This window comes from Weissella sp. LMG 11983, assembly GCF_025908495.1.
GTDB classification, from domain to species: domain Bacteria; phylum Bacillota; class Bacilli; order Lactobacillales; family Lactobacillaceae; genus Weissella; species Weissella fermenti.
In genome coordinates this window covers 571,925-687,267 of sequence record NZ_JAOZFD010000001.1, presented here as the reverse complement: position 1 = coordinate 687,267, position 115,343 = coordinate 571,925, and the positions used below count along the sequence as shown (strand labels likewise).

Genomic DNA, 115,343 nt, shown 5'->3' with positions numbered 1-115,343 from the left:
ACATCTTGAATAACTAAAACAAGCCGACCTGATTTGACCAGGTCGGCTTGTTTGTTATTCAAATTCTTCGTATTCGTTTGGATCTTGACCATCAATACGACCGTCAAGCTTGTTCAACCCGTTAATCGCTGCGATTTCATCAGTCGTCAACGCAAAATCAAAGACAGCAGCGTTTTCGCGCTGGTGTACTGGGTTTGTTGAACGCAAGATTGGCACGATGCCACGGTCGATATGCCAACGCGTAATGATTTGACTAGGAGTCTTCCCGTACTTGTTTGCGATATCGAGCACGACTTGTTCATGCATTGAGGCACTACCACGGCCAAGTGGACTCCAGGCCTCAACCAAAATACCACGTTTCTCGTTTTCGAGTAGGTTTTGCTCTTGTACCCAGTAAGGGTGGAGTTCAATTTGGTTAACCGCTGGTGTCACACCCGTTTCAGCGATGATGCGGTCAAGGTGCTCGGGCTCAAAGTTAGATACACCGATTGAACGAATCAATCCAAGCTTTTGCGCTGTGACCAATGCTTGCCAAGCTTCAACATACTTATCGCGCTTAGGCAGTGGCCAGTGAATGATGAACAAGTCGAAGTAATCAAGGCCCATACGCGCCAATGATTCTTGGACTGCCATCAACGCGTCTTCGTAGCCGTGGTACTTACCAGGCAACTTTGACGTGATGAAAAATTCAGAGCGGGGAATACCAGAGCGACGAATTGCTTCGCCCACGATACCTTCGTTGTCGTAGTTAGTCGCAGAATCAATTAAGCGGTAACCACTTTGAATGGCCGCCAAGATTTGTTGCATCCCCTCGCCACCGCGGATTTGGTAAGTCCCGAGTCCAAGTACGGGTAGTGGATGACCGTCGTTTAATGTTAGTGTTGGAATGTTTAATGTCATGTGCAATAGTCCCTCCTATGCATTAACTTTCGCACGGATTAAACGTAAATGCAAACGTTTTCATAAAAAGAGGGCGATTGGTTGCATAATTGCGTAGTGGTTCGGTATATTAAACCTGCAAATAACTATTTTTTAGGGGAGTAATAGTATGGCAAAGCAACCATGGTGGTTGGACGAAGTTGTTTATCAAGTCTATCCACGTTCATTTCAAGATTCAAATCACGACGGGATTGGTGATATCCGCGGCATTATTTCACGATTAGATTATATTCGTGATTTGGGGGTCACGATGATTTGGGTCTCACCAGTTTACAAGTCACCGATGGTCGACATGGGGTATGACATCTCTGACTACCAAGATATTGATCCGCAGTTTGGTTCGATGGACGACTTCAAAGAATTATTGGCCGAGGCTAACAAGCGCGGTATGAAAATTATCATGGACCTCGTCGTGAATCACACGTCGGATGAACACGAGTGGTTCCAAGCTGCGTTGGCGGACAAACAGAGTCCGTACCGTGATTACTACATTTTCAAGACGACGACTGATGGGGAAGTGCCAAACAATTGGCGTAGTCTGTTTGGTGGGTCAACGTGGACGGAAGTACCTGGCGAACCTGGCACGTACTACTTCCACAGTTTTGCACCGGAGCAACCTGATTTGAATTGGGAAAATCCAGCTATGCGTCGTGACATTTACGACATGATTAATTGGTGGTTGGAGATGGGTGTTGCTGGTTTCCGTATCGATGCCATTACCCACTTGAAGAAGGATTTGGATTGGGCAAGTTTGCCAAGCGATGGTCCAGACGGCCTCGTATCGGTCCTTAAGAAGGGTCAAAACCGCCCAGGTATTGATGATTTTTTGAGTGAGTTGAAGGCTGAAACCTTTGCCAAGTATGACGCGGTTACGATTGGTGAGGCGTATGGTGTGCCGGATGAAGATTTGCATAAGTACATCGGACCAGACGGCTATTTCTCAATGATTTTTGACTTCTCATACATGAACATTGAAGTTGAAAACACGGATGAGTGGTACCGTGGTCGCTCTGAGTGGACGACGACCGATTTGCGTGAGCGCATGTTTAACTCGCAAAAGCAGGTCCATGAGATTGAGGGCTACCTCGGTAACGTTTTGGAGAACCACGATCAACCGCGTGTTTTGTCAAAGTTGATTTCGAATGCGGTTTACCGCACGGAAACGGCAGCAAAGACGCTGGCGACAATGTACTACTTCTTGCCAGGGGTGCCCGTGATTTATCAAGGGCAAGAACTCGGGATGAAGAATTTTAATCGTGAGAGTATTGATGACTTTAACGATGTGTCATCAATTAACAATTACGAGATGGCATTGCAAGGTGGCTTGACTGAAGCGGAGGCCCTAGACGTGATTAACAAGAAGTCGCGTGATAATGGCCGTGTACCGATGCAATGGACGCCGGATGAGTTTGGTGGTTTTTCTGACCAAGTGCCTTGGTTGGCGATGGGGGACGACCGAGATAGTGTTGATGTCCAAACAGAATTAGCCAATCCGGAGTCAGTGCTCCATTATTACCAAGCGTTGGGGCAACTGCGTCAAAATCCACTTTGGCGTGACTTGATTGTGTCAGGTGAGTTCTATCCATTGTCGGGGATGCCAGCCGACGTGATTGCGTACCAACGTCGTTTGGGTGGTCGCTTGTTGACGGTTGTCATCAACTTGAGTGAGAAGCCAAACCGTGTATCACTCACCCAACCGGGCGAAGTACTTTGCCAAGCCGGTGAGGTAACGCAACGTGGCCATCGTTTCCAATTGCCACCATATACGGCAATTGTACTTGGTGTTAAGTAAAGAGTTTTGAAAAGGCGTCCATGTTCGGACGCCTTTTCTTGTATACTGGTACTACGACAGATAGATATTGAGGGGTTATGATTATGAATCGTTTCGTGTTACTAATTATTGAATTATTGCCAATTATGCTGGCGTCACAATTAGCCTTTACTGAATTTGGTCAAACTGTTGGGGTGTTGATTGGGCTGGTGGTCTTTGCGGTGGTTTGGATTACGTTGGTTCAAGCGGTAGCGCCATATTTCAAAAAGGCTAAGAAGTAGGCATTCTGATGGTAGATATTCAACTGACAAGTGAATTTTCAACCCCAGCTGACGATCTTTTACGCCAACATTTATTGATTACGGGGGCGACTGGTAGCGGTAAATCAACAAGTGCTGTGACTATTTTGCATGGTCTGTTAGCTGCAAATCAGTCAACCATCATCATCGATCCAACCGGTGAGTACACGACGTTGCCAAACGCCGTTGTTGCGAAGCTAGGTCGTAATGCGTTTATTGATTATGAGCGTTTAACAGGGGCTGAGTTAGCTGGCTTTTTCGGGGCGACCAAGTCTGAAGACGTCGAAAAAGTGGCAGATGCTTGGCAAAGTTTGAAATTACAGATGAACATTGTGAAGCAGCCAGGTATCTATGGCAAAGTGGGGCGTGAGTGGGCTGCCCATGAGCAATTGCTCGGCAAACTATACCACTATCCACAACCTGCCGATATGACGCTTTTGCCCGCGCAATTGCAACAAGAATTTGCGGTGCCGGTTGATGACTTTGACTTAATTGGCCAAGAAATTGACCATGAGGCGTTTCGTAAGCTGTTGCCAATTGTGCGTCGTATGACCCGATTGGTGGCAGATTCACGTTTCCAAAAACTGATGAATTTGCCACAACACGAGCGTGATGCTTCGGTGACAATGCGTACTGATGTGATGTACTTAATGCAGTTGTTCAGTACACAACGCAGTTCACACAAGTTTTTGGTGATTGATGTTTCTGACTATGCTGACGATTTAGGTTTGGGTAAGGTTATTGTGTCATTATTGATGACGGCACTTTTGCGTCTCAATCAAACGTTGCCTAATACGTTACCGGTAACGGTATTGATTGACGAGGCGCATCGTTATTTGAGTGAGGCGGATTTGGCGAGTGATGGTATTTTCCGGGTTGCACGTGAGGGACGTAAGGCTGGCCTATATTTGATGCTGACGACGCAAAGCCCATTGGATTTGCCAGCGCAATTATTAGGCCAGTTTGGTAATTACTTGATTCATCGTTTGAATACGATGGATGATGTGGCCAATGTACCAAGCCTGATTCCAATGGCAAATCGGATTGCCGAACAAGGCGTGGGTGAAGCCATTTTGAGTGGCATCAATTATGTGCCGGCGCATGAATTGCACGTCATGATGATTCCTGAGATGCAACATCGCACCGCCTCACCAAGGTTTTTTTAGAGAGGATTATTGAGATGTGGCACAAAAAACTTGCAACAGGCATTAGCTTGCTTGCCGCAATGATATTTGTTGTCTTCGCAGTGGGTGTGATGCAACATGCAAGCTGGGTGACAGCGTATGATAACGGCGGGGTGGCATTGATTCGCCACTTTAGCGCAACGAAGACGGGGTTCTTTAAGGCGGTTACGTTCTTCGCCCAACCAGTGACTGGGGTTGTTTTGACGGCGATTGCTGTCATTATTGCGGCAGTACGCCACCGTTGGCGCATTGCCGCATACATTGCAACGAGCGTAATCGGATCAACAGTGTTAATGAAAATCATTAAGACAATTGTGCAACGACCTCGTCCAACGGTTGACCGCATTATTCCTGAGAGTGGTTTTTCATTCCCATCAGGACATTCGGTTAATGCAGTCGCGTTCTACGGTGCGTTACTAGTACTGGCGTTTTTCTACTTGCGTCGTCGCTGGCTAAAAGCCATCGTGATGCTAGTGTTGGCAGCCGAGATTATCTTGCTACCGATTAGTCGTGTATATCTAGGCGTACACTATCCAAGTGATGTGACGGCTGGATTGTTGCTCGGATTAGTGGTGATGTTAACCGCTACGACGTTTGTGTTGCAACCAAAAAAATAAAGCAAAACGAAAACTCGCTTCTGAACGTATGGTGTTCAGAAGCGAGTTTTTAAATACTATTTTTTTGGTGGTGCTGGAATGAACGTGTCCAAGGCTGACCAGAAGGAAACCAAAGAGAACACAATCAAGAAGTGCCACAAAACAGTTTGCAGTGCATTGCCGTAGATGTTTGTATAGGTATTGATTGGTCGTTGCACAACGATTAAGGCAATCAATTCTTCAACACCGATAATAAGGGCGGTCAACGCAATCGCTGCCGCAAGCACTGCACCGGTAAGCAAGATGAATGATGCGATGTGTTGGGCAATCCACTTAATTGACCAAGACTTTGCAACCGTATGATTCATGTTTGTTTCCCTCCATTTGAATTCAATATTACCATTATACGTGAATTCGAACAGATTTGAAAAGGAACCTTGTACCAAGTGACCAAATATGACAAACTAAACGTATTGTATTGATGGGAGTATAGATATGACAAAAGACACACAAACAGTCGACTCGAAGATTATTTGGGCGATTGTTGGAACGGGTATTCTGGCGTTCACGGGTATTTTGACAGAAACGTCAATGAACGTCACGTTCCCAGATTTGATGAAACAATTTGATATCTCGCTGAGCGTTGTGCAATGGTTAACCACGGCATATCTGCTCATGGTGTCGTTGGTTATGACGACGTCAGCGTTTTTGAAGGCGAAATTTAATCCCCGCATGATTTTTATGATTGCAATTATTGCGTTTTTGATTGGGGATGTCGTGGCAATTCTGTCACACTCATTTGCCTTGCTACTGGTAGGCCGTATCATTCAGGGAATTGGTACTGGTGTGATTACGCCATTGGTGTTTAACATCATTTTGGAAAACGTACCGATGTCGCAAATTGGTAAGTACATGGGATTTGGGACGATGATTTTGTCTCTGGCACCAGCATTCGGCCCAATTTTCGGAGGAGTCGTTGCATACTACCTTGGTTGGCGCGAGATTTTCTTGTTGGTCTTGCCGGTAGCGTTCTTGTCACTGGTGATTACGTATAAGACGATTCCAACAGCACATACACGTAATGACGCGTTCAAGTTCGACTATCTGAGCTTTGCCTTGCTGGCGGTGGCTTTCACAAGTTTCTTGTGGGCATTGAGCCAACTAGAGCATGGTTCAGTAAATGCCGTCATGTTTGGGTTGTTCGTTTTGGCGGTAGCCGCATTTATTGGCTTTTTGTACCGTTCAAAGCACAGTAACAAGCAATTCTTGAACCTTGGTATCTTTAAGGTGAAGGCTTTGCGCTTTGCGATGCTTGGTTATGTCACGTATATGTTCACCAACTTAATGGTTAACTTCGCGGTGCCAACGTTCGTCCAATTGACACTTGGTGCAAGCACGATGATTGCTGGTTTCGCGTTAATGCCAGGCTCATTAGCCGGTGCGTTGTTGAATCCAATCTATGGTCGCCTTTATGACACTCGTGGGGCTAAGATGCCGTTGTTGCTTGGGAATTTCTTGTTTGTTGTTGTCATGGCAGTTTGGTCAGCAATGACATTGAACGCAACGGTTATCTCAATGACGATTTTCTACTTGTTGATGACGTTGGGTCGTAACTTGGCCTTCGGAACATCAATGACGGCCGGCTTGGCGCAGTTGTCATTGCCAGAACGTGCCGACGGTAATGCCATCTTTAACACCGCACAACAATTCGCAGGGGCAATCGGAACGACGATTGCATCATTGTTGATGCGTGTGAATCCAACTGATCATGCCAGCGTGTCACACCAAACCGCAGTTGGTGCCCGCAATGTATTTTTGTTTATGCTTGTGCTAGGGTTGTTGAATTTCGTTTGGTTCAAAATCTTCCTAAGCAATGACAAACCATATACAGAATAATTACTTACTTAAATTTAATAGATATAAAAAGGTGTTAGGTTATAACTAACACCTTTTTGACTTTCAAGGTATAATAAAACTAACTAAAACTACATGAAGGAGGCCGCAAATATATGGCCAACGACTGGATTAACATTCACGGTGCGCGCGCCCACAATTTGAAAAATGTGGACGTGGCAATTCCCCGTGATAAATTTGTGGTAATGACCGGCTTGTCGGGATCAGGAAAAAGTTCGCTGGCTTTTGATACGCTGTATGCCGAAGGTCAACGTCGTTACGTTGAAAGTTTGTCTGCCTATGCCCGTCAATTTTTGGGGCAAATGGATAAGCCTGATGTTGATGCGATTGAAGGACTGAGTCCTGCAATTTCAATCGACCAAAAGACGACATCGAAGAACCCACGTTCAACGGTTGGTACGGTTACGGAAATTAACGATTACTACCGTTTGTTATTCGCCCGTGTGGGTCAACCAGATCCGGCTGAAGACGGTACGATTGTTAAGACATCAATTGATCAAATGTTGAACTATTTGACGGATACCCTCGATGAAGGCACGCGTATGCAAGTCTTGTCACCAATTGTCCGTCATAAGCGTGGTTCACACGCATCGGCTTTTGAACGTATTCAAAAAGAAGGTTTCGTGCGTGTTGTCGTTGATGGTGACATGCATGAAGTGACTGATGAATTCGACTTGGATAAGAACAAGTACCACGACATCTCAATTGTGGTTGATCGTATTATTTTGCGTGACGGTTCACGTGCCCGTTTGTTCGAATCGTTTAAATCAGCAATGCGCATGGCTGACGGCGTAGTGACGGTGGATGTCATTGGGGGAGAACCAATCACATTTTCTGACCACTACACTGGTGCGCTTAAGGACTTTGCAGTTGGTAAGTTGGAGCCGCAACTTTTCTCATTCAACGCACCGATGGGAGCGTGTGAAATCTGTGGTGGATTGGGGATGACACTTGAGGTCGACGTTGACCGTGTGATTCCAGATAAGTCAAAGACATTGGCTGATGGCGCTATCGTTGCTTGGAACCCAATCTCTTCTTCATACTACCCAGAGATGTTGCGTCAATTCGCTGAGCAATTCGGTATTCCAATGGATGTACCATTTGAGGAATTGACGGCTGATCAACAAGACATGGTATTGTACGGTTCACGTTTGAAGCCATTCCATTTCCACTATGAAAATGATTTTGGTGGCGTGCGCGATGTTGATTTGCCATTCGAAGGTGTCATGAACAACATTGATCGCCGGTATCGTGAGTCAAACTCTGACTTTACGCGTGAGCAAATGCGCGGGTATATGGACGAATTGACTTGCTCTGCTTGTGGTGGTTACCGTTTGAACCCAGCTGCTTTGTCAGTTAAGGTTGGTAACAAGCACATCGGTCAAATTTCAGAAATGCCTGTTGACCAAGAATTGGATTTCTTTAAGGACGTTAAGTTTGGTGAGCAAGATTCACAAATTGCTGAGCCAATCGTTAAGGAAATTACGGACCGATTGAGCTTCTTGAAGAATGTTGGGTTGGATTACCTAACGTTGTCTCGTTCGGCTCGTACGCTTTCTGGTGGTGAAGCGCAACGTATTCGTTTGGCAACGCAAATCGGTTCAAACCTATCAGGTGTCATGTACGTCTTGGACGAACCGTCAATTGGGTTGCACCAACGTGATAATGATCGGTTGATTAATTCATTGAAGCAAATGCGTGATTTGGGTAATACGTTGATTGTTGTTGAACACGACGAAGATACCATGAAGGCAGCCGACTATATCATCGATGTTGGTCCTGGCGCTGGTGATCACGGTGGTGAGATTATGGCCACTGGAACGCCTGAAGAAATCGAAGCCAATGAGAATTCATTGACGGGACAATACCTATCAGGAAAGAAGTTTATTCCAGTTCCCGAAACACGCCGTGAAGGTAATGGTCAAAAGATTACCCTCACTGGCGCAGCTGAAAACAACTTGAAGAACGTCAAGGTCGACTTCCCATTGGGTAAGTTTGTGGCCGTGACAGGTGTGTCTGGTTCAGGAAAGTCGACGCTGGTTAATTCAATTTTGAAGCGTGCGTTGAAGATGGAATTGAACAACAATTCTGAAAAGCCTGGAAAGTACAAGAAGATGACTGGCTTTGAGAATGTCGACAAGATTGTCGACATCGACCAAAGTCCAATCGGTCGTACGCCACGTTCTAACCCAGCAACATACACGGGTGTCTTTGATGATATTCGTACTTTGTTCGCACAAACGAACGAAGCGAAGTTGCGTGGTTACAACAAGGGACGTTTCTCATTCAATACCAAGGGTGGTCGTTGTGAGGCATGTAAGGGTGACGGTGTCATCAAGATCGAAATGAACTTCTTGCCTGACGTTTATGTAACGTGTGAAGTTTGTGGTGGAACACGTTACAACTCAGAAACGTTGGAAGTTACTTACCGTGGTTTGACGATTGCGGACGTCTTGAACTTGACGGCTGAACAAGCGGTTGAATTCTTTGCGCCAATTCCGAAGATTCGTCGCAAGTTGCAAACGATTGTTGATGTTGGCCTTGGTTATGTAACGCTTGGCCAATCAGCAACGACTTTGTCTGGTGGTGAAGCGCAACGTATGAAGTTGGCCTCAGAATTGCAACGTAAGTCAACAGGTAAGACGTTCTACATCTTGGACGAGCCAACGACTGGTTTGCACGTTGACGATATTTCACGTTTGCTAGAAGTGCTACAACGCCTTGTTGACGGTGGTAATACAGTTTTGGTAATCGAGCACAATTTGGATGTTATTAAGACAGCCGACTGGTTGATCGATATGGGTCCAGAAGGTGGTGAAGGTGGTGGAACGGTTCTTGCGACTGGTACACCAGAAGACATCGCGGCAGTACCAGAGTCATACACTGGTCAATATCTTGGCCCAATTATGGACCGTGATCGCGCTCGTGCAGCAGCGGTACAATAAAACTGACCTTTTTGGTTGCCGATATGCGGGTAACCGTGTATACTTTCTTTTTGTAAGTTCTATTTATTCGAATATATAAAACAAAAAGTGAGGTAAACATCATGGCTGAAAAGTTGGATGTGGCATCAGCTCGTCGTAAGATGAAGAGCCCAAACATTAAGACTCGCAAGCGCGCTTTGAAGGCATTGCACGATGCACGCAAGGCAGCAAGCAACAAGAAGTAATCAAAGAAACCAGTTCACTACGGTGGACTGGTTTTTTTGTGCTTTTTTAAGGGGTGGTGATGTATGTCGACGCGTTGCGTCGAGGCATGAGGGCTGGGGACTATCTCCGACAAAGTTCAAACCAGGGCAACCGAATGGCGCAGACGCCATTCAGCGGGGCAAATAATTCCCCCTAATCCTTCAAATCCTGAGTGGCCTTGTCTGAATAGCGCTGGCCATGCGGCATGTTGCCCCAGTTTGAACGCTCCGATAGTCCCCAGCCCTCATGCCAGCAGCCGAGATATTCTAGTCCGTTATGGCTTTACATCTACCAGATACCAAATGGGTGAACAGTTGACCTCAAAGAATTGCGGTAGATGACAGTCGAAGAATTAGAGTATTGCTTGGCTGCTGTGCTTGGCCCCGCCACGCGTATAGACACGTGCAGACCTTGACCCGCAGGTGTGGGTTCTTAGCGGTTTTACCGCTTAGAGCCACGGGAGGTAAAGGCGTACGCGCCAACGGCGTGGACTCCGCTCCCTGCAGGTCATGGTCTGGACGTGTTAGCGTGCCCTAGAAGGGGACAAGCACTCCGGCCGTCAGGACGGACACTTACCACTATCCCTGTTGTTTGCGAAATGATTAACCACATAGCCGGGCGTGTCCAATAAATGGTATAATGTTAGCACGATAAAAACGGAGGACGGAAACCATGGCTAAGAAAGAATTGGTTATTGTCACAGGAATGAGTGGTTCAGGTAAAACTGTTGCGATTTAAGCCTTTGAAGACTTGGGCTACTTTACTGTGCAAAACCTACCACCTGCAATGTTGCCAAAGTTCTGGCAGATGATTTCTGATGAAGATAACATCCAACGTGCAGCAGTGATGATTGATTTGCGATCACAAAGTTTCTTTGATGATTTAGATGATGAAATTAAGATGATGTCAGCTAATAATAATGACTATTATGATTTGAAGATTGTCTACATTGATGCGACTGATGAGGAATTGGTAGCACGTTATAAGGAAACTCGTCGTTCACACCCGTTGTCAGGGGACAAGGGCACGTTATATGGGATTCAAACTGAACGTCATCAATTGTCAGAAATTCATGACATGGCCAGTGAAGTGATTCATACAGACGACTTTGCGCCACGTCAATTACGTAACTATATCTTGGAGCACTTCGGTTCAGATGAGGACCGCGAAGGAACGTTTGCGGTTCAGGTGATGAGCTTTGGATTTAAGTACGGTATTCCAGTTGATGCAGACTTGCTAATTGACGTCCGCTTTTTGAAGAATCCCTACTATATTACCGCGTTGCGTGAGAAGACGGGATTGGACAAAGAAGTCTGGGATTACGTCTGGGCTAGTGAAGATGCTGAAGAATTTTATCAACGTGAGAGTAGCTTGGTTAAGTGGTTGCTTCCTAAGTACAAGGCGGAAGGTAAAAGCACGTTGACAATTGCCTTTGGTTGCACAGGTGGTCAACATCGTTCGGTTGCCTTCGCACATCGTTTGAGTCAAGATTTGGCTGGCGAGTGGAAGGTTAACGAATACCACCGTGATATCAATCGTCGCAAGGAGAGTAGTAACCGATCATGACAGAAGAATTTACGGTTAAGACGACGCCAAAAATTGTTGTAATTGGTGGCGGATCAGGTCAACCGGTCATTCTGCGCGGTTTGAAAAAATTCGACACCGATTTGACAGCAGTCATTACGGTAGCTGATGATGGGGGATCATCTGGGACGTTGCGCGATTATTTGAATATCGTGCCACCTGGAGATATTCGCAATGTTATGGCAACGCTATCAACATTGCCGCAAGAAATCATTGATATTTTCCAATATCGCTTCCATGAAAATGATGATATGCTTGCCAATCATGCTTTGGGGAATTTGATTATCGCTGCAATGGCTGAAAAGGAACACGATATTTTTGAAGGTGTGCAAATCCTGGCTAAGTTTATGGGCATTCAAGGACATGTTTATCCAGTTGCAAACGAACCGCTAATTCTGCATGCCAAGTTCAAAGACGGCACAGAGCTATCAGGTGAAGCTGAAATCACCGCCGCACATAAGGCAATCGATCATATTTGGGTGACACCACAACCAGATTCTGAAAACGAAGTTGCGCAAGCACCAAGCGAAGTGATTAATGCCATTTTAAACGCCGATGTGATTGTGCTTGGGCCGGGAAGTTTGTTTACAAGTATCTTGCCTAACTTGGTGGTGCCAAATGTTGCGGAAGCATTGAAAGCGACACGTGCCAAGGTTGTGTACATCGCCAACATCATGACGCAAAAGGGTGAAACAGATGATTTCTCCGATGCGGATCATTTGCGTGCTTTGAATAAACATGTTGGTGATAATGTGGTTGATGCAGTCATTATGAACACTGGTATCGTGCCAGACGATTATATTGACTGGAAAAAGTGGAATGAGGTGTCACATCAAGTGACCTTTGATCCAGAAGAGGTGCGTCATGAAGGGGCAGTCCCTGTTTTGGGTGACCTACTTGAATTGCGTGATGATGGTGCTTTTCACGATGGTGACATCGTTACGCAATTGATTATGCAAATTGCTGACGCGAAGGAATTGTAGGAAGGAGGAGGCTTATGTCGTTTGCGAGTGATGTCAAAAAAGAATTGACGATGCTGGAAATTAATAATCCGGACAATGCAAAGGCAGAGTTGTCCGCCTTGTTGCGCATGAATGGATCATTAGGTCTATCAAACATGCGCTTTACGTTGAATGTGCAGACTGAAAATGCGGCGACAGCACGTCGTATTTTGGGATTGTTGCAACAGTTTTATCAGTTGCCATCTGAGATTTCAGTCCGTCGTCAAATGAAGTTGAAGAAGAATAATTTGTACGTCGTTCGTATTGTGCAAGGCGTAAATGAATTGTTAGACGACTTGCATATTTTTGAAGATTTTGAATTATTGCCAACGGTACCTGACGAATGGTTGGCTGATGAAGGAAAAGCACGCTCTTATTTGCGTGGTGCCTTCTTGGCGGCCGGATCGGTTAATAATCCAGAAACGAGTCGTTATCACTTAGAGATTTACTCTCTATATGAAGAGCAAGCTCACCAATTGGAAGAGCTGATGAACCGCTTTGATTTGAATGCCAAGGTGGTTGAACGTCGCTCAGGTTATATCGTTTATCTGAAGGAAGCCGAAAAAATTGGTGATATGCTCATGGTCATCGGGGCAACGAATGCCATGCTTAAGATGGAAGATGTGCGTATTATCCGTGATATGCGTAATTCAGTTAACCGTTTGGTAAATGCTGAAAACGCCAACTTGGATAAGACGGTCAATGCGAGTCAAAAGCAAATCGACGATATCGAATTTTTGGACAACGAAATCGGGTTGGCGCGTTTGCCAGAAAAGCTGCGTGAAATTGCGGAAGTGCGTTTAGCACACCGTGAAGAACCTTTGTCGGAACTTGGTAAGTACGTGCCATCAGGTGAAATCTCAAAGTCTGGGGTTAATCACCGCTTGCGTAAGTTGACGAAAATGGCCGACGATTTGCGAACGACAGGGGCGCTTCCTAAAGGAATTTCATAGGATGGCTCATATCGTTTGACCATGTTTGACGAACTGTCTACAATAGGGGTATGTTCTGATTCTGAACATCAGGAGGAAAATAAATAATGTTACCAATTCCATACGTTATCGAACAATCATCACGCGGGGAACGTTCATACGACATCTTCTCACGTTTGTTGATTGATCGTATTATCATGGTCAGTGGACCAATTGAATCACAAATGGCAACGGCAATTATTGCCCAATTGCTATTCTTGGATGCCCAAGATCCAGATAAGGATATTTACATGTACATTAACTCTCCTGGTGGAGAAGTTAATGCCGGTATGGCCATCTATGACACAATGAACTTTATCAAGGCCGATGTTCAAACGATTGTTATTGGTTTGGCAGCATCAATGGCGTCTGTTTTGGCATCTTCAGGTGCTAAGGGCAAGCGTTTCATGTTGCCTAACTCACAATTCATGATTCACCAACCATCAGGTGGTGCACAAGGACAACAAACTGAAATTGCAATCGCAGCCGAAGAAATTTTGAAGACTCGTAAGAAGTTGAACGAAATTTTGGCAAGCAATACAGGAAAGCCTTACGAGCAATTGGAGCGCGATACGGAACGTGATCACTGGCTAGATGCTGATGAGTCACTTGAGTATGGCTTGGTCGATAAGATCATGACGAGCGCCAACGAGCAAAAGTAATACCTAGTCTTTTAGAGAAAAGGCGTCTCCCGTTTTGCGGAGACGCCTTTTTGCTTTTCTGCAAAATATTTGCACCTTTGTGAATAAAAGTTCATGGTTTTTTGGGGAAGGTTTGCCAGGTGATTTCCTTAACAAATGGTAGTGGTATACTGGTGCACAAAAAGTATGGCGTACCAAATGCGGGATAACCATTTTGCCTTAGTCCACAAAACATGTTGACTTCTTCACAAGTTACCTTATAATGAATAAGTGTTAAGAAACGCTTTGGAGGAAAAAAGCATGAAGATTTTTGCTTACGGTATTCGCGAAGACGAAAAGCCATCATTGAACGAGTGGATTGCAGCTCACCCAGAAGTTGAAGTGGGCTACACTGATAAGTTGTTGGACCCTGAGACAGCAAAGTTGGCAGAGGGAGCCGACGCTGTTAACGTTTACCAACAATTGGACTACACACGCGAGACTTTGACTGCCTTGCACGAGTTGGGTATCAACAAGATGTCATTGCGTAACGTTGGAACTGATAACATCGATTTCGATGCTGCACGTGAGTTTGACTTCTCAATCTCAAACGTGCCAGTTTACTCACCAAACGCTATTGCTGAGCACTCAATGATTCAAATGTCACGTTTGTTGCGTCGTGCAAAGGCTTTGGATGCAAAGATTGCTAAGCACGATTTGCGTTGGGCACCAACAATCGGACGTGAAGTTCGTATGCAAACAGTTGGTGTTATCGGAACTGGTCACATCGGACGTGTTGCTATCAACATCTTGAAGGGCTTCGGTGCAAAGGTTATTGCTTACGATCTATACCGTAACGCAGAATTGGAAGCTGAAGGCATTTACGTTGATACTTTGGACGAGTTGTACGCACAAGCTGATGTTATCTCATTGTACGTGCCAGGTGTTCCTGCTAACCACCACATGATCAACGCTGAGTCAATTGCAAAGATGAAGGACGGTGTTGTCTTGGTTAACGTTTCACGCGGTAACTTGATGGACATCGACGCTGTTATCGACGGTTTGAACTCAGGTAAGATTTCAGACTTCGCAATGGACGTTTACGAAGAAGAAGTTGGTTTGTTCAACGTTGACTGGTCAGACAAGGAATTCCCTGACGCAAAGATTGCTGATTTGATTGCTCGTGAAAACGTATTGGTTACACCACACACGGCATTCTACACGACTAAGGCTGTTCTAGAAATGGTTCACCAATCAATGGATGCTTCATTGGCATTTATTAACGGTGAGAAGCCTGCTATTGCAGTTGAATACTAATCGTGATAACTTACTTTAAGTAAGTAATTATTTTATTGTTTATCCTCCTTCAAATAACTGATTTGACGTTGTGAGATTCGTCAATTGGGAACTATTTGGTGCGAGAGACGTTTTGGTTTGAAAGGTATAATTTAATATTATGACGAGCGAATTTTTTGACGGCTCATACGAGCTAAAGTTAAAGGATTTCTTCTTCAAGGTACTTTCTGGTTCAGCTCAAGGTATCTTGATTGGTGTTTTGCCATCAGCCGTTATGAAGTACATCTTGAAGATGTTCGGAACGGCACAATGGGCGCTTGATTTGTCAGCTATTTTGACGCTGTTCTCATCATTCATTCCATTGTTGATTGGTGTTGCGATTGCTATGCAATTCCGCATGAAGGCGCTTGATGTAGGTGTTATGGCCATTGCGGTTGGTGCTGCTTCAGGATCAATCAAGTGGGCCGTTGCACCAAAGGGCTTCGTTAACCCAATTACGGGTGCACCACAAGTTGGTAATGTTTACATCGCCGCTGGTGCTGGTGACGTTATCAATGCCATCATCGTTGCTGCAGTTGCAGTATTGGTAATCTGGTTGGTATCACGATACCTAGCTGGATTTGGTTCAGTTGCTATCATCTTGAGCCCAATCGTAATTGGTGGTGGTGTTGCCTTGTTCGGTCGCGCTATCGCACCTTACGTTGCTTACATCACGACTTGGGTTGGTGATGCTGTCCGTTTGGCTACTGATTTGCAACCATTGCCAATGTCAATTGCCATTGCAATGGCCTTCTCATTCATCATCATTACGCCAATCTCAACGGTTGGTATTGCCTTGGCAATTACGTTGTCAGGTTTGGGTGCTGGTGCTGCCGGAGCCGGTGTTGTTGCAACGACAGTTATCTTGTTGATCAACTCATGGAAGGTTAACAAGAAGGGAACGACGGTTGCTATCTTCTTGGGTGCCATGAAGGGTATGATGCCATCAGTATTTAAGAAGCCAGTTATGATTTTGGCCTTCTTGGTTGCCGCAGCAATTACGGCTATCCCAGTTGCTTTGTTCAACGTTCAAGGAACGCCAACTTCAGCCGGATTTGGTTGGATCGGAATGGTTTCACCATTGCAATCAATGTTTACGTTTGACGCTGCTGAAGCTGAAATCGTTAAGCACACGATTAACTTTGTTCAATTCTTGATTGTTTGGTTCATCGTGCCAGCTATTGCTGGTTTCGTAGTCGACTTCTTGTTTACTAAGATTTTGAAGTTGTACTCACCATCAGACTTTGAACAAGAAATGTAATTAAAACAATTAATGCCACGTATCTCGATTTGAGATGCGTGGCATTTTTTTGCATATTTCACCCACATTCTCATAACGCTTATGGCGTGAGTTTAACAAATGATGAGGCTAAAATGATAGTAGATAAAGCAACCTGGGGGTGTCGGAGGTTTTAGACCAACAGCTGCTGTGATAATCGGAAAGGGTGATAAGTGACATGGAGAAATATGATTCATTGGCGACAGCGATTATTCGCAATGTAGGTGGTGCAGGAAACGTCGGTAAGGTGATTCACTGTGTCACGCGTCTGCGCTTTTATTTAAAGGACCCTAGCTTGGCGAATACGGGCGCTTTGATGAAACTCGATAAAGTGGCGGGAGCAGTCTATAACGAACCGCTACGACAGTATCAGGTTGTTATAGGACCAAGGGTTGCCGATGTTTACGATGTGGTGGTTGATCAACTTGGTAATGGGGTGGCAGACCCAGAAGAAACTCATGAGGCAACGTTGCTCGGGGTGGAGCCTGAGCAGCCACATCGCTCGCTATTGCAACGAATACTGGGAAAATGAAATAAAACAGACTGGGAAGGTCGGTGGTTTTAGACCTCCGACGTGACCGAGTCGCCCTTATCAGGCGTAAGACTAACAGCTGCTGTGACAAAAAAAGACCTCTATGAACTGAACCCCAAAAATTGGAGTGAAGTTTAAGCGGCTAACTGGTCGGAAAGATTTCGGTATTGAACCGGAGTTCTTCCGGCCAGTTTTGTTTTTATCCGCTTATTGTTGTAGTAATAGACATAGTTAGTTATGGCGGACTTTAATTCGTCATAACTTTGATAGTGGTTGTTATGTACCGTTCCTACCTTCAAGATGTGGAAGATACTCTCAGCCATTGCGTTATCTAGGCATGTCGCTTTGCGACTCATGCTTTGGAACACACGGTTAGTCTTTAGCCGTGATACATACTCATAATTTTGATATTGGAAACCTTGGTCAGAGTGAATTGTCATTCGATAATTCAATTCTGGCCTATTTTGTAGAAGCTCATCTAATGGCTTTGTGACGAACTCGACAGTTGGATGAATATCGATATTCCAAGTGAGAATCTCACCACTATAAACATCAATATAGGCGGTGAAATAAGCACGTTCAGCCATCGTGCCTGATCCCCAACGGACTTCAGTGACGTCGGTGAGAACCTTCTGATATGGTCGATCCGTTGTGAACCGACGGTTTACACGATTCGGTGAGATATGTCCGACAGTGCCGGCGTAAGAATTGTACTTCCGTGTCAGACGGTTGAAAGCAGTACAGAGAAGCCCGTTCATCTTCATAATTTTCAGCACAACCTTATGGTTGGTGTTGAAGCCACGATTACGAAGCTCTTGTGTGACACGACGGTAACCGTAGTCCGGGTTGTCATCACGAATTGATATAATCTCATCAATTAACTCACGTGGATACTCCTTGTACGCACGCTTGCACGCGTCATGATAACTACTGCTAGACATCTCGGCTACTTGAAGAAGCAGCTTCAACTTGCACTTCAACTCTTGCCTTAGCACAGTGATTACTACCGCTTTGTCTTGGTTTGTAATTTCTTCTTTTCCTGAGCTAAGGCCTCGAGTTTTTCCAAGTAGGCTACCTTAATTCGAAGTAGTTCATTCTCTTCTTCGAGCTTCTTGATCTTGTCGTGTTCTTGCTTATTCATAGTTCGTTTCCGCCTTCGTTTATCAGGTTTTAGCCGACCAGACTCCAACGCACGTTCCCACTGCCAAATCAACGAAGGGCTAGTCACCCTGAACTTTCTCGCTGCTACAGGATAAGACGCGTGATGTGTAAGTCGCCAATTAATTACCTTGATTTTAAAGGAATACGGATAACTTGTCTGCTTTCTATGGGAATCTTTAATTCCATATACTCCGTCACGTTTTATGGAGTCCACCCAGATTCCAAGCGTTGATGATCCCTTAATTCCGAATTTCTTGCGTATTTCAACAGTCGGTACACCTTTGAGGTACAGAGAAACTGCTTCTATTTGAATTTCTTTTGAAAACATACAAAAACCCCATGAGTTAGATTTGCTCCAACTCATGGGGTTCAGTTCACTAGGACGAATCCTAGAGGTCTTTTTGTCGCTAATTACTTAGGTGAAACAACTTGCTTACCCTTGTATGAACCATCAGCGGCCACGTGGTGGTTACGTACGTAAACACCGTTTTCGTTCATGTGGATAGCAGGCGTCTTAAGTCCGCCTTGACCACCGCGACGTGAGCGCTTTGCGTTCTTTGAAGTCTTACGTGCAGGAACTGCCATAGATATATCCTCCCTTACACCGCCGTGTAGAAAGTAGGCAGTGTTTATTAATAATCGATTATTTTTTCAACTGTTCTAAGTTACATTATTTTTTGGAAGTTGTCAAGGGGTCATCCCCGAAACATCAAAAGGCGTAACATTGTGGAAACCCCGTCATTTCAAGCTCTGAGAGTTTACAAAAGATACTTTTAGTAAGATAATGAAACGTACCAAAAAACAAGGAGGCATATTTACTGATGAGCGAAAATTCAGTAAAGGATCCGGCAGACGTAAACGCACAAGCGTCTGGTGGTCCAAGTTTGGCGGAAATCAACAGCACAGTGGAAGTTCCACAAGGCGGCGGATTTTTGCGTAAGTTGATGGCCTGGAGTGGGCCAGGAGCGTTGGTTGCTGTGGGTTATATGGACCCAGGTAATTGGATTACATCAATTGTCGGTGGTGCACAGTACCACTACCTATTGATGTCTGTGATCTTAGTGTCTAGTTTAATTGCGATGTTGTTGCAGTATATGGCGGCTAAACTAGGAATTGTGGCTCAGAAAGACCTGGCCCAAATGACACGTGACTCAACTAATCAGTTCGTTGGATATATTCTATGGATTATGACCGAACTTGCAATCATGGCGACAGAAATGGCCGAAGTTATCGGTGCAGCGATCGCCATTCACTTGCTGTTCGGGTTGCCATTGCTATGGGGTGTGATTATCACTGCCCTAGACGTTTTGCTATTATTGCTATTGATGAAGTTAGGGTTCCGTAAGATTGAAGCAATCGTCGTGACGTTGATTGCGGTTATCTTGCTTGTCTTCCTATACATGGCAGTCTTGGCTAAGCCTGACATGGGCGAAGTTGCCGTGAACTTGGTGCCACACAGTGACATTTTGAAGCACGGACAATTGATGTTGGCGCTTGGTATCGTTGGTGCCACGGTTATGCCGCACAACTTGTACTTGCACTCATCAATCTCACAAACGCGTAAGATTGATCGTTCATCTAACAAGAGCATTAAGGAAGCAATTCGCTTTACGACATGGGATTCAAACATCCAATTGACGGGAGCATTCGTTGTTAACTCATTGCTATTGATTGTCGGAGCTGCTTTGTTCTTCGGACATGGTTCTGATTTGGAAGCCTTTGGTGATTTGTTCAACGCCTTGAACAATAAGGAAATCGTTGGTGCCATTGCGAGTCCAGTCTTGAGTATGTTGTTCGCAGTTGCCTTGTTGGCATCAGGACAAAACTCAACGATTACTGGAACGTTGACTGGTCAAATCATCATGGAAGGGTACACGCACTGGCACTTGCCAATGTGGTTGCAACGTTTGCTAACCCGTGGAATTGCTTTGATTCCAATTATCATTTTCGCGATTGTCTTCGGGGCAACAGAAGGTGCATTGGATAAGCTATTGGTTTACTCACAAGTCTTCTTGTCAGTGGCCTTGCCATTCTCGATGTTCCCATTGATTTACTTTACGTCATCTAAGAAGTACATGGGTGAGTTCGTAAATCCTAAGTGGGCAACCTGGCTGGGATATGCGATTTCAATTATCTTGACGGGATTGAACATCCAATTGATTTTCAACACACTAGCACCGCTATTTAAGTAATAGGAGACGAAACTTATGGTAGAAGCAAAGCATTTTAAGCACGTATTGGCAGCCGTTGATGATTTAGAACTTGGTCAATTGGCCTTGGTGAACGCAATTCACCAAGCACAAGAAGATGGGTCTAAGCTAACAATTTTGTCAGTATTTGAAGCTGATCAAATGAATGTGTTCGACTACTTTTCAAAGGAAAAGAACGCAGCCGCTCGTGAAGATGTTGAGCAAGCATTGGAGCGTTACCGCCAAGTGGCAGTTGACGCTGGTGTCCCAAACATTGAGACGCTTTTGTCTGAAGGTGAGCCAGGTGAGGTTATCGTGAAGGATGTGATTCCTTCAATTAATCCTGATATGGTCGTGATTGGCTCACACTCACAAAAGGGTGCTGAGAAGTACTTCGGTTCACAATCAAGCTATGTGGCTAACAATGCCCCAATTACAGTGATGATTGTCCGTTAATTAAGTATTAGAAGAGAATTGCTAGTGATAGCGGTTCTCTTTTTTTATAACCTCTTTTTTTGGCTGACAAGGTTTGTGCTTTACTGTACAATAGTTAGCGTTATACAAATCTTTGGGATATTTTTGGGAGGCAGTAATGGAGCTTTTAAGCGAGTATATCGACGCGTATTTGTCGACTCTGAAATACTTGGACGAAGTCGTCTCTGAACCGGCAGCGGATTACGGACTATCATTCGAGCAGTATTTGATTATGCATAGCATTGCACAACAAGACGGGCTGACGTTGACGGACGTTGTTGAACGACGTCATGTGACTCGGGCAGCGGTGTCACGGCAAATTAAGATGTTGCTCAAGAAGGAGTTCATCTATCAGGAACCGGATACGGCGGATCGTCGTCGCATGTTGTTGCATCTGACGGTGCGAGGCAGGGAAGTTGAAAACATCGTGACGAAGCGAGTTGAGAATCGTTTCGATGGTTGGGTACAAGCTTTTGGGGAAGAGCAAGCCCACAAGGTGTTGGCGTTTATCCGCCAATTCGACGATAAGGTCGTGTCAAAGACTAAGGCCAAAATTAAGGCGCGTAATTTAGACGAACGCTAATACAAAACGACCAGGTTTGAGGGGACCTGGTCGTTTTCTTTTTGGACTTGAAATCGGTAGAGTGTGTGTTGTATGATATAGAAGTTGATTTTGGGCATTAGCCAAGCGGTAAGGCAACGGTTTCTGGTACCGTCATGCACTGGTTCGAATCCAGTATGCCCAGTAGAATAACTTTGATAACGTTGATATGTCGGCTTTTTGCTCGATGTATCAACGTTTTCTTTTTGCGGTTGGAAAATATAGCCCTTGCGCTTTCGAGGTGGGTTCAGTAAGATTTAGGCTGTAGTCAAACTTACTTTAAGTTAGTTTGGTGATAAGGGACAAGACGCGTGCATTTAGAGAAGGGGAAAATAAATGGCAGACGTTACGTATAAGATTACGCATCTCACGGTGCAGGGAGCAAACAAACAGGCAATGCGCCTGTTTTATCGTGATATTTTGGGGCTGATTGAACACGAAGTTGCAGAGAACGAATTTTCATATGCATTTACAGCCGGCGAAGCGCCATTCTTAAATATTGTATTTGGTGGTAAGACTCCTGTTGAAAGGCGCGGGGGCTTGTATCATTTCGCAATTCTATTACCAGGCGCGGGTAGTTTAGCAACTTTAATTGACCGTTTGATTCGCTTACAGTACCCAATGGGAGCTGGTGATCATGATGTCAGCGAGGCGTTCTATTTGAATGATCCAGATGGTAACGGTATTGAACTGTATCACGACCGGCCGAAGGAAAATTGGCGTTGGGACAATGGCATTGTAACGATGGGGACGGCAAATGTCGATGTTCAGGCGTTGCTTGCACAAAAAAATGATGTGTGGACCGGCTTCCCAGTTGGGACGACAATTGGACACGTTCATTTTGTTGGCGATAGCTTAACAAAGGGGGATGACTTCTTTGGCGCGGTACTTAATATGGATACGACGTATGTAATTACTGACAACGCGCACTTCTATTCGCACAATCATTATCACCATCATCATGCATATAATACGTGGTTAGGAAATGGTGTTAAGATGCGTCAAGAAAATGAAATTGGTCTCGTTGACTGGCAAGTTTTGGTGGATGAAGCATATTTTAATGAGTTGACGCAACGTGTGGCTCACAAGTTATTGGATGAATCAACATTGCTAATTGATGATCCATTTGGAAACAAATTAATTGTAGAAAAGCGTTAATATATACAAAACGGCTGGAACTGATACGTTCCAGCCGTTTTTCTTTATAGATAATAATTTAGCAAGCTACCAACGCCATAAGCAACAATCGCGGCGACGTAACCAACCGAAAGCGTACGCAGAATTTCCGTACGTACTTTTTGTTCAGAAAGATTGGCTTTCACCCAGCCTAACAACGCCAACGATACACCAACGATGATAAAAGCAATCGGAAAAGCAATGGCTTTGTCGTGAATTAATGCGTTCGTGATTAAGTATGCGCCTAATGGAATTAAGCCAAAGACGTTGAACGAAATGAAAGTTGCAATGCCGGCTGCCAATGCCTTGCTTTTGGATTGGTTATTATCTGATGTGGCTGACAGGTAGGCACCAGCCCCCATCGAAAACCCATCAGCTAACAAGTTCGAAAATCCAAGGATGATGATAACGATATTTGAAACGTTACCACCAACTGATCCGGCAACAACTGCAAATGTTGTAATAATGCCATCTAAGCCACCATATACGATGGCTGAAACGTGTTTTTTCATTTATTTTCTCCCGCTTCCCTCGTTGGTGATAAAACTAATATATCAATTAAAAATGATTATTTAATGGTGATTCAACGCCGGATGGAAAGTGTTTCAAAAACGAAACGAATTAAAGCCAATATTCAAGTCCTAATTAACTGACAGTTAAACAGAAATTGTATAATATTTAGTAAGAGAGGGGGAGAAGATATGTTTATACAAAATACATTTAGTGATAGCTCGCTGACTGTTTTGTTGGTTTCGCTACTTGTTTTCTACCCGATTTTCGGAAGTATTGTTTGGATTATTGGGGCACTTAAATACCGTAGCATGATTAAAACCAATACGCCGGTGATTCCGGAAGGTATGGTTTTGCCTAAAGTTTCGATTTTGGTTGCGGCCCACAATGAAGAACTACAAATTGATAATACAATCCGTCGTATGCTTTACGACTTGAACTATCCAAATTATGACTTAATCATTGCGTCAGACGGTTCGACTGACCGAACGAATGAAATTGTGTTGGAATGGACAAAAAAAGATCCGCGTGTCCGTCTAGTTGAGATTCAGGAAAACATGGGGAAAGCACACGCAATTACGCAAGCCGCGTTTTACAGTGATGCCGAATTTTTCTTAGGGATTGATGCTGACAGTTTTATTATTGGCGATGGCCTCAAAGATATGATGGCTTATATGTTGGTGGATACAGACTTTTCACCAGCTAATCGTGTTGGTGCCGTTACTGGTGCGCCAACGCCCATGAATCGTTCATCGATGTTGGCGAAGTTGCAACTTGTTGAATATAACTCAATCATCGGGCTGATCAAGCGTGCGCAATCAACCATCGGCCGTTTGTTTACCGTTTCTGGCGTGGCGGCGTTGTATCGCCGTGATGCGGTTGTAGATGCTGGTTATTGGGACACGATTATGGCTGCTGAAGATATCGCCATGTCATGGGACATTCAATCACGCGGTTGGCGTATCGCATATAGCCCAAGTACGTTCTCATATATGGACGTGCCAACGACAGTTAAGCAATTGGTTAAACAGCGAATCCGTTGGGCTATCGGTTCAATGGACGTCGTGTCAGCCTACTGGTTGAAGATTTTGACTCACCCACGCAAGACGTTCCCAATGATTTTCTTGTTGTTAGATAACATCATTTCAACCATCTGGTCGCTATTCTGGGTGGCTTCAATGATTGTCACATTCTTCTATATTTTCGTGAATTTCTCTTGGGAGAAGCTATACGTCTTCACGACGGTTGCTTCAGCTTTGGTTATTTTCCAATTTATTTTCGGAATGTTGCAATTGAAGCTGTCACTTAATTATGGGTCGGAACTTGGGGATGATACCAATAAGTACTTCAGATTTGCTGGCTGGTATGTCTGGGCCTATTGGATTTTGTCACCAGTTACGACAGTGCTGGCCATTCCGCAGTTCATCAGTCGTTTGATTGTGGGACGTAGTGGAACTTGGACATCTCCTGAACGAACGAATCTTGATGGGACGGAGGATGACGAGTGATGGATCAGTGGATTGAAAAGTTTAATCAGATATTGAAGATGAATAAGACCATCACCCAAACGACGCAAGAAATGCGTGACGTGTTGGACGGACGAGTTCATCGTATTAGCCTATTCGCTAATCGACTGGCTGACAGTGTAGCGTTGGTGATTGCGATTGTTGCCATGTATTTGTATTGGGGCACATCGCTGATGCATGCCTTTCTTGGTGAGCGAGATAATATGGTCATCATGCTAGCTGTTGGCGTCATGGGATTTGGATTAGGCCTGTACATTATCGGTCGCCCAATTGCCCGAATTTACGCGGGTCATGCACTCGCCAAGCAAGCGAGTGAATTGGATGAGTTAATCGATGATATTAAGTTGTCTAACGATTACATTATGGAAATTCAAGCGATATATGCCGATGAGGGGTTGCCGATGCGTGCAATTACTTCGGAAAAGATTATCGAAGCAGTATTGATGAACGTTCGTGTTGGGGCATTTAAGACAAAGCAAGATATTGTAGATTTCATGCAGTCAGTTGATGATCGCGAAGATTTAATTATCGATACACCGGTTTTCCAATTTTATAAGATTGTGAACCGCTATCGGTTTAAGCCGAATGAGACGGCCGATGTGATTCGAGATGACATTAGCCGCACGGCAAGAGGGAGAATATGGTAGAGAAGAACAATTTTGATAAGACGTTGGTTTACGATGCCTATTTAGACAAAGACACAAAAGAGACTGGATTGGAAAAAAAGCGTCGCACGTGGCTACGTGTCCGCCAAACGTTAATGATGATTGTGGCTTGGACGATTACGGCAGTGCCGTTTTTGATTCTGTTGTTCCAAGTTTACTTGGCATTAACGCCAAATTCGAGATATCATTTCTTGGCGGTGAGTGGCTACTGGCCAGTGTTGTTCGCTAACTTGGTGACGGTTATTTTGTCGATGCTGGCGTTAACGATTGGTGTTAGCTTCATTGTTCGCAATCAAATTAACGTCAACATGTTTACGTACGATAACGAAGAGCAAGAGTGTGTGGCTCACTTGCACGATGTTTACGAAAAGCGTCTTTTTGTAGAAGAAACATTCCAGGTGAATGGTGATACAAAAGCGCAACACATTGTGGTTAAGCCAACGGATAATCTGTATTATGATGAAATCGACAAGGTTTGGAAATCTGAAGATAACCAAACCAAGGAATACAGTCCAAATACAATTTAATAGTTGAAAGCGCTTGTGAATAATTGTTTCACAAGCGTTTTTTTATCACATAATTGGGTCGCACCATTTACGGGACACCTAGTTTTCACAAAACATTCACAACATTTGTCGTTTGTGATAAACTGAATAAGAATTAAAACTTATATTAGGTACGTGGAGGAATATAATCATGGCACAACACCACCAAAAGGTTGTTCTTGTCGGAGACGGTGCAGTTGGATCATCATACGCATTTGCTTTGATGCAACAAGGTATCGCCGAGGAATTGGTTATCGTTGACATTATGAAGGAGCGCACTGAAGGTGACGCATTGGACTTGGAGGACGCTGCTCCTTGGACGTTCAACAAGAACGTTTACTCAGGTTCATACGACGATGCTAAGGACGCCGATTTGGTTGTTATTACGGCCGGTGCTCCACAAAAGCCAGGTGAGACGCGTTTGGACTTGGTTGACAAGAACTTGAAGATCATCAAGTCAATCGTGTCACCAATCGTTGAATCAGGATTTAACGGTATCTTCTTGGTTGCCGCTAACCCAGTTGACATCTTGACGATGGCCGTACAAAAGTTCTCTGGTTTCCCAAAGAACCGTGTATTCGGATCAGGTACGTCATTGGACACTGCGCGTTTGCGTATGGCATTGGCTAAGAAGTTCAACGTTTCTCCAGAAGCCGTTGATGCTTACATCTTGGGTGAGCACGGTGATTCAGAATTCGCTAACTTTGACGAAGCTCAAATCGGTGGACGTCCTTTGAAGGTTTGGGCTGCTGAAGCAGGTATCTCAGACGAAGATTTGGACCAAATCTTGTACGAGACTGCTTACAAGGCATATGAAATCATCAACCGTAAGGGCGCAACGTTCTACGGAATTGGAACGTCATTGGCTCGCATCACGCGTGCTATCTTCCGTGACGAGAAGATGGTATTGCCTGTTGGTGCTTGGATGGACGGTCAATACGGTTTGAACGACATCTACATCGGAACGCCAGCCGTTATCGGTGCAAACGGTGTTGAAGCCGTTGTTGAAGCAACGTTGTCAGAAGAAGAAGCTGCTAAGATGGCTGCTTCAGCTAAGACGTTGAAGGAAGTCGCTGAAGGTGGCTTCGCACGTTTGGAAGCTTAATAAACAACAATTAGAAATGGTGAATCCACTTGGGTTCACCATTTTTTGTATCCTTTTGACGGAATTTCACAAACTTCAAAACTTTAAAACGCTTATCGTTATTAAACTGGGGTTAGTTTCTTATTCTTAATTTCACAAGAAGTATTATGACTACTCATTTCTAAAAAGAAAGCGTACAATACAACTTATTAAGTATGTAAGCAATTATTTGAAGAGGTACAAAAACGCATGTCTGAGATTAAGAAGTACGGTGCCGACTTAGTTGTCGACAGTTTGAACAACCACGGCGTTGATTTGGTATTTGGTATTCCAGGTGCTAAGATTGACCGTTTGTTTGAAACGTTGGAGCACCCAGCTGAAGGCGCAGTTTCACCAAAGTTGGTTGTGACGCGTCACGAACAAAACGCAGCCTTTATGGCCCAAGGTTTTGCCCGTATTACTGGTAAGACTGGTGTTGTTATTGCAACGTCAGGTCCTGGAGTTGGAAACTTGGCATCAGGTTTGATGACGGCTAGCGCTGAAAATGACCCTGTTTTGGCCATCGGTGGTCAAGTACCACGTAAGGACTTGTACCGTTTGACGCACCAAAGCACGCCATCGGCTGCTTTGTTTGAGCCAATTACGAATTACTCTGTTGAAATTCAAGACCCAAACAACATTTCAGAAATCTTGTCTAATGCGATTGCACAAGCTAATGGTCCAAAGCCAGGTGCTGCCTTCGTTTCATTGCCACAAGATGTTGACGATGCCGTTGTTGACGCTAAGGCTTTGCCACAAGTAGCACCTGCTCGTATGGGGTCAGCTGCCATTGATGACATTGCATGGTTGGCTGAGCAAATCAAGCAAGCAGAAATGCCTGTTTTGTTGGTTGGTGCTCGTGGTTCTGACGATGCAACGACGGAAGCTTTGCACGAGTTGTTGACGCAAACGACTTTGCCAGTTGTTGAGACGTACCAAGGTGCTGGTGTTATCTCACGTGATTTGGAAGAGAAGACGTTCTTCGGACGTATTGGATTCTTCCGTAACCAAGTGGGAGACCAATTGTTGGCCCAATCAGATTTGGTTGTAACGGTTGGTTACGACGCTATCGAGTACGAGCCACGTAACTGGAACAAGGATGCTAACTTGCGCATCGTTGCTTTGGATACGGCAGCTGTTCAAATTGATAACAACTTCACACCAGAGCGTCAATTGGTTGGTGCTTTGGCTGACACGTTGTCAGTTTTGAAGGATAAGGTTGCTGGTTACGAGTTGCCAGTTGCCTCACAAAACAAGTTGGCTGAATTGAAGGCTGCTTTGCGTGCCGCAGACGAGCCAAAGTACACGCCAGCTGATGCTGGTTTGAACCACCCATTGAATGTTATTAAGTCATTGCAAAACCACATGACAGATGAGATGACGTTGACGTCAGATATTGGATCACACTACTTGTGGTTGGGACGTCACTTTAAGTCATACGTACCACGTCACTTCTTGATTTCAAACGGTATGCAAACACTTGGTGTTGGATTGCCATGGGCTATGGTTGCCGCAATGGTTCGTCCTAACGCTAAGGCTGTGTCTGTTTCTGGAGACGGTGGCTTCTTCTTCTCTGGTGTTGAGTTGGCTACGGCCGTACAAATGAACTTGAACACGGTTCACATTGTTTGGCAAGATAACCACCACTACGACATGGTTAAGTTCCAAGAAGAGATGAAGTACGATGGTAAGTCAGCAGGTGTTAAGATTGCTGACATTGATATCGTAAAGTTCGCCGAAGCGGCTGGAGCCAAGGGATTACGTGTCGATTCACCTGATCAATTGGATGCTGTTTTGGATGAAGCATTTGCGACTGAAGGACCAGTTGTTGTTGAAGTCCCAGTTGACTACTCACACAACTATGAGTTGATGTCACAATTGATTGAATCAGAAATCTAATCGTCGAAAAGGTGTCCGCTTGGGCACCTTTTTTGCAAAATAAGGAGGATAACATGGCAGTTGTTTTTCAACATAGTACATTAGCAGCACTGATGGCCGGCCTTTTGGGCGGTACAATGCGTGCTGGAGATTTGCTTGAACACGGTGACACGGGAATTGGTACGTTGCACGGAGTTGATGGTGAGGTTATCATTCTCGATGGTGAAGTTTATCAAGCTGACCAAACGGGAAAGGTTAATCACATCACAGACATGGATGCGATGATTCCATTTGCGACGGTACACAACAATGATGATGCAACGGAAACTATCACGTTACAAAATGTTGATATGGCCCACATCGATGTGATTGATGAGCGTAAGTTGGCCAACAACTTCTCAGCAATTGTCTTGCGTGGCGACTTTGAACACGTGCAGGTCCGCGTTGCCCCAAAGGCATCCGAGCCGTTCCCATCATTGCTTGAGCTATCGGAAAATCAACCGGTATTTGATCGTGATAATGTGTCAGGTACACTTGTGGGATACTACTCACCAGAGCTGTATCACGGTGTCGTTGCGGCTGGGTGGCACGTGCATTTCCTAAGTGATGATCGTGAGTTTGGTGGTAGCGTTTTGGCATTTAATGCAAAAGAGTTGTCAGGCGAACTTACGGTTTTTGCTGATTATGAGTTGCATTTGCCAATTGAAAATCAAGCCTTTCGTGAGCACAATCTTGATATGAATGGCCTAGATGATGCGATTCATGCAGCTGAAGGTAACAAGAAAGACTAATCGAATGGCGGACAGATGCGACTAGCGTCTGTCTTTTTCTGTTGTGTAGCGTACAATAGACGGTGAGTGAATTATATAGTGGGAGTAAAGAGAGAAACATGACTGAATTTATGGATGCTGTCGTGACGACGGCTAATGAAAACGAGCCATTGGCCGTAATGAATATCCCTGTGCCAGAATTGGACGAGAAGGATGTGTTAGTCAAAGTTGCTGCGGTTGCGGTTAACCCAGTAGACGCAAAGCAACGTGGTGCTGCTGTTGCAAGCAATGCAACGCGCGTGCTTGGTTTTGATGCGGTTGGTGAAGTCGTTGCGGTTGGTGAAAAGGCAACAAAGTTTAAGACGGGCGACCGCATTTTCTACGCTGGCCAATTGGGTCGTGTGGGTTCTAATGCGACGTTCCAAGCGGTTAATGAGGATTTGGCTGCGTTGGCCCCTGAAAAGATGTCAGATGCTGAGGCGGCTGCGTTGCCTTTGACTTTCTTGACGGCATATGAATTGCTTGCGGACAAGTTTGGACTTGATGTCGCAGAGAACGCGGCTTCAGGTAAGGCGTTGCTAATCATTAATGGCGCTGGTGGAGTTGGATCAATCATGATTCAACTGGCCAAGTGGATGGGGATGACGGTTATTGCGTCAGCCTCACGTGAAGAAACGGTCGCGTGGGTAAAGTCACTTGGTGCCGATCACGTCATTAACCACCGCGATGATTATGTTGCTGAGATGCACATGCTTGGCTTCGATACCGTGCCTTACATTGCCATTTTGCACGCGCCAGAGCCACACTTTGAACAGGCGGCTGAACTAATCGGCGCATTTGGTCACATTGGGGCGATTGTTGAATCCGTCGATCCAATGCCGGTTGGTTTGATTAAGAACAAGGCAGCTTCATTAGATTGGGAGTTCATGTTCGCCAAGGCTAACTACAAGGTTGATATGGCTTCGCAAGGAGACGCGTTGGCATTGGCTGCGCGATTGGCCGATAAGGGGTCGTTGCGTTCAACGTTAACGGAAACGCTGACGGGCATGACAGCCGAAAACGTTCTGGCAGCTCAAGAAAAAGTGTCTGCTGGGGCCGTAAATGGTAAGTTAGCGATTGTATTTTAATAACAATAATGAAAGACTTGGTGAAAACCAAGTCTTTTTGTTATGGTGTAACAGGCAAAATGAATTTATGAAGCCGATGAGAATAGGGGTGTTGCGCTTTATATTTCATTTACATTTCAAAGGTGTCACACCTAACGATATTTTCACGAAATTAGAATTTTTTAAATTGACTAAGAACTTATTAAGGCCTTTATATCGGGCTTTTATTCGAAATGTGCCCATGTAAAGAAAATGTAACAAAAGTCATAATAAGACAACAATAAATGCATTTGAATGCAACTTCTTTCACGTACAATAATCAATGTACTAAAAGTAAAGAAATTATTAAAAGTCTAAAAAGACTAACAGGACTTGATACAAGGGAGTATGAACGAATGAATGCATCTGTAAAGAATACATTACTAGTTACGGCCGGTGCCGCAGCAACGTTAGCAGGGTCAGCGGTTGTCGCATCAGCTGACTCAATCACGGTTAAGGCAGGGGATACGTTGTACGCACTAGCAGCTGCGCACAACACAACGGTTGCAGATTTGGTTTCAGCTAATGGATTGTCAAACGCCAACATGATTTTTGTTGGCCAACAATTACAATTGCCTGGTTCAAACAACGCCAATAACAATGTTGCGAACCCAGCTGCAACAGGAACGTACACGGTTAAGGCAGGAGACTCATTGTGGGCCATTGCTAACAACCATGGTATAAATCTTTCAGAATTGCTTTCATTGAATGGTTTGCAAATGTCATCAATGATTCACCCAGGTGATACGTTGAAGTTGTCTGGCCAACCAGCAGCTGACAATAACCAAGCTTCAAATGATAGCCAAGCTGATTCATCTGCAAACACGCAAGCACCCGCTTCAAACGGCCAATACACGGTTAAGGCAGGGGATTCATTGTGGGCTATCGCAAACAGTCATGGAATGTCATTGACTGATTTGTTGAACTTGAACGGTTTGCAAGCAACGTCAATGATTCACCCAGGCGACATCTTGCGTGTGTCAGGTGATGCATCCTCAGCTAACACTGATAACAATGCATCAGCCTCACAAAACAATGATGCTGCGAACAACAACGACTACACAAACTCAGGTTCTGTATCAACGACGAACAACACGTACCCATACGGACAATGCACGTGGTATGCTAAGGGCCACTTGGACTGGGTTGGTAACTGGTGGGGTAACGCGGCTGACTGGACGACTTCAGCTGTTAACGCCGGTCACCACGTTGATTCAACACCAAGCGCAGGTTCTGTTATCTGGTTTACGCCAGGTGTTGGTGGCGTTTCAGTTTACGGTCACGTTGGTGTCGTAGAATCAGTTAACGCCGATGGTACGATTACAATTTCTGAGGGTAACTACGCCCCAGGAATGTTGTACCACCAACGTACGATTTCACCTGCTGGTCACTTGTTCATCCACAAGTAAACAGGTTAAAAGAGCTCTTTTAGGGCTCTTTTTTTGTAAAACGAGAGGTTAGTTATGCCATACGAAATTTCAGAGACGAACGTTAGACACTTAAATGATATGGGAAAAGTGGATGCCGAATTGCAATTTGCATTGCCAGGTGAGGAAACGTTATTCCGCATCACGAATTCATTCTTCGCGCAACGTATGCAGGGGGCACGCGTTCAGCAGACGTTGATGGAGATGATCATGGATAAGTTGCGGCAAAACTTCTGGCCGGTGGTCAATCGCGTTGTTGGTGTACCATACCGAAACGGAGGTATCAATCTAGCAACTGGTTTTGATGCGACGGGATTAAATATTTACTTCTACAATCATGTGTATGGCTTGTCTTTGCCTGGCGATATTACCAAGCAAATCGATATTTTCAACGAAGTGCCGGCTGAACAGGCAATTTTAGGCGATATGCTGGTTTGGGGTGGTAAAATGATGCCGACCAGTGTGGGTATCTACATTGGTGGTGGCCGCTATATCACAGCTGATTTGATGATGGGGGAAGTTGTGCAACGCACAATTGATTATAACTGGCAGCCAGATATGGTATTGTCGGTACGTTAAGATGGGGGGGAAACACAATGGAATTTACGAAGGAACCAGGTCGCCTTTTTCACGAAACTGCCGGAGAGTTGGATGCTGAAATCTTGTTTCCAGCAATTAATGACGGCCAAACGTGGTCGATTGATCACACATATGTGAATCCAAGCTTGCGCGGACAGGGAATCGCCGGACAAATGTTAGCGGAGGTTGTTGCGATGGCAGAAGAAGCCGGCGTGACGTTGCGTCCGGTTTGTTCATATGCCCGAAAAGCGTTCTTTATGAATCCTGAGTATCAGAAAATTCAGGCTAAAAGTTAAGACTTATTTGAAAGCACTCGGTTTTTGGCCGGTGTGCTTTTTAATTTGAGACATTTTTCGATATACTTGAGATAGTTTTAATAAAATGGGGGCAAACTATATGGAACGTGGATTTGCAGTAGTTAAAAAATATGCGGATGCCAATTTAAATTTGCCGCAGCGTGCAACGCGCCGTGCGGCCGGTTATGATTTTGAAGCGGCGGAAGACTTTGTTTTACCATCAATCTGGAAATTGCCATTTGTCAAAATTCTGGCACATTTGGTGACTAAGCAAGAATTGACGGCAACTGACTATGAGGAAGCAAATGCTGTTCTAAAGCCCCTCTTAGTACCGACGGGTATTAAAGCCTATATGGGCGAAAACGAATACTTGATGATTGCGAATCGGTCATCAAATCCATTGAAGCGTGGCATGATTCTGCCAAACGGCGTGGGAATTATCGATGCCGATTACGTTGATAATGATAAAAATGAAGGTGAAATTTTTATTCAAATGACTAACTGGGGATTGCGCGATGTTCACATCAAAAAGGGCGAACGCATCGGTCAAGGTATCTTTATGCCATTCCTGGTAACAGATAATGATAAGTTGCAAGAGAAAAAAGAACGCACGGGAGGGTTTGGTAGCTCCGGTGTTAATTAGAGAGGTGTAGGCTATGGCTAAAACGAAAACACAATTTGTATGTTCGAATTGTGGATATGTATCACAACGCTATATGGGACGATGCGCCAACTGTGGGGCCTGGGGCACGTTTGTTGAAGAAGTTGTACAACCTGAAAAGGCAGACCGTAAGTCACGTGTTAACTTAGCTGGTCAAATTGCCCGTGTTGAGCGTTTGGGCGAGGTAAGTATCGAAGAAACACCGCGTGTCGACACATCAATTGATGAATTCAACCGTGTCTTAGGCGGTGGTGTCGTACCTGGTTCAATGGTGCTAATCGGTGGTGATCCTGGTATTGGAAAGTCAACGTTGCTCCTACAGGTATCGAGTCAATTGGCAAACCATGGTGGCACGATTTTGTACGTCGCTGGTGAAGAAAGTGCGTCACAAATCAAGTTGCGAGCTGAACGTTTGGGCGTGAAGGGGGATGCCGATTTCTTCCTTTATCCTGAAACGGATATGACGCAGATTCGCAAGGCGATTGACGAAACGAAGCCAGATTACGTCATCATTGACTCAATTCAAACGATGCAACAACCTGATGTTTCTTCAGCGGTTGGATCGGTTGCCCAAATCCGTGAAACGACGGCTGAGTTGCTACAAATTGCCAAGACTAATGGGATTACCATCTTTATTGTTGGTCACGTGACAAAGGACGGGGCAATTGCCGGTCCAAAGATTTTGGAACACATGGTTGATACCGTCTTGTACTTCGAGGGGGATAACCAACGCAGTTTCCGCTTGTTGCGTGCCGTTAAGAATTGTTTCGGTTCAACGAATGAATTGGGTGTCTTTGAAATGAATGAGAGTGGTTTGGCCGAAGTGACCAACCCATCTGGTCTTTTCTTGGAAGAACGTTTAGATGACGCTAGTGGTTCAGCGGTCGTGATTGCAATGGAAGGTTCACGTCCAATTTTGGTTGAAGTCCAAGCGTTGGTGACGCCGACTGTCTTTGGTAATGCACAACGTACCGCGTCAGGTATCGACCGCAACCGAATTTCATTGTTGATGGCGGTCTTGGAAAAGCGTGCCAACCTGCTGTTACAGAATCAGGATGCATACGTTCGAGCAGCTGGAGGCGTAAAATTAGATGAGCCAGCTATTGATTTGGCGATTGCCATTGCGATTGCCTCAAGTTATCGTGACAAGGGAACCCGTCCGACGGATGCCTTTGTGGGTGAAATTGGATTGACTGGTGAAATTCGTCGCGTGCCAAATGTTGTTGACCGTATTCTTGAAGCTAAGAAATTAGGCTTCAAACGTGTATTTGTCCCAAAACATGCAGTTGATACGATGAAAGAGATTTCTGGTATTCAAGTTATCGGTGTCGCAACGTTAACGGATGCGCTACGTTTGGCACTGGATTAGTGAGGAAGCTTATGCGAAAACGAATTATTCAAGCAGCATTCTTTGTTGCTGGTGGTGGCTTAGCGGTGACGCTAATGCCAATTGTTTGGCGGATTATGAATCAACATAATCAAGTTTGGCTAAACAATGCCATCGTGAACTTTATTATTGGTGCCGTTATTTTTTGGTTATTAAGTTTGGCGCTATGGCGTCCGGTTGATCAAGGGATTCGCAAGATTGAAGCCTACTTGAATCAACAGTCGCCGGTTGTTTTGTTGATTGGATCAGTGTCAACTTTAATCGGGTTGGCATTGGCGGTTTTGGTAACTGTCCCATTGCAACGCACAGGAAATTTCTTTTTAAGTGCAGTTATTCCAGTTTTTGTGATGTTGCTATTTGGGTACCTCGGGTTCCGTTTAGGAACGACGCGCATTGATGAATGGCGTACGTTGGTGCCTAACTTCAACAACATGACAAAGCGTGTTCGTCCACGTCGTTCAGCAAATCAAAGCGATGTGTTGTCTGATGAAGAGACGAACTATCACCACTACAAGATTTTGGATACGAATATTTTGATTGATGGTCGGATTGCTGATTTGGTACAAACTGGCTTTATCGAAGGCACACTGTTGGTACCAAACTTTGTCTTGTATGAGTTGCAATACATTGCCGATGCTGGTGAATCAATCAAGCGTGTCCGTGGCCGTCGTGGCTTGGACATTTTGAACGAGCTACGTGAAACAGATGCGATTCCACTTGAAATGTGGGAAGGTGATTACGAAGACATCAAAGAAGTTGATGAAAAGTTGATCCGCCTTGCACAAGATGTTAACGGTATCTTGGTAACGAACGATTACAACTTGAACAAGGTGACGAAGTTCCAAAACGTTGAAGTCTTGAACATCAATGAGTTAGCGGGAGCTTTGCGTCCACGCGTGGCTGTTGGCGACCGTTTGACGGTGACGTTGGTTAAGAATGGAACTGAGCGTCAACAGGCAGTTGGTTACCTGGATGACGGGACAATGGTTGTCGCTGAAGAAGGTCGCGACCACTTGCAAGAAACGGTTGCTGTGGAAGTCACATCAGCTTTGCAGACCGATGCCGGACGTATGATCTTCGGTATTGTGGTGGATTAAGTAATTAACATTGAAACCCATGAAAAACCGCGGTATATTAGTAAGCGGTATTATAAACAGAAAAGAAGGAATAGACAGAATGGCTGAGACTACTGAGAAGAAGATTCGTGTTCGATACGCTCCATCTCCAACTGGGCACCTACACATCGGAAACGCACGTACGGCATTGTTTAACTGGTTGTACGCACGTCACCACAAGGGTGAATTTGTTATCCGTATTGAGGACACTGACCAAGCACGTAACATTGCGGATGGTGAGAAGTCACAGTTGGATAACTTGGCATGGTTGGGATTGGACTGGGACGAGTCTCCAGCAAACCCAGGAAAGTATGGTCCATACCGTCAATCAGAACGTTTGGACATCTACAAGCCATTGATTCAAGATTTGTTGGATCGTGGTTTGGCATACAAGTCATACAAGACATCTGAAGAATTGGAAGCAGAGCGTGAGGCACAAATTGCTGCTAAGCAAGCCCCACACTACGTTTACGAATACGAAGGCATGAGCGACGAGGAAATCGCCGCTGCCCAAGCCGAAGCAGAAGCTAAGGGCTTGCCAGCCGTTGTTCGTTTCCGTGTGCCTGAAGACAAGCCATACGCATGGGATGACATCGTTAAGGGTCACGTTGAGATTAACTCAAACACTATCGGTGGTGACTGGGTTATCCAAAAGGCTGATGGTATGCCAACTTACAACTTTGCCGTTGTTGTTGACGACCACATGATGGAAATCTCACACGTTTTGCGTGGGGATGACCACGTGTCAAACACGCCAAAGCAATTGATGATTTACGAAGCCTTTGGTTGGGAAGCCCCAATCTTCGGTCACATGACGTTGATTATCAACGCTGAGACGGGTAAGAAGTTGTCAAAACGTGACGAATCAATCTTGCAATTTATCGAGCAATACCGTGAGTTGGGATACTTGCCAGAAGCAATGTTGAACTTCATTGTATTGTTGGGATGGTCTCCAGTTGGTGAGAAGGAAATCTTCAACAAGAACCAATTGGTTAAGATGTTTGACGAGACTCGTTTGTCAAAGTCACCAGCTAAGTTCGATAACAAGAAGCTTGAATGGATCAACAACCAATGGATCAAGACGGCTGACCAAAACATGGTCTTCGACAAGATGATGCAACAACTTGTTAAGGCTGACTTGGTTAACCCTGCTGAATTGACGGCTGAAAAAATGCAATGGTTGCGTTCAGTGATGAACGTTTACATGGACGGTGTATCATACACGTCACAAATTGTACCTTTGGTAAAGCCTGTCTTCTTCGAGATGCCTGCCGCTGATGAGATTACTGATTTAGCTAAGGAATGGATGGCTGCTGAAAACGTACCAGCTATGTTGAACTTGTTCATCGAGAAGTTGGAAGCAATGCCATTGTTCACGGCGGCTGCAATCTTGAACGCAATCCGCGAGATTCAAAACGAAATGGACGTCAAGGCCCGTGCTTTGTGGAACCCATTGCGTATTGCAACGACGCGTGAGGAGCAAGGTCCAAACCTTGGTGAATTGCTAGAATTGCTAGGACGCGAGCAAACAATCGCAAACATCCGCGAATTCTTGTAAAATTTAACAACAAATTAAGTCCAGTGCCTGTTTTAGGTGCTGGATTTTTTGTTGGGATTGTTAGTTGGTGGTGTGTGTCGACGCGCGTCGGAAAGCAGGCGGCTTCCTGTGAAGGAATAAGAGCCGCGTGAAAAGAAGGGGCAGGTCACTCCGACCGTAAGGGAGGACACAAATCACCGACTCCCACTTACCACATATTCAAAAATAATGCACACAAACAGCGTTGTGAGTGTGTTAAAATATTTATTAGTACCATTAGCTGTAGCAGCTAGTGAAGACAAGAGGGAATAGGTAAAAGATGGCTAATCCATTACGTAAAATTATTGAGAGTGATAAGGGGACAATGCGTCGCTTGAACCGTATTGCGGATCAAGTTGAAGCACATGCCGATGAGATGGCTGCCCTTTCTGATGAAGAACTACAAGCAAAGACGCCTTACTTGCGTGACTTGTTGAAGCAAGGTAAGACGTTGGATGATATTTTGCCAGAAGCATTTGCGGTTGTCCGTGAAGGTGCACGTCGTGTCTTGGGATTGTACCCATTCCGTGTGCAAATCATGGGGTCTGCTGTTTTGCACGGTGGAAACATTGCCGAAATGCGTACCGGTGAAGGTAAGACGTTGACGGCCACAATGGCGGTTTATTTGAACGCGTTGCCACAAGAAGGTGTTCACGTTGTCACGGTTAACGAGTACTTGTCTGCTCGTGACGGTGAGGAAATGGGTGAATTGTACAAGTGGCTTGGTTTGACGGTTGGTATCAACGGTTCAGAGATGTCACCAGATGAGAAGCGTGCTGCGTACAACGCAGATATTACGTACACGACTAACTCAGAAATCGGGTTTGACTACTTGCGTGACAACATGGTTGCCCGCAAGGAAGACCGTGTACAACGTCCATTGAACTTCGCATTGGTCGACGAAACTGACTCAATCTTGATTGACGAAGCGCGTACGCCATTGATTATTTCTGGTGCACCGGCACAAGAAAGCACGCAATTGTACATTCGTGCGGACCGTTTCGTTAAGTCATTGACGAAGGAAGAAGACTTTACAGTCGACGAAGAATCAAAGACAGTTTTGTTGCAAGATGAAGGTATCAAGAAGGCTGAGCGTTACTTTAACCTTGAAAACTTGTACGATTTAGGCAATACGGCTTTGACTCACCACATTGATCAATCATTGCGTGCTAACTACACGATGTTTAACAACAAGGACTACGTTGTCCGTGATGGTGAAGTTGTACTGGTTGACGCGTTCTCAGGACGTATTCAAGAAGGTCGTCGTTTCTCTGACGGATTGCACCAAGCCTTGGAAGCCAAGGAACAAGTTCAAATCCAAGAAGATAACCGTGCGATGGCTTCAATCACGTACCAAAACTTGTTCCGTCGTTACAAGAAGTTGTCAGGTATGACTGGAACGGCCAAGACTGAAGCGGAAGAGTTCCGTGAGATTTACAACATGGAAATTGTTGAAATCCCAACGAACCGTCCAATCCAACGTGTCGATGAACCAGATTTGTTGTACCCTAACTTGCGTTCAAAGTTCTTGGCCGTTGTTGAATTGGTTAAGGAATTGCACGCCAAGGGTCAACCAATTTTGATTGGTACGGTTGCCGTTGAGACATCAGAATTGTTGTCACAATTGTTGGACCGTGAAGGTATTCCACACAACGTGTTGAACGCCAAGAACCACGCCAAGGAAGCTGAAATCGTTGCCAACGCTGGTCAACGTGGTGCCGTTACGATTGCCACTAACATGGCCGGTCGTGGAACTGACATCAAGCTTGGCCCTGGCGTTTCTGATTTGGGTGGTTTGGCCGTTATCGGAACTGAGCGTCACGAATCTCGTCGTATTGATAACCAGTTGCGTGGACGTGCTGGTCGTCAAGGTGACAAGGGATACTCACAATTCTTCTTGTCATTGGAAGATGATTTGATGATTCGTTTCGGTGGTGAGCGTATCAAGACGATGATGGAGCGTATGAATTTGGCTGATGAAGATGCTGTGATCAAGAACCGCTTGATTACGCGCTCTGTTGAGTCAGCACAAAAGCGTGTTGAAGGTAATAACTACGATTCACGTAAGAACGTTTTGCAATACGATGATGTTATGTCGCAACAACGTAACACGTTCTATGCAAACCGTAACCAAGTTATTGATGAAGACAAGTCATTGCGCAATGTTATTTTGCCAATGGTTGAGCGTACGATCGGACGTGTTGTTGATCGACACGCTTTGGGCAAGACTGAAGAGTGGGATTTGCAATCAATCGTCGACTTCGCTGGTGCTGTTTTGGTTCCTGAGGATTCAATTACAGTTGCTGACCTTGAAGGTAAGAGCCAACAAGAAATCAAGGATTACTTGTACGGTCGTGCTAAGGAAGTTTACGAAGATAAGCGTTCTGCTTTGGTTGACGATGAGCAAATGCTACAATTCACACGCGTGGTTATCTTGCGTGTGGTTGACTCACAATGGACGGACCACATGGACGCCATGAACCAATTGCGTGATGCTATCCAATTGCGTGGTTATGGTCAATTGAACCCATTGATTGAGTATCAAAACGAAGGTTTCCGTATGTTTGAAGAAATGATTGCTGGTATTGAATACGATGCAACGCGTCTATTCATGAAGTCAGAAATCCGTCAAAACCTACGTGCATAAAATGTTATTGGAGGGGAAAGTTAGTTGCGGCTGGCTTTCCTTTTTCGCATTAGAGAGTTGAGGTTATAGAGAAAATGGAGCTATCAGAAGCACGTCGCTCATTAGCTGAGATGTCAGAAGAGATTACGAAGTTTGGTGAGTCTCTGGACTTGGACGCTTTGAACGATGAAATCGCGGCCAATGAAGATGAAATGGTCCACCCGGATTTCTGGAATGACAACGTAGCGGCGCAAAAGGTGATTGATGCCAACAACATCTTGAAGGGACGCCGTGATGATTACTTGAACTTGACGGCTGGCGTGGAGAACGTTGAAACGGCGCTTGAACTATTAGCTGAATTGCCGGACGAAGATATGCAAGCCGAGATGGAAGCTGACTTACAAAAGTTGTCAGATGACTTGGAGAGCTACCGTTTAGCGCAATTGTTGAATGAGCCGTATGACAAGAACAACGCTATCTTGGAAATTCACCCGGGTTCTGGTGGAACAGAATCTGCTGACTGGGGGGCCAACTTGCAACGTATGTACACACGTTGGGCTGAGCGCCACGGCTTTAAGGTTGAAATCATGGATTATCACCCTGGTGATGTAGCCGGTATCGATTTAGCAACGTTGATGATTACAGGACACAATGCGTACGGTTATCTGCGTTCAGAGCGTGGTGTGCACCGTTTTGTCCGTATTTCACCATTTGATTCAGCTGGTCGTCGTCACACGTCATTCGTTTCAATTGATGTCATGCCAGAATTGGATGATTCGGTTGAAGTTGACATTAACCCAGCTGACGTTAAGATGGACGTTTACCGTGCCTCTGGTGCCGGTGGACAACACATTAACAAGACGTCATCTGCTGTGCGTTTGACCCACATTCCAACGGGAATCGTTGTCGCCTCGCAACAACAACGTTCACAATTCCAAAACAAGGATACAGCCTATGCAATGTTGCGTGCTAAGTTGTACCAATTGGAAATGGATAAGAAGGAAAAGGAACGTGCATCGATTGCTGGTGAACAATTGGAAAACGGTTGGGGGTCACAAATCCGATCATACGTTTTCCAACCATATCGCATGGTTAAGGACCACCGTACAAACTTTGAATCAGGTAACCCACAAGGTGTGATGGATGGTGATTTGGATCCATTTATCAATTCTTACCTCCGTTGGAAGTTAGCTGAACAAAATCCGGACTAAAAACGTAGGACTGTCAGAACACAAGTTTTGGCGGTCCTTTTTTGAATAAATGACGAAATTGGGAATTTGCAAACATGTTTGTGGCTAATTTACGAGTTGTTTAAAGTGGTTTAATGAAATCGGTGGCAAAGTGAAGTTGGTCGTGGTATTATTCGTACATTGTTTAATATTTAATCGAGAACGTTCGGGGAAACGGGCAGATTAAGGCGAATTAGTACTTGAAAATTAATTTTTTAACCATTGGGGGGATAAAAAATGGGAATTGTAAATGCATCAGAAATGATTGCGCAAGCCCACGCACAAGGATATGCGGTTGCGCACTTCAACACGAATAATTTGGAATGGACGCAAGCAATCTTGCGTGCGGCTGAAAGCCAAAAGGCGCCAGTGATTATCGCGGCATCAATGGGTGCTATTAAGTACATGGGTGGCACGAAGATGGTAGCTGACATGGTGCGTGATTTATATGAGAGTATGGCTATTACAGTGCCGGTTGCCATTCACCTGGATCACGGTAATTTGGAGATGGCCTATCAAGCGATGAACGATGGCTTCACATCTGTGATGTTCGACGGATCTGATTTGCCGTTTGAAGAAAACTTGCGTGAAACAAAGGCGTTGGTTGCTAAAGCCGCTGAATTGGGTGTCAGCGTCGAGGCTGAAGTTGGGTCAATTGGCGGTGTTGAAGACGGTATTGTTGGTCTAGGTGAAATTGCTGATAAGCAACAAGTTGTCGAGATGGCTAACACAGGTATCGACATGCTGGCTGCTGGTATTGGTAACATTCACGGGGCATATCCAGAAAACTTTGCTGGCTTGGACTTGGGGGCGTTGACAGAATTTGAAGCGGCTACGCGACATGAAATGCCATTTGTCTTGCACGGCGCTTCTGGTTTGCCTGAGGATGAAATCCAAACGGCGATTACGCTTGGTGTGGCCAAGATTAACATTAATTCACAATTGCAATGGGCGTTCCACAATGCATTGCGTGAGTTCATTGTGTCAGACCGTGATTTGGAAGGCACAAACTACGACCCACGTAAGTTGCTGCGTTCAGGCGTCGAAGCTGCCCAACAAGCAGCGGAAGAAATGATTCAAATGCTTGGGTCAGCTAATAAGGCACAGGCAACACTGACGAACGTCTAATGCGCACTGCTGTGAGGGAAAAGATGAATAAGCCTAAATTGTTTTTGGACATGGACAATGTCCTTGTTGATACGTTACTTATTTTGAATGCGATTGATATGGGTGGCGAAACAGTTGCCAAGCCAGATCAAATTCCTGGCATTTTTCGAGATTTGCCACCGGTTCCAGGCGCAATTGACGCGGTAAATAAGTTGCGTGACTATTACGAGTTGTATATCTTGTCGACAGCGCCTTGGCAAAATGCGAGTGCTTGGCAAGATAAGCTAATTTGGGTGCAACATCATTTTGGCGATGACGAAAAGAGCCCATTCTATAAGCGTGTGATTCTTGCGCATGACAAGAGCCTATCACGCACGCCAGAGGCGATTTTGGTTGATGATCGACCATACCATGGTGCCAGCGGTTGGGATGATGCGACGATGGACAGCCAATGGGTCCAATACGGTTATGAGCCTAAGATGACCTGGCAGACTGGCTTGGTCGAGTTACTGATTGAGACGGCAGAAGTATTCAATGACGGTGACGGTATTCGAAATGCCATTGATAAGGTCATGGATGATCATAATATTGCCGTGCATGGCGATACAGAGAAGTTTGTTAAAGCAGCCTGGGAATAAAGCGCAAATATGCACAATTGGCATAAAAAAGCGGCTTTTGAAGCTCATGAACTGATTTTAAAATGTGTGATTGTTCACATTGTTAACTAAAAGACAAAAGCCTAAAACTAGGCTTTTGTCTTTTTTTGTCTCAAATACGAAACACTAAGTGTGAATAAATTGTGAATATTATGTTGCTAAACTTATGTAAGTAGATTAAGATAATATATGTTAATTGATTCACATATTTTAAATAAGATTATTTGTTTTTAGGAGATATTATTATGATTTCATGGCTACGTAACAGCAAGGTTGCAATGTGGGTATTGACGATTGCGCGTGTTTACTTGGGATTCCAATGGGTAATGGATGGTTTTGAGAAGGTTACGACTAAGGGTGGCTTCGATGCTTCAGGTATGATTAACATGGCAATCGCTAAGCCAGTTATGACACCAGCACAAACGAAGGCATTCCCATGGTACGACTGGTTCTTGAACCTAGCAACGAACCACGGTCACGCAACTGGTTTCTTCTCATTCGCCGTTGCATGGGGTGAGTTGTTTGTTGGTTTGGGATTGATCTTTGGTACGTTGACTTTGGCAGCTGCCTTCTTCGGAATGATCATGAACTTCTCATACTTGGGTGCCGGTGTTGTGTCAGTTAACCCAACGTTCATCTTCATTGAGATGTTCATCTTGATTGGTGGTTTCAACTCAGCACGTATCGGTTTGGACCACTGGGTAACGCCATTCTTGCGTTCAAAGTTGCCATTCTTGAACAACGATATCGAAGTTCGTTAATTAAATGATTATAGACAAAAGGATTCGGAAGTAATTTTCCGAATCCTTTTTTCGTTAACCTAGGGGTTGATTTACGAATGGATTTTAAGTTTTAGCCACCTGAGACAGCGCACAACATTTTACGACACGGTGTGTGGTATAAAGAAGACTAGGAGTGTTGGAAACGCGTTGAAAATGGGGTGACGAACATGGACAGAAATAAGCTAGCAAAAAAGATTCGTAAACAAATGAACCGCAATCCCGGTTTATCTAGCGGCGAAAAGTTTTTCGTCGATAATTTAGCATTGGCTAAAGAGACCGATAAACTGATAAAAAAGTATCATTATGCGATACCAGCGGCTGACCAAAACGAGGTTAAAAAGACATTGGTGTCACCGTTGGCCAAAGCGCTTCGTGCCTCCGAGGATGATGTTCAGGAGATTATGACTGATATCACAGTCCGCTTGACCTTAACGTCAAAACCTGATTTGGTGTACGTTTGGCAACAGTCAAAAAATGTGGTGACATCACGCCGCGTCTATAACATTGCTTATCAGGTCCGCGATGAAGGGGATGGACTCCAACTTTTCCGTGATAGCCTGAATGAAACCAGGGTTCCGCGAGCTAGAATGACAGCGACAGCTCAATCTAAGTCGGCCGAACCGCAAGAGTCGAACGAGGCGGTTGATGCGTTAAAGAGTCAAATTGATCGATTGGAAAAAGCGAATAAAACGTTAAAGGCCAAAAACGTTGCAGCCGGTGAACGCGTGCAAGAGCTTGAACGTGAATTAAAGCAAGCCAACACGGTCACGACGCAAGAGACGGCTGCGTTATCAGATCAACTCGAAACGGCACAGGCGACACAACATGCAGCGCAACAGCTTTCTCATCAACGCCAATTAGACTTGGAACATCAAGCGACGCGCTTAGAAGAATTGAAAAATCAGGTGACTGAATACGAGAGCTTGCATCGCAATGAAAGTAATCGAATCACCGAACTTGAAGAAGCGTTGCATGAGGCTGATGAATCAATGGCACGGCTTCAGGAGCAAACTCAGGTACCTGTCCCATCAGCCCAACCAAATACTGATTACAAGGAAACTGTTATCCGAACCTTGGCGAACAGAATTACAGAATTGGAGCAACGACAGGTAACAGCGGTACAGGGAGTGCCGATTGAGACACCACAACCAGTTCGGATTGTCACGAAACAAGCTGAACCGGTTGTTATAAACAAGACGGTACCGGTGACGGATTTAGAAGCGTTATCACAGCTGATTGCGCACTTAACCCGTGATAATTTAGCGGCCTATCGTAAATTGCCATTGCTAGTCCAAAAGTATAACGATTTGACGAATGATGATGTTGCCTTGTGGATGCCAGTTCAGGGTCGTTTCTATGTTGAAGACAACGACCGCTACTTTGTTGATACGCAAGGTCACCTGATTGGAATGGATCAAATTGATTTGAACGGCCTTGAAGAAGCGAGTTTGAATGCAGAAGAGACATATTCAGCACGCATTCGCACAGACACGCATGCGGTGCAACTGTTGCGAAGTCTTGGTAAGCTACCAGAGACAAAAACTGCTGAAGATGAAAAGAGTGCTACTGACAGTGAGCTGGAGCGAAGTCTATTTGGTAAGCACGTGTTGATTGTGTCTTGGTTTGGAGCCAGCGCAAAGAATGCGGCCAATAAGATTAACGAAGTTGGCGGTCAAGCAACTTGGCTAGATGGTTCCAAATACACGGAGAGCAAGGTGATTGATGAGATTCAATCAAACCGATATGATGTCGGGGTTGTGTTGATTAACGGATCACATCACCATACGGTTAAGGCCGCATGGGAAGCTCAGCGTGCTGGTCAAAATATTCAAGTGACGCCAAATGCAGGGATGACGAAAATTATTCGTATCGCGATGAACGCGTTGTAAAAACTTCCAAGATATCATCAAAGTGTTTTTAATGGATATTTGGTAATATTCAAGTTGAAAATTTCAATTAGGAGGGACTTTGGGAAAATGAATAAAAAAGGCATTATTGGTTTTTTAATGGTCGTTTGTGTTCTTTTGGGAGCAGGAGGGTATTGGACTTGGCATTATCATAATGATGTGCATAATAAGCAAGAAAAGCGAATCAGTAAGAACGAAAAAGAATTGAGCTCGTTGCGAAAGGAAATTTCAAAAAAACAGACAGAGGCTAGTGAAACGAAAAAGAGCGAAAAAATAACTAGTAGTGTATCTGGATCTGTTCAGAAACAAGAAACAAGTGCTAGTAGCTCATCGGATGTTTCGTCAGCCGAAGCAACATCGTCCTCTAATGCAACCAATGCGCCTCTAACAAAAGGCGAAATTGACCAAATGTTGACCACGCAAAGGAGCATGCCGATTGGTGGATCCGATGATGTCTTACAAGGCAGTATTACTGAAACAAAAACCGACGGTACTGTGGTTTATAGCATTGCTGGTTCAGCAGGCGGTTCACGAATGACGTTAATGATGACGCCGAATGCTGATAATACAGTGTCAGTAACTCAAGAAAACAGATATTCATATAGTCCGGACGTGGAAACAGAATCTTATGTGCTTACGCGACCATAACCTGTAGTAAACAATAATTAATGTATTATCGAAATTTGAATCACGAATTAAGCATAAAAAAACGCACCACCAGATAATATTTCTTGGTGGTGCGTTTGTATGTTACTTACGAACTAATTCTGTGTAGGCGTCTTCATCGATGACGACGTCGATTTCACCGATGTATTCACGTGGGTCATCCTTAACGAATGTGCGCTTGAAGACAAACAAACCATCTTGATCGGATGCTTCTTCAATACCGCCCATGTCATACAAAGAAACGCCTGAATCCATGGCCCATTGAATCATGGCTGTTTGAACAGCGTATGGTGCGTAGTAGATGTTGCCGTCGAATGAACCGGCATACATGTACCAAATCTTGTCGCCGTACTTGAAGCCCATACCAGTTGAAAGTAATTCGCCTTCACGTTCGGCGATGTAGATACGCATGATATCATCATCAGCAAAGGCCTCGCGCATGCGCTCAAAGTAGTCCTTTGGACGGTGTGAGATGCCGTGACGTTGGGCCATACCGGCGTATGTCTCGAAGAAGGCGTCAACGGCAGCTTCGTCATTGGCCCAACGAACAGTAACGCCGTCACGAACAGGACGCTTCAACTTTGACTTCGTCTTTGAAGGGTACAAATCCAACGTTTCCTTGGCATCTGGTTTAGCAGTCAAATCAATCACCATGTTCAAACGTGGTTGGATTGTGGCGTGCATACCTTGGTCTGCCACGTTACGGTTACGCGTTTCGTAACCTCGGGCACGCAAAGTATCGTTAAATTCGTCTGAGTAGGGTACCTCAGGATCCATACGAATCACGTAGACATCATCGTCGGCCACGGCGAGCTTAGCTTCGGCAACCAACTTATCCAACAAATCAAGGTCAGTAACGTCCATCACTGGTCCCTTTGACGCATAGGCAAACTTCTTACCGGTTGGCGTTTGTGTCAACAATAGTGAAATGGCAGCGATGATGTTGCCATCAGCGTCTTCTACGTAGGCGTGGCGTGGTTCCCAATTGTTCTTAACATGCGCCCAGCCCAAGTCTTGTGTTACTTGGCCGAACTTTGAGTTGCGGACGAACGTCGTAAATCGTTCAACAGCAGCCGCATCATTCATATCCAAAACTGGCATTGTTTTTCCTTCTTTCTAACTGAAAAACAGTCTCATTCAATCTGACTAAATTATAACATAGGCAAGTTTACCAGTTTCAGAGTATAATAACTCTTATGGAAACTATTACATCAGTACAAAATGGCCGTGTTAAGTCATGGCAAAAGTTGCAAACGAAGAAGGGTCGCCAAGCAAGTAAGACATATTTGCTTGATGGCTGGCATTTGGTCCAAGAGGCCATTCAACACGATGGTAAGTTGCACGCAATTATGGCAACACCAGAACAATTGGCAGAGCACCAAGATGACTTGCCACTAGGGGTACCGGTATTTGAAATTACGGCCGATATCGCTAAGAAGCTATCAGACTTGGTGACGCCACAAGGTATTTTTGCGGAAGTGTCATTGCCAACGGCAACCCGTGAACCACAATTTATTCACGACGGTGCTTGGCTGTTCTTGGATGCGATTCAAGATCCGGGTAATGTTGGTACGATGATTCGTACGGCGGACGCAGCTGGCTTTGCTGGGGTTGTGTTTGGGGATGGCTCAGTTGATCCTTATTCACCAAAGGCTTTGCGTGCCATGCAAGGATCACAATTCCACATGACATTGACGACTGGAAACTTGCAAGAGTGGACAGCAGCGTTTACGCAAAACGACATGAACGTCTATGGCACCCAATTGGATCCAGAGGCCGCTGACTTGTTTACTATTCCAGCGCAAACGCAATTTGCGTTGATTATGGGTAACGAGGGTCAAGGTATGAATCCTGAATTGGCTAAGATGACAACTAAGAATCTTTACATTCCAATTTCTGGACAAGCTGAGTCACTAAACGTTGGTGTGGCTGCTGGTATTGCGATGTTTGCGTTGAAGGCACGCTAAAGCCTAGTTTGAGTTTAATAAGGTACTGTTAATCATGCAAAGAGGGGGCTTTTATATGCAAGATTGGCAACGCGATACCGCGTATTATAATATCGTGAAAGATTTGTTGGCCCATCCCCAAGTGCAAGAGTTGGCTAATTACACCCAACATCACCACTCGGATCGGTTAACCCATTCAATTGCGGTTTCATATGTAAGCTACAAGTGGGCATTACGTCTTGGCTTGAATGCAACTGCGGTCGCACGAGCTGGTATTTTGCACGATCTCTTCTTTTATGATTGGCGTACCACGAAGTTCGAGCTAGGGACGCATGCGTTTATTCATCCCCGTGTTTCACTACGAAACGCTGAGAAGATTACGCAGTTATCACCAATGGAAAAGGATATTATCCTGAAGCACATGTGGGGTGCAACAGCTGCACTACCGCATTATCGCGAAAGCTTTTTGTTGGATTTGGTTGATGATTATATGGCGGTTGCTGAGTTTTTCTCACCAGCATCAGCCCGTGTCAAGCGACTATTCCATGCAAATTAAATAATGCAAAAGAGACGACGAGACTCACTGCTTTTTGCATAAAATGAAAAGAGATAGGAAATCTACTGATTGCCTATCTCTTTTTTATTGGTATCTTTCGCTCGATTATTCGTCCTATAATTTGTACCATATTTTGTAATGTGTGTACAAAACAGCAAAATGTAACAGTAGTTTTCATAATTTGCAACAATTAGAAATTTTGAATTTGATGATAATTTAAATTTAATGTTAACCTTAATTGTGAAAATTATTATTTATAGGAACAAGCCTTTTTGGGGAGGATTTTATGTTTGGATTTGGGGTTAAAAAACTTGATGTACAAGTGGATGAGCTGTTAAATAGCATTTCATCTAAAGTTGATGATAGTAAGTATCCGGATGCTGCGAAGCTAGTTAAAAAGGCAATTGATGATCATGAAAATAATCATCAATTGCCACAAACGGTGGCTAATAAGTTAACCAACTCACTACGTTTTTTGAAGTTGGATGATGAAAAGAAGCTGCCGGATTCAATTTCAGAAGAAATTAGTGAGTTACGTAATTTAATTAATAAAGGTGGGGTGGGCTATGTATCTCATGGTGCCCAATCACTGACTTCGCAATATCAGCTATAAAGTTAAAAGAGCCGTGTCGTAGAAAGAGTGATGTGAGCTGAACTTCATGAGTTGGAGTAAATATAACTTATGGGTCTTCTTATATTCTCAAAAATCGGCATAATAAAAGGGCGCATCATAGCAGATGCGCCCTTTTATTATGCATTCACACGACGACCGTGTACCAGATGGTAGACAATCAAGCCGATTACTGTAATGACGACCATGACCATAAAGAGGTGACGGTAGCCGAGGTAAGGTTCGAATAGTCCAATGATTGAAGGGCCGAAGCCAAGTGATGCTTCATAGGCAATGAAGTAGGTTGCTGTGGCTTGTGTCAAACGGTCAGCGGGAATCATTTGTGAGGTTGTTGATTGAACGGCGGACTGGAAGTTACCGAAACCAACGCCGATAAAGATAGCAGCTAATAACATCATCCAACCGTTCACCATTGTGGCCAACAACAGCAACCCAATCGCTAGAATGACCAATGAGGGGTAGATGACATAGTTTTCATTCTTACGATCCATCAAGCGACCAACCAGTGGACGTGATAGCAAGATGACGAAGGCGTAAACCAAGAAGAAGTATGATGCGAACGTCACCAAATGCAATTGACTCGCGAAGAAATCCAAGTCAGCTTGTAAAGCGGCGTAACCAATTGTCACGAAACCAAGGGTTAATGAAATCGGCAACACACGGGGCTCCATCAAAGTACGAATATCGAAACGTTGATTAGCTTGCTTATCAACTATCTTCGTTTCAATGTAAACCTTGTCGGACTTAACAAATAGGGACGCAATCAAGGCCACTAGACCAGTTAAGAATTCGAGCCAGAATAGTGTGCTGTATGAAGCGTGTTGTGTAATCAACAAAGCCAAGAATGGTCCAAATGCCGTTCCAAGAATCGTTGCCAATGAGAAATAGGCAATTCCTTCAGCACGTCGCTCGGTTGGAATGACGTTGATGACGGCTGTGTTTGTCACGGTACCGGTAATTCCGACTGACAGTCCTTGGATGAAACGTACAACAAGTAAATAAATCAAACCGCCTTGGAGCTGATAGGCTAGCAGCACAGGTACCAAAATTGCCATACTAATGATGGTTAACTGGCGTGCGCTGAACTTAGTAGTTAAAATACCAGCTGAAAACCGAGCAATCATTGTACCGATAATTGTCATACCGGTCACCAGACCAGCCATGGCGTTGCTGACATGATAGTTTGCCACAGTATAGGGACCGATGATGACAAAGAGGCTGTAAAACGTCACCATGCTCAAAATTTGAATAACAAAGAGCTGGATAAACGTTGCATTAAAGATGCGGGAATCTGATTTTTGAGACGTAATAAACACCTGACTTTCTAGAAAAACTAATTTTTAGTATACACCTCAAAAAATCGGCTTCATAGTTAATCGTTTTAGATGGACAATTTTTGTATTGAAAAAAGTCGATTTGGACGCCAGTTAAAACGGTTAACCCTATGTAAATCAAGGCTCGTGCATAGTTTGTCTCTATTTCGTGCAGAGTTTATTCGTAAAAAAATCACAATTCTGGTTTTATAATGTAAGTATCAAAAGTGAGAAAAAAACAGAGACGTGTCACATAAGTTGTCCTTTTTCCCAGTACGGAAACGTGACTTAATTTGTGAAGAGCGTTACAATTAAATCACTTATAAAATGTAAATAAATTCCGATTAGATATAGAGTATTAGGAGACAGTAATTATGGCAGTAGCATCACATGAAGTAGTAGCAAACACATTGTGCGACAAGTTTATCGCAACATTTGATATCTTGGGACGTAAGTGGAACGGATTGATCATCGAAGTATTGTTGAACAACGGCCCACGTCGTTTCAAGGATTTGGCGCAAGCTGTGACGAAGTGCTCAGACCGTGTTTTGGTTGAGCGTTTGAAGGAATTGGAAGCAGCTGGTATCGTTGAGCGTCGTACATACGAAGACTCATCATTGATTGAATACGCTTTGACGGAGCGTGGTGAGTCAATGCGTCCTATGATGGCTGCCATTCACGAATGGTCAGACAAATGGAACTCCTAATTAAGCATTAAATGTTAAGCCGGTGAACAAAGGGAACGCGTTCGCTGGTTTTTTGCATACCTGTTGCGAATGACTGATAATGTTGTACAATAATATAAGAAACTTTGAATGACCTAGTAAGTTGGTATGTCGTTTTAGAGAGTGGGTGCTGGTGAAAATCCCATCGACATTAAAGCTGAATTTCAGTCAGGAGTTCATTGGTTGCAAGGCCTTTGCGGTTCATCCCCGTTAACGGATGTCCGAGGGTTGCCCTAAGTGGCAACTAAAGTAGGGTGGTACCACGTTAATGAGCGTCCCTGTGACAAGTTATTTGTCACAGGGACTTTTTATTTTGATTTTTATTTTTGAAGGAGACGAACATGAGTTTACAAGACGAGCTCACGCAATTGCGCGATCAAGCATTGAGCGAGATTGAAGCAACGACTGACTTGAAGGCTTTGAACCAAGTGCGTGTTAACTGGCTTGGTAAAAAGGGACCGTTGACTGAAGTGTTGCGCGGTATGAAGGATTTGACGCCAGAAGAGCGCCCTGTTGTGGGAGCTTTGGCTAATGAGGTGCGTGACGCCTTGACTGAGGCAATTGCCACACGCCAAACATCATTGGAAGAGGCAGCTTTGAACGCCCAATTGGCAGCTGAAACGTTGGATGTGACGTTGCCAGGTCGTGCGACTGTACAAGGTCAACCACACGTGTTGCAACAAATCATTGAGTCATTGGAAGACCAATTCCTTGGCATGGGTTACCAAGTCATCGAAGGTCCTGAAGTTGAGCAAGATAAGTACAACTTTGAGATGATGAACTTGCCAAAGGATCACCCAGCTCGTGATATGCAAGATACGTTCTACATCACGCCTGAAATTTTGATGCGTACGCAAACGTCTCCTGTGCAAGCGCGTACGTTGGAGTCACACGACTTTAATGCCGGACCTTTGAAGATGGTTTCACCAGGTCGTGTTTACCGTCGTGATACGGATGATGCGACGCACTCACACCAATTCCACCAAATGGAAGGATTGGTTATCGATAAGCACATCACGATGGGTGACTTGAAGGGAACGCTTTTGGCGGTTGCCCGTAAGTTGTTTGGTGAGGACCACGAAATCCGTTTGCGTCCTTCATACTTCCCATTCACGGAGCCTTCAGTTGAAGTTGACGTGTCATGGAACGCTGTGACGCCAGATATGAACCCTGAAGACATCGAGTGGATTGAAGTGCTTGGTGCTGGTATGGTACACCCAAACGTTTTGCGTATGGCCGGTGTTGACCCAGAAGTTTACGGCGGATTTGCCTTTGGCTTGGGACCTGACCGTTTCGCAATGTTGAAGTACGGTGTTGAAGATATCCGTAACTTCTACTTGAACGATGTGCGTTTCTTGACGCAATTTGACCAGAAAGGATAAGCAAACAAAATGAAGGTTTCTGTAAATTGGTTGCGTGATTATTTGCCAATCGAGTTGCCAGCTAACGAGTTGGCCGAGAAGATTTCACGTACGACTGTTGAAATTGAAGGACAATACCAACCACAAGCAAACATGAAGAACATCGTGATTGCTAAGGTATTGTCAGTTGTACCTCACCCAGATTTAGACCACATGGTGATTACCCAAGTGGATGCTGGTGAGGATGAGCCTATCCAAATCGTGACGGGAGCGCCAAACGTTGCTGAAGGTCAAACGGTTATCTTGGCTAAGCACAACTCAATCGTTGGCGGTGGCCAAAAGATTAAGAAGGGTAAGCTCCGTGGTGAAGTCTCAAACGGGATGCTTGCAGCGTTGCAAGAGCTTGGCTTTGACGACAAGGTTGCCCCTAAGGACTTTGAAGAACGTATTTGGGTCTTCAACGATGTTGATGCCGCTGAATTGACACCTGGTGAGAACGCCTTGCATGTTTTGGGTATGGATGATGACGTACTTGAAACGGGTATTACGCCTAACCGTGCTGACTTGTTCTCAATGAATGGAACAGCTTGGGAAGTCGCTGCTATCTTGTCAGAAGAGCCAACGTTGCCAACGTTCGAATTGACGGAAGCGTCAGAGAAGACGGCTGACTTGATTTCAGCTACAGCACCAGCTGAATTGGCACCTAAGTACGCCTTGCGTGTGGTTAAGAACGTTGAAGTTAAGGATTCTCCATTATGGTTGCAACGTCGTTTGTGGACGATGGGAATCCGCCCAATTTCTAACGTTGTCGACGTGACGAACTTGATGTTGTTGACGTACGGTCAACCATTGCACGCCTTTGACTTGGATACATTGCCAAGCAAGGATATTGCGGTTCGTACGGCTAAGCCTGCTGAAAAGATCAAGACATTGGATGGCGTTGAGCGTGAAGCATCAGAAGGTGATATTGTGATTGCCGCTGGTGACGAAGCTTTGATGTTTGCTGGTGTTATGGGTGGTGAGTCAACTGAAGTTACTGCTAAGACGACAAACATCGTTTTGGAAGGGGCTATCTTTGAGCCTAAGGCCATCCGTCACGCTGCTCGTGACCAAAACTTGCACTCAGAAGCATCAACGCGTTTTGAACGTGGTGTGAACGTTGAAGATACGTTTACGGCATTGGACCACGCGGCAGCTTTGATTGCTGAAATCGCTGGTGGTGATGTGACTGAAGGCCGTGTGGTTGCACAAGACTTTGATTACGAAGCACCAGTTGTTAAGGTGACGACTGCCCACGTTAACCACGTATTGGGAACGGAAATCACGGATGCTGAAATCTCAGCTATCTTTGATCGCTTGTTCTTCGACTACGAGTTGAACGATGGTGAATTCACGGTGACTGTGCCAGCCCGCCGTTGGGACATCACGATTGAAGCTGACTTGGTCGAAGAAATCGCCCGTTTGTACGGTTACGATAACTTGCCAGCAACGTTGCCAACTGGTGAAACGACACCAGGTAAGTCGACGCCAAAGCAAGCCTTGATTCGTGCAACGCGTCACGACTTGGAAGGCTTGGGATTGAACCAAGCAATTTCATACGTGTTGACGACACCTGAGAAGGCTAACAACTTCCAATTGCACGATGGTCAACCAATTCAATTGGACTACCCAATGTCACAAGACCGCCAACAAACGCGTGGTAGCTTGTTGACTGGTTTGCTTGATGACGTTGCGTACAACGTTGCTCGTAAGCAAGCTGATGTGGCTTTGTATGAGCAAGGCCGTGTCTTCGTTTCTAATGGGGATGCCAACCAATTGCCAGCTGAAATCGAGCACGTTGCCGGTGTTATCACAGGTAACGTCTTGCCACGTACTTGGGCAGAAGGTGCACAAAAGGCTGATTTCTTCGCTTTGAAGGGTATTGTTGAGCGTCTATTGGCTAACTACGCTTTGGCTGAAGATGTGCGCTTTGTGCCAACGACTGAGCGTGCTGAAATGCACCCAGGTCGTACGGCTGATATCTATGTTGGTGAGACGTTGATTGGATTTATCGGTCAAGTACACCCATTGACGGCTAAGGCTTACAAGGTTAACGAAACATATGCCTTTGAGTTGAACTTGGATGCCATCTTCGACTTGCCAAAGGTGAAGGATGGTTATGAAGTGGTATCACGCTTCCCAGCCGTTTCTCGTGACTTGGCCATCTTGGTTGATCGCGATGTGCCAGCTGCTGAATTGCGCGCGGCCATCGTCGCCGCCGGTGGTGAGTTGTTGCACGATGTTGAACTATTTGACGTTTACACAGGTGAAAACGTGGCTGATGACAAGAAGTCATTGGCTTACGCGTTGACATTCGTTGACGTTGAAAAGACGTTGGTTGATGAAGACATTAACGCAGCTGTTGAAAACATTACTGCTGCATTGGCTGACCAATTTAGCGCCGAAATTCGTTAAAAATTGTCAATCAATTATTTAAAAGCCATCTGTTACTGGTATACTAACTAGTAACGGATGGCTTTTTTGCTGTCATTGCATTTTAAGGAGAACGATAAAAATGGAAGATTTGGCCCGCATCAACGGGAAAAAGTCTCGCAAAGGACTTTGGATTTCGTTGGTTGTGATTGTGATTCTGCTTATCGGTGCCGGTGTTGGTGGGTACCAATACTACACCATCCAAAAGGATAAGACAGATTATTCAGCATTGAATGTTAAGAATAAGAAGGATGTTCAAGTGCAAGTTAAGTCTGGTGCCACAGCATCAGAGATTGCATCTGAATTGAGCAAGGCGAAGGTTTTGCGTTCAGAACGTGCTTTCATGAACTACTTGACGGTGAACAACATCTCAGATTTGAAGGCCGGTTATTACTTGTTTAGCCCTGCTGATAATGTGAAGACAATCGTGAAGTCATTGCGTCAGGGTGGGGCCGCTTACCCATTGAACGGTAAGGACACGATTACGGTTCGCGAAGGTGAGACGATTGAGAATATCGCGACTGAAGTTGGCGAGAAGACGAACTTCACCAAGGATGAGTTCTTGAAGGCTGTTAATGACCAAGACTTCTTCAACCGTTTGAAGGAAGCTTACCCAGGTTTGCTTGATTCTGAGGTGGATAGCCAACAAGCTGGTGATATCCGTTATAAGTTGGAAGGATACTTGTACCCAGCAACTTATGACTGGAAGACTGCTAAGACGGTTAACGAGTTGATCAACCAAATGGTTTACCAAGACTACGTGCAATTGAAGGACAAGTTTGATGCCATCAAGAAGTCAGGCATGACCGTGCACCAAGTGTTGACGTTGGCGTCATTGGTTGAGCGTGAAGGAATTGATGAAGCAAGTCGTAAGACAATTGCGGGCGTCTTTGAAAATCGTTTGGCCATTAACATGCCATTGCAATCAGATATTGCAACAAAGTACGCCTTGGATACAAACAAGACGAACTTGACGAACGATGATGTTTCATCAGACAATCCATACAATTTGTATAAGTTCTCAGGTTACGGTCCTGGACCATTTAACAACCCATCATCACAATCAGTTGATGCGGTTTTGAACCCATCTGATCGTGATAAGGGTTACTTGTACTTCGTGGCTAACTTGAAGACTGGTAAGGTTTACTACTCAAAGGACTACGACGAGCACTTAGGCAAGTCAGGGGATTTGGAAGCAACCAACCAATCAGTTGGAAGTGAAGCAGATGCCAAGAATGCATCAAATTCATCGGCATCTTCATCATCAAAGTAATTATTGACACTAAGACATCTTAAGCGTTTGCTTAGGGTGTCTTTTTTCGTGCTTTACAAAGTAAGGTAAAGCTGACCATAATGGCAGATAGAGAAATTTGTTTTCGAAGAGATTTAAAGGGGGGCAACTTGAGTGGCGACAGCGCTAGAAACCTTGAAACAAACGTTTGGCTATGAGTCCTTTCGTGATGGGCAAGAAGAAATCATTAATGCCGTAATGAACGGCGAACGAACACTAGGAATTATGCCGACGGGTGGCGGAAAGTCACTAACTTACCAAATTCCAGCTTTGATGTTGCCAGGCATTACAATTGTCATTTCACCGTTGTTATCATTGATGAAAAATCAAGTTGATGAGCTTCACGAAGCCGGTGTGCCAGCCGTGACGTTAAATTCAACGCAAAATGATGATGAGTACCGTGCGGCAATGAACAGCTTGTTGAATGAAGAAGCAAAGTTGCTGTACATGGCACCTGAACGTCTCGGTAGTGAAGGAACGTATAACTTGTTGAACCGCTTGCCGATTTCACTGGTCGTGATTGATGAAGTACACGTACTCTCGCAATGGGGTCATGATTTTCGACCAAGTTATCTGGCAGCAGTTGGCTTGATTAACAATTTGGAGTCAGCGCCACGTGTGATGGCATTGACGGCAACAGCGACTGAGCGTGTTCAGGCCGACTTGGAAGAGATGCTTCACATTCAGCACACCGTCCGAACAAGCGTGGTGCGCGATAACCTAACCATTCGTATGGAAAAAGGGCTGAATAAGAAGGGCAAAGAAGACTTCATTAAGACTTATATCAAGGAGCATCGTGGCGAATCAGGGATTATTTATGCCCCAACGCGTAAAACTGTTGATGCGCTCACTGAATCGTTAACGGCCGCTGGCATCAATGCAGTTGGCTACCACGCGGGGATGTCGGATGAAAAGCGTGCTAAAGCTCAGGACGATTTCATCTACGATCGCACCGATGTCGTGGTTGCAACTAATGCGTTTGGTATGGGCATCAACAAGTCGAATGTACGCTATGTCATTCACTATGGTATTCCGGGTTCGGTTGAAGCATATTATCAAGAAATTGGGCGTGCGGGTCGTGATGGCTTGCCGTCTGAAGCAATTTTGCTATATGCTGCGGCTGATTTGCAGACGCAACGTTTCTTTATTGATAATAGTGATAATCAAACGCCAGAATATCAAAACTTGCAGCGTGTAAAATTGCAGGAAATGGCTAACTATGGGGCCACGCAAATGTGTTTGCAACGTTATATTACCCGTTATTTTGGTGAAGATACGCCAGATTGCGGTCGTTGCTCAAACTGCTTGGATACGCGTGAAGCGGTTGATATCACAACTGATGCGCAAAAGGTTTTGAGTCACGTTGTTCGCATGTTGAAGTCACGTGGTGGTGAGAATGGCTTCGGTAAGACGGTTACAGCTGAAACGCTTCGTGGTAAGGTGCCTGATAACTTTGCGTGGGCGAACCTGGATCAATTGCCAACGTTTGGTATTTTGCGTGGTACGCCACGCGTGCACATCATTAGTTTGATTGATTATTTGATTGCAGAAGGGTACCTACGTGTCACTGGCCAATATGCAGGGTTGACGTTGGCGCCTGATGCAATGGCTGTTTTGAAGGGTGAGCGTAAGGTGATGCGTCGTCAAGATATCCGCTCAATTGGTGATCGTGTGCGCGCTGGTTCACCAAGTACACGTGATGATTTGGACGAGCAACAACGCGGCGTCTTCGAAGCGTTGCGTCAGTGGCGTTTGGAGTTGGCGCGTGTGACGGAAATTCCGCCGTTCATCATTTTTAATGATCGTACTTTGGTGGAACTAGCCAAACAACAACCACTTAACGATGCGGAACTGATGGCTGTTTCAGGAATTGGTGAAGCAAAAGCAGAGCGCTACGGCACTGATGTATTGCGTGTCATTGCTGAAAGCAAATAGAAAATAAAAAGGGTCGCCTAGATTTTGCAACACGCAAGTCTAGGCGACCCTTTATTTTTAATGATTAAGCAACTTCAACAGCGATGATTTCAACTTCCATTGAAGCACCGTTTGGAAGTGGTACTTCAACTTGGTCGCCGACCTTCTTACCCATCAAAGCGACTGCGATAGGTGATTCGTTAGAAATCTTACCCTCAAGTGGGTTAGCTTCAACGGCACCAACAATCGCGTAAGTTTCAGGCTCTTCGTCAGGCAATTCCTTAAACGTTACCTTCTTTCCAACTGAAACTTCATCGTCAGCAATTTCTGATGAGTCGATGATGATGGCGTTATCAAGCATGTTTTGCAACGTGTTGATACGTCCTTCAACGAAGGCTTGTTCGTCCTTAGCTGATTGGTATTCTGAGTTTTCTGACAAGTCACCGAAGCTACGGGCGATTTGGATACGTCCAGTAATCTCGGCACGCGTCTCAGTAATCAACGTGTTTAGTTCTTCTTCAATCTTGGCCTTTCCTTCGACCGTCATTGGAAATGTCTTTTCTTCAGCCATGTTTCTGGCCTCCTATGCAATTAAATTTTATTAGTTTAATAAGTGTGTATACCCGAAGGTTTCAAGTGTTACATTACCACGGGTATGCGCGTGTGTAAAGGTTCACAACGCTAAGATTTAGTAATGCAATGAATGGCGTCGCTTTTCGTTCTCTGACCAACCTAATCCAAGCATGAAGAGCAAGAAGCCTAAGCTGACGATTGCACTTATCTTGAAGTATGGCGCAGTGAACTTAAACGTGACTGTATGCTCACCCGGTTTCAATGGTACACCAATAAAGAATTTTCCCACCGTTACGGTTTCGGTCTCTTTGCCATCCACCATAACATGCCAACCATCAGCGCTAGGAATCGTGGTCATGAGCAACCCTTGGCCCTTCGGCATATTGATTTTACCGCTGATTTCAGTTTCGGAATCCTTCTTAACTTGCAGACCATGCTCCTGAAGTGATTGTGCTTGTGACTTGATTAAATCCTTATCAGCGCTGTAGAGTGAAACATTTTGCAACCACAAATCATCCTTCTTTAGAACGAATGTTAGAGTTTGCTTTTGTCCCTTTTGGTAAGCCGGAAGGGGCACGATAATCGTATGTCGATGACTTGGCATCGTCGGCAACGCCTTACCGTTCAATTGAATTTCGACATTGTCGTTATTTACGGCATCACCAAGGGTTAGGTAATAAGGATTATCAGTTGTTGGTGTGTACGTTAACGTCAATGACGCAACTTGCTTTTTGTTTTCCTTCTTCAGATAAGCTCCGGTAATCGTTGCAGGTGCAGGAACGTTGGCAGCAGTCGAGCTATCGAAGTTTTCGCTTTTAAAGATATCGTCGTGTTGGTAACCGATTAGGGCGTTCCAAAAATCGTTTTGATTGCGGAGTGGATCGTTATCCTTAAACGTCACGTTAAGTGCATTTGTGTTCGCAGCAAATGCAATCGGTAGCGCGTACGGGTTCTCAGACAAAATTGCCGTACCAGTGTACTTGGTCATTTGATAGGTGCCGTTTGTGTCCGTACGCTGGTAAGTTTGCATATTAGTAGGTGTACCTGGTGTATTTGGTTCAACACCAGATGGTTGCAATAGGTAACGCATGCCCAGCAAACTATCGGTCAATAAGGTACCACTGCTGTAGGCGATGTAATTATCACCTTCAGGTTGGCCAATTGCTGCCATGAAATCACTTTGTTGGTGTTCCAAAGCGGAACTGAAAGTTGAGGCACCGTTGTAATGGCCTTGGAGCGGATCGCCCTTGGTACGTTGGAATGATTGGGCCACGCGGTCGAAATTATCCTTATCGCTTGGCAAGTGCTTGGTAAGTTTGTTCAAGCTCTTGATGTAAGTTTGATACTCAGTGTTCGTCAGGTAACTGAAATTGTTCAATGTCCAAACGGTGCTGACAGTCATTTCACCAATCACAAGGAGACTCAAGATTGCTAACCACCAACGTGAGCGACGTGACAAGGCATGCAATGCCAAAATCATGATAAAGAATGCGTTGCCGACTAGTAGCTGGTTAAACGACAAAAAGTTTAAGCTATCGAGACGGAAATATAGGTACACATCGGTGGCGATTGCCAAGATAACGAGGGTACCGATTTGCGTCCATGAGAAGCGTAACGTTGGTGACCAGACCGAGGCCGCTAACCAAAGCACCCAAAAACTAAAGACGTATGAGAAACGGTAGGGATACCAAACTGGGAATTGGAACCCGTGCCACATCAAATCCAACGGTGCGTACATCATTGAAACAATTAGAAAGGCAGTCACAAGCAGAGCAGTTAGTCGCGTTTGCCATCGAATCAAGCGGTACGTAAAGAAGAACCAGAGAATGATAATTGGCAGACTACCGATGAAAATATTTGGCAGTCCTGAAGGCATTTGTTCGAAATTAAATGTCCCCAAGAACAGCTTCCCGAGCATATCGGGCGCTTGATATTCGAACTTCCAGCTCAAATTATCTAGCATGTGTTGCCCTTTACTGTTGAGCAAAGTGTAACCCGTGGGTAACCAGACAATGGTTGAGAGCCCAATGCTAATGATGCTGCCGAAAATGAACTTGCTAGTGATTGTCCAACGTTCACGCAATGTGTATGGTTGCCAGAACAGACGCCAGAAAATGTATAACACTAGGAATAGCCCAATCATATAGGCCATGTAGTAGTTAATGATAAAAATGGCTGTCAGCGGCGCAATGAATAGCCACGACGATTTACCATCTAAGTAGCGTTCAAAACCAGCGATGATTAACGGTAGCAAAATCGCTGCGTCCAACCAAAGTAGGTTTAAATCATTCGCAACAAACCAGCCCATCATGGCGTAGGTGACACCAAAAAGTGGCAAACGCCAACCATTTTGCCAACGCATCACGCGCAAGGCATAGCTAAAACTCCAACCGGCCAAGCCGTATTTTAGAACGGTAATCAACAAAATTGCGGTCGGCAACATTGTGTTCGGGAACGGTAGGAGAAGTAGATTCGTTGGGCTAAACAAATAATAGGCCCAATCACCATACGTTTCACCACCCAGCCCCTTTGCGAAGCTATAGAAAATATTGGTTGGATTGTGAAGAATGGTTTGACGGAAATTTTCAAAAAAATCAATATATTGCTGCCCTAAGTCAACGGTTAAGATTGAACTTGAACCGAATGGGGCCATATGACGAAAGCCAAAATAGACAGTCATAATCAAGAGCGGCAATAGGAAACTAACCCATAGCGCTTGCGTTGATGACCGCCATTTTAGTGGATTAAAACGTGCGAACATTTTTGTTTTCTCCCTGAAATTCAGATAGTTCTATTAAACCATATTCTGCAGTCGTTTATTAGGGTTGCTTTTGGTTAAAATCCGACAAGGGTTAAGGTTTGTTACCCTCATTTTATGCTACAATTAAACAATTAGATTATGGAAGAAAGGGTCAAGTTATGCAGTCACCAAAGCGACGTGGCAATCGTCGGTCAAAGAATGGATCATTAGCTCGAATTCCAGCGCGTTTGAATGTGCTGATGGGTATCGTGGTTTTGATGCTCGGATTATTGGGCTGGCGATTGGTTACCCTACAAGTTACAGATAGTGAAACGTATAAGGCAGCTGTTAATAATGCTGAATCAAGTACTGAAAAAGTGAACGTGCAACGAGGCATGATTTACGACAGTACCGGTCAAGTATTGGTTGCAAACAAGGGATCACAAGCGATTACGTATACGAAGCCGAAGGGCGTTACCGAAGCTGAAATGTATAAGATTGCCAATGAGGTCGCCAAGTACATTTCAATCGAGACTGATCAATTGTCATCAGGAAATTATGCAACGTACTACATTCAAGATACGAAGCGCGCTGAAAAGGTTGTTAAGGCAAGCGGTACCAAGACAGTTCCTGGCACAGATGATTACGTTGATGCATTGAAGTCTTACGTGCAAAAGCATGAGTCAAAGTTCCCGTTGAGTGATAAGCAAAAGAATGCTGCCATGATTTTCCAAAAGATGGCCAATGCGTATTCTTTGTCAACGGTCTACATTAAAGAGACCGGTGTCACGCAAGAAGAAATTGCCAACATCGGTGAGCGTCAATCGAAGATGCCTGGTGTGCGTGTCGGTATTTACTACACGCGTGACTATCCACAAGGTGATTCAATCAAGGCGTTGGTTGGTTCAACATCAACTTCTAAGTCTGGTTTGCCAGAAGACAGTGTTAACAAGTTGCTAACGGAAGGTTATTCACGTGATGATATTGTCGGAACGTCATATCTAGAAAAGCAATATGAAGATACGTTGAAGGGGACAAAGGGTCAAGTTGAAGTTAGCACCGACAAGGACGGCAAGACGACTGAAAAGACGACATATGCCGGCCAAGCGGGTGATAGTTTGACACTGACGATTAACTCAAAGTTCCAAAACGATGTGCAAAGCATCTTGGAGAAAAACATCCCAGGTGGTATGACGACGGGTGCTTACGCAGTTGTTATCAACCCAAAGACGGGTGGCGTTTATGCAACGGCAGGTGTTAACCGTGATAACGAAACCGGCAAGACGACGCCGGATGCCCTTTCAACTGTTAACCAAGCAAACGTTGTGGGATCTGTTGTTAAGCCAGCGATGATTACAACTGGATTCTTGAACGGGACAATCACAGCCGAAAACAATACGATTACCGACCAACCGATTACGGTTGCTGGTACGGCAACCAAGTCATCATGGTTTAACCGTAATGGAAGTGGTAGCATGCCATTGACGGCTGACACGGCCTTGATGGTGTCATCTAACTCATACGTTATGCAATTGATGTTGAAGATGGGTGGGTTGAATTACTACCCAGGTATGAGTTTGGGTAACTTGCCAACTAGTGTGTTCCAAACAATGCGTGACGGGATTGCCCGTTTTGGTTTGGGTGTAAAGACTGGTATTGATTTGCCAGGTGAAATTACTGGTGTGAAGGGTTCAACAACCCGCGAAGATATTGGTAAGGCGCTGGACGAATCACTTGGTCAGTACGATACCTTTACAACGATGCAACTTGCCCAATACGCTGCGACTGTTGCAAACGGTGGGTACCGTGTTCGCCCACACATCGTTGCTTCCGTTGAACAGCGTGACCAAGCGAACCGTGTTAAGACGCAGACAACGGTGCCGACAGAAGTGTTGGGAACGGTTGGCTGGACTGAAGCAGAGCGTAACTTGATTTGGAAGGGTATGGAAGAAGTTGTTCACAGTAGTTCTGGTTATGCCACTGGTACGCGTATGAAGGGTGTTCAACCTGGTATCTACGCCAAGACTGGAACGGCCGAAACTACAACAAACGGTGTATCAACATACACGAGTTCATTGATTTCATTCGTACCTAACTCTGATGTTGCCGTGGCGATTGTTGTGCCATCGGTTTACGAGTCAGATGAAAACGTTAACCAACAAATTGCAATCCAAATCTACGAAGCGTTCTGGAAGGACGTTCAAGATTTTGGTTCAGCAACAAAGTAACTATGCTAAACTGATACCTATTAATAGGTATCAGTTTTTTGTTAGGGATAAGGTGGCAAGATGATTGATAAGAATGAAGCACGTGAAAGTGCTAAGAAAAATTTGGCGAAGCTATCTGATATGCAACGTGTGGCGATGATGCAACAGATAACGCGTGCTGTGACCGCGTTGCCAGCTTGGCAGGATGCCTCGTCGGTTGCCTTAACTTTGTCACAAGATGTTGAATTGCCAACGCAACTCTTAATTCAGACGGCGTTGCTGCAAGGCAAAACCGTGTACTTACCAAAGGTTGCGCCACAACGACAACTGATCTTTATTCAAATCGATGAGTCAACCGAGTATGAACGCCACAGATTTGGTATGCTAGAACCAATTGGGGAACCGTTTGGGGATGTTTCGACGATTGATTTTATCTTGGTGCCCGGTTTGGCATTTTCAGCAGCAGGTGATCGACTTGGGTTCGGCGGTGGTTACTACGACCGTTGGCTTCCAAAAACGACCGGTGCAAAAATTGGCGTGACGATTCCAGATAATTACATGCCAACCCCAACTTGGACAATTGAAAAAACAGATCAACAGGTGGACGAGGTGATTGTTTTACCACCTGCTTAAGGAAGAAATGTATGATAGCAGAATTTAAACGCGCTTTTAAAGCAACACCCGCAACTAGTGCATTGGTGGCTTTTATGGTCTTGGTGTACCTTTGGGAAGTCATGCTTGCGCAGAGTTTTAACATTAGCTCCCGTGTTTTATATGAAACTGGCGCGCAATTCGGCCCGGTTGTTCTTCATTATGGCGAATGGTGGCGTTTGCTGACGGCGGGCTTTTTGCACGTAACCGCCTCGCACTTAATCTTTAATATGATTACGTTGTACTTCATTGGACGCTTATTGGAATTAGAAATTGGCCACTGGCGCTTTCTAATCCTGTTCCTCGCAACGGTCATTAGCGGTAATTTGATGAGTTTGGCGTTTGGTGCGATGAACGTTATTTCAGCTGGTGCATCTGGTGGTGTGTTTGGTTTATTCGGCGCAATTGTTAGACTGGGATTGATGGACAAGCGCAGAGCATACTGGCGTAGTCAGGCGAAACTGATGACAGCTTTTGTGTTATTATCGGTCATCTCAGCCTTGTTTACGCCGGGTATTGATTTGGCAGCCCACATTGGCGGGTTAGTCGGCGGATTCTTAATTGTACCGGTGTTTATTTCAGGTTTTCATTATTCAGGCCTGTTTAAAATTGGCGTGTGGCGCAGACTGCTAGCGTTGTTGTTGTATTTATTGCTGATTGCCGTATTGGTCGGCATCGCAACGTTACGAATTTAGGGGATAGACATGCAAACATTTTTAGACGTACTAAACTTGTTAAAGAAATATGATATCTACATTCACGTTGGAAAGCGCCTGTGGGATATTGAATTAGCAGCGATTGAAATTGATAATATGTATAAAGCGGGATTGCTCGATGCGAAGGAATATGCGCAAATTAAGCTCGTATTAAGGCATGAGCACGAGTTAGAAGAGAAGCAAGAAAGGTTGTCAGAATAACGTTGAAAACGTTTTCAATAAAACACTTGTTTTAATTCAGAAATTCGCTATAATAAATAATGTTGAAAGATAAGAAAGCGATTACAAAATATTTTTGTGAGAATGACGAGGAAAAATCATGGCTAAAGATAAGCTAATTGGTGTTGACCTTGGTGGTACGACTATCAAGTTCGCCATTTTGACTGCTGAAGGAGAAATCCAACAAAAGTGGTCAATCCGTACAAACATTTTGGATGAGGGTTCACACATCGTGCCTGATATCATTGATTCAATTAATCACCACTTGGACTTGTACCAATTGGACAAGGATCGCATCATTGGTATCGGAATGGGTACGCCAGGAACGGTTGATCTTGAAGCTGGTACTGTTAAGGGTGCCTTCAACTTGAACTGGAAGGAAACACAAAACGTTCGTGAGCAAATCGAAGCTGGAACTGGGTTGCCATTGACAATGGACAACGACGCCAACGCTGCCGCATTGGGTGAGCAATGGCGTGGTGCCGGCAACAACCAACCAGATGTTGCCTTCATTACGTTGGGAACTGGTGTTGGTGGTGGATTGATTAACGATGGTAAGTTGATCCACGGTGTTGCAGGAGCCGGTGGTGAGGTTGGTCACATGATCGTCGAGCCTGGTGGATACTTGTGCACATGCGGTAACTACGGTTGCTTGGAGCAATACGCTTCAGCTACTGGTGTTGTTCACTTGGCCCAAGACTTTGCAGAAGCCTACGTTGGTAACTCAAAGTTGAAGGCTATGGTCGACAACGGTGAAGAAGTAACGTCAAAGATTGTCTTTGACTTGGCCAAGGAAGGTGACTACTTGGCAAACGAAGTTGTAGACAAGGTTGCTTACTACCTTGGATTGGCTTCAGCTAACATCTCAAACATCTTGAACCCATCTTCTGTTGTTATCGGTGGTGGTGTTTCAGCCGCAGGAAAGTTCTTGTTGGATCGTGTTGAGAAGAACTTTAAGCAATTTGCCTTCAAGTCAACGCGTGACGTGACTGGAGTTAAGTTGGCTGAGTTGGGTAACGATGCTGGTGCTTACGGTGCTGCTTCATTGGCCCGTAACTCAGACCGCGTTATTGCCTAATTAAATCAAGCAAAAATAAAGACGAGAATCAGCGAATGGTTCTCGTCTTTTTTGTCGTTTGGGTGGTGGTGTGTGTCGACGCGTTGCGTCGGGGCATGAGGGCTGGGGACTATCTCCGACAAAGTTCAAACTAGGGCAACCGAATGGCGCGGACGCCATTCAGCGGGGCAAATAATTGCCCTAATCCTTCTAGTCCTGTGTGGGCTTGTCTGAATAGCGCCGGCCATGCGGCATGTTGCCCCAGTTTGAACGCTCCGATAGTCCCCAGCCCTCATGCCAGCAACAAAGAAATTCTAGTCAGTTATGGATTTACATCCACCGGAAAATAAATGGGTGAACAGTTCAACCATTTGTTTTGCAGGGAATGAAAATCAAACAATCAGAGTATTACTTGGCTGCTGTGCTTGGCCCCGCCACGCGTATAGACACGTGCAGACCTTGACCCGCAGGTGTGGGTTCTTAGCGGGTTTCCCGCTTAGAGCCACGGGAGATAAAGGAGCACGCGCCAACGGCGTGGACTCCGCTCCCTGCAGGTCATGGTCTGGACGTGTTAGCGTGCCCTAGAAGGGGCCAAGCACTCCGGCCGTCAGGACGGACACTAACCACAAACTAACTTGAACTGTAACAAACTTCCCAGATAACGATGTAATAGTTGTAACAAACGGCCTGAAAAGTAATGAAAACACGAAAAAAGTTATTTTCAGAGTGGGGACTGTTTTTGAAGTAAATGTGAACACCAGAACAGTTGTGCCGAAATGACGCTGTTTATATGCAAATCAAATATGACCAATTTGTGCGTTACACGTTGTTTAGTCGCTGTTATATAACTGTTACGCCCCGTCGGTATTATTAATCATGTTGTTAAGGCAACACATAACTAATACAAATTAAATCTTATTAAAACAAAGAAACAAACGCTTATATGAGCGACAGATAATTGGGGAGTTAATCATGCAAAACGTAAATTCACGCAAGAAGATGTACAAGTCAGGTAAGAACTGGGTAGCCGCAACGGTTGTTGCTGCAGCAGCTGCCATCGTACCAATGGTTTCAACTGAATCAGCATACGCTAACGAAGAAGTTGCACAAACGACTTCAGCATGGCGTGCCAAGACAGTATCAAGTGGTCGAAGCCGTTCAAGCCGCCGGTCAAAAGTACACGGTTCAAGCTGGTGATACGTTGTCAACGATTGCTTCAGCTACTGAATTGACTGCAGAAGAAATCGCTGCGGCTAACAACATCAACGATGCTAACTTCATTGTTATCGGTCAAGAAATCAACTTGACGAAGGAAGTTTCAGAAGAAGTTGTTGCTTCAGAAGCACCAGTTGCGCAAGAAGCTGCAGTTGAAGTAGCCCCAGTTGTCGAAGAAGCAGCACCAGTTTCAGAAGAAGTTGCTGTTGCAGAAGCACCAGTTGCACAAGAAGCACAACCAGTAGCGCCTTCATACAACGCTGACTACACTGCCGTACCAGGTAACTCATACTACGCTGGACAATGCACGTGGTACGTTAAGAACCAATTGCCATGGGTTGGTAACTTCTGGGGTAACGCAGCAGAATGGGCTAACAACGCAACTTACGCTGGCCGTGTTGTAGACACGAACCCAGCCGTTGGTACGGTTGCCGTTATGATGCCGGGTGTTGCTTACGCTTCATCATACGGTCACGTGGCTGTTGTTACGGGCGTTAACGGTGACATGATCACAATCTCAGAAATGAACGCTAAGGGTGAATTCGTGGTTTCATCACGTACTATCCCTGCAGCAGGCGTTTTGTTCATTCACTAATAATAAATGTATTGTATACGGGACATTGTCATCAATGTCCCGTTTTTTTGTTATCGTGATGTAACTTACTTGATATACGTACTTGCTATTATATAAAACATACGAGGCTCAGTCGTTGGACTGGCTAAAAACGTACAAAAAGGGAATATAAATAATATGATTAACTCTAAGATTAATGCTATGGCTAAGGGAATGGGAGCTGCCGCTTTGGTTGCCGCTGCTGCGATTTTGCCAATGACGAACTCAAACACGGCTGTATCAGCCGACGATAACGCAAAGCCAGCTACGGATGCTGCTTCATGGCGTGCCAAGTCGGTTGACGACGTTAAGGAAGCCGTTAACACTGCTGGTACGACTTACAAGATTCAAGAAGGTGACACGATTGACACAATCGCACAAGCAACTGGCTTGAAGGTTGATGACATCGTAAAGATGAACAACATCACGAACCCTAACTTGATCATTGTTGGTGAAGAGATTCGCTTGAACGGTTCAGTTGCACCTGCACAATCAAGTGCTGCAACAGAACCTGCGCAATCACAAGCTTCATCTGCTGCGTCATCAGCACCAGTCGCTTCTGCAGCACCTGCACAAACGTCAGTTGCAACTGCACCTGTTTCAACGGGTTCATTCGCTGATGCCGTTAACGCATTGAACGCAATCCGTACGGCTGCTGGTTTGTCACCAGTTTCATACGACGCTTCATTGTCAGCAACTGCACAATACCGTGCCGACATGATGGCAGGAAACGTTGACGCTGCGCACTTTGCACAATCATACGGTCACGAAGTTGTTGCTATCGGCTTCGGTGCTGGTTCAGCAGCAGTTAACGCTTGGTATGCTGAAACTGGTATGATCGACAACGGTTCACACCCACACACACGTTGGGTATTGGGTTCATACTCACGAGTTGGTTTCGGTTACAACGCTGCCACTGGTACGTTTGTTGCTGAAGCACAATAAAGTAGACTGAGAATATCGGAGGTCTTTGACCTTCGATGTGACCAAGTCGGCCTTATCAGGTGCGTCCTTGGTCTTGGTTCCCGGCTAGGGAACTTAGACCAATAGCTGCTGTGGTAATAATTGAAGAAAAATCAAAGTCTGCCTAAGGTTGGCAGACTTTTTATTTTAGGTTTGATAGAATAGTACTTGACTGAAAAATGAAATGGGGAATTTAGTAGTATGTTGCAAGCATTGTTTGTCATTGTATTGCTTTGGATTCTTTGGACGGTTGGTACATTGGTATGGACGCGCGTAACGTTGAAGCGCGCGGCATCACTTTTGAACTCTGAAGAATTTGAAGCACAAAGTCGTGGTCACCAATTGATCGATTTGCGTGAGCCAGCAAAGTTTAAGGCAAAGCACGTGCTTGGTGCACGTAACATTCAATACGCTATGTTGAATGAAAACCACAGTGCTTTGCGTCAAGACAAGCCAGTCTTTTTGTATGACGAAAACATGCAAATGGCTGCGCGTATGGCGCGTAAGTTGAAGAAGGCGGGATATAACGATATCTACGTTTTGAAGAACGGTTTTGGTGCTTACACTGGTAAGACTAAGAGTAATTAAAAAATACCCACTTACATTAACTGACGATGTTACGCCGGCTCATGTAAGTGGGTATTTGTTTTTTATTAGAATCGTGCGCCGTGAGAGTGAGCAGCCTTACGAGCGGCCTTGCGCTCAGTCTCCTCAAACTTAGCCTCTTCTTCTTCCAAAGGCTTAACAGCAACCTTGTGGAACGTGAAGGCTGCAGCGGCAGCAGTTGCTAGCGTACCAGCAACCCCAGTCAAAATCCCCAAACCAAACTTCTTCATGATGTGGTTCCTCCATATATTTGTTAAGATAAGTTTAACATATTTTAATTGAGTTTAATAACTGGGGTTTCTTGAAATGCAGATGAACAAACCATTAATTATCGCCCATCGAGGTGATCACACGGCTGGACGCCTTGAAAACTCACTACCAGCTTTTGCCTCTGCGATTCAACTGGGCGCGGATGGCTTAGAAGTTGATGTGCAATTGTATGACGGTCGGCTAATCCTAAAACACGATATTGATGACGAGATGCCACCAGTTGTGGATGATTTCGCATCATTTTTGGCGTTGGTCAAAGAAAAGAATTACCAGGGGTTATTATTGATCGAGCTGAAGGGGAAACAGGGCGCAACAGAATTGTACCGTGAGTGGCAAGCTGCTGAAGTTGATGCGCCGGTAATGTTGCAATCATTCCAAGTGAGTGCTGTTGAAACGTGGCGCCAACTTGACGCGCCGATACCACTTGGACTTTTACAGTATCGGCCAAATCGCATAAGTCGACGACTGTTTCACAGCGGTGTGATTCAAAACAACAATTTGGACTATCGATATTTACCGTTCGTGATGATGCGTGCTCGAAAAGCAGCGACGTATTGGTGGACGCCAACCAAAGCTTGGGCCTTGAAGCTAATGCTCAGGGGACGTGTGGCCGGGGTAATCACGGATGACGTTCGATTAGCCCAACAGATTAGAGATAGAGATGGAAAGTAGTATGGATAAGTTAATTGTGATTGTCGGACCAACAGCGGTTGGGAAAACGGCTTTATCACTAGAACTAGCAAAGAAATTTAACGGTGAAATTGTCTCAGGTGATTCGATGCAGATTTACCGTCAACTAAATATTGGGACAGCGAAGGCAACACCTGAAGAGCAAGCGGTTGCGCCACACCATATGATTGATATTGCTGACCCGGCTGAACATTATTCAGCCGCTCGCTTTGTGCGTGAGGCACAAGCAGCAATTGCAGATATTGCAGACCGGGGGAAAATGCCAATTTTGGTTGGTGGAACTGGCTTTTATGTGCAAGCATTGTTAGGTGACCGGCCGTTGGCTGATGTGGATGATATTACGGATGAGGTATTTGTCGAGAAGTGGACGGCAATTGCTCATGAACAAGGTGAAGCGGTTGTGCGCGATGCTTTGCGTGAATTGGATCCAGTCAGTGAAGCACGTATTCTGCCAGGACAAATCCGCCGTTTGGTCAGAGCGCTGTTAGTTAGTGACCACACCGGCAAGCCGTTTTCAGAACAGCAACCTGAACCAAAGCGTTTGTATGATGCCTATATCATCGGATTAACAACAGATCGGCCAGTTTTGTACGACCGTATTAATACACGCGTAGATGCGATGATTGCGAATGGATTGCTTGAAGAAGCACGAATTGCAGCGACCTTGCCTGAAGATAGTACGGCGAAGAAAGCGATTGGCTACAAAGAATTGTTTGGTTACTTGGAGGGTGTTGAAACGCTTGAAGAAGCTAGTGAAGCGCTGAAGCAAGCCTCACGTCGCTATGCAAAGCGTCAAATGACATGGTTCAACAACCAATTCACTGATATTCATTGGTATGATTTGGTGCAAAACGCCGCAGGCTTGAATGCGATTGAAAGTGACGTCGCACGGTTCGTGTCAGAATAGCTGACATGAATAGAAAAATCTTCTAAAATAGGTGGTAACATGCTATGCATAGGGGGTCGGACGTATGGTAAGACGAGAGTTACGTCGCGATTTGGCAGTGTTGCCAATGAGCGTAGTGCGCGAATTGACGGGCTTATCAGATCGTCAGATTCGGTACTATGATCAGCAGGGACTCATTGAGCCACATAGAGGGGCCGGTAAGCAGCGACGTTTTTCGTTAGATGACGTTGATCGTTTATTGGAGATTGCAGATTATCTAGATGCCGGTTATTCGATTTCTGAAATTCATGAGGTTGATGCTAAAAAGCAACGCCGTGAAGCAGAAAAGGTTGATCCGGATGATGTTAATATGCGTCACATGTTGGCTGATGAGTTGCTTAAGATTGGTCGTTTTAATAACGGTCAACGGAAGTTTTAGATGATGTGTTTTGGGATAAAGTAAAAGGAGATTACAATGGTTCGCAAGGCTTATACCAAGGATGATATTCGCAACATGATTACTGAGGAGAACGTGGAATTCCTACGTTTGCAGTTCTCAGATGTTTTCGGCACAATTAAGAACGTCGAAGTTCCTGTTTCACAACTTGAAAAGGTGTTGGACAACAATTTGATGTTTGACGGTTCTTCAATCGAAGGATTCGTTCGTATTGAAGAGTCAGACATGTATTTGTACCCTGACCTTTCAACGTTCATGATTTTCCCATGGGCGACTGACTCACACGGTGGTAAGGTTGCACGTTTGATTGCAGACATTTACACGGCCGACCGCGAGCCATTTGCCGGGGATCCTCGTAACAACTTGAAGCGTGTTTTGAAGCAGATGGAAGACGCTGGTTTCAAGAACTTTAACATTGGAACTGAGCCAGAATTCTTCTTGTTCAAGCTTGATGAGCATGGTAACCCAACGATGAACCTGAATGACAAGGGTGGCTACTTCGATTTGGCGCCACTTGATTTGGGTGAGAACACACGGCGTGAAATTGTTTTGGAAATGGAAAAGATGGGCTTTGAAGTGGAAGCGGCCCACCACGAAGTTGCCCCAGGACAACACGAAGTTGACTTCAAGTATGCTGATGCCTTGGATGCAGCTGATAACATTCAAACGTTCAAGTTGATTGTTAAGACGATTGCACGTAAGCACGGTTTGTATGCAACGTTTATGCCAAAGCCAATTTCTGGTATTAACGGTAACGGTATGCACACGAACATGTCTTTGTTCAACGAAGCTGGTAACGTTTTCTTCGACGAAGCTGGTGATTTGCAATTGTCAAAGACGGCTTACAACTTCTTGGGTGGTGTCTTGGCGCACGCAGCTAACTTTACGGCAATCACGAACCCAACGGTTAACTCATACAAGCGTTTGACGCCTGGATTTGAGGCGCCAGTTTACGTAGCTTGGTCTGGTTCAAACCGTTCACCAATGGTCCGCGTCCCAGCTTCACGTGGTAACTCAACCCGTTTGGAGTTGCGTTCAGTTGACCCAACTGCTAACCCATACTTGGCCTTTGCGGTTATCTTGGCAGCTGGCTTGGATGGTGTTGCCGGCGAAATGGAGCCAAATCACGCGGTAGATCGTAACATTTACTTGATGGATGAGGCTGAGCGTAAGAAGGCTGGCATCACTGATTTGCCTGACACATTGTTGGCGGCCGTCAATGATTTGGATACTGATGAAGTGATTAAGGCAGCCCTTGGTTCACACATGGCACGCACATTTGTAGATGCTAAGCGTTTGGAATACCAAGCATATCGCCAAGAAGTTTCACAATGGGAATTGGAAACTTATTTGGAGCAATACTAAAAATTCGTAAAAACTTCTTAAAAACAACGCCGTCCAGTCCGTGGTCGGCGTTTTTCTTTAAGTTTAGGTTGTATGATATATATATTAGGTAGATATAATAATTTGAGAAGTTAGATTGCAACCACAAACAGGAGGGGTTGAGATGGAGAACACGCCATACTTGACGACGGATTTACCGTCAAATCAATCCGTATTAAATGGAAAATTACAAGCAAAATTAAACTACATTGGTGATATTCAAACTGCTGTGGCAGAAGGCAATGATCGCCGTGTTTATGAATTACTAGATAGTCAAAAGTACAACACGCAAATTCGTCAGGCGCCACAAGCCGAGTCTAACCGTGCTTTGTCAGTTTTGGTTGATGATATGCAAGACGAGTTGAGTCACCACTTGGGCCAAAAGCTTATTGCGTACCTATCAGAAAAGTTCCCCTTCTTTTACTACGAAGAGTCACAACTTGGTGTCTTCCAATTGTTCTTTGGAAATTGGTGGGATCGTCGCCACTTTGGTATTTTGGACCCATTGTCAGTAAAGTTTATTTTCAATGATGAAGAATATGAAAAGTTGGCGCGTGCGGTTGAATTGGCTGAGTCAGGTCAACGTTTCAACGCGCAAGTTATCGAGGATACGACGCGTGCCAATGAAGCGTTGCAAAAGGTTGTTAACGATCAAAATGCACGTGATGCTGAGCGTACGCAATTGATGGCACAATTGGCGGCCACGGAAGAACGCAGCGGCTTGTTTAACAAGAGCGCCCAAGCAGAGCAACGCGAAGTTTTGCGTAGCCGTTTGGCGCAATTGGATGCAGCCGATGCGAAGGCTGCGACTGTTCCTGATTTGATTGCCGAGAACAATGCACAAATTTTGAACTACTCAAAGGAAGATACAATTTTGATTTATGAGCAACGTGCCATCAATGATGCATTTGGCTCATTTACTGATTTCCAAAATGCCGTCGGCTCATTGTATGTGGACTATGTTTCATCGTTAGCTGCCGAACAGGGAGGTGAGTAAGCATGACAGAACACCTACGTGAACGCGTTGTTTCATACGTTGATTTGTTGAGTGATGATATTGGTCAAATTCAACAAACCTTAGCGCAAGTTCGAGAGCTTGCTGAAACAAATGATCCAAAGAAGGTCCACATGTTGGCGCAACGCCTAACCAATGCGCACCTTGATACAGAATGGGTGACTGTACCACGTCAATATGCCAAGGCAGATTGGTACTTGATGGCAATGGATCGTTTTCTTTCATTTGCGGGGATGCCAGCCTATGATGTTTTGACGCCAGCTGAGCGTGAAGAGTTGACGTTGGTGATGACTGATTTGGATGTGCCAGCGACCTTTGAATTCGTGGTAAACGACGATAACAACGGTGGCGCTTACTTTGTTGAGCTAGGTACTGAGGCACGTCTATTCTACTGGTCACTAGAACGCAAGCAAATTTTGTTTAACGCGGAAGCTATTACTGATTTGATGGTTGAAAACTTCCGTAAGAAAACGACCGCAGCGCGTATTCGTACGCTGGCAACGTTGTTAACGGAGTTTGGTCGTTATATGGAGCGCGAGTTCGGTTACCAAGTAGACTACAACATTCTTGAAACTCGCGACGATTTCTTGTATCCATTGGTACAAACCGAAATGCCAGCGGGAATGTTGGATCGTTTGTTTGTTTTGTCAGCTGATTCAGATTACTTCTTGCAAAGTATTCCAAATGGTGCCGGTTTGATGTTGGAGCATGGCGTTGAAGTCCGTATCTTCTACGTTAACGATGCAACAGCCATTGGGGCACAACGCTGGCACTTCCAAGTCATTGATGGTCGTGATGCCATTTCATGGCTTGATGTCTTGTTGGATTACGACTTTATCGGTGCTTGGTATTTGACGGAACGTCGTTACTTGGCAATCGAGAGTGATGAGCTTGTCTTTGGTTTGCAACGCGAAGGATTGATTTCATATGGTACGCCGGTTGAAGCTGATAACGAATCAGCTGCTTCTGAAGCACCACAAGTTGAAGTGCTACAACCACAAGCATCAGACGAGGCAGAATAATGACGATGGATATTGCAGGTTACTTGCGTGAAGCACGCGAGTCATATCGCGCAGTTGTGGCTGATTGGGAAAATCCAATCGGTCCTAAAGATGTCTTGTTGAATGATTATTTGAACCTAGATGTTTCATTGAGCGCCTTGATGTTGCGTGTTGAAGCAATCAACAATGATGTGCCACACAATGCGGTGGACGCAAGCGAGAGCGAAGTGAAGGCGTTGTACGCAACTGCTTTCGCCCAGTTTTTGTTGATTAGTTTGAAGCAACAATGGACGCACTTAATGGTGCTTGAGGATGCGGATTTAGCTAAGTTTGCGCGTTTTCCACAAATGCGTTTGGCACACCAATTTATTGGTATTAAGACCATGTTGCTAAATTCATATCACCAAAAGCGTCAATCGGATTTTTCACATGCCTGGCGTTCATTTTTGAAGCTCGGTTTAGTCGAACTGAAATTGACACAAGATGATATTGATCATGAAGTTCGTGCGGTTTTGGACGCTTCAGACCTTGATTCACCAGCGTTTTAAACGTACAATAGATGAGTTGGTAAGTTATGCCAACTCATCTTTTTTGCAGCTGTAGCACAACTGGATAGTGCACTCGGTTTCTACCCGAGCGGTTGTGGGTTCGAGTCCCACCAGCTGCATAAACTTAGGGAATTGCTCATAATTAAGTGGGCGATTTCATTGTATTTAGTTAGAACTTGTTTTATAATTATCTACGTTGTGTTTGTGGAATCCACAAACTGCAACCACTCGTGGTCTGTATTAAGTAGTTCCTTGGAACTCGCGGACTCGGTGAGTCTAAGTTTTTTTAGAAAAATATTTTATGGAGGTCTGCAAACTCATGGCAGCATATGCAATCATTGAGAACGGCGGAAAGCAATACAAGGTTTCTGCCGGTGACGTAATCTACGTCGAAAAGATGGACGCCGCTGAAGGAGACAAGGTCGTATTCGACAAGGTTGTCTTCGCTGACGGCAAGATCGGTGCACCTTACGTTGAAGGTGTTACTGTATCAGGTACTGTTGAGAAGCAAGGTAAGGAAAAGAAGGTTGTTACTTTCAAGTACAAGCCAAAGAAGCACTCACACAAGAAGCAAGGTCACCGTCAACCATACACTAAGGTTGTCATCGACTCTATTGCCTAAGACATCGGAAAGAAGAGGATTTAAATCATGCAATTGAATTTGAACAACTTGACGATGCTTGCCCACCACAAGGGAGGCGGATCTTCTGCCAACGGTCGTGACTCAGCAGGTCGTCGTCTAGGAACGAAGCGTGCTGATGGTCAAGACATCAAGGCTGGATCAATCATTTACCGTCAACGCGGTACGCACATCTACCCAGGTGTAAACGTTGGTCGTGGAAACGATGACACGTTGTACGCTTTGACTGATGGTGTCGTAAAGTTCGGTCGTTTGGGCCGTGACCGTCGCCAAGTATCAGTTGTTACTCGTGAAGAGTACAAGCAAATCATCGCTAAGTAATTTAATTACTATCGAGATTTAATTAGACTCGTGAATCAGAAATGATTCACGAGTCTTTTTTGTTTTTTCGTAGTTGTTAATTTTTGCATAATAAAGTCGGCTTTCGTATACTGAGGCTAATCTTAAAGATAGGGGTGGATATAGTTATGAATGACGATCTTATTCAAAAGCTGAAGGGCTATAAAGAATTGTTGGATTTAGGTATTTTGTCACAAGAAGAATTTGATGAACTCAAGACGAAAGCATTGGCAGACTTTGGTAATGAAAAAACAGCTAGTTCTAACACCATTGCCACTGAGGAGGATTCACCTGCGGTAAGTCAGCCACAAACTGTAGTTAATCCTGAAATTGGTGGGGGACAGTCAAACTATGTTCTTCCGGAAGTTAATTTCCAACATGTTCCGCTGGAAGGGGAAGTCAAAGCCAAAATTGCCCAATATAAGTCTATGTTGGGATTTAGCACAGATACAACGAATGTGTTGTTTGGGGAGCAACCAATTCACGATGCTGATGATTTAAAGAACGTCACAATGGCATTGAGCATTACAGGCAATAATATTGTCAGTTTTGAGCCTGAAGGTATATTAATTATAGGTCTTAGTGCGAGTGTACAGTTCAATGGTAAAAACATGTTTGTGCCGTATGGTGATATTGAGGCATTGACGTACTACCGCGCGATGCTAGGATATGATCACTTTACTTTTGTTGCTAAGGGAGAGATATTTGATTTTGCATTCAAAGTACAACTCGATACGGTGTTGCGTATGACTCTGAAGTTGCCAGGGGTCTTTGGCATTATCAAGCAAGACCAGTTTTTACAATCCATTGCAGATAAGTACCCTGACATTGCACAGTAAAATACTGACCTAGACGATTGATTAGCGCATGCATTATGCCTTCGGTCGTTTTTTTGTTTGTAAGGCGTTTCATTCAGAATCTTTCAAAGTGCGTGGTAAAATTTCTTTGAAATTACAGACGTTTGATTTATGAGGGTGAGGGGGATTGACGATGGCAGATGTAAGTAAGATAACAAGTGAATTAAAACGATTGAAGGACATGTTAGATTCCGGTGCTTTAACGCAGGAAGAATTCGATACGTTGAAAACTAACTTGTTGGCTGAAATGAATCAACAGGAGCCACAAATGGCTAATCGCGTGGAACAAAATCCTAAGAACAACCGGAATGGTCATAAAAAAGCTTTGGTAGCTACTTTGGCTGCTGTTGTGATTGTTGGGGGCGGTGTTGGGGCATTTGTTTATTCACAACAAAAAGGCGCCGAAGCGGAAAGCGCAAAAATTGCATCTTCTAAGGCCAAGTCGTCATCAGAGAAAAAAGCCGAAGCTGAAAAGGCTAGTCGCAAAGCAAGTCATTCGGCTTCAGCAAAGTCTGCTAGCGAGAAACTAGCAAGCGAAAAAGCGGCGCAGTCAGTTAGTCAAGCAGCTGCGAGTTCCACATCTTCTCAATCAGTTGAGGATATGTTGAAAGCGAAGTCCAGCCAATATCACGCGGCTTTGCTTTTCATGGCCGTATCAAATGGATCAATTCAGACGTTTAATCCGGCCACAGTGACGCAACACGCAATTGGCCATACGATGGTTGGTAACGATGGACCAGAGTACGACAATGTTCAGCAAGTTACTGCCGCGGCCGATGATTCAAGGACTACGCCTACTGGTGGAGCACTGTTTGCGTCGATTACGTACGCAGCAACTGACAATGCAGGGCTGAATTACATGGTTAATTTTAGAGGTACCGCAGGGCAAGCTGCCTCACCAGTGAGTGTTTCTTTGGTTGATGCCTATAACGAGTACGGCAAAAATCCGTATGTTGATACGTTGGCTTCGATGATTAATTAAACACTAGTGGCGTTAAAGTGACTGTTAAAAGGCAGTATTACGATTAAGTTCGTGATGCCGTCTTTTTTAGTATCTCAATATTACGTTTATGTTAATCAATTTTTATCCATAGTTCGTTCACAATGTGTGAAATGTATCACAAGTCAAATAAAGTAAAATCGATTAACGTATGTTTCATGTATGGTTCCTGTATATCGTTTATCGTCCTATTCATATTTGGTAAGCATTTGGGTGGTTTGTCGAAAAACATAACACATGGTATAAATAACGGTGTTAGAAAGCGCTTTCAAAATTACTATTAATTGAAATGATTTATGTTTAGGAGTATTGATATGACCCAGCAACTCACGCACGAAGAAGCCCGCCGTCAAGCTAAGGTGATTGTCGACCAAATGACGATTGATGAAAAGATTGGCCAAATTAAGTATGAAGCACCAGCTATTGACCGTTTGAACATTCCGGAATACAACTACTGGAACGAAGCGTTGCACGGTGTGGCGCGTGCTGGTGTGGCAACAGTGTTCCCACAAGCAATCGGACTTGCGGCAACTTTTGATGACCACTTGATTAATGAAATTGCCGATGTCATCGGTACGGAAGGACGTGCAAAGTATAACGAATTTACGAAGCATGAGGACTGTGACATCTACAAGGGATTGACGTTCTGGTCTCCTAACGTGAACATTTTCCGTGACCCACGTTGGGGTCGTGGTCACGAAACGTATGGTGAAGACCCATTCTTGACGTCAAAGTTTGGTGTGGCATTCATCAAGGGGTTGCAAGGGCAAGCTAAGTACTTGAAGTTGGCGGCGACGGCAAAGCACTTTGCGGTCCACTCAGGTCCGGAAGGTTTGCGTCACGGCTTTGATGCAGTTGTGTCAGACAAGGACTTGTACGAGACGTACTTGCCAGCCTTCAAGGCGGCCGTTGAAGAGGCTGATGTTGAAAGTATCATGACAGCGTATAACGCAGTTGATGGCGTACCAGCCTCAGTTAGTGAAATGTTGTTGAAGGACATCCTACATGATAAGTGGTCATTCGAAGGCCACGTTGTCTCAGATTACATGGCACCAGAAGATGTGCATGAAAACCACAAGTATACGAAGGATGCTGCTGAAACGATGGGCTTGGCTATCAAGGCAGGATTGAACTTGGTTGCTGGACACATTGAACAATCATTGCATGAGGCATTGGATCGTGGTTTGGTGACTGAAGAAGAAATTACCAATGCGGTTATTTCACTTTACGCAACGCGCGTCCGTCTAGGAATGTTTGCAACGGATAATGAGTATGATGCTATTCCATACGAAGCGAACGATACCAAGGCACACAATAATTTGTCAGAAATTGCGGCTGAGAAGTCATTTGTTTTGTTGAAGAATGATGGCGTTTTGCCACTACGCAAGGAAACGATGGAAGCGATTGCCGTTGTCGGACCAAATGCGCACTCAGAAATTGCATTGCTAGGTAACTACTTCGGTACACCATCACGTTCATACACTATCTTGGAAGGTATTCAAGAACGCCTTGGTGATGATGTGCGTGTACACTACAGTATTGGTTCAGGATTGTTCCAAGACCACGCTGCTGAGCCATTGGCCAAGGCTGATGAGCGTGAATCAGAAGCAGTTATTGCAGCCGAACACTCAGATGTCGTTGTGGCAGTCTTAGGACTTGATTCAACTATTGAAGGAGAAGAAGGTGATGCCAGTAACTCACAGGGTGCTGGTGATAAGCCAAACTTGTCATTGCCAGGACGTCAACGTCAATTGTTGGAGCGTTTGCTAGCTGTCGGTAAGCCAGTCGTCGTTCTATTGGCATCGGGATCATCATTGCAGTTGGATGGTTTGGAGAACCACCCTAACTTACGCGCCATTATGCAAATTTGGTATCCAGGTGCTCGTGGTGGTTTGGCTGTTGCAGACGTCTTGTTTGGCGCGGTAAGTCCATCAGGAAAGTTGCCGGTAACGTTCTACAAGAACACAGATAACTTGCCTGCTTTTGAAGATTACAACATGGCAGGACGCACATACCGTTACATGACAGATGATGCGTTGTATCCATTTGGTTATGGTTTGACGTACTCATCAGTTGCCTTGTCAGATTTGCAAGTGAAGTCATATGAAGATACGGCAACGGTGACGGCAACGATTCAAAATACGGGTAATTTTGACACGGATGAAGTTGTTCAAGTTTACGTGAAGGATCTGGAATCAGAATTTGCGGTACCAAACGCACAATTGAAGGGATTTAAGCGTGTCTACTTGGGTAAGGGTGCTAAGCAAACGATTACATTTGATTTGCGTCCACAAGACTTTGAAGTGTTTGATGCGCATGGCCGTAACTTTATTGACAGTGAGCGTTTCGAAATCTCGGTTGGTGTGAGCCAACCTGATGCGCGCTCAATTGCGTTGACGGGCGTACAACCGTTGCAAACTGAGTTGAGCCTGGCAGGTAGTCAGACGACACATTAATAAATAACTAGGGACCGTACACGTAGCAATTGCTAGGCGTACGGCCTTTTTGTGTTTCGATAATTTTGAATCTTGGTGGAGACCGCTACAATTAAGCTACCTATGGTAAAATTGTAATTAACAAAAACGAGAAAAACGGAGATGAGGGGTCATGGAAGACACGCCATATTATAAGACAGAAACTGGTAACTTGGCTGACGAATTGCAAGGTGATTTGCAAAAGAAACAAGCCTTTTTGACCAAGTTTGAAGAGGCGATTATGGCTGGGGATGATCGTCAAATTTTTGAGATGATTGATGCACGTCGTTACAACATGACGGTGCATGATGCGGCTGGTGCAGATAACAACCGTGTGTTAGCTGCGCTTGTTGATGATTTGCGTCCTAAGATTAGCCACCACGTTGCTAAGAACTTGATTGCTTACTTGTCAAAGAAGTTCCCATTCTTCTTCTATGAAGAAACGGAAGTTGGCGTATTCCACTTGTTCTTTGGTGATTGGTGGGACCGTCGTGAATTTGGGGTGCTTGATCCGTTTTCAGTCACATTCATTTTCAACATGGCTGCCTTTGAATTGTTGAAGAAGTCAGTTGAGCTTTCTAAGACTGACGAAACGGTCCACGCAACTGAACGAGCTGAAATTGAGCGTCTTTTGACTGGTATGCGCGAAACTGTTGCTGGCCAACCTGATCGTGACAAGGAACGTGCTGATTTGGAGAAAAAGAAGGCAGAACTTGAAAACAAGAAGGGCCTATTCAAGCGTAATGGTGATGAGCTGGCTGAATTGCAAGTTAAGTTGGAGGCATTGGATGCAACCGATAAGAAAGCGGCTGACTTGCCAATGCTAATTGCTAAGAACGAAGAACAATTGTTGTCACTTGAAAAGGAAGAATTTGTCTTGGCATACGAACAACACGCCATTGAAGAAACTTTCGGTGATTTCGAGACGTTTGCAGCGAAGGCTGAATCGCTATATGCTGATTATGTTAAGTCATTGGCTGGCGTTGAGGAAAAGGCCAAGCCAGCGCCTAAAAAGAGTAAGGGGAAGTAACATCACATGATTAGGGAATTACATGACCGTGTAACGGGGTACACGGCACACTTGCAAGCGGACCTTGACCGTGTGCAAACAATGATTACTAATGTGCATGATTTGTCAGAATCAAACGAACCGGCGCAAGTTCATGGTTTGTTGCTGGCGTTGAACCAACGTTTGCTTGACGATAAGTGGATACAAGTGCCACGTCAGTATGGTCTGGCTGATATTTACATGTTGGCGATGAATCGTTTCATGGAGTTTGCCAAGTCAGATGCGTACACGATCTTGATGTCTGAAGATAGTGAAGAATTGACGCTCCGAGTCAAGGGCTTGGAGACACCGGTCACGTTCCGATTTGTATTAGGCACACAAGGTGGCGCTTATTTGGTAGAGCAACGCACCGGTGAACAAGTAGCTTTCTGGCTACCTGAACAACGGCAATTGTTGTTTAACTCAGAAGCGTTGACCAATTTGCTTGTCGTTGATTTGCATGAAAAAGAAGCCTCAACGGCAGTACGCAAGATTGCGGCGATGTTATTGGTCTTTGGTCGCTACATGGAGCAAACACTAGGGTATTCGGTTGATTACAACATTTTAGAGACAGCTGATAATTATATTTACCAACTCGTTCCAAGCTATGTGCCAGACCGATTGTTGGATCGATTGTTTGTTCACTCAGCGCACAGTGGTTACTACTTGAAGCGCACGTTAAACGGCGCTGCGATGGTCGTTAAGAACAATATTGAAGTGCGTATCTTGCAAATGCAAGGCGTTTGGCATCTGCAAGTCGTGGATGGTCATGATGCTGCGTCATGGTTGGATACGTTAGTTGAGTTTGATTTCTTGGCTAGCTGGTATTTGGAGATGCGTGACTACATTGAAGTTGCGTCAAATCCAAAGGTATTTAAGCTAGAACACCAAGGCGTGAAGGCGCAACCGTTGGAAGCGACAGTTGCAATGGTCGAAGTTTTGCAACCACAACAATAAGTTTATGAAAGTCGAACCTGTGGTGGGTTCGGCTTTTTTGCATCCAAACCCTTTTGCACTCACTTTTCGTCAACGGTGTTATGATTGTTGTCGGATAAAATGAAGTGGGGGTGGCGATATATGATGAATCGTGGCCGGATGAGTCCTTCTGAAATGCGGGCTTATCTAAAAGAATCAGATACAACCTTGACTGAGATGCTTAAGTTCGTTTTTGGTAGCGTCTTAAAGCGTAAGTCATTGTTAGTGTTAAACATGGTGTTGTTGCTTATTATTGCAGGTTTGAACTTCATCGTGCCACAATTTACGCAACGTGTGATTGACCATGCTGTGGCGCTGAAAAGTGTTTCTGCGTTGACTGTGCAAGTGTCACTATTGTTGGTAACAACTTTGGCATTGGGTGTCGTGTCATTCATTTCAACATACTTGATGCAGGTGTTGTCACAACGTTCGATTACCGACCTGCGTTTGCAGACGTACAACCGCATTTTAAAGCAAGATTATGATTATTTCCAAAGTGCTAAAACGGGTGATTTGATGGTTCGCCTAACCAGCGACATCAGCAGCCTACAAAACTTGATTAGTTCAGATAGCTTTGGCATTATCGGTAATATTTTCACGTTTGTGGCTGTCTTGACGTTCTTGTTCATTCAAGATTGGCAGCTAGCGTTGTTGGTTAGCATCACGTTCCCAGTGTTGTTTGTGACAATTCGCTTCTTCCGTGCGCGCATTCGTGAAGCGTACACCAAGGTTCGTGCGACGAGTTCGCAAATTTCAAATCAACTTCAAGGGACGATTACCGAAATTGAGTTGATTAAGAGTTACACGACGGAGGATGAAGAGACACGTCGCTTCAAGGACATTGTTGAAGAACAGAATACGTATCAACTTGAAGCAACTCGTTGGCAGGCGATTTTCCAGCCTTTGGTTAATTTTATTAATACGGTTGGAACGGCGATTGTGTTGGCGTTTGGTGGCTTGTTGGTCATTCAAGGGCATTTAACAGTTGGTGAATTGGTGGCCTACTTGAGTTACTTGGCTTTGCTACAAGATCCAATCCGTTCATTCTCGCGTTTGTTGAACATGCTACAAACGGCCCAAGTATCTTATGATCGCATCAAGGACATTATGGGTGCGGTTGAAACGATTAAGAACTCAGATGACCCACAGCCATTCCCAAGTCCTTTGCAAAAGGGAATTGAACTGGAGAACGTGACATTTAGTTATGATTTGGAGCGTGTGGCATCATTGAACGGGATTAATTTGATGATACCTGCTGGTAAGACGACGGCGTTGGTTGGTCGTTCAGGTGCTGGAAAGTCAACCTTGATTCGCTTGTTGACGCGTTTCTATGAGCGCACCGGTGGTGAGATTCGTTTTGATGATATGAAGATTGAAGATATCGATATTCGAAATTTGCGCCAACACATTTCAATCGTTAGCCAAGATGTCACAATTGTTGATGGCACAATCGCGGACAACATTCGTTATGGTTCTGGGGATGTCAGTGATGAGCGCCTCTGGGATGCAGCTGAACGTGCAGCGGTTGCCGACTTTATTCGTGGCTTGCCGGATGGCATGAACACCACCGTTGGTGAGCGTGGTGTCAAGCTGTCTGGTGGTCAAAAGCAACGCTTGTCAATTGCCCGCGCGTTGGTTAAGGATGCTGAAATTGTTATTCTGGATGAAGCAACGGCGGCGTTGGACAATGAATCCGAAAAGATTATTCAACACGCCTTGGATAACTTGATGACCCACAAGACAACGATTGTGATTGCTCAGCGTTTGAGTACGGTCCACAATGCTGATCAAATTGTTGTATTGAATGACGGTCAGATTGTCGAGCGTGGGACGCACGATGAATTGCTTGCTCAAGGCGGTACGTACAAGACGTTGTACGATGCCCAATTCGAATAGTTTATTTAGAGGGATACTGCGGTATGCCTCTTTTTTGCTAATAAAAAACTCGTTTCTATCATGGGAGTGACAGAAACGAGTTGGTATGCAGCGTTCGATTTGAAAGGTAAATGCTGTGTTACCAGCAAAAGTTGTGAGATTAATTGTGAGAAATCGATGCGATAAATCTGCATACTATTAGTATACTATGGACTTTGTTAAAAGTGTAACAAGATAAATTGAAGTGCCCTTAAAGTGTGACTCATATATGGGACAAACGAGTGCTATACTAATAGAACAGAAGTGAGGTATAAGCATGAGTTTTCCATCTGAAAAACAACTCCGTGACCGCTTTGCACAAGCGGAAAATGCGGTCTATTTTGCAACAGCGGATAAGCGCACACGTTACTATGGTTTCGGAATTGCAGAAGAGTTAATTGGGGCATCATTCGAAGAAGTCTCAGACTGGGCGAAGCAACAACGCTATCCGGTCTTTGGTGGATTTGCATTCGATGACCAAAACGTACAGGACAGCCAACTAATGAATGGCTATTTTGTGTTGCCAGCGGTGTTGTACGACATCACTGATCAATATCTGTGGGGCCGCGAGACGAATCCGTTTGGTGCACCATATCGCCAAGATCCAGTTGCAATTACAGCAACAACGGATGAAACGGATTGGCCGGAACGCGTGAACAATGCCATTCAGGATATGACTAATAATGAGACGCACCAAAAGGTTGTGCTTGGTCGTCAACGCCAAGTATCGTTATCTGGTCACTTGAATTTGGCTCAGTTGCTGGCGGATTTGGCTGATCAGCAACCAAATAGCTATCACATGGTGATTAAGCGTGGGGATGAGTTGTTTATTTCAGCGACACCTGAACGCTTGGCCAAAGTGAACCGTGGCCAATTCGAGACGGCTGGTGTGGCTGGCACGATTCGTCGTGGCGCGACGGATGCTGAAGATGAACAGCTAGCGGATGAACTGTTGCATGATGCGAAGAATTTGCAAGAGCACGCGTATGTCGTTGACACAATTGTTGACCGCCTCGCTGACGTAGCTGACTTAACGTTGCCAGATGGCCCACAAATTATGAAGAATCCACAAGTGCAACATTTGTATACACCAATCGCCGGTAAGCTGCGTGATGCCAACACAGTGTTGGCGCTGGCAGAGCGTTTGCACCCAACCCCAGCCCTTGGTGGGAAGCCAGTTGACTGGGCAATGGCAACGATTGCGCAAATTGAACGGCAACCGCGCGGCTTATTTGCTGGTCCGGTTGGTGTTGTGAAGCCAAATGGGGACGGTGAAATGATTGTCGGCATTCGCTCAATGTGGGTGACTGGCACGCAAGCCAATCTCTTTGCCGGTGCGGGCATTTTGGCCGATTCAAATGCAGATTCAGAATATGCAGAAACTGGGTTGAAGATGCAACCAATGATGAACTTATTAGAAGGACAAGCGAAATGAATGAAATATTGACCCGAAACATTAAGCACTTATTGACCAGCTTGGTTACCCAAGGTGTACATGACTTCGTGGTATCACCAGGTTCACGTACGACACCATTCGCTTTGTTGCTTGCTGAAATGCAAGCGGTTCGTGATGACGTACGTGTGACGGTGGATGTAGATGAGCGCTCAGCAGCTTTCTTTGCGCTAGGAATGGCCAAGGCAATGCACAAGCCAGTGGCTTTGTTAGCAACATCAGGAACGGCAACGGCCAATTACTTGCCAGCAATCATGGAAGCACATATTTCACACGTGCCCTTGATTGCGTTGACGACTGATCGACCAGAAGAGCTACAAGAAATTGGTGCGCCGCAAACGGTCAACCAAGCTAACATGTATGGCGACAACACAAAGGCATTCAGTGCGTTGCAAATGCAAGACGAACACGCCGATGTGACTGCGTACATCGATTACCACGTTCAACAACTCGTTGTGACGGCGACGACTGCGCCAGCTGGTCCAGTGCAAATTAACTTACCATTGCGCAAACCACTGATGCCTGACTTAGGTGAAACTTGGCCAACGGTGACAGAACAAGTCATTACGGTTGGCACGATGCGTGCTAATGAAGCGACTGTTGCAATGCTTGCAAACAAGCTGCGCGATGAAAAGGCACTGCTATTAGTGGGACCTGATGAGACGGGGTGGCAAGCTGAAAAGTTTGCAACCTTGGCTGAGCACTTCCAAATGCCGATGTTGGCAGATGTCTTGAGTAACGTGCGTCCAAGTGATGCAGCCATTAATGGTATCGATGCTTTGCTTGAAGCTGGTGCACTTGATGACACACTCGTACCTGATGTCGCTGTTCGCTTTGGTGGGACACCAGTTTCAGCCCGTGTTGTTGCTTGGCTACGAGACAAACAAGTACAAGTAATTCAAGTCGGGGTTAACCATGCTGGTCACGACCACTCGCGCCAAACAACGATAACGTTGGCCGTTGATGAGATGGCCTTGGTTGATGATTTGTTGGCGACCGATGGACGTACTGAGAACGACTACCTCACACAATGGCAAACGGTTAAGCAAACGCTGGCGACAGCAATTGCAACGACTGAAATGTCTGAAGTTGCCTTGCCTGGTGTGATGGCTGCTGTTCCAGCTGATAGCCAAGTGTTCATTGCGAACTCAATGCCAATTCGTGACATGGATAACTACTTTATGCCAGCCGCGAACGTGCATGTGATGGCCAATCGTGGGGCTAATGGCATTGATGGAACCGTTTCATCAGCGTTTGGTATGGCGATGACTGGCAAGCCAACGACATTCTTGACGGGTGATTTGACGCTCTTCCATGATATGAACGGGTTGATGATGGCTCATCAAGCCAACTTGGCGATGACGATTGTGGTTGTGAACAACAATGGCGGAGGTATCTTCTCGTTCCTACCACAAGCAGCGGCAAAGGATTACTTTGAGCCGATGTTCGGTACACCGTTGGCTTTGTCGGTTGAGAAAATTGCGGCCCTTTACGATGCAGATTATCATTTGGCAACGTCACAAGATGATTTGCGTGATTTGCTTGCACACCCTGCAACAACACTTCGCTTGATTGAAGTGCAAAGTACGCGTGCACAAAATGTTGCCGAACACGATGCGGTGTTGGTCAAGATTCGTGAGGCGTTCAATGGATAAGTTGGTACTGATAAACGATTATCCCTATCACGTGCGTATTGAAGGTACTGGCACGCCGACGTGGCTATTTTTCCACGGCTTCATGGGGAGTTTAGTGGATTACGAACAAGTGCAACCAGTGGGTACGCGCATTTATCTGGACCTATTAGGGTTTGGTGGTCAAACGCCGATTGTGTCACCCGAACGCTTTAACGCCACTAATCAAGCAATTGATATTGTGGCCATCCTCGATACGCTAGGTATCGAGAAGGTGAATCTAGTGGGCTATTCAATGGGCGCTCGTTTGGCGCTGGCCTTTGCACACCAATTTCCTGAACGCCTCCAGCGGTTGTTCCTAGAAAGCGGGACGGCGGGGATTGCAGATCAAACTGACCGTGACGCACGTGTGGCAAGTGATGAGCAAAAGGCTGATCGAATTGAGCGCGATGGTATGGCTGCCTTTGTCGCTGACTGGGAAAAGTTGCCACTCTTCGCAAGTCAGCAAAATGCATCAGCTGAACAACAAGCGTTTATGCACGAGCAACGCGTTAACCAAACGGCGACCAACGTGGCCAATTCGTTGCGCGGTTTTGGTACTGGTGCTATGCCAGATTATTGGCCTAAGTTGCCTAATCTGCAGGTGCCGGTGGTGCTAATTACTGGCAGTGATGATGCTAAGTTTACGGTGATTAATGACCGAATGGCTGAAGCATTACCGAGTGTTGCACGCGTAGCGGTTGCCAATGCTGGACACAACGTTCATTTTGAACAGCCTACTACGGTAACGAACATACTAATGGAGTATGCTAACCATGCGGACTGAACAAATCGAACTATTCCCACTGACGTTACGCTTGAAGCAGCCATTTAAAACCGCCCATGACGTGACATACGATCGACCACTAACTTTGATTGCCGTAACGACGGATGGTGTGACTGGGTATGGGGATGTGCAATCATTTATTGATCATAGCTATGCCCCGGAGTCACAAGCTGAGTCGCTTGCAGAAATTGAGCGTCTTGTGCCTATGCTGTTAGGTGAAGGTTTTGAAACCCCGGCAGATATGGCCGACTGGTTAGCTGCGCATTCAAACCTATCATTTGCGAAAGCTGGTCTTGAAATGGCCTTCTATGATGCTTATGGCAAAGCGATGCACCAATCCTTGCAACAATTGATTGGTGGTACGGCATCTGAAATTGCTGTGGGCATTGCGATAGGCATTGCGGATACTGAGATGGCATTGATGACGTCAGTCGAGAATGCTGTGAGCCAAGGCTACCGACGGATTAAGTTGAAGATTGATTCGCAAACGGATTTAGAAATGTTAAAAACAGTCATTAGCCAATTTCCAAATCAGCAATTTTCCGTGGATGCTAATGCGTCATGGCAATCAACGGATTTTGACCGACTCCAGCAATTGGAAGGGGCGGGCATTTTCATGATTGAGCAACCGTTTGCAACTGACGCCTGGCAGGCTCATCAGGAAGCACAAGCTAAGTTGCAAATGCACATCAGTTTGGATGAATCCTTGCACGATTTAGCTGATGTGAGGCGCGCGATAGCCGAGCAAACGGCGGATGCGTTTACAATCAAGCAAGCTAAAATCGGTGGCATTACAGCTGCAAAGACAGCCATCGAGCTGTCGCTAGCCGATAATAGATTGCCTTGGCTTGGCGGTATGTTGAGTTCTGGCTTGGGGCGCGCTGTTGATGCGACGTTAGCCAGCTTACCAGGGGCGAATATAATTCCCAGCGATAATTCGCAGGCGGACCGTTACTTTGAGCAGGATATTATTTTGCATGCGCCGATGTTAGATGCGGGTCAGTTACCAGTGCCGACCGAACCGGGAATTGGTGTGACACTCGATTGGGACGCAATTAACAGTTTGCAAGCTCAACCAACGAAAACATTCAGATTATAAGATTAAGCAGTTACTCAATTGAGTGACTGTTTTTTTGATTGCGCGAAAAGACAACACTTATCAGCCGTGACAGGTGGGATTTGCTATAATGGAAGCATTAAGAAAACGAGGAAAATAATCATGAACACACGAATTGAAAATGTCCGTCGCTTGTTCGAACCATTGGGAATTGATGGCTTGATCATCGCGAACGGCACAAACATGCATTACTTGACTGGCTTCGAAGGCGGAACTGGGGATGGCTTGGTTTTGATTGGTCGTGAAAACGCCGCTTTGATTACTGATGCCCGTTACGAAGAAGAATACCGCGAACGCCTAGATGAGGGTGTTCAATTGTTGGTTACCCGTGACTACTGGGGTGTTGCGATGGCAGCAGCCAAGCGTTTTAAGATTGAAAACTTGGGTTTCGAAGATACGTTGCCATTCCGTGACTTCGATTACTTGGACGAAAATTTTGTCGGCGTTGACATCGCGCCCGTACCAGCTTTGCTTGAAGCAATTCGCGAAGTGAAGGATACTGATGAATTAGCTAAGTTGCGTCGTTCAGCTGAGGTTGCCGTTGCAGCGTTCAACGAGATGATTCCACAATTGCACATTGGTATGACGGAACGTCAAGTGGCCAACTTGCTTGATCGTATCATCAAGGAGAAGGGTGCTGATAAGCCATCATTCGACACGATTGTCGCTTCTGGTTACCGTGGTGCTTTGCCTCACGGAACATACTCAGATAAGGCTATCGAAGCTGGCGACTTGGTGACAATCGACTTTGGTTACTTTGTTGATGGTTACACGTCAGACATTACACGTACGTTGGCTTTTGGTGAGTTGGATGACGAGTCAAAGACTATTTATGATGTTGTCCTAAAGGCGCAACGTGCCACAATCGATGCCGTAAAGCCGGGTGTTGCAGATTCAGATTTGGATAAGGTTGCCCGCGATATTATTACAGAAGCCGGTTACGGTAAGGAATACAACCACTCAACGGGTCACGGTATTGGTTTGGACATTCACGAAGGTCCTGTTTTGTCAGCAAGTTCACCTGCCGAAGACATCGTTCGTGAAGGCATGCTGTTGACGATTGAGCCTGGTATTTACGTCGCTGGTAAGGGTGGCGTACGTATCGAAGATGATGTGATTGTCACGGCTGACGGGTTCGAGAATTTGACGGCGGGCATTCCAACTGATTTGATTGTGATTGATAAGTAAGATGGCATTAGAATACGTTGTTTATTATCGCGGTAATTTAGCAGCTGGTTTCGACTACATTTATGCCAAGCAAATGGACCAACACGCCTTTTATTTGCGTGTGCCAGCTGAGATGAAGACGTTCGCTGAAATCACGGATGCCAAGTTTGATTTCTCACGCACCAATGCAGATGAAATCATGGCTGATGATAAGCGTCGTCCGTTTGCGTCAATGTGGCAAGATGTCTCGTTCCAATGGCCAAATATTGAACGTCGACTAATGGAAATTTTGCCAACTTGGCAACCGGAATATCGTGGGGATGTGACTGATAAAACTGATGAATGGGGTGTTCGCGTCAAGTTTGCCGAGCAACCAGATGAATTACGTTTTGTTGGGTACAATGATTTTCCGGCGGATTTTGAGTTATTTGAGAAGTGGATTAAGAGTTATGAAGGCGGTCGACTCCGCTAATTGAGAGGCGAGAGAAATGGAATTTTTTACTTCAGATACGCATTTCTTCCATGAGGAACTATTGCAAAGCAATAATTTTGAACCACGTCCATTCGACTTTTTGGCCGATGAACACCCTGCAATGATTAAGGCATGGAATGATCGTGTTGGGGAAACAGATACTGTGTACCACTTGGGTGATATTGCGATGGTCAATCATGTGCGACCTGCGCGTAAGGGTCACGAAATGATTGCTGAAATTTTGGAACAATTGAACGGACACATTGTGATTATCAAGGGAAACCACGATTCACGAGCATTGTTCAAGTACTTGGCTGCCCACAACCCAGTATTGTCTGATGGTAAGCCAAAGTATGAATTTGAGGATGTTGGTCGCATTATCAAGGCGAACCACCACCAATTTTTCTTGACGCACTACCCAATGATGTTTGGCCAAACGCCAAGCAGCATTAACTTGCACGGTCACATTCACCACACAATGGTACCAATTCCTGAAAACATCAATGTTGGTGTGGACAGTACTGATTTGGATTACCTGATGGCAGATGAACGTCCGGTCTGGAGTACGCCACTCAATTTCAATGAGATTGAGACAATTATTCAACGTAAGCACGATGATTTTGCAAAGCGGAGGTAAAACGTATGCAGGATAATATTTCAATTTTGCATACGAACGACATCCACTCGCATTTGGAGCAATGGCCACAAATCCGACGTTATTTGCAAACGCAAAAGCGTCATTTGATTCGTGAAGGTCGCAGTGTATTGACCTTCGATATTGGGGATGCACTGGACCGGCAACACCCGCTAACGGAAGCGACGATGGGTCAGGCTAATGTCGCTTTGTTAAATGAGATTGGCTATGACGCAGTCACGATTGGTAATAATGAAGGGCTGGGCTTGGCGCATGATGATATGAATCATCTTTATGACCACGCCAATTTCCCAGTTGTGCTCGGTAATATTACGGACCGCCAGACTGGTGAAGTGCCAGATTGGGCGGTGACGCATAAAATCATTACGACACCTAAGGGCACACGTGTTGGGGTGCTTGGTTTGACGGCGCCATTCATTTTGACGTTTCCATTGTTGGGGTGGATGCCTGAAAAGGTGACGGATGCCCTTGATCGACTTGTGCCAGAACTAACTGACCAAGTTGATTTTGTTGTGTTACTCTCACACCTAGGTTTGCCAACTGATCGTTATTTGGCAACGCATTATCCTGATTTGAACGTCATCATTGGCGCACACACGCACCATTTGTTGGCGAATGGTGAGCAGCATGGTGACACTATGCTAGCTGCTGCGGGGCGTTATGGTGACCATATTGGTCGCATCGATTTAACGATTGAAGATGGAAATATTTCAGTCATGCGGGCCACGACAGTTGTGACGGATGATTTGCCAACGTTGCCAGAAGATCGCGTTGAAATCGCGGGTTATCAAACGAGTGGTGAACAACAGCTAGCTAAGCGTGTGGTTGCTGAATTACCAATCACTTACACGAATGGTATTCAGGGTGAGCATCGCTTGATTGACCTCGGCCTAGCAGCATTGAAGGAACGCACGCACACGGATATTGCGATGCTTTCAACGGGCTTGTTTTTGACGGACTTGCCAGCCGGTATCGTAACGGCTAATGATTTGCATGCGTTGCTACCACACGCAGTGCACCCAATGCGTTCAACGTTGAAGGGACGCGATTTGTGGCGCTTGGCGCATGAAGTTGAGAAGACCCGCAACTTCCTTCGACCTAACCGGCTACGAGGCATGGGCTTCCGTGGCGATACGTGGGGCGAAGTGGTTTGGTCTGGTTTGCGAATTGATTCGGATGGGGATGTGTTTATTCACGACCAGCCGATTGATTTAGACGCAACGTATACTATTGGCGCACTGGATCATTACATGTTTATTCCGTACTTCCCAACTTTGGAAATAGCGGGACAGAACGTGATGTCATATGATACAGTAATTCGAGAGGACTGTGCGGCATATCTTGCCGAAACGTTTTTACCAAATAAAGAAGAAAATTAATTAGGAAGGAGGCAAAACATGGATCGCGAACGCATGAAAGAACTTGCTGAAGAGCAATTTATGAAGCGACAAGAAGCCACGACAATTACGGCCGGTGAAGATAATATTATTTTCATTAATGAACGTAGTTACCGTTTGGTCGAAGATTATCGTGAAGCATACAATCAGCAAAAAATGGCGGCACGATTTAGCGACTTCCTAGAAAAGTATGATTTTCTGGTTGGTGACATCGCGGCTGATCAGCTACGTTTACGTGGTTTTTACAAGGATGGCACGGCCGGTATTGCCCGTAGCAATCAAATTTCTGCACTACAAGATTACTTATATGAAGAAGTAAACTTTGGTGCACCATACTTTGTTCTTGAAAACCTTGAGCCACACGACGTGCCTGAAGCTGAAGAAGAGCCGAATACGGCGCACCGCAAGCGTCGTCGTCAACGTCGTTCAACTGGCAATGGCGGTACTAACCCAAATGGTAGTCACCACAAGCCAAAGCCAAAGACGGCGGCGATTGCTGAGACAACTAAGCCGGCGCCAGGTAACGGTAAGGCTAAGCATGTAAAGGAACGCGCGAACACGGTTGAAACGAAGGGGCGTAAGAAGCGTCGTCGTTTCCAAATCCGTGAACGCCAAACAACGACTGAAAAGGGATAAGGGAATTTATTGATGACTTACGCAGGATATTTTATTGACTTAGATGGCACTATTTACCAAGGAACCAAGCAGTTCCCAGCTGGTAAGCGTTTCATCGAGCGCCTTGCTGCGTCTGATTCGCAATATTTGTTTGTCACGAATAATTCAACGAAGACACCAGCCGAAGTTGCTGAAAATCTAACGAAGAATCACGACATCCCAACGACAGCCGATCAAGTCTACACAAGTGCCATGGCGACAGCCGACTACTTGGCAACTTTGCCAAATGTCAAGCGCGTTTTGATGATTGGTGAAATCGGTTTGCGTACGGCGCTGGAAGCTAAGGGCTTTGAGCTGGTTAGCGAAGCCCCGGCTGATGCCGTTGCAATTGGTTTGGACCGTGAAATCAACTATGAAAAGTTGGTGCAAGCAACGTTGGCCATTCAAGATGGCGCAGCATTTGTTGCGACGAACGTTGACACGAATTTGCCTAACGAGCGTGGTATGTTGCCAGGCGCTGGTACGTTGGTGGCAGCTTTGCGTACAGCTGTACAAAAGGATCCGGTAGTTGTTGGTAAGCCAGAAACCATTATCATGAATGGTGCTTTGGAGCTAACCGGATTGACAGCTGACCAAGTTGTGATGGTTGGTGACAACTACAATACGGACATTCGTGCCGGCTTGAATGCTGGGATTGATACGTTGCTAGTTTACACCGGTGTTTCTACGAAGGAGCAAGTTGCCCAAGAAGCACAACAACCAACCCATGAAGTTGATTCATTGGATGATTGGACAATTTAATTTGATTAAAAAGCGAGCATGTTTGCTCGCTTTTTTGTTTTTATCGCGTGTTATCGGAATTTAAATTAAAACTTTCTAATTTTAAAAACGCCCAAACGTAGGCTTTTACAGCGTTCTTGATGTTAGGTTTCTTAACATTAGAGGAAAATGATATTGACACTTCTTTTTTCTTAGTTTATATTAATCCACATACTAAAAGTGCAAGAAACAGGGGAATGTGGGATATGAACAAATTGGTAAAAACATCGGTGCTACTCTCAACCGCAGTGATTTTGGGATCAGCAGTTGCACCGTTGGCAGCAAACGCCGCAACATATAAGACGATTAACTGGCAAGAAACATCGGACTTGGGAACGATGGATCCGTCAAAGGTGACGGCTTCAGTAGACTTCGACGCTTTGCAAGCTACGGGTGAAGGTTTGTACCGCTATGGGCAAGATGCAAAGCCTGAATTGGCATTGGCTGAATCAGTACAAAAGTCAGATGATGGTTTGACATATACGTTTAAGTTGCGCCCAGACTTGAAGTGGGCTAACGGTGAACCACTCACGGCACAAGACTTTGTTTATGGTTGGCAACGTACGAATGATCCAAAGACGGCATCGCAATACGCTTACCTATTCTCAGGTATTAAGGGTGCCGACGACATCCAATCTGGTAAGGATAAGAACTTGAATGATTTGGGTGTTAAGGCTGTTGATGACACAACATTGGAAGTTACATTGGATAAGCCAATGCCACAACTTGAATCAATTTTGACAATGGCGCCATTCTATCCACAAAGCCAAAAGTTTGTGGAGAAGGTTGGTAGCAAGTACGGAACTGCTTCAAAGTACACATTGGCATCTGGACCATATGTTCAAAAGGGTTGGACTGGTTCAAACAACAAGTACTCATTGGTAAAGAACACCAACTACTGGGATGCTAAGGCTGTTAAGACACCAAAGGTAAGCATCCAAACGATTAAGGATCAAAACACAGGTTACAACTTGTATAAGGCTGGTAAGCTAGACTTCACCAACTTGTCACCTGATCAAGTTAAGGCTTCAAAGAAGAATAAAGCTTACAAGGTTATCCCACAAGCAACAACGTTCTATCTTGAGCTGAACGAGAAGAAGGTTGCCGCCTTGAAGAATGTTAAGATTCGTCAAGCATTGTCATACGCCATCGACCGTAAGACAATGTCAGAAAAGATTTTGACAGGAACAGCCACGCCAGCAACGACGTTGACGCCACAAAACTTGGCGAAGGATCCAAATACTGGTAAGGACTTTGCAAAGTCAGCTGCAGTAAAGGGTGCTATCTCATACGACAAGGCTAAGGCAAAGAAGTTGTTTGCTGAAGGGTTGAAGGAAGAAGGCAAGAAGAAGTTGAACTTGCAAGTCTTGACTGATGACACAGACGGCGCAAAGCGTACAGCACAATTCTTGCAATCACAACTACAAAACTTGTCAGGTTTGAAGGTTTCAATCAAGACGGTACCGTTCAAGCAACGTTTGGCATTGTCAGAAGACAAGAACTTTGACGTGGTTATCTCAGCTTGGGGAGCTGATTACGCAGAGCCTTCAACATTCTTGGATTTGTTCACATCAGAATCAACGTTTAACAACGGAAGCTGGGCAAATGCAGATTACGATAACGCTGTGAAGGCAGCCTCAACGACTGATGTAACTGATGAAAACAAGCGTTACGACGATTACAAGACGGCTGAGCAAGCAATCGAGAAGGATGCCGGCGTGGTGCCTTTGTACTACCGTTCATTGGCAACGTTGTCACGTCCTTCAGTTAAGGAAGTTGTCACGAACCCAGTTGGTGCACAATACGACTGGAAGTGGGCATACAAGAAGTAAATAGTAACAAAACATTAAAGGGCAATGGCACAGTGAGGCTATTGTCCTTTTTCGTTGGTTGGTGGTGTGTGTCGACGCACCAAAAATTCTTTTTGAACAAATTGTGAAATCGCTTGCACGTAAAACTGCAACCGCTTACAATGTACTTTGTTAATTAATGAGCAATAAAGTATCTTTTAGGAGTATTGATATGTCAGAAAAGTTGGTTATGGCCTTGGTTGGCTTCGGTAACAGTGCAAACCGTTACCACTTGCCTTATTTGTTGGAAAATGAAAACGTTCAAATTAAGACGATTTACACGCCGTCTTTGAACAAGCGACCTGAAGATCAAGCTGCTTTGGAAGCACGTGGGATTGTCTTCACGGATGATTTGGATCAAGTGGTTAATGATTCAGAAATCCAATTTGTTTCTGTTATTACGCCAGCACCATCGCACTTTGAATTGGCAAAGCGCTTGTTGGAAGCCGGTAAGAACGTGATGGTTGAAAAGCCATTCGTGACATCAGTTGCCGAGGGTAAGGAACTGATTGCATTGGCTAACGAAAAGGGATTGTTGATTACGCCATTCCAAAACCGTCGTTTCGATGGTGAGTTCATGGAGTTGCAATACATCTTGGACCACGGTTTCATTGGTGAGCCAATTGAGTTCGAGTCACACTTCGACTACTTCCGTCCAGGTGCTGCTTCAAACCCAGGTACGCAAATTGATGGTGCCTTCTACGGTTACGGTGTCCACCCATTGGACCAAATCATCAAGTTGTGGGGTAAGCCAGAAGCGGTTGCGTACGACATTAAGTCAGTGACGAACCCTGAAGGTGTTGACGATAACTTTGAAGTTAACATGTACTACGGCAAGTTGCGTGCTAAGTTGAAGACGAGCTTCTTGGTTGCTGATCAATATCCTAAGTACATCTTGCACGGTACAAATGGTTCATTCATTAAGTACGGTATGGATGCACAAGAAAACGATATTTTGGCTGGTATCTCACCATCAGAGCCTAACTTCGGTGCTGACAACCCAGATAACTACGGCGTGATTAAGTACATCAACGCTTACGGTGATCCGGTTGAGCACAAGATGGAGACACCACGTGGTAACTATGGTTTGATGTACCAAAACTGTGTGGATGTGATTTTGCACGGTGCTGAGAAGGAAGTTACCGACGAACAAATCTTGACGCAATTGGAAATTTTGGACGCTGGCTTCAAGGAGCAAGGTCCACACATCCAACACTTTGCCTAAAACGAGGACGACAGAATGATTAAGATGATTTTGGATTGTGACCCAGGTCACGAAGATTTCTTCGGTTTGATGTTGGCATTGGCAAACACGGACAAGGTGGAAATCAAGGCGGTTTCAACAACGGTTGCATACCAAACAGTTGAAAACGTACAAAAGAATGCCATGAAGGCGTTGACGCTTTTGGGACGCACGGATATTCCGGTAGCCCACGGTGCAGCTAAGCCATTGATTGAGCCATTCGGTCTTGCTGACAACTGGCGTGAGTTTACAGGCTTGGACGGGACTGGATTCCCAGAGCCTGGCTTCGAGCCTTCAGAACTAGCCGGTATCGACTTGATGGCAAAGACGTTGCGTGAGGCCGACGAGCCAATGGTTATTGGTATCAGTGGTCCGGTGACGAACGTGGCCTTGTTGTTGGCGGCACACCCAGAATTGCACAGCAAGATCGAAAAGATTGTGTTGATGGGTGGGGCGATTAACACGGGCAACCGTTACCCAGGCGTTGAATACAACTTCTCAATCGATCCAGACGCGGCTAAGATTATTGTGAACAGTGGTGTGCCAGTGGTGATGATTACGCGTGATTTGACTGAGCAAGGTGTGATTTCATCTGAGACAGTTGCGAAGATGCGCGCAATTGAAAACCCAGTGGCCCAAGCTGCGGCTGATTTGATGGAAAACTACGGTGACTTTAGTAACCCAGATGTGCCGGTGGTTTTGAATGACCCTGAAGTGATTGCATACTTGATTGACCCATCAATGTTTGCTGGTAAGGCGTACTATGTTGATGTGGAAACACAAGGTCAATTGACGCGTGGTCGTTTGGTAGTTGACCAACATAACATGACAGGTGAGCCAGCCAATGCTGAGTTGATGACAACCCTTGATAACGATAAGTTTGTGGCATTGATTTTGGACTCTTTGGCTAAGTATTAATCAATCGTAGAACGGGTGTTAACAGTTAACGCCTTGTCTAGAACATAGTCCCCCATTACCGTATAATCTGCGGTGTGGGGGACTTTTTACTATGGGAAAGTATGTGTTCGAAGAGATTTATAAAGAGTTACAAATGCAGATACGAAATGGGACGTATCAAAGTGGGATGCCATTGCCGAGTGAATCAGATTTGGGGACTCACTATGAATGTGGGCGGGAAACGATTTGGCGCGCGTTGCGGTTATTGGAAATGGACGGTCTGATTACCCGGCGAAAAGGGCGAGTGGCGCAGGTTGCTGAACAACCCGTTTACGCGGTACCAGTTAGCAAATTGATGCAATTATCGGAATGGCAAATTGCAAACAATGTGTCGTTGACGGCCGAGCTATGTGTAATTGATGAGGGTGAAATGCCACTTGATATCATTACAGTGTTAAAGCTAGAACGAGCACGCCTACCAACGATTTACGTTGGCGTGTTAAAGTTGCTGAATGGTCAGCCAATGGCCTTAGAAGAACATTTTGTGATGCCGGAATATGCACCAAAGTTGAATGACTTAATGAACGCGGCGACGATTGAACGCTTTTACCGTCGTTTCGGGATTCAAACGAGTCATGCGGTGCGACATATTGTCTTAGGGGTCGCAACAGCTGCACAGGCTGAGATATTGAAAATCGCACCTGGTTCAGCAGTGTTTATCCAGCAAGCGGTTATGTTTGATCGTCACTCAGCTGTTATGCAAATTCAGAAAACAATTTTTGTTGGTGAGCGATGCCGTTTCGTAGAGGTGGCACAATCATGAAAACGATTCGCTTTAAAATGACGCCAACTGAAATTAAAGCCGGCCGCCGAAAGGTATTTTCATGGCAAACGCAATCGTTACAGGCTACCTATCTAGCAGTGACTGAATGGTTGTGCCATGAAGCGGAGATTGAACAAGTCATTATCGTCAATGAATGCCTGAAAGAACAGAATCGCGTCATTTGGCGGCTTGTCACTGAAGTGTGGCCACATGCCTGGATGGTGCGACTGAACCTATCCGTGGCAATCGCTGGCCAGTCACAAAAGGATTTGCTAGAAGATGCGGTTTGGACGCGACGGACAGGTAATGCAATTTCCGTTGCAGACGGGCCTGATCTGGCGTGCGGATGGGAATTACTGGTCAATCAAGAGCACCTCTTAATTAAGCCGGCGCCAGGTGAAATTTGGCTGGCGGTTGAAGATATGCGGTGGGGGTGTCACTTAACGAGCTATGAACATCAATTAACTAATGGTGATTGGTTATCAGTCAGCATGTGTGTCTTACGTGAATTTGAGACTGGGCGCCCAATCGCCCGTCGATTAACCATCACAGGAACAACCACGATGCAATTACGTGTGCCGGCAACTGACATTGATTACATCGAGACGAATGGGTTGATGCACGCAACTACTGAACATGGGATGATTACGCATAAACCCATCAATGGACGTCCATTAACGGTCGTCCAATTTTTTTTGGAGGGGCCACGGTGTCGTTTTGATGTGTTAGCAAGTCGAAATCAGGTGCGGTGGCGTGAATTTTGGGCACAATTGCAGCTTAATGCGACGAAAGAATTTGGCTGGCTGAGAAATGCCCGATGGACGTTATATCGTTGTCGGCAAACCTTGTCTGAGGATGCTTTCGTGCAACTGTTGCACGAGACACCAACAGATATGACAGGCGATTTTTATCAATCTGTTCCTGATGGGGATGGACCACATCGCATTAGTGGTTTGCTGAAATGGTTGTCTGGTGGCTACCTAACTAATGACCATTTTGTCTTGCAAGGCATACCTGCTAAACCCATTCTAGGGCAATGGTGTTTTTCGTTGGTCGGCGTGGAGGGTCAACGCTTAGATTTTGAGGTGGCAGCTGGTAAAATGCGAGTACGGCCGACGCGTACAATGACCGTTAAGACAAATACGAATGAGATTGTATGCCGGCGCCAAAAATACACGACTATTTGGAAAAGCTTATAAGTAGTAGAATAAGTATTCGAAGCGTAGAATTGGGTATATATCTATGTAAAGGAAACCTTTACAAAACTGTGGTACGACATTTACATAGATTAGGGATAATAATTCTAGTAGCAGAAGATATTAGGAGGCGTTCGTTATGAAGCGCAGTTGGTTGATAAGTGCCGCAATCGTATTGGTTGCGGGAGGCCTATTGACTTGGGGATACGCATCGCGCGAAACAAACAGTGGCGTGAATATCACGGCTGTTGGATCAACCGCATTGCAACCACTTGTTGAAGCCGCCGGGGAAGATTACGCCGGCAAAAACATGGGAGTTTTCGTTAACGTGCAAGGTGGTGGAACTGGTACCGGATTGGCACAAGTTCAACAAGGAGCCGTTGACCTTGGAAACTCTGACATGTTTGCGGAAGAGAAGAATGGTATCGATGCTGACAAGTTGGTTGACCACAAGGTTGCCGTTGTTGGTATCGCCCCAATGATTAATAAAGAAGCAAACATTACAAATTTGACACAAAATCAATTGATCGACATCTTCACAAAGAAGGTCACGAATTGGAAGCAAGTTGGCGGTGCTGACTTGCCAATCGTTCTGGTTAACCGTGTTGCAGGTTCTGGAACGCGTGCCACATTTGAAAAGTGGGGCTTGAAGGGTGCTGAATTAGCCGATGCCCAAGAGCAAGATTCTTCAGGTATGGTGCGTTCGATCGTTTCAACGACACCTGGGGCTGTTTCATATGCAGCCTTTGCTTACTTGGACGACACAATTTCAGTTCCAACGTTGGATGGTGTTGCTGCCAACGATACGACAGTAAAGACTGGTAAGTGGCCAATTTGGTCATACGAACACATCTACACGAAGGGTAAGCCAAATAAGGAAGTGCAATCATTCTTGAATTACATTAATTCTGAGCACATCCAAAAGACGTTGGTTCCCCAATTGGGATACATTTCAATTCACGATATGAAGATTTCTCGTTCAATGGACGGAAAGATTACAGCTGTAAATTAAGGAGTGTGGGAACATGGATGACATCCGTGAATCACTATTAAAGCAATCAGCAGCAACACGTAAGGACCGTTTTGGTCGTTACTTGTCACTCGGCGCTTTGTTGCTGATTGTCGTTGTTGTGCTATCAATTTTCTGGTTCGTTGCTTCAAAGGGTTTGGCAACGTTCTTCGCTAATAAAGTAAATATTTGGGATTTCTTGACTGGTACCAAGTGGGCGCCAGGTCAAACAGATGCTAATGGGCACCCATACGTTGGAGCGGCCCCAATGATTGTTGGGTCATTCTTGGTAACGTTGATTTCAGCTTTGATTGCAACGCCATTTGCCATTGGAACGGCAGTCTTTATGACTGAAATCTCACCCAAGCGTGGGGCTAAGATTTTGGGACCGGTTACCGAATTGTTGGTTGGTATCCCATCAGTTGTTTACGGATTTATTGGATTGTCAGTGATTGTACCAGTGATGCGTCACCTATTTGGTGGGTCAGGATTTGGAATCCTAGCCGGTGCAATGGTGCTGTTTGTCATGATTTTGCCAACGGTAACATCAATGACGGTTGATACCTTGAAGTCAGTGCCACGTCACTACCGCGAGTCATCATTGGCTTTGGGTGCGACGCGTTGGCAAATGATTTATAAGGTTATCTTGCGTGCTGCGACGCCAGGTATTTTGACGGCCGTTGTCTTCGGAATGGCACGTGCCTTCGGTGAAGCCTTGGCCGTACAAATGGTTGTTGGTAACGCCGCATTGATGCCACAAAACTTGACATCACCAGCCGCAACATTGACGTCTGTTTTGACGCAAGGTATCGGAAACACGGTTATGGGATCACTTGAAAACAACGCTTTGTGGAGTTTGGCATTGATTCTATTGTTGATGTCATTGGTCTTCAACTCAGTTATCCGTGCTATTGCTAAGAAGGGAGCCATGTAATATGAACGCTAAGCAAGCGAATAAGATTGCCAGTGCTGTGCTTTATGCAATTGCCGGCTTCGTTATTTTGATTTTGGCTGCCTTGTTGGGTTACATCTTGTATCAAGGTGTCCCACACTTGTCATGGCACTTTTTGACGTCACCAGCGACGGCCTTTACCGCCGGTGGTGGAATCGGTATTCAACTATTTAACTCATTGTACTTGTTGATTATTACGATGATTATCTCATTCCCAATTGCTTTGGGAGCGGGAATTTACTTGAACGAATATGCTAACAAGAAGAGTCGTGTGACGTCTTTGATTCGCACGGCCATTGAAATTTTGTCATCATTGCCATCAGTTGTGGTTGGTTTGTTTGGTTTCTTGTTGTTCGTTGTGCAATTCAAGCTTGGCTTCTCAATTTTGTCAGGTGCGATTTCATTGACGTTCTTCAACTTGCCATTGCTAACACGTTCGGTTGAAGAGTCATTGCGTACGATTCCCGATTTGCAACGTGAGGCGGGTGCTGCGTTGGGATTGTCACGTTGGGAGACGGTTGGTCACGTTATTTTGCCAGCTGCGTTGCCATCAATCGTGACAGGTGTTGTTTTGTCAGCTGGACGTGTGTTCGGTGAAGCTGCCGCTTTGATTTACACGGCCGGACAATCAGCCCCAGCATTGGACTTTACGGACTGGAACCCATTCAACGTTTCAAGTCCATTGAATATTATGCGTCCAGCCGAAACGTTGGCTGTTCACATTTGGAAGGTTAATTCAGAAGGTATCATGCCAGATGCGGCTGCCGTTTCTGCTGGTGCATCAGCTGTTTTGATCATCGCTGTCTTGTTGTTCAACTTCTTTGCTCGTTACTTGAGTGGTGTGTTGTACAAGCGTTTGACGGCTACGAAGTAAGAAAGAGGACATTGTCATGGCTGAAGAGCAACATTTGATTTTTGATGAGGAGCAACCAGAGCGCTACGTCTACGACATGGACGAAGATAAGCACGAGGTCGCCCTCTCAACGAAGGACTTGCAAGTCTTCTACGGTGATAAGTTGGCCTTGCAAGATGCCGATTTGAAGTTTGAACGCTATAAGATTACATCGTTGATTGGTGCATCTGGTTCAGGTAAGTCAACGTTCTTGCGTTCGCTAAATCGTATGAACGATGACGTGGCTACGGTTAAGGGAAACATCATGTACCGTGATGTTGACATCAACTCAAAGGATGTCGACGTTTATGAAATGCGCAAGCACATCGGCATGGTGTTCCAACGTCCTAACCCATTTGCTAAGTCAATTTATGACAACATCACGTTTGCCTTGAAGCAACACGGCATGCGTGATAAGGCGCAACTTGATGAAATTGTTGAGACGTCATTGAAGCAAGCTGCTTTGTGGGATGAAGTGAAGGATGATTTGAACAAGTCGGCTTTGTCACTCTCAGGTGGACAACAACAACGTTTGGTTATTGCACGTGCAATTGCGATGAACCCAGACATTTTGTTGATGGACGAACCATCATCAGCGTTGGATCCAATTTCATCAGCGAAGATTGAAGATACGTTGATGCAGTTGAAGGAAAAGTACACGATTATTATCGTGACGCACAACATGCAACAAGCAGCGCGTATTTCAGATTACACAGCCTTCTTCAACATGGGAAAGGTTGTTGAATACGATTTGACTCGTAAGATTTTCACGCGTCCAAAGGTCCAATTGACAATTGACTACGTGAACGGAAACTTTGGTTAAGAGAGGCATAACTCAAATGGCAGAAAAAATTTTGACAACTGAAAACGTGCGTCTCTACTACGGTGAAAAGGAAGCCTTGCACGGCATTAACTTGGATTACGATAAGTACGGGATTACGGCATTGATTGGACCTTCTGGGTCAGGAAAGTCAACGTACTTGCGTGCCTTGAATCGTATGCACGATTTGACGGATAACGTGACGGTCAACGGTACGTTCTTGTTCAAGGGGCAAGATATTTACGCGCCAACAACTGACACCGTTGAGTTGCGTAAGGACATCGGTATGGTGTTCCAACAACCAAACCCATTCCCATTCTCAATTTATGATAATGTCGCCTTTGGGTTGCGTATTTCAGGTGAAAAGAACAAGGCTGTTTTGGATGAGATGGTGGAAACGTCATTGAAGCAAGCCGCTATCTGGAATGAAGTGAAGGATGACTTGCACAAGTCGGCGTTGTCACTATCAGGTGGACAACAACAACGTGTGTCAATTGCCCGTGCTTTGGCAACCTCACCAGAAATCTTGTTGTTGGACGAACCAACGGCTGCGTTGGACCCAGTTTCAGCCCACGCGGTTGAGAACACATTGATGCAATTGCGTGATAAGTTGACGATGATTATCGTGACGCACTCAATGGCGCAAGCATCACGTATCTCAGACCGCACGGCGTTCTTTATGAATGGTGATTTGATTGAAGCTGACGATACGAAGAAGATGTTCTTGGATCCTGCTAAGAAGGAAACGCAAGACTACATCTCAGGTCGCTTCGGATAGTCTTGTGATATACTGAATTAACAAATTAACAGAAAAACGGGGAGATAAGTCATGCGTCAATATTTTGATGAAGAACTTGCAGACTTGGACACGTCATTTAAGGAGATGGGCTTGCTCGTTTCTGAGACGCTAGAAAACGCTGTTCAAGCATTCTTGGATCACAATCGCCAAGCTGCACAAGAGATTATTGATGGCGACAAGGCAATCAACCAACGCGAAATCGCTTTGGAAAAGAAGACTTTCGAAATGATTGCATTGTACCAACCGGTGACGACTGATTTGCGTGAAATTGTGACGGTTTTGAAGGCTGTTTCAGTTTTGGAGCGAATTGGTGACAACGCACGTAACATTGCGCTTTCAACGATTTACGTGAAGGGTAACAAGCGTGTGGCCGCAATTGAAGAAAAGGTCGGTATGACTGGTTCAACAGTTGCAAAGATGGTTTCTGATGTGTTGGATTACTACGTGAATGATGATGCTGTTTCAGCTGAAGCCATTGCGCAAGTTGCCATGTCAGTATCAGATGTTACGGGTGAAATCCGTGAGATGGCCATCGATGCCATGAAGTCAGATCCAGAATTGGTAACGGCTTCAACTGATTACTTGGTTGTTGCTGGTTACTTGAAGCGTACGTCAGATTATGTGACGGACATCGCTGAGTGGATTATCTACAAGCGTACGGGTAAGATTGTTGAATTGAACCCAGGTATGTCATCATTTATCTAACAGATTGATACGAAAGAGTCGACGCCATTAGCGTTGGCTCTTTTTGCGTTTTTAGGTTAAACTTAATTTAGCGTCTTGCGTCAATATGAAAGACAAACTAACTTCAGGAGAATCCGCACATGAAAAAAGTGACAAAAGTAACCCGTCAGCGGAAGCCCGGGCGTTATAACGTTTATTTAGATGACGAATTTGCGTTGGCTGTAGATGAAAAAATCCTGATTAAATATAATTTGTTCAAAGATACCGAGCTGGAAGATGAGGATTTAAAAGAAATTGAGGCGGCTGAGTTTGAGCAAAAGGCCTATACCAAGGCGTTAGTTTATGCCACAGGCCGTATGCGCTCTAAAATGCAGGTCATTATTAAGTTGAAGGAATTAGAGATTCCGGGGGCAGTGATTGCTAAGGTTATTGATCGACTTGAAGCAGCTAATGTCATTGATGATGCGCGTTTTGCTGAGGAGTACGTGCGTAGCGCTATCCATTCTGGGAAGCTCGGGCCACGGGGCGTTAAAACGAAGCTGCAGCAGCTCGGGATTGATAAGTACTTTATTGAAGATGCCTTAGATGAGTACACCGCTGAGGATCAAATTGATCAGCTGGATGAAAAAGTTGAAAAGTTGATGATTAAGTACCATCGTCAATCGCATTTCATGGCTGAACAAAAGACCAAACAAAAGTTGGCGCAACTTGGATATGACAGTCGTTTAGTTAATCAAGCACTGAAAGCTTATGAAGCCTCGATTGAAGAAGACCCTGATCAAGAATGGGAAAATCTTGATCGTGACGCTAGTTCGGCAGCTAACCGTTATCGCCAATACGAAGGTTGGGAATTTAAAAAACGGCTGAAGGCGGCTCTTTTTCGTAAGGGATATGACTTGTCTCTTGTGGATAAGTGGATAAAGGAATTTGAACAAAACTCGTAACAATATACAGAGTTTTGCATAACAAACGTCTGAATACGATGCATAAACATTCAATAATATAGTCTGAGCCCAAAACACCAGTGCGTTATAGGTAGTAGCGTGATACAATAAAAAAGAATAATTTGGTGAAAGGCCGTAAAAGGGGCTCAGATAATGAAAGATAGTCGACTACCTCGGGAAGGCGACTTTATTACGATCAAGAGCTACAAGCATGACGGCAGTTTGCACCGAACTTGGCGTGACACGATGGTCCTTAAGACAAGTGAAAATGCAATTATTGGTTTGAACGACCATACATTGGTGACCGAAGATGACGGTCGTCGATGGGTAACACGAGAACCTGCAATTGTTTATTTTCATCGTAAATACTGGTTCAACATCGTCGCGATGATACGAGATAATGGGGTGTCTTATTACTGCAATCTTGCGTCTCCGTTTGTTTTAGATAAGGAAGCATTAAAGTACGTTGATTACGATTTGGATGTTAAGGTTTTTCCAGATGGTGAGAAGCGTTTACTTGATACGGATGAGTATGAATTGCACAAGGCACAATGGCATTACCCAGCAGATATTGATTTTATCGTAAAGGAGCATGTAAAAATCCTTGTTGATTGGATCAATAAGCACCAGGGCCCATTTTCTGATGAGTACATCGACTTGTGGTATCGCCGATACTTGGAAATCAAGCGTCGCAATGATCGTTAGTCGCAATATGTTAAGGGAGCAACGCAAATGGAGACTATCCATAAGCGTTGTTTTTCCTTTATAATGGACGTAATAGCGTATTAGGGGAATAAAATGAAAAAGAAGATTATCATCGTCATTGTATTAATCGTGGCGTTTGCAGCTGGTATATTTGGTTACCAAACGTTTAACAAAGGTCAGGGGTACGAAGCGAATATTCGTAATGCCCACGCTGCGTTGAATGAACAAGATTGGCAGTCGGCCAAGGCGTATTATCAAGCCGCCCAAAAGGATAAAGTTTCTGTTGAAGGGCGTACAGCACTTGAGCAATTAAAAATTGCGATTTCGGCACAAAAGAAGGCTGATAAGCATGACTGGCACGAGGCATTGTCATTGTATAAGTCAGCCACGGCGGTCGATGGTGCTATTAGCATTGTGAACAAGAATGTGAAGGTTGCGATGAAACAAGTGAATGCGACACGTGCATCAATTAAGGCATCTTCAGCCTCATCAAAAGCGGCTGCTGAGTCGTCAAAAGCTGCCTCGGTGTCTGCCTCAATGGCTTCAGCATCGTCAAAGGCAGCCTCTGTTGCTGCTTCTCAATCATCTGCTGCGGCCTCATCAAAGGCGGCCTATTCATCATCTGTAGCTGCGGCTAATTCAGCCGCGGCTTCGTCAAGCGCAGCTGCTGAAAGCAATTCGGAAGCCAAGCAACCTAATGATGTGCCAGGTGATCGCCCAATGGATTCGGCTGATGTTGCAGCAGCGCGTAATCAGTGGCTCGGTTTGGGTTATGATGTTGCAAATGTTTCAACGGATGAGATGCAGGTTGCCATGAATAAAGTCATTGATGGGCACGGTGCGCTGTCAATGGAACAAGTGGCTGACCAAATGGGCTGGAAAAAGAAATAATCAATAGAAATACAATGTATATAAGAACGGTTGTGGTGTTGAATCATAGCCGTTTTTTCGTTATACTAAATTGTTAAGATTTTTAAAGAATCACTAAATAAATTAAGAAATTAAGGCGATAAAAATGGCATCATTACAAGAGGAAATGCAAACGCGCCGCACGTTTGCGATTATTTCCCACCCCGACGCCGGTAAGACGACGATTACTGAGCAATTGTTGAAGCTTGGTGGTGTAGTTCGTGAAGCTGGAACGGTTAAGGGACGTAAGGGAAACTTTGCAAAGTCAGACTGGATGGAAATCGAGCAAAAGCGTGGAATTTCCGTAACATCATCTGTTTTGCAATTTGATTTTGACGGAAAGCGCATCAATATCTTGGATACTCCAGGACACGAAGACTTCTCTGAAGACACGTACCGTACGTTGATGGCGGTTGATTCAGTTATCATGGTGGTCGACTCTGCAAAGGGTATCGAGCCACAAACGAAGAAGTTGTTCGAAATTGTTAGTGAACGTCACATTCCAATTTTCACATTCTTCAACAAGTTGGACCGTGATGGTCGCGATGCCTTGGACTTGGTTGATGAATTGGAGTCAACGTTGGGAATCAACGCCTACCCAATGAATTGGCCAATTGGATCAGGACAAATTTTGGCAGGATTGTTTGATTTGTATCACAACAACGTTGAAGTATTCCGTCCAGAATCAGAAGCGGCCCGTTTCTTGCCTTTGAACGAAGCTGGCACTGATTTGGCAGAACCGAACAAGTTGCAAGATAACCCACTTTGGGCTGAAACACGTGACGAAATTGAAATGTTGAAGGACGCCGGAAACCAATTCGACGAGCAAGCAGTGATGAACGGTGAGTTGACGCCGGTCTTCTTCGGTTCAGCCTTGCAAGGCTTCGGAATTGAAACGTTCTTGCAAACGTACATGCAATTCGCACCAGCGCCTTCAGCTAAGAACACGGTTGATGGTGAACAAGTTGAACCTGGTAATGAGCAATTCTCAGGATTCGTCTTCAAGATTCAAGCGAACATGAACCCTAACCACCGTGACCGAATCGCCTTTGTGCGTATCGTATCCGGTGAGTTTGAGCGTGGTATGGATGTGACGTTAGCACGAACGAATAAGAAGATCCGTTTGTCTAACGTGACGCAGTTTATGGCTGATACGCGTGAGAACGTTGAGAATGCTTATCCTGGTGATATCATCGGTGTTTATGACACAGGTAACTTCCAAATCGGTGACACGATTTTCGCTGGTAAGAAGGCGGTTGAATTTGAAGAATTGCCAACGTTTACACCTGAATTGTTCATGCGTGTTCACGCTAAGAACGTTTTGAAGCAAAAGTCATTCCACAAGGGTGTGACGCAATTGGTTCAAGAAGGAACAATTCAAATGTACACGGCCTGGGATTTAGGGGATTATATCCTTGGTGCCGTTGGTGCGTTGCAATTCGAAGTTTTCCAATTCCGTATGGAAAATGAATACAACACGGAAGTTAGTTTGGAGCCAATGGGTTCAAAGATTGCACGCTGGATTAACCCAGAGCAACTTGACCCACGCATGGCTTCATCACGTAATTTGCTAGTACGTGACCGTGCGGAGCAACCAGTATTCTTGTTCGAAAACCAATTCGCAGAACGCTGGTTTAAGGATAAGTACCCAGATGTTGATTTGGAGGAAAAGCTATGACACTTTTGATGCCGATGGCACCGAACACATGGCTAATGGGGTTTGAAATCTTCGCTTTGATTTTGATTGTACCGACAGTAATGTATTTTGCTGGCCACCGTATCTTGCGACCATTTCCAGTTTTGTTTAACGCATTGCACTGGATTTTCGGGGCATATATGATGTACGTATTCGTAGCTGGCGTTTCAACTTTGATGTTCGGATAATATAAGTACAAGTTAGAGTTCGCATTTTGTGAGCTCTTTTTTGTTTACTCTGGATGTATGTTAAACTTAACCTAATAAGAAACCGGAGGACACGACTATGCCTGACATGGATCCACACGTACAAGCGGCCGTTTACGGGACGCCAAAGATTAACCCTGATGAACAAAATCACTATTTGGGCACGTTTCGCGAGCGTATCTATGTTGCGCAGACGCGTGCAACCTTTGGTGATGCGAAATACATGCCAACTTGGGAGGCACAGATCAAGGACCATAAGGATGCAACATTGCTATTAAACGGGCATCTTGATATGGAATTGTTGACGCCGTACATCAAGTTAGCATCTAAGTACAATGTTGGCTTTACTCTGAAGTCAGATGATGTTTACGATCGTTCAGATGTTGTTGCGGTTTTGACGGCTAAGGAAGCTGTTAACATCACACAAATTGACGTGGTGGCACTAACATTGGAAGATGATGAAGAAAAAACGACGGTGCCAGATGCTCCGCAGAAGCCTTGGTACAAAAAGTTGTTTGGATAATAAGAAAGAAGGTGAAGCAGCGTGCAACAACCACTTGCGTTTCGCATGCGGCCCCGAACGATTGATGAGATTGTTGGTCAGCAACATCTAGTTGGTGAGGGCAAAATTATTAATCGCATGGTGACGGCTAAGATGCTATCATCAATGATTTTATATGGACCACCGGGCACGGGTAAGACAAGTATTGCCAGTGCAATTGCAGGTTCAACTAAGTATGCGTTTCGTATTTTGAATGCCGCAACTGATAGTAAGAAAGATTTGCAAATCGTGGCCGAAGAAGCCAAGATGTCTGGGACGGTTGTTTTGTTGCTAGATGAGATTCACCGTTTAGATAAGACAAAACAAGACTTTTTGTTGCCCCACCTTGAGAGTGGGCGCATTGTGTTAATCGGTGCCACTACTGAAAATCCATATCTTTCGATTTTGCCGGCTATTCGATCACGTACACAAATTTTTGAAGTTAAGCCACTGTCTGAAGAGGATATGAAGACGGCCATTCAGAGAGCTTTGACGGATAAGGAACGTGGCTTGGGCAATTTTGATGCGGTGCTGGATGATGATGCAGAGCGTCAATTAGTTTATGCGACGAACGGTGATTTGCGTTCGGCGTTAAACGGATTGGAGCTGGCGGTTAAGTCGACGGCGCCGAGCGAAGATGGTAAGGTGCACATTACGTTGCCGATTGTTGAAGAGACGGTGCAACGTAAGGCGTTGACGGCTGACAAAGATGGGGATGGTCACTACGATGTTATCTCTGCTTTGCAAAAGTCAATTCGTGGTAGTGATACTGATGCGGCCTTGCACTATTTGGCGCGTTTAATCGAAGCTGGTGATCTGCCGATCATTGCGCGTCGCTTGCGTGTGATTGCCTACGAGGATATCGGCTTGGCAAATCCGGCAGTTGCAGCACGTGCCGTGACGGCCATTGAAGCGGCTGAAAAACTTGGCTTCCCAGAAGCACGTATTCCGTTGGCCAATGCGACAATTGAACTGGCATTGTCACCGAAGTCGAATTCAGCCTATACTGCAATCGATGCGGCGTTAGCTGATGTGCGTAAGGGCGGAACTGGTGATGTGCCGGATCATTTGCGTGATGCGCATTACAAGGGTGCTGAAAAACTGGGGCACGGTGTGGAATACGTTTATCCACACGGTCATCCCGGCGATTGGGTACCGCAACAATATTTGCCAGATAAACTTAACGGGGCGAACTATTTCGTGCCGGCGGGAAATTCTAAGGTTGAGCAAGCCTATAAGGAACAGTACCAAAAGTTGCGTGACGCTCAGAAAAATGGTTTACGTTAACTACTGCTTTTTTGCACTTGGGAGCGTATAATAACGGTATGCGAATTCCTTGGACGTACGCATGATTCCTACTATATGTAGTCGCTTTACAACCATATTGCTCGGGGATGTCGGGAAGCCGGCGAGGCAAGCTATTTCACTTAGTAGCCGCTAAAGCTGACTTATTCACCCACTTACCTATAATCTGGAGCCGACTTCATTGTGAATCGTTAACGGCGCCAATCAAGTGTTCGTGCGCTACTACGGTTCGCCCTGGTAGCGCTTTTCTTTTGCAATTAATTATTTGAGATAGAGGATGAATGAAATGGGCATCATCATTATGTATATTGTCTTTGCGTTATTGATTGGCGCGATGGGCATTTATCTACTAACACACCGTCAAGGCTTTTTGAACTTGTCGGCATCCCAAGCGCGTATGCCAGCAACATTTTTCGGTTGGTTCTTCACGCTTGATGCATTGGCGTTGATTGTTAGTGTTGTATTGCATGGTTCAGAGCCATTGCCAGCCGGTATCTTTGTTATCTTGGCAACGATCCTAACGACAGTCTTGGCCGTTGTGGTGACATCACGTTTGTTTAAATAGTCATACTTTTTATGTGGCATCTGTGAAATCTTCACAGGTGCTATTTTTTTAGGCATGGTTTATTTATCAAATTTATTACAAATGGCGTATAATGAGCATATAGGCAAATAGCCGATTAGAGGAGGAACTATCATGGCTGATACTAATGTAAACTACAAGAACATTTTGATTCCAGTTGATGGATCAAAGGAAGCTGAAGCTGCTTTGGGGAAGGCAATTCAAGTTGCATTGCGTAATGGGGAAGACGCTAACTTGCATATTTTGCACGTTATCGATACACGCGCATTCCAAAACGTAACGGACTTCAAGACGACGATGGTCGAGCAAGTTGCTGAAACTGCCAAGAAGACTTTGGAAACTTACTTGCAACAAGCTAAGGATGCTGGTGTTAAGAACGTGGACTACACGATTGAGTACGGTTCACCAAAGGACATTATCGCGCACCAAGCGCCTGAAAAGATGAATGTTGATTTGATTATGATTGGTGCTACTGGTTTGAACGCCATTGAGCGCTTGTTGATTGGTTCAGTTACTGAATACGTAACGCGTACAGCAAATGTTGATACGTTGATTGTTCGTGCTAAGTAAAGAACCCTATGAGGTCGGGACATTTTTGTCCCGGCCTTTTATTATATATATCAGAGTGGGGCTGTCGGAGGGCTTAGACCAAAAGTTGCTGTCATAAATAGGATTAGGTCGTCGGTAGGTGTTTAATCTGTTACAATGGAAGTAATATTAACAGTTTATTAGAGATGGAGTAGCTGACATCATGAATGATACAAAAGTAAATTTAGTGGCCTCAACGTTGACAAACAGTTTGGGGACAACGGTGATTGGTCATGCGACGCCGGCTTCAGTGATTAACGTCAAGTATCCAAATGGGAAATATGACTCACTAG

112 protein-coding genes, 2 tRNA genes, 2 pseudogenes and 1 other annotated feature (2 of these 117 running past the window's edge) are annotated in these 115,343 nt (G+C 45.0%); of the genes and pseudogenes, 105 read left to right on the top strand and 11 right to left on the bottom strand.

The window, feature by feature from the left end; genetic code table 11:
- Positions 1-17 carry the 3' end of a uracil-DNA glycosylase family protein gene (locus tag OIT45_RS03655; protein WP_199403792.1) on the top strand. 556 nt of this gene lie to the left of the window's left edge, so 17 of the gene's 573 nt are visible here — the last part of the coding sequence; its start codon lies off the left edge, out of view; the stop codon is at positions 15-17.
- Positions 18-54: 37 nt separating this feature from the next.
- Here the strand turns inward: OIT45_RS03655 and OIT45_RS03650 are convergent, their stop codons facing one another.
- Positions 55-900 carry an aldo/keto reductase gene (locus tag OIT45_RS03650; RefSeq protein WP_199403791.1) on the bottom strand — a complete coding sequence of 282 codons (846 nt, stop codon included), beginning with the start codon at positions 898-900 and terminating at the stop codon, positions 55-57.
- Between the two features lie 148 nt (positions 901-1,048).
- Between OIT45_RS03650 and OIT45_RS03645 the strand changes: the two genes are divergently transcribed.
- The 4 genes from OIT45_RS03645 (at position 1,049) to OIT45_RS03630 (ending at position 4,810) form a co-directional block, all read left to right on the top strand.
- The gene (locus OIT45_RS03645; RefSeq protein WP_199403790.1) at positions 1,049-2,731 is read left to right on the top strand and encodes an alpha-glucosidase; all 1,683 of its coding nucleotides are present in this window, start codon (positions 1,049-1,051) and stop codon (positions 2,729-2,731) included.
- An 83-nt stretch (positions 2,732-2,814) separates the two neighbouring features.
- Positions 2,815-2,991, top strand: a complete 177-nt coding sequence (locus tag OIT45_RS03640) for a hypothetical protein (protein WP_162259263.1) — start codon at positions 2,815-2,817, stop codon at positions 2,989-2,991.
- An 8-nt stretch (positions 2,992-2,999) separates the two neighbouring features.
- Positions 3,000-4,175 (top strand): ATP-binding protein, encoded by a 1,176-nt coding sequence (locus OIT45_RS03635; protein ID WP_135797205.1) that lies wholly within the window; start codon positions 3,000-3,002, stop codon positions 4,173-4,175.
- A gap of 14 nt (positions 4,176-4,189) precedes the next feature.
- Entirely contained in the window at positions 4,190-4,810 is a 621-nt protein-coding gene (locus tag OIT45_RS03630; RefSeq protein ID WP_199403789.1) for a phosphatase PAP2 family protein, read from the top strand.
- A gap of 56 nt (positions 4,811-4,866) precedes the next feature.
- Here the strand turns inward: OIT45_RS03630 and OIT45_RS03625 are convergent, their stop codons facing one another.
- On the bottom strand, positions 4,867-5,157 hold the full coding sequence (locus OIT45_RS03625) for a hypothetical protein (RefSeq protein WP_135797207.1): 291 nt from the start codon (positions 5,155-5,157) through the stop codon (positions 4,867-4,869).
- A gap of 127 nt (positions 5,158-5,284) precedes the next feature.
- On the opposite strand from OIT45_RS03625, the gene OIT45_RS03620 reads away from it, so the two are divergent.
- From OIT45_RS03620 to OIT45_RS03575, 10 genes and pseudogenes are all read left to right on the top strand, one after another.
- Complete coding sequence (locus OIT45_RS03620; RefSeq protein WP_199403788.1) at positions 5,285-6,685, top strand: MFS transporter; 1,401 nt, start codon at positions 5,285-5,287, stop codon at positions 6,683-6,685.
- 113 nt (positions 6,686-6,798) lie between these two features.
- Positions 6,799-9,648: an excinuclease ABC subunit UvrA gene (uvrA, locus tag OIT45_RS03615; protein WP_264339872.1), complete on the top strand. Its 2,850-nt coding sequence runs from the start codon at positions 6,799-6,801 to the stop codon at positions 9,646-9,648.
- A 101-nt stretch (positions 9,649-9,749) separates the two neighbouring features.
- Positions 9,750-9,872, top strand: a complete 123-nt coding sequence (locus OIT45_RS03610) for a putative metal homeostasis protein (RefSeq protein ID WP_003608718.1) — start codon at positions 9,750-9,752, stop codon at positions 9,870-9,872.
- Between the two features lie 691 nt (positions 9,873-10,563).
- Positions 10,564-11,457 (top strand): annotated as a pseudogene (gene rapZ, locus OIT45_RS03605) (RNase adapter RapZ).
- Positions 11,454-12,458, top strand: coding sequence for a gluconeogenesis factor YvcK family protein (locus OIT45_RS03600; RefSeq protein ID WP_199403786.1), 1,005 nt, complete (start codon positions 11,454-11,456; stop codon positions 12,456-12,458). Before rapZ ends, OIT45_RS03600 begins: the two are co-directional and overlap by 4 nt.
- Before the next feature lie 14 nt (positions 12,459-12,472).
- On the top strand, positions 12,473-13,429 hold the full coding sequence (gene whiA / locus OIT45_RS03595) for a DNA-binding protein WhiA (protein ID WP_003608714.1): 957 nt from the start codon (positions 12,473-12,475) through the stop codon (positions 13,427-13,429).
- Between the two features lie 86 nt (positions 13,430-13,515).
- Positions 13,516-14,109 carry an ATP-dependent Clp protease proteolytic subunit gene (locus tag OIT45_RS03590; RefSeq protein WP_003608713.1) on the top strand — a complete coding sequence of 198 codons (594 nt, stop codon included), beginning with the start codon at positions 13,516-13,518 and terminating at the stop codon, positions 14,107-14,109.
- A gap of 279 nt (positions 14,110-14,388) precedes the next feature.
- Positions 14,389-15,384, top strand: a complete 996-nt coding sequence (locus OIT45_RS03585; RefSeq protein ID WP_135797214.1) for a D-2-hydroxyacid dehydrogenase — start codon at positions 14,389-14,391, stop codon at positions 15,382-15,384.
- A gap of 139 nt (positions 15,385-15,523) precedes the next feature.
- On the top strand, positions 15,524-16,663 hold the full coding sequence (locus OIT45_RS03580) for a PTS sugar transporter subunit IIC (RefSeq protein WP_003608708.1): 1,140 nt from the start codon (positions 15,524-15,526) through the stop codon (positions 16,661-16,663).
- 196 nt (positions 16,664-16,859) lie between these two features.
- A pseudogene (locus OIT45_RS03575) lies at positions 16,860-17,147 on the top strand (PTS glucose/sucrose transporter subunit IIB); the annotation flags it as partial.
- A 200-nt stretch (positions 17,148-17,347) separates the two neighbouring features.
- Here the strand turns inward: OIT45_RS03575 and OIT45_RS03570 are convergent.
- The 3 genes from OIT45_RS03570 to rpmF all read right to left on the bottom strand — a co-directional run bounded on the left by OIT45_RS03570 (position 17,348) and on the right by rpmF (position 18,959).
- Positions 17,348-18,208, bottom strand: a complete 861-nt coding sequence (locus tag OIT45_RS03570) for an IS3 family transposase (protein WP_264329911.1) — start codon at positions 18,206-18,208, stop codon at positions 17,348-17,350.
- 8 nt (positions 18,209-18,216) lie between these two features.
- A complete protein-coding gene (locus tag OIT45_RS03565) occupies positions 18,217-18,702 on the bottom strand; it encodes a helix-turn-helix domain-containing protein (RefSeq protein ID WP_087043610.1) in 486 nt (161 codons plus the stop codon).
- Between the two features lie 83 nt (positions 18,703-18,785).
- The gene (gene rpmF / locus OIT45_RS03560) at positions 18,786-18,959 is read right to left on the bottom strand and encodes a 50S ribosomal protein L32 (protein WP_003608705.1); all 174 of its coding nucleotides are present in this window, start codon (positions 18,957-18,959) and stop codon (positions 18,786-18,788) included.
- Between the two features lie 236 nt (positions 18,960-19,195).
- On the opposite strand from rpmF, the gene OIT45_RS03555 reads away from it, so the two are divergent.
- The 5 genes from OIT45_RS03555 (at position 19,196) to OIT45_RS03535 (ending at position 22,796) form a co-directional block, all read left to right on the top strand.
- Entirely contained in the window at positions 19,196-20,566 is a 1,371-nt protein-coding gene (locus OIT45_RS03555) for an Nramp family divalent metal transporter (protein ID WP_135797216.1), read from the top strand.
- A 15-nt stretch (positions 20,567-20,581) separates the two neighbouring features.
- Positions 20,582-21,019 carry a universal stress protein gene (locus OIT45_RS03550; protein WP_264339871.1) on the top strand — a complete coding sequence of 146 codons (438 nt, stop codon included), beginning with the start codon at positions 20,582-20,584 and terminating at the stop codon, positions 21,017-21,019.
- A gap of 136 nt (positions 21,020-21,155) precedes the next feature.
- On the top strand, positions 21,156-21,620 hold the full coding sequence (locus OIT45_RS03545; RefSeq protein WP_135797218.1) for a MarR family winged helix-turn-helix transcriptional regulator: 465 nt from the start codon (positions 21,156-21,158) through the stop codon (positions 21,618-21,620).
- A gap of 91 nt (positions 21,621-21,711) precedes the next feature.
- Positions 21,712-21,783, top strand: a tRNA-Gln gene (locus OIT45_RS03540).
- A 191-nt stretch (positions 21,784-21,974) separates the two neighbouring features.
- Positions 21,975-22,796 carry a VOC family protein gene (locus tag OIT45_RS03535; RefSeq protein WP_199404082.1) on the top strand — a complete coding sequence of 274 codons (822 nt, stop codon included), beginning with the start codon at positions 21,975-21,977 and terminating at the stop codon, positions 22,794-22,796.
- A gap of 44 nt (positions 22,797-22,840) precedes the next feature.
- Here OIT45_RS03535 and OIT45_RS03530 read toward each other — a convergent pair whose 3' ends face one another.
- On the bottom strand, positions 22,841-23,326 hold the full coding sequence (locus OIT45_RS03530; protein ID WP_135797220.1) for a VIT1/CCC1 transporter family protein: 486 nt from the start codon (positions 23,324-23,326) through the stop codon (positions 22,841-22,843).
- Between the two features lie 189 nt (positions 23,327-23,515).
- Here OIT45_RS03530 and OIT45_RS03525 point away from each other — a divergent pair, with 189 nt between their 5' ends.
- The 21 genes from OIT45_RS03525 to OIT45_RS03425 all read left to right on the top strand — a co-directional run bounded on the left by OIT45_RS03525 (position 23,516) and on the right by OIT45_RS03425 (position 46,972).
- Positions 23,516-24,832: a glycosyltransferase family 2 protein gene (locus OIT45_RS03525; RefSeq protein ID WP_199404081.1), complete on the top strand. Its 1,317-nt coding sequence runs from the start codon at positions 23,516-23,518 to the stop codon at positions 24,830-24,832.
- On the top strand, positions 24,832-25,497 hold the full coding sequence (locus OIT45_RS03520) for a hypothetical protein (protein ID WP_135797222.1): 666 nt from the start codon (positions 24,832-24,834) through the stop codon (positions 25,495-25,497). The genes OIT45_RS03525 and OIT45_RS03520 overlap by 1 nt, the downstream gene beginning before the upstream one ends.
- Positions 25,491-26,042, top strand: coding sequence for a hypothetical protein (locus OIT45_RS03515; RefSeq protein WP_199404080.1), 552 nt, complete (start codon positions 25,491-25,493; stop codon positions 26,040-26,042). The genes OIT45_RS03520 and OIT45_RS03515 overlap by 7 nt, the downstream gene beginning before the upstream one ends.
- A 169-nt stretch (positions 26,043-26,211) precedes the next feature.
- Positions 26,212-27,165 carry an L-lactate dehydrogenase gene (locus OIT45_RS03510; protein WP_199404079.1) on the top strand — a complete coding sequence of 318 codons (954 nt, stop codon included), beginning with the start codon at positions 26,212-26,214 and terminating at the stop codon, positions 27,163-27,165.
- 228 nt (positions 27,166-27,393) lie between these two features.
- Positions 27,394-29,082, top strand: a complete 1,689-nt coding sequence (gene alsS / locus OIT45_RS03505) for an acetolactate synthase AlsS (protein ID WP_199404078.1) — start codon at positions 27,394-27,396, stop codon at positions 29,080-29,082.
- Positions 29,083-29,135: 53 nt separating this feature from the next.
- Positions 29,136-29,852, top strand: a complete 717-nt coding sequence (gene budA, locus OIT45_RS03500; protein WP_264339870.1) for an acetolactate decarboxylase — start codon at positions 29,136-29,138, stop codon at positions 29,850-29,852.
- A gap of 98 nt (positions 29,853-29,950) precedes the next feature.
- The gene (locus tag OIT45_RS03495; RefSeq protein ID WP_199404076.1) at positions 29,951-30,958 is read left to right on the top strand and encodes a zinc-binding alcohol dehydrogenase family protein; all 1,008 of its coding nucleotides are present in this window, start codon (positions 29,951-29,953) and stop codon (positions 30,956-30,958) included.
- A 374-nt stretch (positions 30,959-31,332) separates the two neighbouring features.
- A complete protein-coding gene (locus OIT45_RS03490; protein WP_264339869.1) occupies positions 31,333-32,385 on the top strand; it encodes a LysM peptidoglycan-binding domain-containing protein in 1,053 nt (350 codons plus the stop codon).
- 54 nt (positions 32,386-32,439) lie between these two features.
- Positions 32,440-32,982 (top strand): NlpC/P60 family protein, encoded by a 543-nt coding sequence (locus tag OIT45_RS03485; RefSeq protein ID WP_199404074.1) that lies wholly within the window; start codon positions 32,440-32,442, stop codon positions 32,980-32,982.
- A gap of 17 nt (positions 32,983-32,999) precedes the next feature.
- Positions 33,000-33,278, top strand: a complete 279-nt coding sequence (locus OIT45_RS03480) for a GNAT family N-acetyltransferase (RefSeq protein WP_135797230.1) — start codon at positions 33,000-33,002, stop codon at positions 33,276-33,278.
- 100 nt (positions 33,279-33,378) lie between these two features.
- Positions 33,379-33,921 (top strand): dUTP diphosphatase, encoded by a 543-nt coding sequence (locus OIT45_RS03475; RefSeq protein WP_135797231.1) that lies wholly within the window; start codon positions 33,379-33,381, stop codon positions 33,919-33,921.
- Positions 33,922-33,934: 13 nt separating this feature from the next.
- A complete protein-coding gene (gene radA, locus OIT45_RS03470) occupies positions 33,935-35,308 on the top strand; it encodes a DNA repair protein RadA (RefSeq protein ID WP_264339868.1) in 1,374 nt (457 codons plus the stop codon).
- A gap of 11 nt (positions 35,309-35,319) precedes the next feature.
- Positions 35,320-36,423 (top strand): PIN/TRAM domain-containing protein, encoded by a 1,104-nt coding sequence (locus OIT45_RS03465; RefSeq protein WP_135797232.1) that lies wholly within the window; start codon positions 35,320-35,322, stop codon positions 36,421-36,423.
- 79 nt (positions 36,424-36,502) lie between these two features.
- Positions 36,503-37,999, top strand: coding sequence for a glutamate--tRNA ligase (gene gltX / locus OIT45_RS03460; protein WP_264329922.1), 1,497 nt, complete (start codon positions 36,503-36,505; stop codon positions 37,997-37,999).
- A 298-nt stretch (positions 38,000-38,297) separates the two neighbouring features.
- Positions 38,298-40,664, top strand: coding sequence for a preprotein translocase subunit SecA (secA, locus tag OIT45_RS03455; protein ID WP_264339867.1), 2,367 nt, complete (start codon positions 38,298-38,300; stop codon positions 40,662-40,664).
- 74 nt (positions 40,665-40,738) lie between these two features.
- Complete coding sequence (gene prfB / locus OIT45_RS03450) at positions 40,739-41,854, top strand: peptide chain release factor 2 (protein ID WP_264329921.1); 1,116 nt, start codon at positions 40,739-40,741, stop codon at positions 41,852-41,854.
- A 255-nt stretch (positions 41,855-42,109) separates the two neighbouring features.
- Positions 42,110-43,000, top strand: coding sequence for a class II fructose-1,6-bisphosphate aldolase (gene fba, locus OIT45_RS03445; RefSeq protein WP_199404071.1), 891 nt, complete (start codon positions 42,110-42,112; stop codon positions 42,998-43,000).
- 23 nt (positions 43,001-43,023) lie between these two features.
- A complete protein-coding gene (locus tag OIT45_RS03440) occupies positions 43,024-43,617 on the top strand; it encodes a 5' nucleotidase, NT5C type (protein ID WP_199404070.1) in 594 nt (197 codons plus the stop codon).
- A 263-nt stretch (positions 43,618-43,880) separates the two neighbouring features.
- Positions 43,881-44,396, top strand: coding sequence for a DoxX family membrane protein (locus tag OIT45_RS03435; protein WP_003609305.1), 516 nt, complete (start codon positions 43,881-43,883; stop codon positions 44,394-44,396).
- Between the two features lie 188 nt (positions 44,397-44,584).
- Entirely contained in the window at positions 44,585-46,306 is a 1,722-nt protein-coding gene (locus OIT45_RS03430) for a hypothetical protein (protein ID WP_264339866.1), read from the top strand.
- 87 nt (positions 46,307-46,393) lie between these two features.
- Positions 46,394-46,972, top strand: coding sequence for a hypothetical protein (locus OIT45_RS03425; RefSeq protein WP_199404068.1), 579 nt, complete (start codon positions 46,394-46,396; stop codon positions 46,970-46,972).
- Positions 46,973-47,074: 102 nt separating this feature from the next.
- On the opposite strand, the gene femX is transcribed toward OIT45_RS03425, so the two are convergent.
- Positions 47,075-48,091 (bottom strand): UDP-N-acetylmuramoylpentapeptide-lysine N(6)-alanyltransferase, encoded by a 1,017-nt coding sequence (gene femX / locus OIT45_RS03420; RefSeq protein WP_199404067.1) that lies wholly within the window; start codon positions 48,089-48,091, stop codon positions 47,075-47,077.
- Positions 48,092-48,186: 95 nt separating this feature from the next.
- Here femX and OIT45_RS03415 point away from each other — a divergent pair, with 95 nt between their 5' ends.
- The 3 genes from OIT45_RS03415 to OIT45_RS03405 all read left to right on the top strand — a co-directional run bounded on the left by OIT45_RS03415 (position 48,187) and on the right by OIT45_RS03405 (position 50,105).
- Positions 48,187-48,957, top strand: a complete 771-nt coding sequence (locus OIT45_RS03415; protein WP_003609301.1) for a TrmH family RNA methyltransferase — start codon at positions 48,187-48,189, stop codon at positions 48,955-48,957.
- A 55-nt stretch (positions 48,958-49,012) separates the two neighbouring features.
- Positions 49,013-49,492, top strand: a complete 480-nt coding sequence (locus tag OIT45_RS03410; protein ID WP_135797241.1) for an HD domain-containing protein — start codon at positions 49,013-49,015, stop codon at positions 49,490-49,492.
- A gap of 286 nt (positions 49,493-49,778) precedes the next feature.
- A complete protein-coding gene (locus OIT45_RS03405) occupies positions 49,779-50,105 on the top strand; it encodes a bacteriocin immunity protein (RefSeq protein ID WP_135797242.1) in 327 nt (108 codons plus the stop codon).
- Between the two features lie 137 nt (positions 50,106-50,242).
- On the opposite strand, the gene OIT45_RS03400 is transcribed toward OIT45_RS03405, so the two are convergent.
- On the bottom strand, positions 50,243-51,358 hold the full coding sequence (locus tag OIT45_RS03400) for an MFS transporter (RefSeq protein ID WP_206767446.1): 1,116 nt from the start codon (positions 51,356-51,358) through the stop codon (positions 50,243-50,245).
- A gap of 452 nt (positions 51,359-51,810) precedes the next feature.
- Here OIT45_RS03400 and OIT45_RS03395 point away from each other — a divergent pair, with 452 nt between their 5' ends.
- From OIT45_RS03395 to recQ, 5 genes are all read left to right on the top strand, one after another.
- Positions 51,811-52,143, top strand: coding sequence for a winged helix-turn-helix transcriptional regulator (locus OIT45_RS03395; RefSeq protein WP_199404066.1), 333 nt, complete (start codon positions 51,811-51,813; stop codon positions 52,141-52,143).
- Positions 52,144-52,502: 359 nt separating this feature from the next.
- Positions 52,503-53,543, top strand: coding sequence for a phenylalanine--tRNA ligase subunit alpha (pheS, locus tag OIT45_RS03390; protein ID WP_199404065.1), 1,041 nt, complete (start codon positions 52,503-52,505; stop codon positions 53,541-53,543).
- 9 nt (positions 53,544-53,552) lie between these two features.
- Complete coding sequence (gene pheT / locus OIT45_RS03385) at positions 53,553-55,976, top strand: phenylalanine--tRNA ligase subunit beta (protein WP_264339865.1); 2,424 nt, start codon at positions 53,553-53,555, stop codon at positions 55,974-55,976.
- A 100-nt stretch (positions 55,977-56,076) separates the two neighbouring features.
- The gene (gene mltG / locus OIT45_RS03380; protein ID WP_199404063.1) at positions 56,077-57,267 is read left to right on the top strand and encodes an endolytic transglycosylase MltG; all 1,191 of its coding nucleotides are present in this window, start codon (positions 56,077-56,079) and stop codon (positions 57,265-57,267) included.
- A 132-nt stretch (positions 57,268-57,399) separates the two neighbouring features.
- The gene (recQ, locus tag OIT45_RS03375) at positions 57,400-59,220 is read left to right on the top strand and encodes a DNA helicase RecQ (protein WP_199404062.1); all 1,821 of its coding nucleotides are present in this window, start codon (positions 57,400-57,402) and stop codon (positions 59,218-59,220) included.
- A 64-nt stretch (positions 59,221-59,284) separates the two neighbouring features.
- Here the strand turns inward: recQ and greA are convergent, their stop codons facing one another.
- Together greA and OIT45_RS03365 are read right to left on the bottom strand one after the other, a co-directional pair.
- Positions 59,285-59,770, bottom strand: coding sequence for a transcription elongation factor GreA (gene greA, locus OIT45_RS03370; protein ID WP_056973122.1), 486 nt, complete (start codon positions 59,768-59,770; stop codon positions 59,285-59,287).
- A 117-nt stretch (positions 59,771-59,887) separates the two neighbouring features.
- Positions 59,888-62,533, bottom strand: a complete 2,646-nt coding sequence (locus tag OIT45_RS03365) for a YfhO family protein (protein WP_199404061.1) — start codon at positions 62,531-62,533, stop codon at positions 59,888-59,890.
- Positions 62,534-62,691: 158 nt separating this feature from the next.
- Between OIT45_RS03365 and OIT45_RS03360 the strand changes: the two genes are divergently transcribed.
- From OIT45_RS03360 to OIT45_RS03320, 9 genes are all read left to right on the top strand, one after another.
- A complete protein-coding gene (locus OIT45_RS03360; RefSeq protein WP_264329918.1) occupies positions 62,692-64,740 on the top strand; it encodes a peptidoglycan D,D-transpeptidase FtsI family protein in 2,049 nt (682 codons plus the stop codon).
- Between the two features lie 60 nt (positions 64,741-64,800).
- A complete protein-coding gene (locus OIT45_RS03355) occupies positions 64,801-65,352 on the top strand; it encodes a 5-formyltetrahydrofolate cyclo-ligase (protein ID WP_206767444.1) in 552 nt (183 codons plus the stop codon).
- Between the two features lie 11 nt (positions 65,353-65,363).
- Positions 65,364-66,065 (top strand): rhomboid family intramembrane serine protease, encoded by a 702-nt coding sequence (locus OIT45_RS03350; RefSeq protein ID WP_199404059.1) that lies wholly within the window; start codon positions 65,364-65,366, stop codon positions 66,063-66,065.
- A gap of 9 nt (positions 66,066-66,074) precedes the next feature.
- On the top strand, positions 66,075-66,287 hold the full coding sequence (locus OIT45_RS03345) for a YqgQ family protein (protein WP_135797250.1): 213 nt from the start codon (positions 66,075-66,077) through the stop codon (positions 66,285-66,287).
- 118 nt (positions 66,288-66,405) lie between these two features.
- A complete protein-coding gene (locus tag OIT45_RS03340) occupies positions 66,406-67,383 on the top strand; it encodes an ROK family glucokinase (protein ID WP_199404058.1) in 978 nt (325 codons plus the stop codon).
- A gap of 951 nt (positions 67,384-68,334) precedes the next feature.
- Positions 68,335-68,559, top strand: a complete 225-nt coding sequence (locus OIT45_RS03335; protein WP_264339864.1) for a KxYKxGKxW signal peptide domain-containing protein — start codon at positions 68,335-68,337, stop codon at positions 68,557-68,559.
- On the top strand, positions 68,507-69,172 hold the full coding sequence (locus tag OIT45_RS03330; protein ID WP_264339863.1) for a CHAP domain-containing protein: 666 nt from the start codon (positions 68,507-68,509) through the stop codon (positions 69,170-69,172). Before OIT45_RS03335 ends, OIT45_RS03330 begins: the two co-directional genes overlap by 53 nt.
- A 156-nt stretch (positions 69,173-69,328) precedes the next feature.
- Positions 69,329-70,135, top strand: a complete 807-nt coding sequence (locus OIT45_RS03325; protein ID WP_199404056.1) for a CAP domain-containing protein — start codon at positions 69,329-69,331, stop codon at positions 70,133-70,135.
- A gap of 219 nt (positions 70,136-70,354) precedes the next feature.
- Positions 70,355-70,741, top strand: a complete 387-nt coding sequence (locus OIT45_RS03320) for a rhodanese-like domain-containing protein (protein WP_135797254.1) — start codon at positions 70,355-70,357, stop codon at positions 70,739-70,741.
- A gap of 65 nt (positions 70,742-70,806) precedes the next feature.
- On the opposite strand, the gene OIT45_RS03315 is transcribed toward OIT45_RS03320, so the two are convergent.
- Positions 70,807-70,989, bottom strand: a complete 183-nt coding sequence (locus OIT45_RS03315; RefSeq protein ID WP_003609255.1) for a DUF3042 family protein — start codon at positions 70,987-70,989, stop codon at positions 70,807-70,809.
- A gap of 76 nt (positions 70,990-71,065) precedes the next feature.
- On the opposite strand from OIT45_RS03315, the gene OIT45_RS03310 reads away from it, so the two are divergent.
- The 47 genes from OIT45_RS03310 to OIT45_RS03080 all read left to right on the top strand — a co-directional run.
- Positions 71,066-71,701: a glycerophosphodiester phosphodiesterase gene (locus OIT45_RS03310; protein ID WP_242458260.1), complete on the top strand. Its 636-nt coding sequence runs from the start codon at positions 71,066-71,068 to the stop codon at positions 71,699-71,701.
- A gap of 1 nt (position 71,702) precedes the next feature.
- Positions 71,703-72,626, top strand: coding sequence for a tRNA (adenosine(37)-N6)-dimethylallyltransferase MiaA (miaA, locus tag OIT45_RS03305; protein ID WP_199404055.1), 924 nt, complete (start codon positions 71,703-71,705; stop codon positions 72,624-72,626).
- Positions 72,627-72,690: 64 nt separating this feature from the next.
- On the top strand, positions 72,691-73,044 hold the full coding sequence (locus tag OIT45_RS03300; protein ID WP_199404054.1) for a MerR family transcriptional regulator: 354 nt from the start codon (positions 72,691-72,693) through the stop codon (positions 73,042-73,044).
- Positions 73,045-73,080: 36 nt separating this feature from the next.
- Positions 73,081-74,427 (top strand): type I glutamate--ammonia ligase, encoded by a 1,347-nt coding sequence (gene glnA, locus OIT45_RS03295; RefSeq protein WP_135797257.1) that lies wholly within the window; start codon positions 73,081-73,083, stop codon positions 74,425-74,427.
- A 142-nt stretch (positions 74,428-74,569) separates the two neighbouring features.
- On the top strand, positions 74,570-75,442 hold the full coding sequence (locus OIT45_RS03290; RefSeq protein WP_135797258.1) for a hypothetical protein: 873 nt from the start codon (positions 74,570-74,572) through the stop codon (positions 75,440-75,442).
- A 2-nt stretch (positions 75,443-75,444) separates the two neighbouring features.
- Entirely contained in the window at positions 75,445-76,482 is a 1,038-nt protein-coding gene (locus tag OIT45_RS03285; RefSeq protein ID WP_199404053.1) for a hypothetical protein, read from the top strand.
- A complete protein-coding gene (locus tag OIT45_RS03280) occupies positions 76,482-77,009 on the top strand; it encodes a dUTPase (RefSeq protein ID WP_199404052.1) in 528 nt (175 codons plus the stop codon). The genes OIT45_RS03285 and OIT45_RS03280 overlap by 1 nt, the downstream gene beginning before the upstream one ends.
- A gap of 45 nt (positions 77,010-77,054) precedes the next feature.
- A tRNA-Arg gene (locus OIT45_RS03275) sits at positions 77,055-77,128 on the top strand.
- Between the two features lie 93 nt (positions 77,129-77,221).
- Positions 77,222-77,297 (top strand) — a sequence feature (ribosomal protein L21 leader region).
- A 31-nt stretch (positions 77,298-77,328) separates the two neighbouring features.
- Complete coding sequence (gene rplU, locus OIT45_RS03270; RefSeq protein WP_003609241.1) at positions 77,329-77,631, top strand: 50S ribosomal protein L21; 303 nt, start codon at positions 77,329-77,331, stop codon at positions 77,629-77,631.
- Between the two features lie 27 nt (positions 77,632-77,658).
- On the top strand, positions 77,659-77,970 hold the full coding sequence (gene rpmA, locus OIT45_RS03265) for a 50S ribosomal protein L27 (protein ID WP_003609238.1): 312 nt from the start codon (positions 77,659-77,661) through the stop codon (positions 77,968-77,970).
- Between the two features lie 146 nt (positions 77,971-78,116).
- The gene (locus tag OIT45_RS03260; protein WP_264339862.1) at positions 78,117-78,827 is read left to right on the top strand and encodes an SHOCT domain-containing protein; all 711 of its coding nucleotides are present in this window, start codon (positions 78,117-78,119) and stop codon (positions 78,825-78,827) included.
- Between the two features lie 151 nt (positions 78,828-78,978).
- Positions 78,979-79,827 (top strand): SHOCT domain-containing protein, encoded by an 849-nt coding sequence (locus tag OIT45_RS03255; RefSeq protein WP_199404050.1) that lies wholly within the window; start codon positions 78,979-78,981, stop codon positions 79,825-79,827.
- A gap of 332 nt (positions 79,828-80,159) precedes the next feature.
- Positions 80,160-82,301 carry a glycoside hydrolase family 3 C-terminal domain-containing protein gene (locus OIT45_RS03250; RefSeq protein WP_242458259.1) on the top strand — a complete coding sequence of 714 codons (2,142 nt, stop codon included), beginning with the start codon at positions 80,160-80,162 and terminating at the stop codon, positions 82,299-82,301.
- Positions 82,302-82,452: 151 nt separating this feature from the next.
- Positions 82,453-83,349 carry a hypothetical protein gene (locus OIT45_RS03245; protein ID WP_264329915.1) on the top strand — a complete coding sequence of 299 codons (897 nt, stop codon included), beginning with the start codon at positions 82,453-82,455 and terminating at the stop codon, positions 83,347-83,349.
- A 6-nt stretch (positions 83,350-83,355) separates the two neighbouring features.
- A complete protein-coding gene (locus OIT45_RS03240) occupies positions 83,356-84,324 on the top strand; it encodes a hypothetical protein (RefSeq protein WP_199404048.1) in 969 nt (322 codons plus the stop codon).
- Between the two features lie 120 nt (positions 84,325-84,444).
- Complete coding sequence (locus OIT45_RS03235) at positions 84,445-86,238, top strand: ABC transporter ATP-binding protein (protein ID WP_199404047.1); 1,794 nt, start codon at positions 84,445-84,447, stop codon at positions 86,236-86,238.
- A 295-nt stretch (positions 86,239-86,533) separates the two neighbouring features.
- The gene (locus tag OIT45_RS03230; RefSeq protein WP_199404046.1) at positions 86,534-87,691 is read left to right on the top strand and encodes an isochorismate synthase MenF; all 1,158 of its coding nucleotides are present in this window, start codon (positions 86,534-86,536) and stop codon (positions 87,689-87,691) included.
- A complete protein-coding gene (gene menD, locus OIT45_RS03225; RefSeq protein ID WP_199404045.1) occupies positions 87,688-89,364 on the top strand; it encodes a 2-succinyl-5-enolpyruvyl-6-hydroxy-3-cyclohexene-1-carboxylic-acid synthase in 1,677 nt (558 codons plus the stop codon). The genes OIT45_RS03230 and menD overlap by 4 nt, the downstream gene beginning before the upstream one ends.
- Entirely contained in the window at positions 89,357-90,166 is an 810-nt protein-coding gene (gene menH / locus OIT45_RS03220) for a 2-succinyl-6-hydroxy-2,4-cyclohexadiene-1-carboxylate synthase (protein WP_199404044.1), read from the top strand. Before menD ends, menH begins: the two co-directional genes overlap by 8 nt.
- Positions 90,156-91,265 (top strand): o-succinylbenzoate synthase, encoded by a 1,110-nt coding sequence (menC, locus tag OIT45_RS03215; protein WP_242458258.1) that lies wholly within the window; start codon positions 90,156-90,158, stop codon positions 91,263-91,265. The genes menH and menC overlap by 11 nt, the downstream gene beginning before the upstream one ends.
- A 120-nt stretch (positions 91,266-91,385) precedes the next feature.
- Positions 91,386-92,471, top strand: a complete 1,086-nt coding sequence (locus tag OIT45_RS03210) for a M24 family metallopeptidase (protein ID WP_199404042.1) — start codon at positions 91,386-91,388, stop codon at positions 92,469-92,471.
- Between the two features lies 1 nt (position 92,472).
- Entirely contained in the window at positions 92,473-92,922 is a 450-nt protein-coding gene (locus tag OIT45_RS03205) for a phosphoesterase (protein ID WP_199404041.1), read from the top strand.
- A 16-nt stretch (positions 92,923-92,938) separates the two neighbouring features.
- Positions 92,939-93,559 carry a metallophosphoesterase family protein gene (locus OIT45_RS03200; RefSeq protein ID WP_199404040.1) on the top strand — a complete coding sequence of 207 codons (621 nt, stop codon included), beginning with the start codon at positions 92,939-92,941 and terminating at the stop codon, positions 93,557-93,559.
- A 5-nt stretch (positions 93,560-93,564) separates the two neighbouring features.
- Positions 93,565-94,956 (top strand): bifunctional metallophosphatase/5'-nucleotidase, encoded by a 1,392-nt coding sequence (locus OIT45_RS03195; protein ID WP_199404039.1) that lies wholly within the window; start codon positions 93,565-93,567, stop codon positions 94,954-94,956.
- 18 nt (positions 94,957-94,974) lie between these two features.
- Entirely contained in the window at positions 94,975-95,610 is a 636-nt protein-coding gene (locus OIT45_RS03190; protein ID WP_135797314.1) for a YutD family protein, read from the top strand.
- 12 nt (positions 95,611-95,622) lie between these two features.
- Positions 95,623-96,390: a TIGR01457 family HAD-type hydrolase gene (locus OIT45_RS03185; RefSeq protein ID WP_135797315.1), complete on the top strand. Its 768-nt coding sequence runs from the start codon at positions 95,623-95,625 to the stop codon at positions 96,388-96,390.
- Positions 96,391-96,614: 224 nt separating this feature from the next.
- Positions 96,615-98,240, top strand: a complete 1,626-nt coding sequence (locus tag OIT45_RS03180; protein WP_199404038.1) for a peptide ABC transporter substrate-binding protein — start codon at positions 96,615-96,617, stop codon at positions 98,238-98,240.
- A gap of 190 nt (positions 98,241-98,430) precedes the next feature.
- Complete coding sequence (locus OIT45_RS03175; RefSeq protein ID WP_112464668.1) at positions 98,431-99,483, top strand: oxidoreductase; 1,053 nt, start codon at positions 98,431-98,433, stop codon at positions 99,481-99,483.
- A 15-nt stretch (positions 99,484-99,498) separates the two neighbouring features.
- Positions 99,499-100,419 carry a nucleoside hydrolase gene (locus OIT45_RS03170; protein WP_199404037.1) on the top strand — a complete coding sequence of 307 codons (921 nt, stop codon included), beginning with the start codon at positions 99,499-99,501 and terminating at the stop codon, positions 100,417-100,419.
- 91 nt (positions 100,420-100,510) lie between these two features.
- Complete coding sequence (locus OIT45_RS03165) at positions 100,511-101,221, top strand: GntR family transcriptional regulator (RefSeq protein ID WP_264339861.1); 711 nt, start codon at positions 100,511-100,513, stop codon at positions 101,219-101,221.
- Positions 101,218-102,420 carry a hypothetical protein gene (locus OIT45_RS03160; RefSeq protein WP_199404036.1) on the top strand — a complete coding sequence of 401 codons (1,203 nt, stop codon included), beginning with the start codon at positions 101,218-101,220 and terminating at the stop codon, positions 102,418-102,420. Before OIT45_RS03165 ends, OIT45_RS03160 begins: the two co-directional genes overlap by 4 nt.
- 136 nt (positions 102,421-102,556) lie before the next feature.
- Positions 102,557-103,429, top strand: a complete 873-nt coding sequence (locus tag OIT45_RS03155; RefSeq protein WP_264339860.1) for a phosphate ABC transporter substrate-binding protein PstS family protein — start codon at positions 102,557-102,559, stop codon at positions 103,427-103,429.
- A gap of 13 nt (positions 103,430-103,442) precedes the next feature.
- Complete coding sequence (gene pstC, locus OIT45_RS03150; protein WP_003608881.1) at positions 103,443-104,360, top strand: phosphate ABC transporter permease subunit PstC; 918 nt, start codon at positions 103,443-103,445, stop codon at positions 104,358-104,360.
- Position 104,361: 1 nt separating this feature from the next.
- Complete coding sequence (pstA, locus tag OIT45_RS03145; protein ID WP_056973049.1) at positions 104,362-105,252, top strand: phosphate ABC transporter permease PstA; 891 nt, start codon at positions 104,362-104,364, stop codon at positions 105,250-105,252.
- A 16-nt stretch (positions 105,253-105,268) separates the two neighbouring features.
- Entirely contained in the window at positions 105,269-106,093 is an 825-nt protein-coding gene (gene pstB / locus OIT45_RS03140; protein WP_135797322.1) for a phosphate ABC transporter ATP-binding protein PstB, read from the top strand.
- A 16-nt stretch (positions 106,094-106,109) separates the two neighbouring features.
- Positions 106,110-106,868: a phosphate ABC transporter ATP-binding protein PstB gene (gene pstB / locus OIT45_RS03135; RefSeq protein ID WP_161691176.1), complete on the top strand. Its 759-nt coding sequence runs from the start codon at positions 106,110-106,112 to the stop codon at positions 106,866-106,868.
- Positions 106,869-106,919: 51 nt separating this feature from the next.
- Positions 106,920-107,594 (top strand): phosphate signaling complex protein PhoU, encoded by a 675-nt coding sequence (phoU, locus tag OIT45_RS03130; RefSeq protein ID WP_264339859.1) that lies wholly within the window; start codon positions 106,920-106,922, stop codon positions 107,592-107,594.
- 119 nt (positions 107,595-107,713) lie between these two features.
- Entirely contained in the window at positions 107,714-108,517 is an 804-nt protein-coding gene (locus OIT45_RS03125) for a RecX family transcriptional regulator (protein WP_264339858.1), read from the top strand.
- Positions 108,518-108,670: 153 nt separating this feature from the next.
- Positions 108,671-109,222, top strand: a complete 552-nt coding sequence (locus tag OIT45_RS03120; protein WP_135797325.1) for a DUF402 domain-containing protein — start codon at positions 108,671-108,673, stop codon at positions 109,220-109,222.
- A gap of 93 nt (positions 109,223-109,315) precedes the next feature.
- A complete protein-coding gene (locus OIT45_RS03115) occupies positions 109,316-110,113 on the top strand; it encodes a hypothetical protein (RefSeq protein WP_199404034.1) in 798 nt (265 codons plus the stop codon).
- 124 nt (positions 110,114-110,237) lie between these two features.
- On the top strand, positions 110,238-111,809 hold the full coding sequence (locus tag OIT45_RS03110; RefSeq protein ID WP_264329912.1) for a peptide chain release factor 3: 1,572 nt from the start codon (positions 110,238-110,240) through the stop codon (positions 111,807-111,809).
- Positions 111,806-112,015: a hypothetical protein gene (locus OIT45_RS03105; protein ID WP_135797328.1), complete on the top strand. Its 210-nt coding sequence runs from the start codon at positions 111,806-111,808 to the stop codon at positions 112,013-112,015. The genes OIT45_RS03110 and OIT45_RS03105 overlap by 4 nt, the downstream gene beginning before the upstream one ends.
- A 97-nt stretch (positions 112,016-112,112) precedes the next feature.
- Entirely contained in the window at positions 112,113-112,556 is a 444-nt protein-coding gene (locus tag OIT45_RS03100; RefSeq protein WP_199404032.1) for a YueI family protein, read from the top strand.
- Between the two features lie 21 nt (positions 112,557-112,577).
- On the top strand, positions 112,578-113,861 hold the full coding sequence (locus OIT45_RS03095; protein ID WP_135797330.1) for a replication-associated recombination protein A: 1,284 nt from the start codon (positions 112,578-112,580) through the stop codon (positions 113,859-113,861).
- Positions 113,862-114,156: 295 nt separating this feature from the next.
- Complete coding sequence (locus OIT45_RS03090) at positions 114,157-114,444, top strand: hypothetical protein (RefSeq protein ID WP_237667651.1); 288 nt, start codon at positions 114,157-114,159, stop codon at positions 114,442-114,444.
- A gap of 132 nt (positions 114,445-114,576) precedes the next feature.
- Positions 114,577-115,032 (top strand): universal stress protein, encoded by a 456-nt coding sequence (locus OIT45_RS03085; RefSeq protein WP_003609204.1) that lies wholly within the window; start codon positions 114,577-114,579, stop codon positions 115,030-115,032.
- Between the two features lie 181 nt (positions 115,033-115,213).
- Positions 115,214-115,343, top strand: the 5' end (the start) of a protein-coding gene (locus tag OIT45_RS03080) for a hypothetical protein (protein ID WP_199404031.1). The gene runs 650 nt beyond the window's last position; only the first 130 of its 780 coding nucleotides appear in the window; the start codon lies at positions 115,214-115,216; its stop codon lies beyond the right edge, outside the window.

Bases quoted from the DNA above. Each gene is read 5' to 3' on its own strand.
- OIT45_RS03650 (WP_199403791.1), bottom strand. From the start codon at position 900: ATGACATTAAACATTCCAACACTAACATTAAACGACGGTCATCCACTA.
- OIT45_RS03645 (WP_199403790.1), top strand. From the start codon at position 1,049: ATGGCAAAGCAACCATGGTGGTTGGACGAAGTTGTTTATCAAGTCTAT.
- OIT45_RS03640 (WP_162259263.1), top strand. From the start codon at position 2,815: ATGAATCGTTTCGTGTTACTAATTATTGAATTATTGCCAATTATGCTG.
- OIT45_RS03635 (WP_135797205.1), top strand. From the start codon at position 3,000: ATGGTAGATATTCAACTGACAAGTGAATTTTCAACCCCAGCTGACGAT.
- OIT45_RS03630 (WP_199403789.1), top strand. From the start codon at position 4,190: ATGTGGCACAAAAAACTTGCAACAGGCATTAGCTTGCTTGCCGCAATG.
- OIT45_RS03625 (WP_135797207.1), bottom strand. From the start codon at position 5,157: ATGAATCATACGGTTGCAAAGTCTTGGTCAATTAAGTGGATTGCCCAA.
- OIT45_RS03620 (WP_199403788.1), top strand. From the start codon at position 5,285: ATGACAAAAGACACACAAACAGTCGACTCGAAGATTATTTGGGCGATT.
- uvrA (WP_264339872.1), top strand. From the start codon at position 6,799: ATGGCCAACGACTGGATTAACATTCACGGTGCGCGCGCCCACAATTTG.
- OIT45_RS03610 (WP_003608718.1), top strand. From the start codon at position 9,750: ATGGCTGAAAAGTTGGATGTGGCATCAGCTCGTCGTAAGATGAAGAGC.
- OIT45_RS03600 (WP_199403786.1), top strand. From the start codon at position 11,454: ATGACAGAAGAATTTACGGTTAAGACGACGCCAAAAATTGTTGTAATT.
- whiA (WP_003608714.1), top strand. From the start codon at position 12,473: ATGTCGTTTGCGAGTGATGTCAAAAAAGAATTGACGATGCTGGAAATT.
- OIT45_RS03590 (WP_003608713.1), top strand. From the start codon at position 13,516: ATGTTACCAATTCCATACGTTATCGAACAATCATCACGCGGGGAACGT.
- OIT45_RS03585 (WP_135797214.1), top strand. From the start codon at position 14,389: ATGAAGATTTTTGCTTACGGTATTCGCGAAGACGAAAAGCCATCATTG.
- OIT45_RS03580 (WP_003608708.1), top strand. From the start codon at position 15,524: ATGACGAGCGAATTTTTTGACGGCTCATACGAGCTAAAGTTAAAGGAT.
- OIT45_RS03565 (WP_087043610.1), bottom strand. From the start codon at position 18,702: ATGTTTTCAAAAGAAATTCAAATAGAAGCAGTTTCTCTGTACCTCAAA.
- rpmF (WP_003608705.1), bottom strand. From the start codon at position 18,959: ATGGCAGTTCCTGCACGTAAGACTTCAAAGAACGCAAAGCGCTCACGT.
- OIT45_RS03555 (WP_135797216.1), top strand. From the start codon at position 19,196: ATGAGCGAAAATTCAGTAAAGGATCCGGCAGACGTAAACGCACAAGCG.
- OIT45_RS03550 (WP_264339871.1), top strand. From the start codon at position 20,582: ATGGTAGAAGCAAAGCATTTTAAGCACGTATTGGCAGCCGTTGATGAT.
- OIT45_RS03545 (WP_135797218.1), top strand. From the start codon at position 21,156: ATGGAGCTTTTAAGCGAGTATATCGACGCGTATTTGTCGACTCTGAAA.
- OIT45_RS03535 (WP_199404082.1), top strand. From the start codon at position 21,975: ATGGCAGACGTTACGTATAAGATTACGCATCTCACGGTGCAGGGAGCA.
- OIT45_RS03530 (WP_135797220.1), bottom strand. From the start codon at position 23,326: ATGAAAAAACACGTTTCAGCCATCGTATATGGTGGCTTAGATGGCATT.
- OIT45_RS03525 (WP_199404081.1), top strand. From the start codon at position 23,516: ATGTTTATACAAAATACATTTAGTGATAGCTCGCTGACTGTTTTGTTG.
- OIT45_RS03520 (WP_135797222.1), top strand. From the start codon at position 24,832: ATGGATCAGTGGATTGAAAAGTTTAATCAGATATTGAAGATGAATAAG.
- OIT45_RS03515 (WP_199404080.1), top strand. From the start codon at position 25,491: ATGGTAGAGAAGAACAATTTTGATAAGACGTTGGTTTACGATGCCTAT.
- OIT45_RS03510 (WP_199404079.1), top strand. From the start codon at position 26,212: ATGGCACAACACCACCAAAAGGTTGTTCTTGTCGGAGACGGTGCAGTT.
- alsS (WP_199404078.1), top strand. From the start codon at position 27,394: ATGTCTGAGATTAAGAAGTACGGTGCCGACTTAGTTGTCGACAGTTTG.
- budA (WP_264339870.1), top strand. From the start codon at position 29,136: ATGGCAGTTGTTTTTCAACATAGTACATTAGCAGCACTGATGGCCGGC.
- OIT45_RS03495 (WP_199404076.1), top strand. From the start codon at position 29,951: ATGACTGAATTTATGGATGCTGTCGTGACGACGGCTAATGAAAACGAG.
- OIT45_RS03490 (WP_264339869.1), top strand. From the start codon at position 31,333: ATGAATGCATCTGTAAAGAATACATTACTAGTTACGGCCGGTGCCGCA.
- OIT45_RS03485 (WP_199404074.1), top strand. From the start codon at position 32,440: ATGCCATACGAAATTTCAGAGACGAACGTTAGACACTTAAATGATATG.
- OIT45_RS03480 (WP_135797230.1), top strand. From the start codon at position 33,000: ATGGAATTTACGAAGGAACCAGGTCGCCTTTTTCACGAAACTGCCGGA.
- OIT45_RS03475 (WP_135797231.1), top strand. From the start codon at position 33,379: ATGGAACGTGGATTTGCAGTAGTTAAAAAATATGCGGATGCCAATTTA.
- radA (WP_264339868.1), top strand. From the start codon at position 33,935: ATGGCTAAAACGAAAACACAATTTGTATGTTCGAATTGTGGATATGTA.
- OIT45_RS03465 (WP_135797232.1), top strand. From the start codon at position 35,320: ATGCGAAAACGAATTATTCAAGCAGCATTCTTTGTTGCTGGTGGTGGC.
- gltX (WP_264329922.1), top strand. From the start codon at position 36,503: ATGGCTGAGACTACTGAGAAGAAGATTCGTGTTCGATACGCTCCATCT.
- secA (WP_264339867.1), top strand. From the start codon at position 38,298: ATGGCTAATCCATTACGTAAAATTATTGAGAGTGATAAGGGGACAATG.
- prfB (WP_264329921.1), top strand. From the start codon at position 40,739: ATGGAGCTATCAGAAGCACGTCGCTCATTAGCTGAGATGTCAGAAGAG.
- fba (WP_199404071.1), top strand. From the start codon at position 42,110: ATGGGAATTGTAAATGCATCAGAAATGATTGCGCAAGCCCACGCACAA.
- OIT45_RS03440 (WP_199404070.1), top strand. From the start codon at position 43,024: ATGAATAAGCCTAAATTGTTTTTGGACATGGACAATGTCCTTGTTGAT.
- OIT45_RS03435 (WP_003609305.1), top strand. From the start codon at position 43,881: ATGATTTCATGGCTACGTAACAGCAAGGTTGCAATGTGGGTATTGACG.
- OIT45_RS03430 (WP_264339866.1), top strand. From the start codon at position 44,585: ATGGACAGAAATAAGCTAGCAAAAAAGATTCGTAAACAAATGAACCGC.
- OIT45_RS03425 (WP_199404068.1), top strand. From the start codon at position 46,394: ATGAATAAAAAAGGCATTATTGGTTTTTTAATGGTCGTTTGTGTTCTT.
- femX (WP_199404067.1), bottom strand. From the start codon at position 48,091: ATGCCAGTTTTGGATATGAATGATGCGGCTGCTGTTGAACGATTTACG.
- OIT45_RS03415 (WP_003609301.1), top strand. From the start codon at position 48,187: ATGGAAACTATTACATCAGTACAAAATGGCCGTGTTAAGTCATGGCAA.
- OIT45_RS03410 (WP_135797241.1), top strand. From the start codon at position 49,013: ATGCAAGATTGGCAACGCGATACCGCGTATTATAATATCGTGAAAGAT.
- OIT45_RS03405 (WP_135797242.1), top strand. From the start codon at position 49,779: ATGTTTGGATTTGGGGTTAAAAAACTTGATGTACAAGTGGATGAGCTG.
- OIT45_RS03400 (WP_206767446.1), bottom strand. From the start codon at position 51,358: ATGGTGACGTTTTACAGCCTCTTTGTCATCATCGGTCCCTATACTGTG.
- OIT45_RS03395 (WP_199404066.1), top strand. From the start codon at position 51,811: ATGGCAGTAGCATCACATGAAGTAGTAGCAAACACATTGTGCGACAAG.
- pheS (WP_199404065.1), top strand. From the start codon at position 52,503: ATGAGTTTACAAGACGAGCTCACGCAATTGCGCGATCAAGCATTGAGC.
- pheT (WP_264339865.1), top strand. From the start codon at position 53,553: ATGAAGGTTTCTGTAAATTGGTTGCGTGATTATTTGCCAATCGAGTTG.
- mltG (WP_199404063.1), top strand. From the start codon at position 56,077: ATGGAAGATTTGGCCCGCATCAACGGGAAAAAGTCTCGCAAAGGACTT.
- greA (WP_056973122.1), bottom strand. From the start codon at position 59,770: ATGGCTGAAGAAAAGACATTTCCAATGACGGTCGAAGGAAAGGCCAAG.
- OIT45_RS03365 (WP_199404061.1), bottom strand. From the start codon at position 62,533: ATGTTCGCACGTTTTAATCCACTAAAATGGCGGTCATCAACGCAAGCG.
- OIT45_RS03360 (WP_264329918.1), top strand. From the start codon at position 62,692: ATGCAGTCACCAAAGCGACGTGGCAATCGTCGGTCAAAGAATGGATCA.
- OIT45_RS03355 (WP_206767444.1), top strand. From the start codon at position 64,801: ATGATTGATAAGAATGAAGCACGTGAAAGTGCTAAGAAAAATTTGGCG.
- OIT45_RS03350 (WP_199404059.1), top strand. From the start codon at position 65,364: ATGATAGCAGAATTTAAACGCGCTTTTAAAGCAACACCCGCAACTAGT.
- OIT45_RS03345 (WP_135797250.1), top strand. From the start codon at position 66,075: ATGCAAACATTTTTAGACGTACTAAACTTGTTAAAGAAATATGATATC.
- OIT45_RS03340 (WP_199404058.1), top strand. From the start codon at position 66,406: ATGGCTAAAGATAAGCTAATTGGTGTTGACCTTGGTGGTACGACTATC.
- OIT45_RS03335 (WP_264339864.1), top strand. From the start codon at position 68,335: ATGCAAAACGTAAATTCACGCAAGAAGATGTACAAGTCAGGTAAGAAC.
- OIT45_RS03325 (WP_199404056.1), top strand. From the start codon at position 69,329: ATGATTAACTCTAAGATTAATGCTATGGCTAAGGGAATGGGAGCTGCC.
- OIT45_RS03320 (WP_135797254.1), top strand. From the start codon at position 70,355: ATGTTGCAAGCATTGTTTGTCATTGTATTGCTTTGGATTCTTTGGACG.
- OIT45_RS03315 (WP_003609255.1), bottom strand. From the start codon at position 70,989: ATGAAGAAGTTTGGTTTGGGGATTTTGACTGGGGTTGCTGGTACGCTA.
- OIT45_RS03310 (WP_242458260.1), top strand. From the start codon at position 71,066: ATGCAGATGAACAAACCATTAATTATCGCCCATCGAGGTGATCACACG.
- miaA (WP_199404055.1), top strand. From the start codon at position 71,703: ATGGATAAGTTAATTGTGATTGTCGGACCAACAGCGGTTGGGAAAACG.
- OIT45_RS03300 (WP_199404054.1), top strand. From the start codon at position 72,691: ATGGTAAGACGAGAGTTACGTCGCGATTTGGCAGTGTTGCCAATGAGC.
- glnA (WP_135797257.1), top strand. From the start codon at position 73,081: ATGGTTCGCAAGGCTTATACCAAGGATGATATTCGCAACATGATTACT.
- OIT45_RS03290 (WP_135797258.1), top strand. From the start codon at position 74,570: ATGGAGAACACGCCATACTTGACGACGGATTTACCGTCAAATCAATCC.
- OIT45_RS03285 (WP_199404053.1), top strand. From the start codon at position 75,445: ATGACAGAACACCTACGTGAACGCGTTGTTTCATACGTTGATTTGTTG.
- OIT45_RS03280 (WP_199404052.1), top strand. From the start codon at position 76,482: ATGACGATGGATATTGCAGGTTACTTGCGTGAAGCACGCGAGTCATAT.
- rplU (WP_003609241.1), top strand. From the start codon at position 77,329: ATGGCAGCATATGCAATCATTGAGAACGGCGGAAAGCAATACAAGGTT.
- rpmA (WP_003609238.1), top strand. From the start codon at position 77,659: ATGCAATTGAATTTGAACAACTTGACGATGCTTGCCCACCACAAGGGA.
- OIT45_RS03260 (WP_264339862.1), top strand. From the start codon at position 78,117: ATGAATGACGATCTTATTCAAAAGCTGAAGGGCTATAAAGAATTGTTG.
- OIT45_RS03255 (WP_199404050.1), top strand. From the start codon at position 78,979: ATGGCAGATGTAAGTAAGATAACAAGTGAATTAAAACGATTGAAGGAC.
- OIT45_RS03250 (WP_242458259.1), top strand. From the start codon at position 80,160: ATGACCCAGCAACTCACGCACGAAGAAGCCCGCCGTCAAGCTAAGGTG.
- OIT45_RS03245 (WP_264329915.1), top strand. From the start codon at position 82,453: ATGGAAGACACGCCATATTATAAGACAGAAACTGGTAACTTGGCTGAC.
- OIT45_RS03240 (WP_199404048.1), top strand. From the start codon at position 83,356: ATGATTAGGGAATTACATGACCGTGTAACGGGGTACACGGCACACTTG.
- OIT45_RS03235 (WP_199404047.1), top strand. From the start codon at position 84,445: ATGATGAATCGTGGCCGGATGAGTCCTTCTGAAATGCGGGCTTATCTA.
- OIT45_RS03230 (WP_199404046.1), top strand. From the start codon at position 86,534: ATGAGTTTTCCATCTGAAAAACAACTCCGTGACCGCTTTGCACAAGCG.
- menD (WP_199404045.1), top strand. From the start codon at position 87,688: ATGAATGAAATATTGACCCGAAACATTAAGCACTTATTGACCAGCTTG.
- menH (WP_199404044.1), top strand. From the start codon at position 89,357: ATGGATAAGTTGGTACTGATAAACGATTATCCCTATCACGTGCGTATT.
- menC (WP_242458258.1), top strand. From the start codon at position 90,156: ATGCGGACTGAACAAATCGAACTATTCCCACTGACGTTACGCTTGAAG.
- OIT45_RS03210 (WP_199404042.1), top strand. From the start codon at position 91,386: ATGAACACACGAATTGAAAATGTCCGTCGCTTGTTCGAACCATTGGGA.
- OIT45_RS03205 (WP_199404041.1), top strand. From the start codon at position 92,473: ATGGCATTAGAATACGTTGTTTATTATCGCGGTAATTTAGCAGCTGGT.
- OIT45_RS03200 (WP_199404040.1), top strand. From the start codon at position 92,939: ATGGAATTTTTTACTTCAGATACGCATTTCTTCCATGAGGAACTATTG.
- OIT45_RS03195 (WP_199404039.1), top strand. From the start codon at position 93,565: ATGCAGGATAATATTTCAATTTTGCATACGAACGACATCCACTCGCAT.
- OIT45_RS03190 (WP_135797314.1), top strand. From the start codon at position 94,975: ATGGATCGCGAACGCATGAAAGAACTTGCTGAAGAGCAATTTATGAAG.
- OIT45_RS03185 (WP_135797315.1), top strand. From the start codon at position 95,623: ATGACTTACGCAGGATATTTTATTGACTTAGATGGCACTATTTACCAA.
- OIT45_RS03180 (WP_199404038.1), top strand. From the start codon at position 96,615: ATGAACAAATTGGTAAAAACATCGGTGCTACTCTCAACCGCAGTGATT.
- OIT45_RS03175 (WP_112464668.1), top strand. From the start codon at position 98,431: ATGTCAGAAAAGTTGGTTATGGCCTTGGTTGGCTTCGGTAACAGTGCA.
- OIT45_RS03170 (WP_199404037.1), top strand. From the start codon at position 99,499: ATGATTAAGATGATTTTGGATTGTGACCCAGGTCACGAAGATTTCTTC.
- OIT45_RS03165 (WP_264339861.1), top strand. From the start codon at position 100,511: ATGGGAAAGTATGTGTTCGAAGAGATTTATAAAGAGTTACAAATGCAG.
- OIT45_RS03160 (WP_199404036.1), top strand. From the start codon at position 101,218: ATGAAAACGATTCGCTTTAAAATGACGCCAACTGAAATTAAAGCCGGC.
- OIT45_RS03155 (WP_264339860.1), top strand. From the start codon at position 102,557: ATGAAGCGCAGTTGGTTGATAAGTGCCGCAATCGTATTGGTTGCGGGA.
- pstC (WP_003608881.1), top strand. From the start codon at position 103,443: ATGGATGACATCCGTGAATCACTATTAAAGCAATCAGCAGCAACACGT.
- pstA (WP_056973049.1), top strand. From the start codon at position 104,362: ATGAACGCTAAGCAAGCGAATAAGATTGCCAGTGCTGTGCTTTATGCA.
- pstB (WP_135797322.1), top strand. From the start codon at position 105,269: ATGGCTGAAGAGCAACATTTGATTTTTGATGAGGAGCAACCAGAGCGC.
- pstB (WP_161691176.1), top strand. From the start codon at position 106,110: ATGGCAGAAAAAATTTTGACAACTGAAAACGTGCGTCTCTACTACGGT.
- phoU (WP_264339859.1), top strand. From the start codon at position 106,920: ATGCGTCAATATTTTGATGAAGAACTTGCAGACTTGGACACGTCATTT.
- OIT45_RS03125 (WP_264339858.1), top strand. From the start codon at position 107,714: ATGAAAAAAGTGACAAAAGTAACCCGTCAGCGGAAGCCCGGGCGTTAT.
- OIT45_RS03120 (WP_135797325.1), top strand. From the start codon at position 108,671: ATGAAAGATAGTCGACTACCTCGGGAAGGCGACTTTATTACGATCAAG.
- OIT45_RS03115 (WP_199404034.1), top strand. From the start codon at position 109,316: ATGAAAAAGAAGATTATCATCGTCATTGTATTAATCGTGGCGTTTGCA.
- OIT45_RS03110 (WP_264329912.1), top strand. From the start codon at position 110,238: ATGGCATCATTACAAGAGGAAATGCAAACGCGCCGCACGTTTGCGATT.
- OIT45_RS03105 (WP_135797328.1), top strand. From the start codon at position 111,806: ATGACACTTTTGATGCCGATGGCACCGAACACATGGCTAATGGGGTTT.
- OIT45_RS03100 (WP_199404032.1), top strand. From the start codon at position 112,113: ATGCCTGACATGGATCCACACGTACAAGCGGCCGTTTACGGGACGCCA.
- OIT45_RS03090 (WP_237667651.1), top strand. From the start codon at position 114,157: ATGAATGAAATGGGCATCATCATTATGTATATTGTCTTTGCGTTATTG.
- OIT45_RS03085 (WP_003609204.1), top strand. From the start codon at position 114,577: ATGGCTGATACTAATGTAAACTACAAGAACATTTTGATTCCAGTTGAT.